This is a genomic window from Exiguobacterium sp. BRG2 (assembly GCF_031844245.1).
Lineage (GTDB): Bacteria > Bacillota > Bacilli > Exiguobacteriales > Exiguobacteriaceae > Exiguobacterium_A.
This window is the reverse complement of sequence record NZ_JAUZUW010000010.1, coordinates 1-115,343: the sequence shown is the minus strand read 5'-3', so window position 1 is coordinate 115,343 and position 115,343 is coordinate 1. Positions and strand designations below refer to the sequence as shown.

Below are 115,343 nucleotides of genomic sequence, written 5' to 3'. Positions count from 1 at the left end.
ATCACGAATTTCATACGTCCGCTCTTTCCGGTACGTATACAGACCGATCAAGAGACCGACGACCATTCCGAGTGCTGGAATCGCCATTGCTTCGATGACAGAAACTCCCGTCGTATCAAGACCATTAGCTTTCAGGTTTTTCAGTAAAATCTGATTCAGATAGATGTCTCCGAATCCGATCGGTAAGAACATGTACGGTGTGACGAGACCGAATGTCATGATGATCGCAATTCGACGTCGGTCCATCTTCAACTGAGAAAAAAGACCAAGAAGCGGCGGAATGATGATCGGAATGAAGGCGATGTGAATCGGTAGAGCATTTTGTGAACTGATTGCGAGTAACAGAATCGCGAACAAGATGAATCCTTTTAACTTCTTGACTGATGCGGCACTTGCGTTACCTCGTGAACGTGCGATCAATGCGTGAGCGAGAGCATCCGGTAAGCCCGTTTTCGAGAGGGCGACGGCAAACGCACCAAGCATTGCGTAGCTAAGAGCGATTTCGGCTCCGTCACCAAGACCACCCGCGAACGCTTCGGTTGTTTTCGTTAAATCAAGACCGCCGACGAGACCGCCGGCGAACGCACTGATGACCATCGCGAGCACGATGTGGACGCGGAAGATCGCTAAGATGAATAGTAAAAAGACGGCAAACAATACGGCGTTAATCATTCGGTAAAACCACACTTTCTTTTGTTATCACTGCACTATACTAAAGTATCTTACAGCCATGTTGAAACACTGTCAAGGATAAAAGTCTGACCTCGTATTAAATGACTTCACGATAGGCTTTCTAGCTTTGTATAAAAGTCTTATTTTTTAATACCTGGAAGCATGAAGGGAAAAGCATATAGATCACTGAAGATGGCTTACACAAAAAAATGTGCCATCCTTCTCCATTACGAGAAAATGGCACATCATCTTTAATTTAAGACGGAGTAGAATATCCCGAATCTATTTGAGTTTCTTCTATAAGAGAGCAATCAGCAATCGACGACGTCGAGTTTACCGGTCCCTGGGTCGATGACGAGTCCATGGACATTCGTACCAGGTGGCAGTAATGGGTGGTTCTTCACGAGGCTGACGGAGTGGGCGACACTCTCCTGAACTGACGTAAAGCCACGTAACCATTGGTTCAAATCAACACCTGATACTTCAAGCGTGTGAAGAATCTGTTGGTCGATACCTCGATCCTTCATTTCGCTGATCATGTGTTTAGGATCAATCGTGCTCATGCCGCAATCGTGGTGACCGATGACGACGACTTCTTCAGCGCCAAGGGCATACAACGCGACGAGAATCGAGCGCATGACGGAACCGAATGGGTGCGATAGGATAGCACCGGCATTTTTGATGATCTTCGCATCCCCGTTTTTTAGGCCGAGTGCGTGTGGAAGAAGTTCTGTTAGGCGGGCATCCATACATGTCAGGATGACGACCTTTTTATCCGGGAACTTATCCGAGACGAACTGCTCATACTGTTTTTCGGCGACGAATCGCTCGTTGAAGGCTAGCATTTCCTGTACAACTGACATTGAAGTGTCCTCCTTTAGTGGTAGCTCTTAATATGTACCCCATATCAGAATACAAGATGATGAAACGGCTATCAAGTCAGGAAAACGCAAGGTGTGACAAATCGCACACATCCATGTACATGAAGCAAAACGATGAAAAAGGAGAATCCGCAATAGATGTAAACGTTACCAAGGATGTGAGGGAATTCACAGGATGGTCATGCACAAAGCAGGAAAAAGGAGTTATGATTGATTTGTGAAGGAAAGCACAAACTATTGAAAAACAGCTTGGCATTCCTGACATAATGGTTGGCAAATCAAACTCAGATTCGTTCCACGACAGGGAGGAAACCACTCATGGCTGTGAAAGAAAAAACAAAATCGACGGCAACGCCGGTCGAACAAGCAATTGGACAAATCGTTGAAAAAGGACAACGTGCATTACAGGAGTTATTGACATTCGATCAAGAAAAAATCGATACGATCGTCCGTGATATGGCACTTGCCGGACTTGAACGGCACGTCGAACTCGCTCGTCTCGCAACAGAAGAGACAGGTCGCGGTGTCTTTGAAGATAAGATGATTAAAAATATATTTGCGACAGAATACATCTACAACAGTCTACGTCATGAAAAAACGGTCGGGATTTTAGAAGAAGATGTCCAAAACGGCATCACCTATATCGCTGAACCGGTCGGTGTCGTCTGTGGTGTAACACCAGTCACGAACCCGACATCGACGACGATGTTCAAAGCATTGATTGCGATCAAGACCCGCAACCCGATCGTCTTCGCGTTCCACCCGTCGGCACAACGGTGTTCCGTCGAAGCGGCGAAAACACTTCGCGATGCAGCCATCAAAGCTGGGGCGCCGAAAGACTGCATTCAATGGGTCGAAGAACCATCACTTGAAGCAACGAAAGTCTTGATGAACCATGAAAACATCGCCATGGTCCTGGCAACAGGTGGTGCAGGAATGGTCAAATCAGCGTATTCAACAGGTAAACCGGCACTCGGTGTTGGACCAGGGAACGTTCCGTGCTACATTGAACAATCAGCAAAAGTCAAACGGGCAGTCAGCGATCTCGTTCTTTCAAAAACGTTTGATAATGGGATGATTTGTGCGTCTGAGCAAGCCGTCATCGTTGACCAAGAAATATATGCAACGGTCCGTGCAGAAATGGAAGCACTCGGTTGTTACTTCTGTACACCGGAAGAAAAACAACGCCTCGAATCACTCGTCATCAAAACCGATACATGTGCCGTCAACGCGGACATCGTCGGGAAACCTGCGACATGGATTGCAGAACAAGCCGGGATCGACGTTCCGGAAACGACGGTCATGCTCGTCGCGGAACTCGAGCACGTTGGAGCAGCAGAACCACTGTCTCATGAAAAACTCAGTCCCGTCCTCGGTGCGTACCGTGTCGCATCCACCGAAGAAGCGTTTACGATTGCTGAACAGATGCTTGAAATCGGGGGTCTCGGTCATACAGCCGTCATTCATACGACGAACGATGATTTGATGACAGCATTCGGACTCCGCATGAAAGCCTGCCGGATCCTCGTCAACAGTCCATCTGCTCATGGCGGAATCGGTGATCTTTATAACGAGTTGACACCATCACTGACACTCGGTTGCGGCTCATATGGGAAAAACTCTGTTTCTGAAAACGTGACAGCGAAACATTTACTCAACGTCAAGAAGGTGGCGAGACGACGCGTGAACATGCAATGGTTCAAAGTTCCTGAAAAAATCTACTTCGAAAAGAACTCCGTCCAGTACCTCCGGTCAATGACTGACGTTTCACGCGTCATGATTGTCACCGATCCAACGATGGTGCAATTCGGATATGCCGATAAAGTGATTCAAAACTTGCCACAGTCTGTCAGTTACCGAATCTTCGACCAAGTCGAACCAGATCCATCAGTGACAACTGTTCAGACAGGTGCCCAAGCGATGTGTGACTTTAAACCTGACTTGATCATCGCTCTTGGTGGTGGGTCAGCGATGGATGCTGCGAAAGGAATGTGGCTCTTCTATGAACAGCCGAACGAAACATTCTCAAACTTGCGTCAAAAATTCCTGGATATTCGTAAGCGTGCCTACAAATTTCCGACACTCGGTCGTCAAGCGAAGTTCGTCGCGATTCCGACGACATCGGGTACGGGTTCAGAAGTGACACCGTTCACCGTCATCACGGATAAAGAGAAAAACGTCAAATACCCGATTGCTGACTATGCCTTGACACCCGACGTCGCGATCGTTGATCCGGAATTTGTCATGACCGTCCCGGCTTCGATTACTGCTGATACCGGAATGGACGTCTTGACTCATGCAACAGAAGCATACGTATCGGTTCTTGCGAACGACTACACGGATGGACTGGCACTCAAAGCAATCAAGATGATCTTTGACTACTTGCCACGAGCGTACGAGAACGGATCTGACGCAGAAGCTCGGGAAAAAGTGCACAATGCGTCAACGATGGCAGGGATGGCTTTCGCGAACGCCTTCCTCGGAATCAACCACTCGATCGCGCACAAAATCGGTGGGGAATTCCACACACCACATGGACGGACGAACGCGATCCTGATGCCACACGTCATTCGTTATAATGCGTCACGCCCAACGAAACTGGCAGCATTCCCAAAATACGAATCATTCGTCGCCGATGAACGGTATGCGGACATCGCACGTTACCTCGGTCTTCCGGCAGCAACGACAGAACAAGGGGTCGAATCACTTATTCAAGCAGTTGCCGATCTTGGACAACGTCTCAACATCAAGATGTCATTCAAGGCGCAAGGTATTCAAAAAGCAGACTTTGAGGCAAAACTCGATAAGATGGCAGTCGATGCTTTCGAAGATCAATGTACGACAGCGAATCCAAAGATGCCGCTTGTCGCTGAATTACGGACGATCATGGAACAAGCATACGAAGGCATCTAATAGAGAAAAAAATACTATGGCAAAAGATCGTTCAACCGGCTTCTCACTCTGAGAAGTCGGTTTTTGTTTTGGAAATCGATGGAGACAGTCAGAGAAAAAGTGGGATATAATGGCTGTTGAATGAATTTGATGTTTTTGGTTTCGTTGTAGCAGGAATATTCAAACATCAGACATAAAAAGGAGGAAATGGGATGGAGTCAAGGCAAGAAAGGAAACAACGACGGTTTTCCGTCTGGGACGTCCTGTATGGCGTCCTCATCGGTCTCATCTTTTTCGGTGTCATCTACGGTGTGATGGCATTTTTGACTTCACAAATCACCTCATCCTCAGACTATCAGGATCTCGTGAAGCAGATGCAACAGGCGGATATCACATGGAAAGAAACAGACATCACTGTTTCGTTGATGCTTCTGTTCGTCGGTGGGCTGTCGATTACGATGCCGAGCGCAGTCCGAGAAGGGATCATCAATCAGGTGCTGGATGCAAGTTCTGCCGGCGACGTCTTATCGTTGTTTGGGATTGACTTAAGACAAGTCCTCGCGCCATTGACGTTCGATGTCTCTTACGGCACGTTGCTTTATTCTGTTTTTGGTATCGGATTGATCGTCCTGTTATTTTTAGTGTTACGGATTAAGGCAAGTCGGCTTGGGTGGACGATTCGATCGGTCAGTTTCTTTTTAACGGTCGGCATCATCTGGTTTGTTCTTGCCGGACGCGGAAACAGTGTCCCATTCCTTGCGTTACAAGACGGCTATGCGATGAGCGGGATCTTACCACTTCTCGTCGTCAGTCTGCTTGGTTGGATGGCGTTTTTCCCGCAAAAGTTATCCGGTCTGACAGCTGCCGGACGTGCCAGCTTGCTGATTTTGATGTTCGCGAGTACGCTCCAACTTGTCTTTACGGTGCAGGACGAAGCGGAGTATGACGGTGATTCCTCACTACGAACGGCATTGACCGTTGCGAGTCTGAACGCCGGAAGTGGAGGGATGTATGACTGGATTCATGGTGGACAAGTCGTGTATCAAGCAGACGTCCTTGGAGCGAATGCGGAAATCCCGGTCTCGATGCTAAACGGGGAGACTTCAACGGAACAGCTCAATGACTCGATTCAGAAAGTCGTCGATGGGATTGATACGAATCGGGTGACGGAACAATTGCTGACGTTAATCGGTGGAGAACGTCCTGATTTATCAGCGACACAATTGAAGCTTGATCCTGTTGATTTCGGTGTCGCACGACAGACGATCCAAGCAATTGATGCTGAATCGGCCGGAACGACGGCACCAAACATCTCAAGTGAGAGTGCGTATTGGGTGTTGTTACTCGTGACATTTGTGATTTACTTCGTCTGTAGTATCCGGAGTTTCAAGTCGATCATCGACCCATTCATTTTTGCGATCGCGATCGGTGTCATCAGCTTCATCGTCAGTCAAGCTTCATATGTTCAGTTCGCGATGAAGTGGCGGAGTGACGTCTTATTCGAGTTCGCTCAACAGACGGCAGGATGGACGGTGCTTTTCGCAACAGGACTTGCGTTACTTGGTGGAATTCTTGGTTATGTCGTCCGGCGGAAGCCCGACAAAACGGTTTAAGAGACGTGGAGTGATGAAGCTCTTCCACTAGGAGATGTGCCATGAATGGAGACGACGAACGTTATTGTCATTCTCGCTTTCCACAGGCGGGAGGTAAGCCGCGGTATCCTAAACTACGTTTCGTCTACCGGGTCTCACCTGACCCTGACGAAAGCGAAAAACGTGCTTTCTTTTCCTGTAGGAGTTGAGAATGAACAATTACGTTCTACATCAATTATAAACGATACGTTTTCAGGTTCATGTCCTGAAATGTATCGTTTTTTTATTGAACCTGATTTGTAAAGGTAAAATCAACAATGTAAAGCCAGTATTTGGAATTGGTTAAGTAGGTTAAATAGGCGGATGTCCGACCTATTTGAAAGGACTATTAGCTATAATCGAACCATGCTAAATTAATGAAGCAGTTAAAACTTCCTGGGGGGAAATACATATGAAAAAAGCTACAAAACTTGTCATCGCATCGACATTGATCGCACCGATGCTCGTACCAGTCGTTCAAGTCAAGACACTTGCTGCCGACAACAGTGTCGTCAAGTTACGCTTCTTAGAAACAACGGATTTACATACGAACTCAATGAACTACGATTATTTCAAGGATGCGCAGGACGAGACGATCGGTCTCGTCAAAGCGGCTACAGTCATCAAACAGCAACAAACGGAAGTGGGCGCGACGAACAGCTTCTTGTTTGATAACGGAGATACTCTTCAAGGAACGCCGTTTGGTGATTACGTCAAGAATCAGTATGACAAAGGAAACAAAGGCAAACATCCGATGTACGAATTGATGGAATACCTCGGTTATGATGCAGTCACACTCGGAAACCATGAATTCAACTTCGGTCTTGATTTCCTCAAGTCAGCGATGAGTGCTTCGAGCGGTTCAATCAAGTTCGTCAACTCGAACGTATTGGATGCAGTCACGAAAAAGCCAATCGTCGCGGACTACAACAAAGATGGAAAAGACTATCAAATCATCGAACGTCAAGTCAAGGACCAGAACGGTGACATGAAAACAGTCAAAGTGGGTGTGTTCGGAGTCGTCACGCCACAAATCATGGCATGGGATGCGGGGAACCTGACGGGGAAAGTCACGGCTGAAGATATCATCCCGACTGCTAAAGCAACAGCGAAGAAATTAAAAGATGCTGGCGCAGATGTCGTCGTGGCACTCGCACATACAGGTATCGGGGATACGACGGATCAAAAAGATGGTGATGAGAACGTTGGCTACGCGTTGACGAAAGTCGCAGACATCGATGTCTTGATGACCGGTCACCAGCACGGCAAATTCCCGGCAGCCGATTCGGCGTTTAATAAACTACCAAACGTTGATGCAACGAACGGCTTGATCAATGGCAAGCCGGTCGTCATGGCGAACACGCAAGGGAAGAACGTCGGTGTCATCGATCTTCAATTGAAGCAAGTTGACGGGAAATGGGTCGTTGATACATCTGGCGCTAAATTAGCGGACGTGACGAAAGACACGACAGCAGATGCAGGTGCCGTCAAGTTGATCGAAAAATCGCATGAAGGAACACTCGCATATATTCGTCAAGAAGTCGGTACGATCAATGATGATATCCAGAGCTTCTTTGCCCTCGCGCAAGACGATTGATTCGGTTCAGTTCGTGACGAACGCTCAAAAATGGTATGTCGAGAAACAACTCAAAGAAAATGCGGATCTTGCGAAATATAAAGATCTCCCGTTGTTATCTGCAGGTGCACCATTCAAAACAGGTGGTCGTAACCAAGTCAACGCATCCGATTACACTTTGATCAAAAAGGGACCGATCGCACTGAAGAACGTTGCCGATCTCTATGTTTATCCGAATACACTCGAAGTCGTCAAAGTAACAGGTGCTGACGTCAAAGATTGGCTTGAGATGTCTGCCGGTCAATTCAACCAAGTTGGTGGTGAGCAGACAGAGTTGTTGAACAAAGATTTCCGGAGCTACAACTTCGATATCCTCGACGGATTGACATATGAAATCGACATCACGAAACCGGCAAAATTTGATTATAACGGTGGTGTCGCCAATAAAGAAGCAAGTCGTGTTCAAAACATCAAATATAAAGGCAAAGCGATCACAGACGATCAAGAATTCCTCGTTGCGACGAACAACTATCGCGCTGGTAGTGCGACGTTCCCAGGTCTTGGCGGCGGAAAGAACATCGTCTACAAATCGGCTTACGAAACACGTAACGTCATCTCGGACTTCATCAAAGCGAAACAACCGGTTGATTACAAAGCGGACGATAACTGGTCACTCGTTGCAAGCAAACCGATGACGGTCAGCTTTGATTCAGCGGTTGCAGCTGCACCGTACGTTAAGCGGTATGAAGGTATCACAAACACAGGTGAAACACGTCCAGGTGAGACAGGTACGTTCCTTAAATTCAACATGAATGTGCCGATGAAAGACTTCACGGTCTCGGCAAAAGCAGTTAAACCAGGTGCGAAAGTCGTCATAGGTCAAGCCGTTCCGGGCGCAAAAGTCACGGTCAAACTCGGTGATAAAGTCCTTGGAACAGCAACAGCAAACGAAGCGGGTCAATATGAAGTCGTGACACGTCCGCTCAAATTGCGTGACAAGTTGACAATCGTCTCAGAACTCAGCTTCATGAAAACAGAAACGAACGTGACGGTCGGAACAGGTGTCGTTGCGACACCGGCAATCGATAAAAAATCAGCAGTTTACGGATCAACTATCCTCCGCGGTAAAGCAACGGAAGGTCTTGACGTCACCCTCTACAAAGGATCAACGAAGATTGCGAAAGCGAAAACGACGGCAAGCGGCTTCAAAATCGCGGTCAAGAACGGTCTAACGACAGGAACATACACAGTCAAGTCGACAGACATCTCGAACAAAATCATGAAAAAAGCGTCGTTTACAATCAAGAACACATACCCGGTTAAAAAATGGTCAGGCAAAAAGACGTTGACAGGTAAAGTCGAAAAACGTCAAATCGTCCGTCTCTACCAAAAAACAGCGTCTGGTTACCAATTGATCGCCCAAGACGTGGCGGACCAGCACGGGAACTACGTTCTGAAGATGCGTCAGGCATTGACGAACGGCTCATATAAACTCAACATCTATACAGCGAAGGATCATCTTGATCAATCACGCTACTTCATCACGAAGTAATATGAAAAACGGATGTCTGCATATGCAGGCATCCGTTTTTATTTGATTAGATATGCGCGTTGCGAAAGTAGAAACAGTTTAATGCGTTCGTACATGATTGCTTGTTCGACCGTCAATTGATTCGTCGCATGCGACATGTAGAGTCGTGACTTTACTGTAAATACATCGTCCGTAATGAAGGGAAGCCCCATCTCGCGACAGACGGAAACAGGAACAAAGCTGTAATACCGTTGCTGGCGTAAGGCGAGCTGAAGTGAGACGTCATCGATGTAGTGCGTGGTATCGGCATAGATATTCAGTTCCGCCATCTTCAATTGGATGAAGCGGTTGTAGTCCTTATTGTGGGACGGGAACAAAAAGGCAGTTTCGGTTTCATCCGCATAGAGCATCTTAATTGCTTCTTTCTCTGAATAAGAAGCTGGATACGTGATGACAATATCTTCTTCAACGATCGGTTCACTCGTAATGAGCGGATGTTTGAGTTCCATGAAGCTGATTGAGAAATGGAATTCTTGATGAAGGAGACCGCTCAGGATTTCACGGTTCGAGAGGATGTCCGAGTTGAACAATGGAGCAGTTTGTGGAAGAAGAAACTCCCGTAGAATCAATTGGATGAAGCGACCATGTGAACTGGCAAGACTGAGTGGTGTTTCCGTTGATGCATCGTTTCGTACCATTCGTTCCTGAACACGTGTCAACTCGTGTTCGATTTTTTCGACAGACTGAAGTAACAGTCGACCATTTTCAGTCAAACTGATCGTTCTGCCTTTTCGATGAAATAATATCGTGTTCAATTCACGCTCGAGTTTCTTGATCGTCGCACTAAGGGCAGGTTGGCTGATGAATAATCGTTCGGCAGCACGCGTTACGTTCAATTCCTCTGCAACGTGACGAAAATAATTTAAATGTAAGAGTTCCATGATATCCTCCTGACATAACCTATAGATTATCAAAACATATAATTATATATATTTCCGTTTATGATGAAACTATTATACCGTATATTCCAGAGGTGATAGAAATGAAAATCGGAATTTACGGAGCAGGATCCCTTGGAACCATCATGGGAGCTTATCTAAGTCAACAGTATGCGGATGTCGATTTGATTGATACGAACCGCGCACATATCGAGGCGCTGAACACAACAGGGGCACACGTCATTGGTCCGGATTTAACGCAAGCTGTTCATGCCATTCATCCGGATGACATCACAGAGACGTACGATATCATATTATTGCTGACGAAGCAGGTCTACAATGAACCGGTCCTCGCGAAAGTGCGGACGATCTTGAAGGAAGACGGCATTCTCGTCTCCTTGCAAAACGGTGTACCGGAAGAGTTCATTCAACAACAGATTCCAAGCGAACGTATCATTGCGGGATCCGTCGAGTTCGGAGCGACATACGTCGGACCAGGTGAGTCACGCCTGACATCAGATTACGAACATTTCAAGACGTATGCGATGCAAATCGGTGAACTGGACGGGAAGAAGACGGATCGGATCGTCCAACTGAAGGAAATCCTTGATCACATCGGTGGGACAGAAATCTCTGATAATCTACCAGGAACGAAATGGTCAAAACTCGTCATCAATAGTACGTTCAGTGGTTTATCCGCTGCGTGTAACGGTACGTACGGCGACGTTCTCGATCATCCTGTCTTGTTACGGGCAGCAATCCATACAATGCAGGAAGTTGTTGAGGTCGGTCACGCCCACGGCATCACATTCGCAATGATGAGTACGTTTGAGCCGGCAGCCTATGCGACATTAGACGATATCGATGAAAAATTGATCACTGTACCACGATTGATGCACGGATCACGCGACTTAGAAGCGAGTATGTTGCAGGATTTACAAAAAGGACAACCGACTGAAATTCGTTTCATCAATGGGATCGTCACGATGTACGGCAAGACGTACGATATCGCAACACCGTTCAACTCACTCATTCAAGAAATCGTAGAAGAAGCGCAAGCAGCGAAGACAGTTCCTGATTTTGAAACAAGTGTCGCACGCTTTGAAACATTATTGAATGCGTAAAGGAGGAATTCAGATGAGACAAGAAGATGTAAAAAATGTCGTCGCGACGCCGATCAATGCGCCGGTCTTTCCGGCAGTCGATATCTTCTTTCGGAATCGGGAATACTTGAACATCATCTATGAGACGGACATCGAAGCGTTACAAGCAGTCGTTCCGGAACCGCTTGAGGTGCTGAGCAATCAGATCAAGTTCGAAATCATCAATATGCCAGATAGCACAGGTCTTGGGAGTTATCTTGAGTGCGGGCAAGTCATTCCGGTTCGGTATCAAGGGGAAATCGGTGAGTTCTACCTATCGATGTATGTCAACAATCAGCCGGCGATCGCCTCTGGTCGAGAAGTAGCTGCTTTTCCGAAGAAGTATGGTTCACCCCGATTGTATCTCGACAATGATGTACTCGTTGGAACGCTTGACTATCATTCGCTCCGCGTTGCACAAGCGACGATGGGATACAAATACGTTCCGATGGCAGTCGAAGAGGCACAGTCAATTGTCGGTGCGCCGCAGTTCATGCTCAAACAACATCGCGGTTATCAAGGCGAGTTGATCATCTCTGAACTGACACGCAGTCAAATCACGGATCTTGAGATTAAAGAAGCATATCGTGGACCGGCTCGGCTTCAATTGTTTGAACATGTCATGGCACCACTCGCTGACTTCCCTGTTCGAAAGGTCGTCGATGCTCAGCATATCATCGCTGATCTCCGACTCGGTGGACCTGCGAAACTGTTTGATTATCTAAAGGACTAACACTTCTCTAACATCATATGTAGCAAAACGACCTCCAAAACGGATGGTCGTTTTGTTTTACCCTAAAAACTGGCATACTGAGATGAGAGGGGGAGACGATCATGCGACAAGTCATTGTGTTACCGTATCAATCAGAATGGGCGAGTGAATACGAGCGAGAAGCGTACCGATTACGGGAGGTGTTCGGAGTACGTCTTAAGCAAATCCATCATATGGGAAGTACATCAGTTCCAGGACTCGCGGCAAAACCGATCATCGATATCCTGCCTGTTGTCGATGCGCTCGAGGGAATCGAGCAGTTTGATGAACCGATGGAAGCACTCGGTTACGAAGCGAAGGGTGAATTCGGCATGCCGGGACGCCGCTATTACCGAAAAGGCGGCGACGAACGGACGCATCACATCCATCTCTATGCGGCGGGAAATCCAGAAATCATGCGTCATCTCGTCTTCCGGGATTACTTACGTACCCATCCAGAAGAAGCCGCTGCTTACGGAGCATTAAAGGAACAATTAGCGACAACATATCCGCTCGATATCGAAGCCTATATCGCCGGCAAGGATGCGTTCGTCAAGGAACTCGAACTCCGCGCAATTACTTGGGGGAACGCGCATGACTGACTGGGAACGTGCTCTCATTCGCCATGTCAGTGTTGGTGTAAAGACGTCGAAAGTCTTGTTTGAGAAGATCGAAGCAAAGGACTGGAACGCGCAACCGATTCCCGGGAAGCGGACCGTCGGTGAAGTCGCCGTCCATCTTGCTGTATTGCTTGAAGCCGATTTAATGCTCGCAGAAGGAGCAACGGCAGAAGCGATGCAGGCATTTTATGCGGAACCGGTCATGTGCAATCAGTTATCAGAGCGAATCAATCAAGCCTTTCGGGTCTATCAAGAAAAAGTCACAATCGGATTTTTGACGCGTCCGACGTACTGGGGGGTTACCGACTCGATGAACGGCTGGGCGATCGAAGCAGCCGTGCATCTCTATCATCATCGATCCCAGTTATTTGATTACTTGAACATCCTTGGGTACGAACTAGAGATCTCGTTATTTGAATGAATGGAAGTAGGGATAGTGTATGGAATATATCGTCGAAACATCAGCCGGTCGATTTGATACCCGGTTGACGGGAAGTGGGGACGTCACATTCGTCCTCGATCACGGGATGATGTCGAATCGGCATCAGTGGGGTTGGCTCCGAACTGAATTATTGAAACGGGGGCGGGTCTTTGAATATTCGCGTCTCGGTTATGGGCGGTCGAGTCGTGGCAAAAACAAACGACTCTTTACACATCAAGCGGATGAGTTGGCAGATGTTTTACGGATACTTCAAGTCGAAGGACCCTATGTCTTCATCGGTCACTCGCTCGGAGCTTATATCTCGCTTGCAAGTGGACGCCTGTTTGCAGACGAGACACGCGGCATCGTCTTGCTTGATCCGTCGCACCCGGATGTCGATGCGGCATTGCCGAACTGGTACGAACGAACACAAGAGAAGTGGAATCGATTCCTCTATTTCCTTAGTCACGTCCGACCAATCGCCTGGATGATTCCTGATCGTCTCGGCAAAAAGATGTTCAGTGTCTTACCGGAAGCCGATCAATTACCGATGTGGCAGCATTTTGCGGCACCTGGGCATTGGCAGGGAACGCTCGATGAATGGCGAACGGTCGAGGAGAACAATCAGATGATTCTTTCGTTGATCGAAGACGTGACGCAGCCGGTCCTCGTCCTGTCCGCTTCGAACTGGGCGGGTGGTATGCCAGAAAGTTGGTTGAACCCGGCATTGACCGAACAAATCAATGCGGCTCACGCTGCGTTCGCTGACAGTTTACCGAACGGAATGTATCATGTGATTGCAGATACGAATCATTACACGATCGCGGGATTTTCACACGAGGCAGCGGAGCGGATCACGGATTTGATTGGCTCGACATGGGATTTACCGATTCAAAGTCAGTAGTAAGGTTACGCTTTTTCGTTTCGCTCGAATCGTTTTCCTAGAACAAGCATCGCGTCGGTACATTTCGTTGCAAGGTCGCTCCTGCTTGTATTTCCCTAAAAAGAAATTCCGAGCGGAAAAAAGTTTCTTTTCTTATGCTTCGGAATATCTGACGGAGCTGACTCTAAAGCCAGTATCTACAAAGAATGACGCGTCACACACCACTCCTACAGGAAAAAGCGCATTATGCGCTGTCAGAGACGAACAAGACCCGCTTTCCTGCTTGAAGGAAGCAGGAAAACTGGCTTGTGTCTCGCCTGAGGAAAGGGCGTGAGAAGATGCGTCATTTTTTTGGAGTCAGCCCGGTCTACTCCTTGAGTCGATGCTTATCGGCTTTTTTTTAGAGAACAAAATAAATCGAAATCATTACGATTGACGTCAGATAAAAAGTCGGTTACCCTATAAAACGTAACGATTACGTTTTGGAGGGTGAATGATGATGCAACCGATATCGATCACCGTTTTATCCGGTTACTTAGGATCCGGTAAAACGACACTATTGAACCATTTGCTACATAATCGCGAAGGGCGCCGTCTTGCGATCATCGTCAACGACATGAGTGAGGTCAACATTGACGCGGCATTGATTGAGCAAGGCGGATTCTCGCGGACTGAAGAGTCGTTCGTCACGCTTTCGAACGGCTGCATTTGCTGCACATTGCGTGATGATCTGTTGCTTGAAGTCAAACGCCTCGTCGATCAAGGCGATATTGACGGGATCGTCATCGAATCGAGTGGTATCTCGGAACCGATTCCGGTCGCCCAGACCTTCACGTACGAAGATCCGGACAGTGCCATCGACTTATCACAAGTCACGAAAATCAATGCGATGGTCACGGTCATCGATGGGTACCGTTTCCTGAAGGACTTCGAATCCGGTGAGTCGTTGATCGAGCGCAGACAGGCAGTCGATGAGACAGACGTGCGCGAAGTCGTCGATCTACTCGTCGACCAAGTCGAGTTTGCGGACATCATTGTCTTAAATAAAGTCGATCGCCTGACACCGGAAGAACGCCATACCGTCATCGGCTATCTAAAGGCATTGAATCCAGTGGCTCGTCTGATTGAGACGACGTATGGTCAAGTCGATCCGACAGAGATATTAGACGTTGATCTATTTGACTTCGAACAAGCAGCAGCAAGTGCCGGTTGGATCCGCGAGTTGAATGCCGAAGAACATCTTCCGGAAACGGAAGAATACGGGATCAGTTCATTCGTCTACAAACGCGACGTGCCATTCCATCCTGAGCGTTTGCTTGCCTTGATCGAAGATTGGCCGCAAGAAGTCGTCCGGGCGAAAGGATTCTTGTTCCTCGCGACACGTCCTGAGATGGCACTATTGTTCCATCAGGCAGGATATGCGTCGAACATGGAATATGCTGGTCGTTTTGCATCAGATGAGGACCGACGGACCGAACTCGTCTTGATCGGCATCGGACTGGAGCAAGAGAAGCTCGAAGCGCTATTCGATGCGTGTCTCATCCAGGAACACGAAACGGACTGGGCGTCACTGAATGATCCAATCCCTGGTCGCGAGATGTACGAAGAAAACTTTCTATAAGAGGTCAATCTTTTGGGAAACCGTATCTGCGGTTTCTCTTTTTTGTTATATTTTCATAGTGAATGGGGAAAGAATACTAGTGAAGGTATGTTAATTGAAGGAGGAAGGTCTGTGCGTAACCGGATTTTACAATTCGCACTCGTATTTTTAGTCGCCGGTGGCATCATTTGGGGACTATATCAACTCGGCTATTTATTTTATGTCTTAACGATTTCAGCGACGGTCGTGCCGCTCGCCGTCATCATGATCATCTTCATCGAGAACCGGACAGCGGAATCAACGATCGCTTGGTTCCTCGTTCTAATTTTCTTACCGATTCTCGGAGTCATCATCTGGTTGATGTTCGGTCGGAATCCACGGCGTCGCCGCCGGAATCGTCGTTCGCATGACGAACGGAAATTGCTGAAACAAGCGATTCGTCCAGTCCGGTCGCTTGCCGTCAGTGAATTGCCACCGAATCACTTGAAGCTTGCGAACACGATTCGTAACTTCGGTGGGGGCGGGGTGGACGTTCATACAGCAAGTGAGATTTTGACGAACGGGGAAGCGACGTTCCCGGCGATTCTTGACGCAATTCGTCAAGCGAAACATCACGTCCACATCCAGTACTACATCTATCGAAACGATGAGACAGGCAAGGCAATCCGGGAAGCATTGATCGAGCGACTCGAAGCGGGGGTCGAAGTGCGGTTCATGTATGACGGACTTGGAAGCTATATGCTTGGTGAGAATTTCCTACGTCCGTTACGCGACGCTGGGGCACATATCGCAGCCTATGATCCAATCTCGAGTCCCTTATTCATCTTCACGGCGAACTTCCGCAATCACCGGAAAATCGTCGTCGTTGATGGGAAGGTTGGCTTCACCGGTGGACTGAACGTCGGTGATGAGTACGATAGCAAGAGTAAGAAGTTCGGGTTTTGGCGCGATACGCACTTACGGCTCGAAGGACGTGCCGTTAAGGAATTACAAGCGACGTTCCTCGACGACTGGATTTATGCCCAAATCGAATCGGACGACACATGGGAGACGTTTGCGGGGGAAGAGACAATCCACCAGTACTTCCCGAAACATGATGTTGCGTCCGACGGAGCGATTCAAATCGTCACGAGCGGACCGACCTCAAAGGATCCCGCGATTCGCAATGCCTTGATTGCGGCCATCATCTCGGCGCAACGCTCGATCTGGATCGCGACACCGTATTTGATTCCGGACAATGAGACGATGACGTTACTTCGACTTGCTGCACGTGCCGGGCTTGACGTCCGCATCCTGACACCGGGGAAAGGCGATAGCTTTACGTCTTACTACGGCACCCGTTCCTACTTTGGACCACTCCTGAAAGATGGGGTCAAGATTTACACGTACAACCGTCACTTCATCCATGCCAAACTATTTCTCGTCGACGGCAAGATTGGGGCTGTCGGAACGGCAAACATGGACATTCGCAGTTTTGTCCTCAACTATGAGCTAATGGCGTTCCTGTACGATACGGAAAGTGCCGAACAGCTCGAGCGTGACTTCATTGCTGATTTCGACGTCTCGATTCAGTTATCATCGAATGATTACGTCAAACGTCCGCTCCGCTTCCGGATTTTCGAGTCACTTTCGCGCTTGATTTCACCCTTATTATGACGCAACGTCCCGCATCGATTTTCAGGTGCGGGACGTTTTTTTGATTCATTCTTCCTTGAAGTGGGAACATGAACTCTTATACACTAGATGTGTAATCGGTTGCACACTACTTAGCCTGGAAGGAAGTGAAAGGGGCGGAAGTCCCGAATTCGTATGCGAACAATTGATGAATCCCATTTCTACACGCGCGACATGAAACCACAAGCACGACCAGACGCTATCATCCAAGGAGATGTCTACCGTTTCACGGTCTTGACGAGTCGGATGATCCGACTCGAATACGCGGCGGATGGACAATTCGAGGATCGACCGACCCAAACGGTCTTCAATCGTGATTTCCCGGTACCTGCTTATCGCATCGTCGAAAACGAGGAAGAATTGCAAATCATCACCGAGCACGTCCATCTGCATTATACGAAGGGACCGTTCGCTGCGAACACACTTTATATCGATGTCTTAGGGAACTTCAGTACCTATTACAGCCGTTATACGTTCGGCGGACCGCTCCGGACATTAAAAGGAACGGCACGGACGCTTGACCACGCGGACGGTGTCATTCCTCTCGAAGAAGGAATTGTCTCACGGCAAGGATACGCGGCGATCGACGATTCGAACGCCTTCGTGCTGACGGAAGACCACTTCGTCGAACCGCGACGCTCCGGTACGCATGACATCTATTACTTCGGATACGGTCACGACTACAAACAGGCACTGCGTGACTTCTACCACCTGACAGGACCGACGCCGATGTTACCGCGTCAGGTACTCGGTAACTGGTGGAGTCGCTACTGGCGTTATAGTGAGAAGGAATACAAGGATTTGATGACACGCTTCAAGACGGAAGATATTCCGTTCTCGGTCAGTGTCATCGACATGGACTGGCACGTCACCGATATTCCGGAACAATACGGGAGCGGTTGGACGGGTTATACGTGGAACCGTGATCTATTCCCGGATCCACGGGGCTTCTTGCAATGGTTGAAGGACGACGACCGGATGGTCACGCTTAACTTGCACCCGGCGGACGGGGTGCGTGGGTTTGAGGAAGCATACGAGGCGATGGCGGTCGCGATGGGCGTTGATCCCGAATCGGATGTTCGGATTCCGTTTGATTTTTCGGACCGGACGTTCATTGAGAACTACTTCACGAAGTTGCATCATCCGCATGAGGCGGATGGCGTCGACTTTTGGTGGATCGACTGGCAGCAGGGCGCGAACTCGAAGATGAAGGGGCTCGATCCGCTCTGGATGCTCAATCATTATCATGCGCTTGATATCGCCCGCGATGGTAATCGACCGTTGATCTTCTCGCGTTACGCGGGTCCCGGAAGTCATCGTTATCCGGTCGGGTTCTCGGGCGATACGATCATCTCGTGGGCATCGCTCCAATTCCAGCCGTATTTCACGGCGACGGCGTCGAACATCGGTTACGGCTGGTGGAGTCATGATATCGGGGGGCACCAGCGCGGGGAAAAAGATGACGAGTTATCGACACGTTGGCTCCAGTACGGTGTCTTTAGTCCGATCATGCGTCTGCATAGTACGATGAGCATCTTCAATGGGAAGGAACCATGGCGCTATTCGACCGATGCGGCGAACGTCATGAAGAAATATTTACGACTCCGGCATCAGCTTGTGCCGTACATCTACACGATGAATGCCCGCAATCACTTTGACGGCTTGCCCCTCGTCTCACCAATGTATTATGAGCATCCAGAAGACGATCAAGCATACAATGTTCCGAATCAGTTTTACTTCGGAACGGAATTGATCGTTGCGCCGATGGTCACGCCGATGCATCGGAAACTGCACATGACAGCTGCGACTGCATGGTTGCCAGAAGGGGAATGGTTCGATTTCTTCAATGGGCACCGGTACCGTGGCGGCAAACAGATCCGTCTGTTCCGCTATCTCGAAGACCAAGGCGTACTCGCGAAAGCCGGTGCGATCGTCCCAATCGGTCGTCATCTCGAACATTCGAATGCATTGCATAATCCGGACGATCTCGAAGTCGTCGTCTTCCCGGGAGCATCGAACCGGTTTACGTTGTTTGAAGACGACAGCACAGGGGTCGCACACCGCGACGGCGTCAATGTTGAGACGACATTCGCGCTCGACTGGGAAGCGCGTGAACTGACGATCGCTGCACCGACTGGACATCGTGACTTGCTACCGGAAAATCGGTCGATCACATTGATTTTACGTGGAGTCCGTGAAGGATACGTCCAGCGCGACGGAGAGAGTGTCACCGGTGTCTATGATCATGCGACACAGTCCCTTCGTGTCGAACTGGGTGAAGTGACCGATACGATCACATTGTCGCTTCAAGTCGAGATCTCGACGAACGAGAACAAGATGGACCGGTTGTATGCATTCCTCGACCAAGCGGAAATCAGCTATGATTTGAAGGACCGTTTGTACCGCCTGCTGTCACAAAAGCTCGACCCGGTCAACATGATGCACCAGTTGCAAGCACTCGAACTCGAGAAGGATCTCGTCGATTGTCTGCTTGAGTTGATGTTGTCTTAAACGATTGGATAGGCATGCGAAAAAGCCAGTATTCGTCATCCATATGGACGAGGAATACTGGCTTTCTGGTTGAGGTCAGAACTCTTCGTCTATCTCTTCATCCATCCAAGATAGCAAGTCTTCTGCATCGAGATCGTCACCTTTACTGAGGATCAAGGTCGTGACGTCATCTCGTTTCTGTTCTAACAACTCCGGGTTGTTCGTCAAGACTTCCATGAGGTAATACGCATAAGAGTCGAGGAAATCAGGCTGGTCGTTTCGTTCGATCAGTGTCATGAACGCTTCGATGAGTTCTTCCTGTTCTTCATCGAGAATCATCCAGTGGGAGTATGCGAGAAGTTTTTCGTTTTCGTCATCTCCACGGAGAATGTCCTTGATTTCAGGTAACGTCAGAAATACAACATCCGGCATGACGACTTCCGGAACATCGGTACTCAGCTTCGTTAACCACTCGTCATAGGTCGCCGCGACAAAATAGGTCGTTTCATCCGAAATATCGAGGCACCAGACAGTCGGCTCAGCAGCCTCCATGAAGTGGAAGTACCAAAAATAGCTCCCTTCTCCTTCCGCGAACATCATGACGTTTCCTTCGACATCCCATTCCCTGAGGACCGACAATTCGTCCAGATACCGTTCGAATGTCAATGACGTCATGGAGCGGAGTGGGAGGTGCAATCCGCTTTCTTCGTCCGACCATGTATTCTTGAACTCGACCATCACGGCCATAGCTTCTGGGGCACCACCGTTTTGTTCCCGGATTTGTTCGAGGTAACGGACGGGGAGTGAACCGTTGACGGCTTGCTCGATTCGTTGAATGTCTGTTTCTTTGACTGAAATCATCGTTTCTTCTTGTAACTCTTTATCCCAAAATGGCATCGTATGACCTTCCTTGCTATGTAGTATGTAGACCTAGATTATACGCGAAGCTGATGGAAAATGTTTCAAAAAAAGACCCTATCCGTTATGGAAGGGTCCATTGTGTCATTTACGACGCAACTTTTTCGCTTTTTGTTTCATGTCGTTATACGTGATCATCGGGCTATCGTCCATCGTCAAGCGCAGATGGTTCGGTTCACCTTTGTTCGTGATGCCAGAGCAGTACAAGATGTCGGCATATTCATTGAATAGATCCTCGTAAGCCGGTAAATGGTGCATCAGTCGACCAGGCGATCCCCAGCCACAGAGGACGACGCCATTTTTCGCTTTGACATCGGCAAGTGTCTTCGCGACGAACGCATAGTTCGTCTCATCGAAACTCGCTTGAGCGAATGGCAGATCCTCGCTGACGAGCAGGTCCGGCATCAAACTGATGATGTCATATTGTTTAACGGGATCACTGACATACTTCTTCATCAAATTGTACGCACGTTGTGTCGTCGTTCCGGAGAGAAAGGCGTCCGTCGTCCGTGGTGTGTAGATTAAAGCGGCGACATGCGTTCCTTCTGCGATGTCGTCAAAGATATAGCTGCGTAAATAGCGTTTCGTCTTGTCTCGATCAAACGTCGTCTGGACGCGGATCGACGATTCCTCAATCAAGAGTTCGGAAGAATCGGCTGGTGTCATGGGTGGTGCCTCCTTTTAATTGGTCAAACGTGAGCTGATGCGAAGGAAGAATGCGAGTGTCTTCTTCTTGAGGTCGAGGTCGTTCGCATCGATCGCCTCGACGTGTTGCTGGTAACGATCGTATTGGGCGAGCACGTCAGAAACATATTGTTCACTGCGATTGTATTCAAACAGTGCTGTCGCGAGCGTGTCTCGGTCGGATGTCTTCGTGACATCGTGTTGTTTCAGGTATTTCGCTGCCGTGTGGGCGCTGTCGACGAGACTCGTCGGGTCAGCTTTCCCGTCGCCGTCCGCGTCCACTCCGAGACCACCATATTTCTCGATGGCTTCCGGATCCGTCACGTCGATGCCGTCATGCTCGATGTCACCGAGCGACGTGCCACCTTCGTATCCCCAACCGACCCATGTTTTCGGCATGAATTGGAATGGACCGATAGCGCCGACGGACGATTGCATCGCTGACGAGTTGGAGAAGATCGTCTCGACGCGATGAATGGAGGCGAGCAGCTTCCAGTCGATGCCGTAACGTGCCGCGGCTTGTTCGTAGATGTCGATGTTCTCGGCAGGTACGCCATGCTGTCCATAATACGTACGATACATTTCATTTTGAACACGTTCCCGATTTTGCCAGTAGATGAAGCTACTGACGATGAGGGCGAACAGTACGAACAAGATGCTGATTCGAAAAACTTTTCGCATATTGTTCTCTCCTCTGTTTAGGATTCCACTGAATGGTATCATATTTTAGTAGGGTCTAATAGCACTTTCTGTGACGGGAGTGTGGAATCAAAAAAGGAGTCGAAGTCATGTATCTCTTCGTAAATGGATTTTTACTCGGATTGCTCGTCGTCCTTTCGATCATCGCAGCGGTCCGACCGGTCGATTTGACGATCGTCCCACGCAAGGAATTTTATCCCTCGATGGTCCAGTCGAGTGGTATCTTATGTCTGTTGCTCGTCGGCGGAACGCTGATCAGCGGTACACGGTTGCCAGAAATCGGCTTGACGTTTTTTGTCCCAAGTGGTCCGGTCTGGTACGCGACGATCGGACTGATCGTCCTTCTCTGCTTCGTCTTACTTTTGACGGCGACTGTTCCAGCGTTTCGCAAACGTTTGTTGCCGCTTTATCAAAGTGAGGCGGAGCGACTGATTCTGCCGCGAACGAAAGAGGAGCGGACCGGGTTTCAGATGGTCGCGCTGATGGCAGGGGTGACGGAAGAGTTGATCTATCGCGGTTTTCTCTTTCATGCTCTCGGATTATTTTTACCGTTTTCTAACATCAGTTTCGTCTGGATCGGGGCAATCTTGTTTGGTGTCGCACATCGTTATCAAGGATGGTTTGCGATCCTCGTCACGGGACTGATCGGGGCGGGATTCGGTTACTTGTATCTAGCACTCGAAACACTCTGGCCGTTGATCATCATCCATGTCTTGATCGATCTCGTTGCTGTCTACATTTACAAGGACGATGTTAATTCCTGACATCGTCAAAAAGCGTTGAATTTGTTAGACTGAATGTCAAGCGAAGTCATCATTATAAAATGGTCAAGTTGACGGTTGCAGAACAGGTCAAATGACAGGTAAAATGAGAAGGTAAACGCTTACACATCAAAAGGAGATGGATGAAACCATGCGAACGATCACTTCCACTGGCGAGCGAAAGAAGACGAGTTGGACATTGAATATCGGCAATCAGCCACATTTGATGATGGATGGTGTGACAGAACAAACGCTTGATGCCGAACAACGTGTCGTCTACGACGAATTTTTGATTCCGACGACGGACACTTTGATTCATCGGTTCAAAGCCCGCTTCCCGAACCATCTCTGCGAGAACGGGTATGATGTGTATGGCGCTGCCGCTTTTGACGAACAGGTTGTCGAACTGATCTCCAATTGGTTCATCGAACTGGTCACGGTCTTAACAGCGATGCAGCGGAAGAAAGGCATTCAGCATGTCCAGATTGAAGGCGGTGTCGCAAAACGGACTGACTTCTTACCGACCGTGCGTCGGACATGCCGGGCACTGGAGTCGACGATTGATATTTATTGAAACACCAGTCACGTGTTCAGAGGGGACGTCTATCAGGGCGTCCTCTCTTTTTTTAATCAACGAATCGAGAGAATTCGACGTCGTGAAAACAGCGTGCACTTTTTTGTTCATCTCGAATCGTTTTCCTGGGACAAGCATCGCGCCGCTTCACTTCGTTGCAGGGTCGCTCCTGCTTGTTTTTCCTTAAAAAGCGATTTCGAGTGAACAAAACGTCTCTCTTCTTTCATAAATTAAAAAGCAAAAACGAAGTCGAATACTCGCGGAGTCGGACATGATTGTTCGGCTCCTTTTCATTTTCTGGATGATAGCAGGAAAAAACAGGTTGACGCTAGACTGTATGGCATGTACCATACAGTTAACAGATGTACTATTGTCTTAATACAATGGTGGGAATTGAGGGAGGAAGTCTAATGCTTGAAGTGAAGGGGCTACAAAAGCGATACGGACGAAAAAAGCACGTCTTACGTGACGTGACGTTCTCTGTCGGTCTAAACGAAGTGACATGTCTGATCGGTTTAAACGGGGAAGGAAAGTCAACGATTTTAAAAGCAATTCTCGGTCTGATTCCGGTGGATGCCGGGACAGTGACAGTCGACGGTAAAGCGTCGCGCGACCAGATCGCGTTCGTGCCTGATCTCCAGACGATGCCGAGCTACATGACGATCGGACAAGCGCTCGCATATATGGCAGATCATTATCCGGACTGGAATCAAGAGACAGCGGAACGGTTACTGCAGACGTTCCAGCTGTTTACGACGGATAAAATGGCGAACTTATCAAAAGGGAACAAAGCGAAGTTCAATCTCGTCTTAGGATTCGCCCTCGATCGTCCATACATATTACTCGACGAACCGCTCGCGGGAATCGATTTGTTCATGAAGGAACAGATTGCCTGGATTTTCTCAAGTGAGTTCATGGAAGGACGAAGCATCCTGATGACGACTCACGAAATCGCTGAAGTCGAGCAGGTGATCGACCGAGTGTTGTTCTTACGGGACGGAAAGATCGTTGAAGTCAAAGAGACGGATGAGCTGCGCGGCAGTCATCATCAATCGGTCCAGGACCGGATGCGGGAGGTATATCAAGGATGAAACGTTGGTTGTTATTAACGAATGAAGAACTGAAACGAAGTACGAAATTACTGGTGTTGTTGATTTCAGGCTTGATCGTCGCGGAAATCGCGTCTCTGCTCTATCAAATTTACGATTATCAAAGCACGATCGAGAAAACGATGCGGATTGAACAGATATCAGAAATGGACGCAATTGCGCGAGCAGGTGGTGCGTTGACATTCGCACAGGCAACGGATTTTTACGATTCCATCATTGTATTAGCAATGGGGATGATCATCCTGTTTGCGTTTTGGATTTGGTACCGCGACTGGATAGGTGAGACGAAGTACATCTACAGATTGCTATTGTTACCGGGATCACGCCGGGCGATTTTTGGGTCGAAAATGACGGCACTCTTACTTGTCGTGACTAGTTTGATCGGAATTCAGTGGGGGCTGTTGTTGCTTAGTCGTAATCTCTACTTATGGTTGTTACCAGATGCTCAACAGGTCACAGCCAGCATCAATGAATACTCCATCTATATGAAGTTGTTCTATACGATGTATCCGAGTGATATTTTATTCATCTTACTGATGACATTCATCGTCATCTCGTTCGTCTTCATGACAGTATTACTTGAACGATCGTTCCGAAAGGGAAAAGCGTTCTTGCTCGTCGGATTACATGGGATTGCGTTGATTGGCGGTTATATCATCTTGGGCTTAGCATTGTCAGCTATTTCGAACGATTTGAGTCAACTGCACATGCAATTTTATCTCGGGTACATCGTGCTCTTAACGTTATATGTGTCGTACAAAAATCTGCGGTTAGTCCAGACGCGTCTATCCGTCTAAAGGAGAAATCTCATGAAACGATATCGTCAACTTCTGATCTATGGAGTGATCATTCTCATAACAATCGGAAGCTACATCGGCTACACGCTGTCGATCAAAGGAGCAGACTTTTCGCTCGAGACCGTCAGTGGAAAACCTTCGCAAATCGAAAATTTTAATTTACGTCTTCAGACGAAAGGCATGCGTTCGACGATTTATGATGTCAACGCTAAGGGAGACATCGAAAAACAGTCAAATTCTTACGTCGGACAACTATTCCGTGAAGATAGCATGACGGATTTGCCAGATAAATATTACGAATTCACGACGCATATGGAAACGAATGTAAGTGGAGATGGACAATCAGAGTATGCGATTCAGATCAAACACAATAAACTGCAATTTAAGATGTTTACGTTTAAGACGGAGGAGATGTTCGAGAAAACATTTCAGTATGATACAAAACTTGAGACGGGGATGGACATACAAGCCACTGTCGTCGATAAACAGGCGATGAAGGTCTACATTCAACTCGATCGAGTCGATCAGCCAAGGGAAACGAAACTGCTCGTACTTGATTTAACAGGCGACCGGGTCGAAGAGATTGTTCTTCAAAAGCCAGTAGCGCCTAAACACGCTCGTCAATTTTTAGCGATTCATCAAAATGAGGTCGTCTACACGGAACAACCGTCTGACAGCGATGAGGAGAACACCAAACTATCTTATTTCCTCGATGACGGCAAAAGCGTTCGTTCCATCAAGGAGTTGAATCAACAACAAATCGGTTATACGCCCTATGCGAACGGTCGTTATCTCATCGGCTTCCGCCTGCCGGAAGGGGAGACGAAACGAATCGAATGGTCGATGTTCGACTTGGAAACGAAACGATTATCCGAGCATAGCGTAAGCAGTCCGCTCGTTTTGAAAAAGATTGATTGGTTGGATTCGAAGGACGAGATGCAACTTTATCTCTCTTCCGAGACAAACGATGGATTCCAAGTGTCCGTGATCGATCTGAAGAATGAGCAACTGATGTATCAAGGAGAAATCAAAGATGCGAATCGTAAAAAAGGAACGCGTATCTATGATTTTGCGGTTCAATGATCCACGAAAAAACGCTTCGTCCCGGAAAAACTTATCCGGGACGAAGCGTTTTTTTCGTTTTGACTAGGAATCGATACGTTCTAGGGCGAAAGCATCAAGACGTGAAGTTTTTCTCTGCTGCTTTACAGGCACGCAATAAGGCGTCCTTGAAGAAACGATCTTCCTGCGAAGCGAGTTGTTGTGTCGCTTCCTCGTCTCCGCGCAGTGAGCGGGCGAGCATCTGAATGACCTTGACCCAGCGCCGGACGTGATCAAGTTGCGGACGACCCATCGCGACGTACACTGTGAACCAATCATTCTGATCGCGACGGATCATCCGTTGGAACAGTGATTTCGCGAGATCGACTTCTTCGGTCGTCGGGAGTTCGTTCGTCTCGAAATAACGACGTAACGCGGCAACGGCAGTTGCGTACGCTGCTTTGACGTCGTCTGACGGCTGATGCTTACCGTAGTCGGATGTCGACAGATGAAGTAAGGCAGGTTTTTTCTCGACACCCGTGATCCAGGCAGAGATCGTCTTATTGCCTTTATAGGCTTGACGGTTCGCGACCGGGAGCTTCGCCGTGACGTTTCCGACTTTCCCGATCAAGGTCACTTTGTTGTTGCGATCCTGAATTTCGGTCACTTTCAACTCGACCGTATCACCCATTTCATGAGGAATGGCTTTCGGCTGGAGCTTTTCTCCTGCCGAGAGCGGCGAACGCTTGCGGATCATCCGCAAAGCTTCTTGTTCAATCCGGTCGTCAAGCGACCACAGATGTTCCGGTGGGACGTTGCGGAACCGGCGACGTCGGACCTTGATGTACTGGTCAAGCGCGTCAGCAGCTTGCTCCCGCGTCGATTCACCACGTGCGACGGGGCCGATGATGTCTCGGAGCGTAATGGATTCGAGACGTTCCATGATGCCTTCGAACGGGATGAGTTCCATTACGTAGAGACTACAGACGACGAGTTCGCATTCGCGAGGAGTGAGTGGGCGTTTGGCCATAAATTGACTTCCTTTCAGCTGGTTGATGTTTCTAGTATACCAAAAAAAAGCCATCGTCACGTAATCCCGTGACGATGGACTGAAAAAGCTTACAACACGAATGGCGATTCCGAACTATTTTGCAATTCAGCGGACGCGAGTCGTGTGACACCGTTCATGAACGGGTCATGGGCGACGAACAAGTCACCGATTGCTTTGATCTCAGCCACGGTCGCATTTTCCTTCGCACCAGCGATCCGCAAGCGATACGGTTTTTTTGTCACCGTATCAAATGTCAGGACGATCGTATGTTCCATCAATGGTCACTCCTTTCATGAAATGTAGGGACGAGTTATGCCTTGAGTAGAGCGTAGTCACGGCTGATTTCCGTCAGCGCGTAGCGTCCGTCGAGTAAGCTGCCGACCGCTTGACCGATCGAAGCGACGACGTCTGCTGGAAGATTCGAACGTAAGCCGTTATAGCGGCGGCGAGCAACGACGGCATCACCGTTTGCTGTCACCTTGTCCTTCCGCTCGAAGACGATGACGAGACTCGTCTTGATTTCTTCTGCTTGTGTCATGTGTATCACCTCCTTCGCCCTTATTGACAGGGGAAGAGACCGGATTGTTCGAAAGGAATGAAAAAAAGATGGTCTGGTTACGTTTTTTACGAAAAGTATCGTTTTTACGCATGCGGACGCTCGGATATGCATCTTTGATCTTCGTCTTTGGTGTCGCGGGCATCATGTATGCGCTTGAGCCAGAGACGTTCGGTTCCTACTTCCGGGCCGTCTACTGGACGATGACGACCGTCGTCACGGTCGGGTACGGCGACTTCTTCCCGAACTCGGATACCGGTCGGATTCTGACGATTTTCGTCTTCATCTTCGGGATCGGGATCGTCGGTGGATTGATCTCAAAACTGGTCGACGGTGTCCAGTTGATTCGTAATCAAAAGGAAAGAGGGTTATTACAAGTGAAGGAAACAGGACATACGGTCGTCTTCGGATACAGTCGGCGTTCGAAGCACGTCATCGAGTCATTGCTCGAACATACGGATGTCGTCCTCGTCGACGACCTAGAGCGCGAGCCATTCAGTCACCCACGATTTCATTACGTCTGTGGTGATCCGGCACTGACATCGACGCTCGAACGGGCACACATCGAAAAGGCAGTTCGCGCGATCGTCCTCGCCGATCATTCGATTCCACCGGTCCATGCTGACGGACGGACATTGTTGATTGCTTCAAGCATCGAACGGGCGAATCCGAACATTTATACAATCGTCGAAATGATGCTTGAAGAACACCTCGACAGCTTCGAACAGGTTAAGGTTGATGAGGTGTTACTTGGTGATGAGACGATTGCCCGGATGGCGATCCTCGCGTCCCATCATCCTGGTGTGACGAAGGTCGTGACGGATTTGTTGACGAAGGACGGTGAAGGCATGTTCTCGATTCCGAGTAGACCGGAGTGGGGGACGTACCGTGACGCTTATCATGCTTTGCTTGAAGAAGGCGTGACGATCTTATCTGATGGAAAACGACTCGATTTGAACCGTCGACTCGATGAAGCGATTCCGAAAAACGGGACGTTGATCGTCTTGTGTTCGGAGGAAACCGCCCAACGAATCGGAGCGATTTAGAGAAGAAAGGATTTAACCAATCTTTTTTCGGGTATAGTAAATAAATTTACTAGACGGAGGAAAAAGATTATGACACAACCACAACCAGAATGGATTCAAGAATTATTTGAGACGGTCGATCAAGGCGAAATTAAAAATGCACCAAAATTACTTTATATGGCACTGACGCTTGAACCAAATTATTTTACAAAAGCAGTTAGCCGATTCAATCAACGGCTAGAAGTCGAACCATTAACGGACGTTTCGGAATTGTTGACGGTCTATCGTCAATTTTTCCTTTCAGCTAATCCATCAGAGGAGTACTGGTCACTTGCCTGGAACGAACTCATCCAGACGCTACAACATATGATCGATCGACCGGAAGCTCATCAATTACTTAAAGAGCATGTCGATTTACTCGACTGGTGGTCGAGCGAATCGTTGCTTTCACTCCCGAGCTGGTTGACGATTTTAGATGTCGCTGAACGAATCGACGCGCTTGATCAATTTAGCAGTTATCTTCCAGATATCTTCGAGAGTTATGCGCTTGAAACGGCGAAGGACGAACCGTTTGCCCGTCTTGCCTGGTACGCACTCGCAAGCAATCAACAAGACTTGCTTGCCCCTTACAGAGACCGGATTGAAGCCGGTTCTTCAAAGGAAATTCAGTCTCTTCGTCAAGCGGATCTCGTCGATCAAATTGAAACGACGCGGGTCGTTATGTTAAAGTCGAAAGATAACGAGCCGATTGAATTAACATTTGATCGAAAATGGACATTATAAATTATCGAAGAAAAAATGACACCTAGAAGCCGCACGAATTCAGTCCGAGGGGTGTAGGGATGATTCACGTCAATTTACCGAGTGGTGACTATGTCGTGTTAGTAGAAATAAATCGTGAAGTGCTGCTGTGTCATTCGATTGAAGAAGCGGAACAAGCACAACGCGACCGGTATGAACTGGTCGGACGGATGAGCGAACGCTTGCCGGCAGAAGTGATTGGACCCTCGATTGCGGATTTTGTCCGCTTTTCGACCGGGTTCATCGGCGAAGAAGTGACGTGGCATGAGGAGGAAGAAGCCTTCTTTTGCCAACAGTTCGAGACATTCGACGGTTCCCCGTTAGGTGAAGACCTGACGGGGATTGATGCAACGCGTTGGCGTGCGGTCCTTGCACGCTATTATGCTTACGTGACGATCGGAAAGATCATTCCTTTTGAAGTCAGCGAAGAACCGGACGGCACGGTTCCGCTTTAGTCCAGACGATTCTTCGGTCGGCGCGTAATCAGAGAAGGGCAGGGTTCCCATGAAAAAGCAACTTGCACTACTCACGCTAGCGACAATCGTCGCCATGCCAACGTCTGCTTTCGCGCAGTCTCAATACGTACAATATGATCCGACGTTTACAGAACAACAAAAACAAGAGTGGTTGGCGAATCAGGGGCTGACCGAGATTCGTGCCTTGAAACAAAAAGGATTCTCGCTCGTTGAGCCGCTTGCGCATCTCGAAGAAAAGGATATTGATGCCGATTTGATTCCAATCACGGACGTCAAGAGAGCAACGGATTCCGCTCAATTTCAACAAACGTATCTTGATCAGTCACGCATTCCGGCTTACTGGAAGTACAGCCGCGGAAAATCGGATATCCGAGTTGCAATCATCGATGATGCAATCGATACGAAACATCGCGAGTTCAAGGACGTCATCTATAAGACGACGACGATTTCTGGAATCCGGAAACCTGACGATCACGGGACACACGTCGCCGGTATCGTCGCGGCGCGTGAAGACGGTCAAGGGATCGTCGGTGTCGCATCTGGTGTCAAACTGATCGGGGCCGATGTCTTCGATGGAGACTTTGCCGCATCGATCGACATCGGCGACGGTATTTTGTATGCAATCGAGCAGGGAGCAGATGTCATCAATCTCTCACTCGGACAATATGAGTTTGATCCGTACATGGAAGCAGCGGTCAAAAAGGCGGAAGCGAAGAACATACTTGTCGTCGGAGCAGCCGGAAACGACGGGCGCAATAAAGTACTCTTCCCAGGATCGATGAGTCAAGTCGTCGGTGTCGGGTCCGTCGGAACGCTGGGGCGTGCCTCGACGTTCTCGAACTACGGGAAAGGAGTCAACATCATGGCACCGGGGGAAGGGATCTACTCGACAATCGTCGGCAACAAGTACGGCTACTTGGACGGCACATCGATGGCGACACCGGTCGTCAGTGGTGTGTTGGCGCTCGCGAAATCGAAGAACCCATTCGTCTCGAACACGACGATGCGCAGTAAGTTATATGCTGCAGCGACGAAAAAATCAGGTGATACGAAGTTGCATTACGGAGCAGGTCGCTTGAATGCCGGAATCTTAGCGACACTGCCGGCACCGATCTCGAAGATCTCGTTACCGGCAACGGTTAAGCCGAATCAGGCGTTTACATTCTATTTTGATGAGTATGCGAGTGCGAAGACGACGACACGTCTCTATAAGGACGGGAAGGTCGTTAAGACATTCACGCAATCGAATTTAACGAACGGTACGCATAAGTTTACGTATAAGTTGAAAGACAAGGGGTCATATAAGCTTGTCTTTACAACGACAGGTGGACGGCATACGCGGACCGTCGAACGCTTACTGACAGTCAAATAAAAAAGCGCCTCCCACTGAGTGGTAAGCGCCGTACGAGACCTGAAGGTTACTTCGGGTCTTTTCCTTTTTTATAGACGGGCGTCGGAGGCGTCAATGCCTCTCCAGTCCATGTGATCATCGCTTCCATCTTGTATCCTGTGTCATCCTCATGGACGAAAGACAGGCGACTGGAATCGATCAATTGGTATAAACCATAAGCGACCTGGTCGGCCCAAGAGCGTAACGTCATTGCTTCATCATACAACGGGATTTGCTCAGGGAAACGTTCGTTCATAAGCAAGATATCGTGTTGATCGAAATGATAGCTACGTTTTGAGAGTGCATCGGGCGCCTTGACGTTGAACGGCTCGAACGCGTGGATGAGCTCTCCTTGACGATAGAAGGCGAAGATGCCGTTTCGCAGATGAAGTGCCTTGATCTCGTCGATCTCGATCAGGAATGTCAACTTGCGAACCGTTCGCCGGTTCGTACCAGAGCGTCGTTTTTTCATGCTGCATGCCCCCTTCTGAACTCTTGTACTATACCGTGAAATGAGGCAGGGACGCAACTTTTTCGTTTATAAAACGAGAATTGCCTCTTGCAGGAAAGCGGCATCTACGCTACACTCATAAGCAGTGACTATGTTGGTTCGGACAATCGCGGGGCATTTCGATGCTTTGAGGAAAGTCCATGCTCGCACAGCCTGCGATGGCTGTAGTGATCGTGCTACACAAAAAGATAAGTGTAGGCAGCGTCAAGCTGACGGCAGAAGGAACGCCTAAGTCTTCGGATATGGCCGAAACTTCTTGAAGGTGCCACAGTGACGGAGCTTCATGGGAAACCATGAAGGTGGAACGAGGTAAACCCCACGAGCGAGAAACCCAAATTTGGTAGGGGAATTTCCGGAGCGGAACTGAACGCAATGGAGAGCGTATGCAAATACGGAGATAGATGATTGTCGCCTGCGTGTGAGGGTCAAACCGTTTGAAACACTAAGGAACAGAACATGGCTTACAGGACCACATAGGCTGTTATTTTTAAGTTGAACGAGAGTCCAGGTCCACCCTGGGCTCTTTTTTTATTGCAATGAAACGATTCAGTGGAAGAAACGATAAAGGAGTGAACGCGATATGGCAAAACGCTTAGTCATCGCGACAGCGGCGATGGGAATCGAAGCGCTCGTCGCAAAAGAAGTCCGTGCGTTAGGATACGAGTGTACGGTCGAGGACGGAAAGGTCTACATCGATTGTGAGATGGAGGACATACCCCGTTTGAACATGTGGCTCCGGACAGCGGACCGGATCAAACTCGTCGTCGCTGAGTTCCGCGCGACGACATTCGAAAAATTGTTCGATCAAGTCAAGGCACTGCCGTGGCACGAATTGATGCCGTGGGATGCGAATTTCATCGTCAACGGTCGTTCGGTCAAGTCGAAGCTGTTCTCGATCCGTGACTGTCAAAAGATCACTGAGAAAGCGATCGTCTCGCATATGCAAGAAGCGTACAACAAAGGAACGGAATGGTTACCGAAGACAGGTGCGAGCTATCCGATCGAAGTCGCTTTGTTAAAAGACATCGCAACATTAACGATCGATACATCAGGCGACGCATTGCACAAACGTGGCTACCGTGAGTTCCACTCAGCAGCTCCACTGAAAGAGACGATGGCAGCAGCGATGCTGATGCTGACGAACTGGAAGCCGGATATGCCGCTTTACGACGTCTTCACCGGTTCAGGCACCCTGGCAATCGAAGCGGCGATGATCGGGCGTAATATCGCACCAGGCATCAACCGTGAGTTCGTCTCACAAGAGTGGAAATGCATTCCGAAGAAAGCGTGGTTCGATGCGATCAACGAAGCGAACGAAAAAGCGGAGTGGGACAAACCACTGAAAATTTACGCAAGCGATGTCGATCCAGAGATGGTCAAGCTTGCGAAAACGAACGCAGAACTCGCAGACGTCCGCGATGCGATCAACGTCATGCAACGTGACGCGGCAGACTTCAAACCGAAGGAAGACTTTGGTGTCATCATCGGAAACCCGCCGTACGGAGAACGTCTCGAAGACGCGCGTGAAGTCCATCAACTGTACCGCAAGATTGGAACAGCGTATAAAGAATTCCCATACTACAGTGTCTACATGATCACGTCGTATGTTGAGTTCGAAAAAGCGTATGGTCGCCCAGCGACGAAACGTCGGAAGCTCTATAACGGGAACATCGAAGTTCAGTTTTATCAGTATTATGGTTTGCGTCGGAAACGTCCGCAGGCTTAAGCCATTTGTGAGAGGTGAGTGGGCGTCAGTTCACACTCAGTTCCCACTTTTTAATTTTTTTTCGCCAAAATGTCATGAGCCGCTCGGTTGAGCGGTTTTTTTGTCGTCCAATAATGCCGCGAATTGATTGGCGGTATTTTCCTGTAATGTGTGAATTACATGGGCATACGTATCCATCGTCGTTTTGGCATCTGCATGACCGAGTCGTTCCTGGATGACCTTCGCGTGCGTGCCTACTTCAAGCAATAACGTCGCATGGGTGTGACGCAATCCGTGCAGGGGGATCGAGGGGAGTCCTGCGGATTCGAGTGTCAGGTGATGCCGTCTCCGAAGTCCTGAGTACCATAGGTAGGCACCGGTCACACCCGTACAGATGAGGTCCTCTTCGTTGCGCCAGCCGAGCCAAACTTGATCATACTTTTGTTCTCGTCGGATTGGTACTAATTCTTCGATGGCGACATCTGGGATCGTGATGACACGGACTTTCTTTCCCTTCGTCTGCGAGAAGGAATACCCACCCGCCGTCTCGATAGCTGTCCGCATGACCATGATGCGTTTACGTTCAAAGTCGACGTCAGACCAACGGAGCGCCGTCGCTTCCCGTGCCCGCATGCCCGTGTAGGCAATCAACATGACAGCTGCATAGTTCCCTGTCGTCATGACCGTACGCGCAGTCGTCAGGTACTCGGATAGCTGTTGCGCGGAAAGAGTTGCCATGTCCTTGACGCCTTCCTTCAACTTTGCCACTTCCGAGAAGGGATTTGAAGCGTGGTTCGTGAAGCCCATTCGTTTTGCCCATGTGAACAGACCAACCATGATTGCGCGACGGGAGTTGATCGTCGATGCCTTCAGTCCTTTCTTGTCCCAGTCGACGAGCAGGCGTTGCGCGTGAGCAGGCGTCACTTCCTTCGACTGCATCTTCTTGAACCAGGCGGGGATTCCCTTGACGATGTTCATGTACGAATGATATGTCGTCTCTGCCTTACTCAGCCGAACGTGGTCCTCGAGCTATACGTCAAGCATGTCCTCAACGCGTCGGGTGTTAATCACCTTCCGGATGGACCCGTCCCGTCGCTGGCGTAGTTGATCTGCGACCCAAAATTCGACTTCTTTCTTCCGTTCGGTTGTTTGTAGATTTTCATGTTGTAACTTCCTCCTCTTGCGTACATACGTTCTATTCATGTCAGTAAGAAAAGGCACCTGAGTGCCTTCAGTGTACTCCTTTTTATGAGCCTTCTTCATCCGCATGACTCATAAAATATTTGGAGTATGCTTCAGTGTTCGGTCGAGTTAGTCGCTTCATGTTAGCAAGCGTATCTCTAATATCACTTGCTAACTTCTCGGCGTCCGGATAATCTTGTTTATCGATGCTATAAAATTGCTGTTGAAGTTCCGAGTAGAGTAGATTCAATTCATCTTGATTTGCTACTAGTTGTTGAGTGGTCTGTTGGAGTTCTGGCGGGGAAGTAGTTTGCTGCATCGTCATGATTTCTTTTCCAGTCATATCAATCATCGATTTTAATTCAAATAGGCTTGAGGATACAGGCGCGACCACTTTCCCTTTGTCTGTTCCTATAGATGCGTTCAAATCATCGATTTTGAACATCATTTGATCGAATCCTGGAGAGATATTATAAATGGCTGCTAACAAAGTTCCGGTATCGTATGACGATTCAGTTACTTCATCTTCCACCTTAGTATCTTCTACTGTTGATTCTTCTGTAACTGGTTCCGCCACAACAGGTTCCTTGTCTTCTACAGAATCCGGTTGCTCCACTACGTCATTCGTCGCGTCGATGTTCATGTCGTAGCGAGTGTCATCCATGTTCTTAAAGTTGATTGGAGAATTCAGTTTTTTAATCATGTCTTTTTTTAGACTGTTAAACAGCCCTAGATGAATCCAGTAGCCGCTTGCTTTTTGAAAGTAGCGTTCCGTGTTTATCAAAACCATATCCGAAAAGTTATCGAGATTCATTTGATCGAGCTTATTGCGTGTGTAATAGGATTTAAGCACGGTTTCCATTTTTTCATTTCCGTTATCATCCGTCATGACGGTAGGGCGTTCGAACGCGAATAGATCAAAGTTTTTGTTTTTATATAGTTGTTTTATCAATCGAATAGAGTCGAGAGCATACGAATCTAGAAGCGTGTTCTCGCTCCAGAAGCCTGAATCCTTGTAAGTCACAATTAGCGTTTTGTTTCTTACTTTAGCGCCTTTGATGTCTTCACTATACTTCTTTAGTTCACCATTGATCGTTTCTGGTGTCGCATGTTCAAGATCGGCTGTGACTTCCGGTTTCTTCTTCTCTTTCTTGTCTTCTGCCTTTACTTCTTTCTTCACTTCCGTCGGTTTCTCATTCTGCGCGCTGTAGATGCTGCCAAACATGCCTATGATGAGTACACCGAATATAGCGAACAGTGTACCTTTCCCGCCCATTCCAGATGGCTTCCGATTCGAACGCCTTCTTTCTTCCAATGTAGACCCTCCTTTATCAGTTCTTTTGATACCTATATTGTCATTTATGTTTTTAATTTCCATATTAATTCTAACTCAAAATGGTTTATTATACGACATGGATTTAAGCAATAGGATAATTATCTTCGCATCGAATAATCGTATACTTAACGTATATGAATATTGAAATGTAGTTACTGCATTAATTTCCAAGTGTTATAGTTTCTGTCGTGAAAGGACACAGGTAAAAGTTACATTTAATATTCGTATGATTGGTGTTGCACAGTCATTATATAGTTATTAAGAATCTCTCTAGATTAAATTAGGACAATATAAAAAATACCTTTGGAATGACATAATTAAAAAGTATAAGTTTTGAAGATATCTTTGATTAGCACAGATAATATTTTTGAGTAGGATGATATGATCAGTAGTCAAAAGATAAATATTAATGAGGTACCTCTACATACTAAACGAGATAAGCATGACAAGAATCTGGATCGAAGAGTATGCAGTGACGGGTGATTTAGGGCGTTTGTTCGGTCATTTTTTAGATATGGATGAATCAATTAAAACGGCATATTTAATAAATCCATCAGATGGAGACGAATGTGTTTCACCAACGAAGAAAATTTTGTTTGAGTTTTTAGAGCATCGAAATGAAATTCTGCTGTACCTGTATTTTTCGGATGAATATATATTAAGGGAACAACATCAGCAGTTCTTTCAGCAACAGAATATTGACTATACCATTCAAACGGTTTATCCAAGTCGCGAACATCATTTAGATCCGCTTCTCTATTTTACAGTTGAGTTAAAGAACAAGGAAACACTTAGACGCGTCGTTCGCGAGACGTACTGGTTAGGAGAAGAATATGTTTTCTACGTGATTTCGAATAATGATAATTTAAAATTTATATTTGAGGAAAGACGGCATTAGGGGTTCCGACAATATCTATCAGTTGCTTCGTTTAATCGAAATCCTCCATCGGTACTTATCAAGCCTGGTCATGACGGCTGTGGTTTTTTCATATGCTCAAACGATGTATCGATGAACTCGTTAGAAAACGTCATCCGCAGTAAGCCTGAAGAAATAATTATTTATCAAATCAATGACGAACTATATGAACCTGAGAATGAAGAGTGAATTCATTCTTCAACTATCGGAGGTATTATATGAAACCAGCCATCAAACAGATCAATCCATCGTCTAAACGCCCGGGTGTATCACTCGTCGATCTAAAGCGTGCAGAAAAAATCCTCGGTTCAAAATTCCCGACGGATTACATTTCACTCATGCAGGAATCAAATGGTGCAGCCTTTCATGACTGGCAACTCTATTCGATACCTACTGAATCGAGTCATTCTGAAGTCGAAGATATCATCCACCATCACATAAATCGTCCAGATGGTTTACCGGAGGATATGATCTGCTTTGGTGAACATTTAGATGGGAGACGGTTATGCTACCGGATTCGACGTCGTTTTTTACAAGAGCTCGTCTTCACGTGGCATCCTAAAAAGGGACTTGAAAAATACTGTGCCTCTTCACTCAACGAATGGGTAGAATCCGAAATGTTACGAGACCGGGCTAATAAAAAGATTACCCTGGGTACTTTTAGTGTTAGTAGTCATCGACTGCTCGTGACGGATTCGAATGAAAAAGATCTAGCATCGATTGTCTTGGAGCAAGTGAAGTCTGGCGCATGGACGGCTTCCGTCACATATGATTCAGATGGAACGGTTCGTTTACTCACAGTATACGAAGGTGTCAATCAGACGACGGGCAGATGGACGCGCTCGCATGAGATCGCGATTGATTCAGGATTTGTATTGATCGGTGATGATGTTGCGTTTCGTGAGGAGGAACTAGCCGAGGAACTCTTTTTCGGTCAACAGGACGTCCATTTGTTTCAAGCGGGTATCATGACTGAGTCTGGATATGGAGACGGTATTTATCATCTGAAAGTAAAGAAAAATCGAAATAAACAAATCATCGGAGTACGAATCAATTTCATGGAGTAGCAATCGAAAGACCGGTCAAAGGAATGCTCCTTCGACCGGTCTTTTTGCGATATGTAGTTATTCAATATTGTCGATGGCGTTTCCGTCCTGATCGACTTAAGTAGAAAGTCCTGTCCAGCCACGACCTTATGTCTCTAGCCAGCGGGTGAATTCGACGAGAAATTCCTCGCGTGGTACATGGCCACCATCTTTTTTGACGACGACGTACCCGTCAAGCTTTACATATGACTCCTTCAGCGATTCCATTCGTAATCTCCTCCTAAGCAGCTATGTGAAAGTAAGAGTATATCGCTCAAAAGATTCGTTTACAAATGATCTCCATTTGTCATTAAATCTATCAAAAAGTTGTGAAATCCAACTGAAGGCGGATATACCAATTAACAGATTCCAAATATAGTAAATAAAGAGGTGGAATAAGGAGGAGACGATTCAATGTGGATCATACTGGGTTTACTGGCGATTGGATTTACCGCGCTGAACATCATCTTTTATGTGATCGGTAAGGACTATCGTTTCCTGATGGTGCTCGGACTGAGTTTTACGGCACTTACTTTGTGCGCCGAATACCGACTCGTCGCAGAATTCGTCGCACGGGAGGACTGGGCGGCATTACAAGACGTCGTACCGGGCATGGAGCGGGCGCTATGGGTGTTAACATTCATCTCAATCGTCTTGAATCTGTTGCCGTTAGTACTCGATTACCGAAAAAATCGATCGCGTTGACGAATCGAAGAGGAGCTGAAACACGATGAACTATGTCTTTTCACCGCTAACGCAACGGCAGGCAGAACAGATTGTCTACGAGTGGTAGTATGATGGTCCGTTAGCGTTTTACGATATGCCAAATGACGAGGAAGACTTAGCTGAATTTCTCGATCCAGCAAAGCGAACGGAACATTATTTTGCTGTGTTGAATGGTGAAGAGTTGATTGGCTATTATGTATTCGAACCAAACGCAGACATCGTTGTCATCGGGCTTGGCATGCGACCAGACTTAACGGGACGAGGAAATGGAGTGGCATTTTTAGAAGCCGGTCTTGCGTTCTTAATGGATCGGTATGCACCTAAACAAATTGAATTAGCTGTCGCAACATTTAACGAGCGGGCGATTCGCTTGTATACGAAAAGTGGCTTCCTTCCAGTTGAACGATTCCAACAGGCGACGAACGGTGGAAGCTATGAATTTTTGAGGATGCGTTTGCAACCCATCTACTCGACGAAACCTTTTCCAAAATCTATAAGTAGATAACAGAAAAGGAGATGATGTCATGGCACGCTGTACGAATTGTCAGTATAAGTTCAACACAAAAGAACTACTCGCTGTCAGTGTTGCAATACATGGGAAAGGCAAGACGTGTCCGAACTGTGGCGTGAAGCAATACATTTCAAAAGACTCGCAACATTACTTATCGCTCGGATATGTCAGTCTCTTGTTCGTCTTGATCCTACCGTTCGTCATCAAACTGAGCGACAAAGAAGAGACGATCTGGTAAAAGTATTACGCGCATGCCTGAAAACGACAGGGTGCGCGTTTTATTTTATACTCGGGGCAAAGGAGCTGGGAAACATGCAAACGGTATACGATGCAACCGTACAAAACGCAGCGGGAGAAACTGTTTCATTAGGTGACTATGCGGGGCGTGTCCTCGTAATCGTCAACACGGCAAGCAAATGTGGGCTCGTGAAACAACTTGGCGAACTGCAGGCATTGTACGATAAATATGACGAGCAAGGAGTGACGGTGCTTGGCTTTCCGTGCGATCAATTCAATCAGCAGGAGTTCGCGAGTCAGGAAGAGACGATGCAGTTCTGTCAGCTGAACTATGGCGTGACGTTTCCGATGTTTCAGAAAATCGATGTCAATGGACCAAATGAACATCCGCTTTATACATTCCTAAAACGCGAACGCTCCGGTCTGCTGTCGTCGAAGATTAAATGGAACTATACGAAGTTTTTAATCGATCGCCAAGGTCGTGTCGTACAGCGGTTCAGTCCGGTCGATTCCGTCCAGTCGGTTGAAAAAAACTTATCTTTGTATCTATAATCCAAGTAACCGTCCGGCGCGAGTCGTTGGGCGGGACGAAGAAATACCCTACCTTTGGCGAGGTAGGGCTTTTTTTATGTCATTCAACGCTAAAAGAATCAAATGAATAGGTGACAATCGCATCGCTGCGCTTATGTCCGAGGTCGATCAGAACCGGTGGACGGGGAGACAAGATATGAAAATCCTGTTCAAACGCACGGAGCCAGTAATGGACCCAGTCTTTCGCAGGATCGAGTCCCATCATTTCACGTGCGAATGTCAGCAGCTTTGAATCGGTTAGCGTCAGGAGTGGAATCGGATTGATCTCGACATCTTCTTTTAGTTCATAAAGGTCCGGTGAACGTAGCAGAATCGCATCCGCCTCGAAGGTCAATCGGAAGTAATTACAGCTATAGTCACCGACGATGACCATCGTCTCCTCCGTATGCCCACGGAAATGAAAGATCAATCGGTTACCATTCGCGACATCCATCAAGAACTGATTGAGTCCGATGTGATAATCTTCGCGAAATTGTAGTTTCTCAAGCGTGATTTCTTGCATGATTTAGCCTCCAGTCCGAGTTTGTCGTTCTTCTGTCAAAACGGTTTGGCGCGCTGCTAGGCGAGACGAACCAATCAATAAGGCGATTCCGAGTAATAATAACGAGATTCCGAACCAAGCCGTACCACTTAATTCTTCACCAAGGACGAATACACCAAGCAAGGCGGCAGTCAGCGGCTCACCGAGCGAGAGCGTGACGGCAGTCGACGATGGTACGTTCGATAGTCCTTTCGCGAATAACCAGTAAGCGATTCCGGTCGCAACGACGCCAAGATGGAGGCTGATTCCAGCACCACGTGACATGAACAACCAGGAGAGGTCGAATAAAAACAGCAGGGGCGACAACAGCAAAGCGCTTGTCGTGAAAATGACGGCAACGACTGACAGCGGCGCGTGTGTCTTGACGAGGTCTCGACTGACGAACGTGTACCCGGCAAACGATAGTCCGGCACCGAGTGCAAGGATGATCCCGATTGGATCAATCGCAACCGTTCCTTGATTGTTCAGAAGCAACAGACAGCCGGTGATCGATAGTCCGGTCGATGCCCACCATAGCAGCGCTGGACGTTTCTTTAGGAACAGCCACTCGATACAGCCGGAAAAAATCGGCGCGCTACCGATCGCAACGACAGTACCGATGGCGACACCGGTCATCAAAACAGCGGAGAAGAACAGTGGCTGGTAAGCCGCCATGCTGACGGCAGCGAATAAAATCGTCCGCACCGGCCAGTCGCGTAACGTCAGCGTTCCTTTGAAGAGAACGAGACAGAGTAAGGACAGTCCACCGACAGCCAGACGAATGGCACCAATTGCAATCGGGTGTGCATCCTCTGGCGCAAAGGCTTGTGAGGTCCCCGTCGTGCCCCAAAAGATCGCAGCAAGTAATATGAGCAACATCGATGATGATTTAGACATGGGTCACCTCTTCGAATGCAATTTTTTAAAATGATATTAGAACGAGAATACCACAGAACGAGTATGATGGAATACACCAAATAATTGAAAAAATGGTATGGTGTATAGGGTGAAGTCGTATCATTCACGAATACGAAAATGAAAAGGATGGGACCCATGAAAGAAATGAACCAAATCGAAGCGGTACTTGACGTCTTATCACAAAAAATCAATCACGGGTCGACCTTCATTCAGCGGCGATACGATACAGGAGTCGCTCAATTCAATTTAAATGATCCGGTGACGGAACAGGCGATTCAGTCATTTGAAAAACAGTTCAAGCTAACGTTACCAAGTGAATATAAGACATTCCTTCGTTTACATGACGGAGCGGAGTTGTTCATGATTCAAGGTCTCGGCATCGAACTCTATCCACTTGAAAAAGTCATTGAAATGACAATCCAAGCTAAAGAGTACGACCTGATCCATGAAGACTATGATCATTTCTTGATGATTGGCGAAATGAACGAAGGCTATGTCTTGATTCAAACGGAAGATGCGAAGACAGATGACTTACACCCTATATGCACTGGATGTTTCATGAGTTGTCGACAGATGAGACTGATCCGATTGGACAGAACTTCGGCACATTCCTCGAATATGCGATCATTTCGCAAGGGGATATGTTCTGGGAGTTCAAGGACTTCTCGATTGCAACAGATGCTTATTATGTAGAGAATCACAATTCTGAAGAGGAAGTGAGCAAACCACGACCCATTCGCTTCGTCGACTCGGTTCGCGTTGAAATCGAGTATCCGATTGCGAAAAGGGATGCGTATTTCTCGGTTAAGATTTTCGAAGGGAAACAAGAACAAGAACGCCTTGGTTCAAGCTACGACTCGGATTCGCGCTTTGAAAAAGTGATGCAATCGATTCGAGAATATCTAATGGCAGAGCGATTCCAGTATTCGTCAATCATGGTCTTTCAAACGGAACATTGGTTTTGGCAGAACGAGGACGAGACAGGTGATCCGTTGATTCGTAACCATAATCCGCAACGTCAAGGACTGCGCTTCGATGGATATCGTGCCTTTGTTGAGGAACCACTACGCCCACTTCCAGGGTGGGAATGATACAATCAATGTTCAGATTTGATGATTTTCACCATCGAAACTCAAAATAAAGCTTTATCTTGTATCCACTCATCTTTCAAAAAAGAATTGACAATGAACTGGATGAATCTGTATGCTAATCAAAATTACATAGTCAAGGCGATGACGAGAAGAGTAGGAAGAAATTGACGGTGCCAAGCGAGTCCGAGATGGTGAGAGCGGATGACCGGGTTTCTCTCTGAAAAAAGCCTCCGAGCTTCGTACGGATTCCGATATGGATGATGCTACGATGGGTTCTCCCATTATCGAGAGCATGTATGATTGTACATGTGAAGGTTCGTCTGGTGACAGGCGGACGAACAAAGGTGGTACCACGGGAAGCTGATTCTCGTCCTTTAGGCAACTAACGGGCGAAAATCAGCTTTTTGTCTACTACTGGAGGAATCATCATGCATTGGGCAGAACACACTGCAAGAACCATCATCGAACGTCAGCCAGATAAAGAGACTTACGTCTGTGCTGCCGGGATCAGTCCATCGGGTCCCGTTCATATCGGCAATTTTCGGGAAGTCGTCACGACGTACTTCGTTGCGCGTGCGCTGCAAGACCTCGGCAAAGATGTCCGCTTCTTGTTTTCATGGGACGATTACGATCGCTTCCGCAAAGTACCCGCGGATGTCGATCAAGCATTTACTCGATACATCGGGATGCCTTATAACGCCGTTCCGGCACCGGATCAATCCGACATGAGTTACGCGACGTACTTTGAGCAGCAATTCGAAACGATGCTGACAGCGTTCGAGATCACACCAGACTACCGTTATCAACATGAAGCCTATACGTCTGGCACTTATGCCGAACAAATCATCCACGCGTTTCGCCATCGTCACGCGATTTATGACATCTTGATCGACCATAAGACAGCGGCAGGATCCGATGCTGAGCGAGCAGCGTTTTACCCGGCGACCGTCTATTGTGCTGGTTGTGGAACCGACGCGACTACCATCGATGCATTCGATGAAGCTGAAGCCACGTACCATTACAGCTGTCGATGTGGTCATATGGCAACGGTCGATATGCGGACGGAACATCGGATGAAATTGAACTGGAAAGTCGACTGGGCGATGCGATGGGCACATGAAGGCGTCGATTTCGAGCCGGGTGGAAAGGATCATTCAGCAGCAAACGGAAGTTACACGGTTTCGTCCCGGATTGCGCAAGAAATTTTCCAACAGCCGGCACCGCTCTATCTCCCGTATGAATTCATTCGTCTAAAAGGGGAGTCGAAAAAAATGTCGAGTTCAAGCGGTGGTGTCTTGACTCCGCAAGATCTACTCGCCGTCTATCCACCGAGCATTCTTCTGTTCTTATTTGCGAAACATCGTCCGAATCACGCCTTTCATATCGGGCTAGATGAAGATGTGTTACGCAATTACAGTGAGTTCGAGCGTTTTGTCGCACACTCATCGCGTCAATCCGAAGACATTCAGCAAAGTCTGCGTTGGAGTCATCGTGGAACTGCTCATCTTGTTTCGTTTACGCAGTTGACGATGATTGGTCCGATGGTTGGTTTTGACCCTGATTTAATTGAAAATGTGTTTTGCGCGAGCGTTCCGCCTGAACAGATTGACCGTGCCCGTACTTTCGTTACGCAGTGGTGTCCGGAACGGGAACTTCAAATCAGTACTGTTCCGAATCGTGAACTACATGCGCAACTAACGGAAACGGAACAGGACTGGATCCAACGATTCGTCGTTGCTCTCCGAACGGATGAAGACATCCTCTCTGCCTTCTACTGTTTGACACGGCAAGCTGAAAAAAAGGAAACACTTCGCCTGCAGAAACACTATGCGACGCTACTCTATCAACTGACGATCAATCAATCCTACGGACCACGCATCCCGTTACTTGTCGCGACGATTGGACGGGAGCGAATGTCTGCGTTACTGGACTTTGTGAATGAGGAAATTACAAGAAGCAGGAAATCAAGGGACCAAGCCTGAAATGAAGGACAAAACCTTATTTTTATATATAGAAATTTAATTTCAAAATTAAATAAATAATATTGAATTAAAATTTCTTAATTGTATAATAAAGGGAGGGAAGAGAAAGGGTGAAGCAGATGTTAGATCAATTAGCAACGGAACGTCGGAATGAACAGACGATGCACCTCGATGAGATGACAGTCGAGGATGTTTTACGGGTGATGAACGCTGAGGATCAAACGGTCGCGACGGTCATTCGGGAACAAATTCCCGTCATCGCCGAAGTCGTCAAACACGTCATTGCGTCATTCAAAAACGGAGGACGCTTGATTTACATCGGTGCCGGTACGAGCGGACGACTCGGGATTCTTGACGCGGCAGAATGTGTGCCGACGTTCGGGGTCTCACCAGATATGGTCGTCGGTTTGATTGCTGGCGGCGAACGCGCGTTAATCAAGGCGGTCGAGGGGGCAGAGGATAGTCGGACGCTTGCCGTCGACGATTTGAAAGCGCTCCAGCTAGAAGCGCGTGATACGGTCATCGGGATCGCAGCAAGCGGTCGGACGCCGTATGTCATTGGCGGGCTTGATTATGCGAAGGAAGTCGGAGCGGTGACGGCAGCGATTTCTTGCAACACGGATGCGGTCATCAGTGGGCACGCACGATATGCAATCGAAGTCGAAACAGGTCCGGAAGTCTTGACGGGGTCAACAAGACTAAAGGCTGGAACGGCACAAAAGCTCGTCTTGAACATGGTTTCGACAGCGGCGATGATCGGTGTCGGCAAGGTCTATCAAAACCTGATGGTCGACGTCCAGTCAACGAACGAAAAATTGGAGATCCGGGCGAAGCGGATGATTTGTGAGGCGACAGGAGTCGATGCCGTAACGGCGGAGCGTGTCTTTAGTGAAGCACACGGGCACGTCAAGACGGCGATCGTCATGATTCTCGCGAATGTTTCGTATACGGAAGCGGTCGAACGATTACAGCAAGCGAACGGATTCGTCCGAGACGCACTCTAAGGGGGAAACACGATGAAGAAGGAAGAAGTGCTGGCACACGCGATTCTTGAGCACGTCGGTGGAAAAGATAATCTCCGGCAGCTTGCGCACTGTATGACGCGGGTTCGTTTATCGCTAAAGGATCCGACGCAAGCAGATATCGATGCGTTAAAGCGGATTGATGGGGTCATGGGGGTCATCGATGACGAGACGTTACAAATCGTCGTCGGTCCGGGAACGGTCAATCGGGTAGCAGACCACTTAAGTCGCGAGACGGGACTCGCAATCGGAGAAGAGTCCGTTGATCCGAACTTGACGCCAGAAGAACGAGCCGCCGTAGAACGGCAAAAAGTAAAAGCAAAACAACAGTCTCCGTTCAAACGCTTCTTGCGCCGAATCGGGAACATCTTCATCCCGCTCATTCCGGGTCTTGTTGCTTCCGGTATCATCAACGGTGGTGCGAACTTCGCAAAAAATGCGGGTGTCGATGAAACACAGACATGGATGCAGATTTTACTACTGATCGGTGGGACGGTCTTTTTATATCTCGCAATCCTCGTCGGGTGGAATACGGCGAAGGAATTCGGCGGCACGCCGGTGCTCGGGGCAATTGCCGGTGGGATTCTATTCAACCCCGTGCTTGCGGATATCACGATTTACGGGGAACCGCTCGTTGCGGGGAGGGGCGGCTTGTTTGGTGTCATCTTCGCAGCTTGGCTGATGACCTATCTTGAGAAGCACATCCGTCGCTTCATGTTCGCATCGATCGATATCATCTTTACGCCACTGTTGACGGTGCTGATCGTCGGATTCGCCTCACTCTATGCGATCATGCCGGTTGCTGGACTGTTGTCTGACGGAATCATGAAAGCAATCAATGCCGTGCTTGAGGTCGGTGGACCACTCGCCGGAGCCGTGCTGGCTGGCTTCTTCTTACCACTCGTCATGGTCGGTCTCCACCATGGATTGACACCAATCCATCTCGAGTTCTTGAACACGATTAGCAACACACCACTCTTACCGATTCTTGCGATGGCAGGAGCGGGTCAGGTCGGGGCGGCAATGGCGATTTTCGTCAAGACGCGCAATCCGCGCCTGCGTAACATCATCAAAGGGGCGATTCCGGTCGGATTCCTCGGAATCGGTGAACCGTTGTTATACGGTGTTACGTTACCACTCGGTCGTCCGTTCGTAACGGCATGTCTCGGCGCAGCAGTCGGTGGTGCCTTCCAAGCAACGATGAAGACGACCGCACTCGGTGTCGGCGTATCCGGGTTGTCATTGACACCGTTGATTGACAACGGAATGTACTTGACGTACATCGGAGGTCTCGTCATCTCGTACGCGGCAGGATTCCTGTTCACATACTGGTTCGGTTTCAAAGAAGAGATGGCAGACGGTATTTAACGTATTGAAAAGCAGTTGAATCCTTTGAAAAAGAAGGGATCAGCTGCTTTTTCCCTAAGTAGAGAAGTGAAGGAGTGAGTGTATGAAAGGATTATCAATCTATTTAAGTGAACCGATCACAGACGAGACGAGCGAGTGGCTACAGCGGATGAGCGCTGTCGGCTTTACGTCGCTCTTTACATCGCTACATATTCCCGAGGATGATTCTTCACTGTACGTCGAACGCTTGCAAGCGCTCGGTCATTTAGCACGTGAGCTCGGGTTCGAACTCGTGGCGGACATCGCACCAGCGTCGCTCGCGACGCTCGGCAAGACATGGGAGACGGCAGCGACGTTAACGGACTGGGGTGTGACAGGACTCCGTCTTGATTACGGCATCAGTCCGCAGCAAATCGCGACGTTATCGAACCAAATGATGGTCGCGCTCAATGCCAGTACGTTAACAGCAGACGAATTGACGGAGATGAAGGCACAGGGTCTGCGAATCGATCACACGGAAGCGTGGCATAATTTTTATCCGCGACCGGAAACAGGACTCGACCGGACGTGGTTTGACGAAAAAAACGCCTGGTTACAGGCGCAAGGATTACGGGTCCAAGCGTTCATACCGGGTGACGGAACACTTCGCGGACCATTATTCGAGACGTTACCGACACTTGAAGACCATCGGGGAGTGGCACCGTTCGCAAGTTATTTGGACTTAATAGCGACTGTCGACCGAATCCTTGTCGGCGATCCACGGTTGACGGAGGCTACGATTCGGCAATTCGAAGCAGAGCAAGACGGAATCATCGTACTTCGGGCAGTAGCGAACGGACAGCAAGCACAACGGGATACGGAAACGAATCGGTTTGATCCGGCGCGGGATGTCATTCGCTCCGTCGAGTCGCGGATGAGTCCGTCGACGATTGATCTGACACCGCAAGATCGGTCTGCCCGCCCGCTTGGCACAATCACGATTGATAATGAACGCTACGGGCGATACGCGGGCGAGGTTCAAATCACGAAACGTAATCTACCTGCGGATGAGCGAGTCAACGTTCTCGGACGTGTCGTTGAGGCCGATCAACCATTGATCGCACAGCTTGGTCCAGGAAGTAAATTCCGGATTGACTGGGTGGCGCCATGAGGCAGATCGTTGCCGAGCGCTTCGCCTATCTATACCGAGGGGAATTGTTCACGGTCGTCACGATTTTACCGCTGAGTTGGTTTGGGAATCGTGTCTTTCCACGACTGCAGTTATTTGAACTCAGTGCCTTTTGGATGTCACTGTTTTTGTTTGAGCTGTTGTTGATTCAAGGAGCTTGGTATTGGTACAGCAAGTCAAGGCGTCTGAAGAAGGAAGGAACGTCAATTACCCGAGAACCGGTCGTCCGACGATTACGTCACTGTCGTGTCATCAATCTGGATTTGATCGTTCTGACAGCGTGTGCGTTCGGAATCGACTGGATTCGTTTTCAATCTGAGCTTCCGGTGTATGGAATACGAATCACCTTGTTTCTATATATTTTCGCAATCCTTGAATATATCAATTATTTCCATATCCAACTGATGTACGATAACCGGTCAGATGTGCAATACTTAATACGGAACAGACGTTTGAAACGATCAGCATTGAATAAGGATATGCAACGACTTCGTAAAGTAGTCTGAGGGTTCATAGAAAATAGGAGGGATTGTATGCTCGATATGCTCATTCGTGGCTATCGAAAGTTACGGAAATTAAGAGGGCGTTGAGAAAAAGGAGGATATGTTGATGAATTGGCTCAATCAACCGTCGCGTATTAAAGAAGAGACACCGTTACGCTTCATGACGGATCCGGATACGGATTTTTGGCGCAACACACATTATCAGTTTAATCGTCAGACGGGGCATGCGTTGTTGCAGGATGCTCCAAATGGAGAATTCAAATGCCGGATTGAAGTGAAATTAAAACCGAATGCTACATATGATCAAGCGGGGATTTTACTTTATGTGAATGACGATCACTGGGTGAAAGTCTCGGCCGAGTTCATTCCGGATGGTCCATCACATCTGGGTGCCGTCGTGACGAGCTTTGGGTACTCGGACTGGTCGTGTCGGGATGTCGACAACACACTATTTGATGCACCGCTTGTCTTTGAACTCCACTATCTCAATCAAGATGTTACGTTGTATCACGTAACAGGAGAGCACAAAGAGCAACTCCGGATCGCACACTTACATGACGTGACCGATTTGAAGATCGGACCGTATGCGTGTAGTCCGGATGTAGAAGCGGCAGGGTGTGAAGTGGAAGCACTAGATTTCTCATTAGAAACTATCGTTAAATAAAACGCCATAGCAAATGGGGCTGACTCAAAAGTCAGTCTCTACAAAGATAAGGATGGCAGAATGATGATCTGCCATCCTTATCTCGTAACAAAAAGAATGACGCGTTTCGCGCCACTCCTACATGAAAAGCGCATTTATGCGCTGTCAGAGACGAACAAGACCCGCTTTCCTGCTTCAACGGAGCAGGAAAACTGGCTTGTGTCTCGCCTGAGGAAAGGGCGTGAAAAGACGCGTCATTCTTTTTTTGAGTCAGCTTCATTTTTTGATCGTAACTAGAGACTAATCAAAACTTAGCTGCTTGTTCCGGCATCTGTCCTGTGTATGACGATTGAGGTCTGAAGATCCGGTTGTCTTGCGATTGTTCGAGGATGTGTGCCGTCCAGCCGATGATACGGCTAGAGGTGAACGTCGGTGTGAACAGTTCTTTCGGAATGTCAAGTCCTTTTAAGACGGCTGCCGCGAAGAATTCAACATTCGTATACAGTTTTCTACCCGGTTTGTATTCCTCGAGTAAATCGATCGCTGTTTGCTCCATTTGTGTAATCAGGTTGAACCAATCGCTCTCTTGTGCGAGACCCTTTGAGACGACTTTCAAGGCTTCTGAACGCGGATCGCGTGTTTTATAGACGCGGTGACCAAAGCCCATCAATTTTTCGCCTTTTTCTAATTTGTTCCGAATCCACGGTTCGATGTTGTCGATCGTTCCGATCTCATTAATCATCTCAATGACTTCTGACGGGGCACCACCATGAAGCGGTCCTTTCATGGAGCCAATCGCAGCACAGACGCCAGAAATTATTTCCGATTCCGTCGAAACGACGACACGGGAAGCGAACGTCGAAGCATTCATACCGTGTTCAATCGTTAGAATCAGATACGCCGTCAGCGCTTTGATCTCGACGTCACTTGGTAATTGTCCTTTAATCATATAGATGTAATTCGCGACGTGATCGAGTTCCGGATTCGGTTCGATGAAGTCAGCGCCTTGATTTTTTTGATATTTATAGGCGATGATCGATGGCAAGAGTGCTGTTACGTGCATCGCCTGATCAATTGTCGGTGGCCAAGCGAAAGCGGGTGTGCCGAGTGCCGAGATTGCTGTTCGCATCGTACTCATGACATCCATCTCGTTCGGCAATGTATCGAGAATCGTCTTAATATAAGAAGGAAGTTCACGGTAGCTCGTCATCTGTTCCTTGAATGTGACCAGTTCCGCTTCAGTCGGGAACGCACCGTTCCAGATGAAATACGCCACTTCTTCGAATGAATAGGATAATGCGAGTTCCTTTGCCCAGTGTCCACGATAGATAAGGTGACCTAATGTTCCATCGACTAAACCGATTTGTGTTTCAGCGGCAATGATGCCCTCGAGTCCTTTTTTGTATTCCATCTTCAACACTCCTTTTCTAATATTTACTGTCAGTATGACTTACAACGATACCAAATCACCAGTTATTTGAATGCGTTTCCAAAATTATTCTGTGAAGCGCTATAATTAGAGGGCATTCTGTTTCATGAACAAATCAAATAGATAGTAACCATGAAGGAGTACATATGAATAAAGAAATGATCATTCGCTTATTGGGATTTTTCTTTGTATTACATGTCTTTTTAATGATCGATATTTTCTTTTCAGTGAGCCGAACGATTCTTGAGCCAATGGCATTAGTCGTTGCTTCATTGACCATGCTCATTCCCGTAAAACGATTTAAGCCACTAGAAGAACAAACGCTGTCGGTTTTCAAATCGAGTATCGCTGTCATAATAGGGATGCTCTTGATGAGCGGATTATTCTTACCCATCGTATTCCTCTTTGGATGAGTAACTATTGATCCGAAAATTTCACCAGGCGTTATTTAGGAATACGACGTGGAATAGACGTATTTTTGGCTTAGATGCCTGATTTATTCGACTATGTGAGATTCTAAATGACTGGTGGAGTCAATGGTGTGATCTGCGTAAATACGGAGTGATTTATGGCTTCCGATCATGACCGCATACTGCGCTCCTTTGAATAGCTCGATATCGTTCGCGTCGTTCCCGAAAGCAATGTATCCCTCGCTCTCGATACCAAGACTTTGTAAAGCAGTCCGTTTATTGATGCTGGTTGGACTGATATCCAATACTTGTTCCGATCCATGATAATGAACAACGACATCCATTCGAAGTAGCTCGTTTTCTAAGGATTTCAGATTGTTGGCACTCAAAATGAGGATTTTTATGATTCGATCATGGTGAGCTAGCGGAACATTTTGTGCCGTCTTACCCGGATCTAGATTGTTCAGAATAGGATGGTCTTGCGGTCCGTTATATGTATAATTCCAGTCACTATCGATTAAATATGTGGCTTTATGCTTGTCGAGTAATTCTGTGATAAAAGAAAGCTCACGATCGTCGAACGATTTTGATTGAACGATTGTTTGTTCCGATGCGACCAACGATCCGTTTCCGCCGATTAAGATATGATCGTGGAATGAAGGATGAATGACGGGTAGCATGTCACGGATAGGACGTGCCGAAGCAAAAATCACACGGTGCCCGTCGTCCTCGACTGCATGAAGCGCCTGTACGATGTCTTGAGACATCGGTTCTCCTTTAAAACAGATTGTTCCATCGAGATCAAATACAAAATTCATAAGCAACCCTCCAAAAGTCAGTTGATGCACTTATCATAACAAATATTTACAGATAACATACCAATTCCTTATTTTGAAAAAACAAAAAGACTCCAGTCAATGCTGAAGTCTAATCATTGGTACCTTATACAAAAAACGTATCTAATTGGTCTTGACGTTTATCAATCATAATCTGAGACTTTGGAATGTTAGCGCCTTGCAACACGTCAATCGTGTCACGGAGAAATTCATCACTACCAACGATATAGAACAAACCGTCCTTGTCCGCTGTCATCGCTTTGACAGCATCGTAGTAGGCAGCGCGACTCTCGACATAAGCGGGGCTAAACTGATCATGCGAAGGAAGCTGAGTTTTGAATAGTTCAGTTCGCGCAGAATCAACGTTCAACGAGTGCATGTGCGGAATGCCACTTCTATCAGCCTGATGTTGCAGGATGATTGGTCGAAACGTTGCCAGACCAACGCCGGCTGACAGTAAGTACACCGTACGATTTTCCCGACGTAGTGGAATGTTCGAATGCGTCTTAAACAAAGCAATCTTCTCACCTAGTTTCAGCTGCCGAAGTGTCTCCTTAAAGACGGAACATTCCGGTTTGATCCGCGTCGTGATGCCGATCGTTTCTTCATGAGGGAGCGTCGAGATCGACATATGCCGAATCAGACTACGGTTCGGTTTTTCACCTGCATTAAACCCTTCTAGCGCCATATGCGTATGGGCGCCTTCCTCCCAAACGAAACCATCCGGACGTTGCAAATGAAACGTATAGGTGTGTTCGCCTTCTTGCGTTACCTGCTCTAGGGGTAGCCAATCGATCTGCATCATTCATTCCTCATTTCTATATAAAGTATCAATAGACGGCAATCGGACCGTATGGACCTTCGATGATCTCAAGATGGGTCTCGAAGATCTCGGATAACAGCGCTTCATCCATGACTTCGGCGACCGTTCCGAAAGCGGCAATTTGTCCGTCCTTCATCGCACAGATGTGATCGGCATATTTCGCAGCAAAATTGATGTCGTGTAAGACGGTGATGATCGTCCGTCCAAACGTATCGGCGACGTGTCGCAGGTACCCCATCATCTGGACCGAGCGGGCGATATCGAGGTTATTGAGGGGTTCGTCGAGTAGAATGTATTCCGTTTCCTGACAGAGTACCATCGCGACATATGCCCGTTGCCGCTGTCCGCCCGATAATTCGTCGAGGTAGCGGTTCTCAAGCGACGTCAACTCGAGAAAATCGATGTATTTCGAGATGATCGTCTCATCGTCAGCCGTCAAGCGACCTTTTGAGTAGGGGAAACGTCCGAAGCCGACGAGCTGCCGGACTGTCAGCCGGGTTACGAAATGATTTTCCTGCCGCAGGATGGTGATGATCTTCGCTAAGTCTTTCGATTTGCTACTCGTCACATCCATCCCGGCGACTTCAATCTGCCCGGCATCAAGATCAAGCAAACGACCGATCATCATTAACGTCGTCGACTTACCGGCACCGTTTGGACCGATCAACGCTGTGAATCCACCTTTTGGGATCGTTAAGTCGATTGGACCAATTCTAACATCATCCGTATACGATTTTTTAACTTGTTCAAGTGATATCATAGGGACCTCTTTCTAAGCAACACGACAAGGAATATCAGTCCGCCGAACAGTTCGATGATGACAGAGACGACGCTTGGCGTGTTGAAAATGTGATACATGAAGAAATAAGCAGTCGTCAATACGAAGAAACCAATTGCGAATGCCATCGGGAAGACGTATTTGTGATCATACGTCGCAGCGACCTGATAACTGAGTGTCGCCACTAAAAAGCCGAAGAACGTCAACGGTCCAATCAATGCCGTCGACATCGACATCAGGAGTGAAATCAGAATCAAGAAGTAGATGACACTGCCACGATGATTGACACCGAACGATGTCGCGACCTCTTTTCCGAGTGCGACGACGTTGAGTCGTCTTGAAGAGAAGTAGAGCAACAGACCGACGATGAGGACGACCGGAATGACGATCGGGAAGTAAGATGCGTCGGCATTCGTGACCGAACCGAATAATCGTGCTTGTAAGATATCGAATTCGGACGGTGCAAGCATCTTACGCATGAATGACGACAGCGAGTTGAGACCCGTGCCGAGAATGATTCCGACGAGCAACATCAGCTGCAGGTTCGCGTATTTTCCGGATAAGAGCCATCCGTATAATAAGAGACTCATCGCGAGCATGATCGCGACCTGTGTCAAAAAAGCGCTCGTGCCGGTAAAGCCGACGAGTGCTCCCGCACCGAAGAAGAAGATCATCGATGTCTGGATCGTCGAGTAGAGAGCATCAAAACCAAGCAGGGATGGTGTGATGATTCGGTTGCTCGTGACCGAATGAAAGGCGACGGTCGCAAGACTTTGACAAATTGCTGCGATCGCCATCGTGATGACTGCCGTGATCCGGCGTTCGACGACCGGCCAAAAGGACGGAGAATCAAACGGAACCGGATTATTGTAGAGCAAGAGACCGATCGTACTGAGCACTCCGCCACTGAGGAACAGGATGAGGAGAATCCAGTAGCGGCGCTCGAGTCGTTTCGACTGAAACGCAGACGCCCGGCGATTGGTTTCACGTGTAACGCTCGGTTGAATTCGTGTATGTTTCTGTTGTCTAATCGCGGTACTCATCTGACACCTCCAGTCTTCCGTCGACGTAACAGAATGATGATGAAGACGGCTGCCCCGACCGTTCCGAGAATCAAGGAGACCGGCAGTTCAAACGGACGGATGATCGTGCGTGAAATCAGATCACTGATTAAAATCGTTGCCATCCCGATCAGACAGACCCACGGCAGATTACTACGGAGATCGTCACCGCGAAACATCGAGACGATGTTCGGAACGATCAAGCCGAGGAAGGGTAGGTTGCCGATGACGGTCGCGACGACACCGACGGATAGAGCGATCAGCCCAGTCGCGATCAGCATCAGTCGATTGTAGTTGACGCCAAGGCTCGTCGCGACGTCCTCTCCGAGTCCAACGAGCGTCAAGCGACTCGCGAGAAAGAAGATACAGACCGTGACACCGATGATGATCCAGAGGTATTCGTAGCGACCGATTTGGACGGACGCAAACGAACCGACGAACCAGCCTTCGATCGCTTGGCTGGCACGGAAAAACAACCCGAGAAACGTCGATATCGCGGAGATGACGGCTCCGAGCATCAGACCGATGATCGGGACGATCAACGATGAACGCAGTCGGACCGAACGGAGAAACCAGAAGAAGACCATCGTCCCGATGAACGCAAACACGATGGCTCCGGTCATCCGCATCATCAAGGACGGTGCCGGAACGAGTAAGTAAACGGCTAACAGTCCGAGTCCCGCCCACTCGATCGTTCCCGTCGTCGTCGGTTCAACGAGCCGATTTTGCGTGATCAGTTGCATGACGAGTCCAGCCATTGCCATCGCAGCACCCGTCAGCATCAAGGCGAGTGTCCGCGGAACACGTGTGATCCAGAACATATCGAAATCGTTCGCTGCACTCCGTAGTTCGTAGACGCCCGTGAAGAGGGAAGCCGCTGCGAGCGCTAAGACGAGACATAAGGTCAAGACGAACGGCTTCGTCCAAACGACAGAAAAGGAAGGTCGAGCGGGTGGCTCAACTCTTCCATTCATTTGTTGCTGTGCGTGTGCCATTACTTCTCGAGCGCTTTCGCGATGTCAGTGAAGAATTCAGAGTACGTCTGAATCGATTCATTCAAGTACGTGTCTTTTGGTGCGTAAACGATGTTGTCGTCTTTGATTGCTTTTGTTTTCTGCAGGGCAGGCGCACGGTCAATGACATCTTGCGCCGGTACGGCACCTTCAGCGTTTCCAAGTGGTGCGTCGCGGTCAAGGACGAGTAACCAGTCCGGGTTACTTTGAGCAATCGCTTCGACCGAGACTTCATCACCTTGGTCGTTGCCCGATTTTTGTTTGACTTCGAGGGCTGGTTTCCAATCGAACAGATCATACATCGGTCCGAAGACACGTCCACTCATCGGAGCCGAGAATCCGATATCGCCGCCTGAGACGATGACCGACATGACGCTGTCCTGTCCGTTATACGATTTTTTAACGTCTTTGATCGATTGCTCAAGCGTTGTCACGAGCTGGTCAGCTTCTTGTTTTTTATCGAAGATTTGTCCGAGTGTCTCAGTCGTATCTTCAAGTCCTTTGACGAGTAACTCACCTGGTGTACCGGAGTCTTCCGGTAAAGCGATATCAAGATCGATGACAGCGGCGTTCGGGACGAGTTTTTTGATGTCTTCGTAATGATCGGCGAAACGCTGGCCGACGATGACGACGTCTGGATTAACACCAGCAATCGCTTCGAGGTTCGGTTCGAAGTGCATGCCGACATCGACGATATCCTTGTCTTTTGCGTATGGTGATTCAGCCGGGAGCAGTCCGACTGGTGCTGCTGCGAGTTCGACGTCCCATGCAGCAAGCGTCTCGAACGTTCGGTTGTCGAGTGCGACGACTTTTTTCGGATCGACCGGGACGTTGACTGTTCCGTGTGCATCCTTGATTTTGACTGTCTTCGGTGCTTCTGCGTCCTTCTTCGTGTCTGCTTCTCCTGCGTTCCCGCATGCTGCTAGTAAGACAGCAAGCGAACTCACGACGAGTGGTGTTTTCCATTTCCCCATGATGATTCAGCTCCTCTTGTTCAATTTGATAAACATGGATCACGGATTGAGTAGCAGATGGATTATGTATACCTACGTGATTAATCTGTTCTCAATAAGTGATAATGATTATCATTGTCATATTCACCGAGAATGATAGCAGACGATTTTAGAAGATGCAACGCTCATTTCCAGCCAAATGGCTGTCCGAATTTTTACCTTCTATAAACTATACGAAAATAAAAAAATGATAATCTTTCTCATTTAGTCATGGAAGTAGGAATATTTGACGCTTTTGACGAAAACAGGTTTAAGCGACAGTCAAAAGAGAAAGTGGTAATAAATGTAACGTTTTTGTTTTTCAAATCAGAGAAATTGCAGAGAATGACTTCGAATTGAGGTGCTCTATGAATCAACCATTTGAAGACTTGAAGATGTATCAAAATTTTGATGAATTGGCAGATGATGTTCTCGATTTCGCAAAAGAGATCTTACCGGACCAGATGCTGTATTTATCAGCGATCGAAGCAGGACAACAACGGATGTTGAAGATCACGAACGATAAAGCAGATATCCCGATGGTCGAAGGCATGCAGATTGAACTGAACCAATCGTTATGTAAGCTGATTGATTTCGAGACGAGACAGCCGGTCGTGCTCGAAGATATTCCGAACGCGGAACAACTCGGCGACTGGCGAAAAGGTTTGGAGGAGGCTCACGTCCGGTCCTATCTAGGTATTCCAATCGTCTTGACGAGCGGAGAGACGTTCGGCACATTATGTGCGATCAATAATCGGGTTAGCTTGTATGACCAAAAGAACATCCAGTTATTGCAACGCATCGTCCGACTCTTCTTGTACTACTTGGAGCTCGAACGTCATGCTTGGAAGGACGCGTTGACAGGACTGCATAATCGACGGTACTTAACGAAGCAGTTCGAGGATCATCCCGGGCAGACAGGGGCCGTCTTCTTCCTTGATCTCGATGGCTTTAAGCAGGTCAATGACGTCTATGGACACGAGACGGGGGACATCGTCCTGCAAGAAGTCGCACAACGCTTGCGAAAGTTCGTCCGCGAACAAGATGATGCGATGGCCGTGCGGTTAGGCGGTGATGAATTCATCCTCCATTTCGGTCATTCGGATTCAAGGGAAGGGTGGGAACGACTCGCAGAGCGGATCGTCACTGCGTTAAGTGAGTGGGAAACGGATTACCGCGTGTCGACGAGTATCGGAATCGTGATGTATGACACCGCGTTTCGTCCAGAGTTGCAAGCCTTGTTACAGCAGGCGGATATTGCGCTATATGCCGCTAAGTCGTCAGGGAAAAATACGTATCAGTTCTATGAGATGGCGAAGAAATGAACGAATATCAAAAGACCTGACGCTTCTGAATCTCTTCAGAAACGATCAGGTCTTTTTAGTTGCCATGAAGACGATAGACGATCCGAATGATGTCCTTTTTCGGAAGGTCAGGGTATTTGAGACATAACGTCTCGACGCATGTCACGGGATCGACATCTTCTAATAAGCGGATGGCTTCCTTGACGACTGGATCATGTGGTTCGGTGACTTCGGAAACTTTAACAGTGGAGTCGCTCGATTGATGAATCAGGTAAAACAATACCGTATGTACAGATACGAGCACGACTTTTGTCGCGAGAGAAATCGTGATCGACGCAACGTAGAGGTCCATCCAAAGTAAGACGCTCAAACTGACGGAACCGTTCACGACAGCAAACAGTATGTTCGAGAAACGACGCTTAAACAGTCCGCCAAGCGCACGCATCATCCCGTCAAAGACGACGCTGACGACCAGGCTAGCGAGATAGAAACATACGAGAAACACCAGACAACCAACGAACGAATCGTAGGACACATCTCCGACGTAGAAAATCAGTCCATCGATCATCAGTAAAGGGAGCACTAAGAGCAGACTGAGCAACACAAGCGAGACGGAGGAAACCAGTCGTGACATCCTATCATCCTTTCCGTGCAAATGATTTCGTTAAACAAGAAACGCAGCATCCAAACTAGGATACCGCTTAACACAGCTGATTACAATTATTAACAAAAAAGAAGCGTACACAGAATGTTACTCAGTTATGCGTGGAAATCCTGTCAAAAAGCGTCTTTAGGTCTAGCTAACATCTGGATTATCCATTGACAATCCTTACCTTTCCCTCTTACAATTGAAAATGATTATCAATACAAGTTGGGAGTTCTGCCTACCATGAACGTTAACCGTAAAAAATTACTGATTTCTACTGTCTCGATCCTGTCTTTGACATCATTATTGATCGGCTGTTCGAACCCGGGCGAGTCGACAGGAGAGCGAAAAGATAAAGATACATTGACGCTCGCGTGGCCACGCGACGTCGGAACGATGAACCCGCACGTCTACAACCCATCACAACTGTTCGCACAGTCGATGATCTATGAGCCACTCGTCCACTACGGAGAAGGTGGAAAGCTCGAGCCATACTTAGCCTCGTCTTGGAAGATTTCTGAAGACGGAAAAACGTATACGTTCACGCTCCGTGACGGCGTCAAGTTCTCGGACGGTTCGACGTTCGACGCAGCAATCGTCAAAAAGAACTTTGACTCGATCCTTAAACAAAAAGCCTTACATAGCTGGCTTGGTTTCATCACGAAAATCGAGAAGACAGAAGCTGTCGATGCGAAGACGTTCCGCCTGACATTATCCGAAGCGTACTACCCGACGATTCAAGAGCTCGCGGTTGTCCGCCCGGTCCGTTTCCTCGGAGAAGCGGGATTCCCGGAAAACGGTGATACGTCGAAGGGTGTCAAAAAAGAAGTCGGAACAGGTCCATGGATGCTCGACGAATACAAACCGGATCAGTATGCGACGTTTAAGGTCAACAAGAACTACTGGGGTCCAAAACCGAACATCGATCACATCAAGGTCGACATCATCCCGGATGCGGAGACACGTGTCTTAGCACTCGAAAAAGGACAGGTTGATCTGATTTACGGGGAAGGGGCGATCAGCATCGATGCCTTCAATCAGTTAAAGACGGATAAATCCTACAAGACAGAGATGTCCGAACCAGTCGCGACGCGTCTCCTCGTCTTGAATACGAAAAATAAGCGTCTGTCTGACGAACGCGTCCGCCAGGCGTTACAGCACGGGTTCGATAAAGCCGCCCTCGTTGAAGGGATCACGTCGGGATTAGAAGCACCGGCTGATTACCTTTTGCCACCGAACATGCCGTACACATCGAACTTGAAAGTGAAGCAACGGGATTATGACGTGAAGGAAGCAAATCGTCTTCTTGACGAAGCAGGCTGGAAACTGCCGAAAGGTGAGAAGGTCCGCGTCAAGGACGGTCAACCGCTGCAAATCGGGATGATGTATGATGCGGCCGAGCAGGTCCAAAAGGCGATGGCCGAAACGTTGCAGTCGGAATGGTCGAAAATCGGCGTCGAGCTGAAGACGGAAGCCGTCGAATTACCGGATCAAGTCCAGCGCTTCAAGGACAACCGATTTGACATCAACTTCTACAGCAACTTCGGTGCACCGTATGATCCGCATACGTTCGTGAACCTGATTGATACGGATGGCTTCGGCTTCAAAGAAGCGATTTCGTCTTATCCGAATAAAGAACAACTGTTGCAAGAGATCAAAGATGTCTTGAAGACGACGGACGAGACGAAACGTCAGAAGATGTACGCCGACATTCTGCCATCACTCCAAGATCAAGGTGCGTTAATTCCAATCTCGTACTTGAAGAAGATGGCAATCTATCAGTCGGACGTGACGAACTTCCAGTTCCCTGCGAACCGAGACGAGAGTCCATTCGCGCGTATCGGCATCAACTAAAGGAGGGATGACATGGGGGTCTTCCTCGTCAAACGCATATTATCCGTCATCCCGATTTTGTTACTGGCGGTCTTGATTCTGACTGGGTTGATTCATTTGTCACCGGTTGATCCGGCACAGGCCTATCTGTCCGCTGCTCATATCCAACCGACGGATGAACTGCTCGCTGCCAAACGAGCAGAATTCGGACTCGATCAACCGTTTTATAAACAATATATCGATGCCGTCATCCGCTTGGCGCAGCTTGATTTCGGAACATCGTATCTATCGGGTAAACCGGTCCTTGAAGATGTCTTGTTACGTTTACCACCGACAGTCGAACTGGCTTTGACGAGTCTGTTGCTGGCGCTTGTCATCAGTATTCCACTCGGGTTCCTTGCCGGCATTAAGAAAAATGGCTTCTTTGACCATCTGAGTCGGGGAATCGCCTTCATCGGGGCTTCGATCCCGTCGTTTTGGCTCGGGTATCTGTTCATCTTCTTCTTTGCCGTAAAGCTTGATTGGTTTCCGGTCGGCGGGACAGGAAGTGTGATGCACTTGATTTTACCGGCATTGACACTCTCGTTTCCATTGATTGCCCTGTATACACGCTTGCTACGCGGAAGTGTGATTGAAGCATTGAATGAACCATATGTCTTGTTTGCGCGTACACGTGGATTAAAGGAAGGACGAATTCTTGGCAAACACGTCCTTCGGATGGCGATTCCGCCGATGATCACGGGTCTTGGGATGAACCTCGGGAAGTTGCTGACGGGAACGATCATCGTCGAGACCGTTTTCTCGTGGCCCGGCTTCGGTCGCTACTTCATCGAAGCAATCTTTGATCGGGATATGCCGGTCATCCAAGGCTACGTCTTTCTCGCGGCACTCGTCTTCATCGGCAGCAGTTTGCTCGTCGATATCATTCAAGCCGTACTCGATCCACGACTAGCGAAAAAAGGAGGAGCAGTATGAATACTCCACTTCCAGCAACGATGATCCGGTCGCGATACACACCGCTACTTCATCTATGTGCCCTCGTCTTGATTGGCATGGCAGGCGTTGCGTTGTTTGCACCGTGGATTGCCCCACATGATCCGAATCTCGTCGACTTGACGCAAAAGCTTCATGGACCTTCGTCAGCCTATCCACTCGGAACCGACCAGCTCGGACGCTGCCTCTTGTCGCGCTTGATTTACGGCGCGCGGATCTCACTCGGTTGCGCCGTGTTGATTTTCATCGCCTCACTTGCGATCGGACTGTTCGTCGGAACACTAGCCGGCTATCGTGGCGGTTGGGTCGACCAACTCTTGATGCGTCTGTGTGACGGTGTGATGGCATTTCCGAGTCTGATTCTCGTCCTCGGTCTCGTCGGTATCTTTGGTCCGGGTCTCAAGCAGGTCATCATCGCCTTGATGCTCGTCCAGTGGGTTTATTACGCGCGGATGTTCCGCGGAATGGTCATGACGTTGAAGACGGAAGCGTTCATCGCGGCTGCTCGCGTCAACGGTTCATCTTCATGGAAGATCATTCGGACGCACATCCTGCCGAACATCTTACCGCCGCTACTCGTCATTGGGACTCTTGAGATGGGCTGGGCGATCATGGATATCTCGGCGATGTCGTTCCTCGGGCTTGGTGTCCAGTCACCGACAGCCGAGTGGGGCGCGATGATTCATGAAGGAAAATCGTACATCCGGACGAATCCGGAGTTGATGATTTATCCAGGACTCGCGATCATGCTCATCATCATTAGCTTTAATCTAGTAGGAGAACAGTTAGCAGAACGATTCGGTGTGTCAAAAACGATGAAATGAGAGGAGGTGCCCGTATCGAACCGATCTTAGCTGTCGACGGTCTGACCGTCCGTACGAAACAACAGATGACATTGATTGAAAAGGTATCGTTCTCGATTCAACCAGGTCAAATCCTCGGTCTCGTCGGAGAAAGTGGTTGCGGGAAGACAGTGACGAGTCTTGCGTTGATGCGTCTGCTTAATCCGCAAACGACAGACGTGACCGGTGATATCCAACTGAACGGAAAATCAATCCTTTCCTTATCGGAACGCGCTGTTCGATCGATTCGGGGCGGTGAGATCGCATTCATCATGCAAAATCCGATGAGTGCCTTCACACCGGTCTATTCGATCGGGCACCAGATGATCGAGACGATTCAGACCCATTCACGTTGTTCAAAACGTGAAGCGAAACAGCAAGCGATGACGGCACTCGAAGAAGTTAATCTAACGGATGCCGCCCGGTTGCTCAAGGCTTATCCGTTCGAGCTGAGTGGCGGGATGTTGCAACGGATCATGATCGCCTTAGCCGTCGCCCTGCGCCCAAGCGTCTTAATTGCCGACGAACCGACGACGGCGCTCGACGTCTTCAATCAAAAGACGGTTCTTGAGTTACTTGAACGGATGCGGGCGACTTACGGAACGGCGATGTTACTCATCTCGCACGATCTCGGTGTGATCGCTGAACTTGCAGACGATGTCCTCGTCATGCAGCAAGGACGGATCGTTGAGCAAGCAGATGTTTTTGAATTGTTTGATCGACCGCAGCATCCGTATACACAGTCACTTCTTGCACAGCATATCGGAAGGGAGGCGTTCGGATGAGTCTCTTGCAGATCGATCAAGTCTCACACGTCTATAAACGCCGGTTTCAACCAGCAAAGACCGTCTTACACGATGTCTCATTGACGCTTGGAGCGGGACGCTGTCTCGGATTGCTCGGGTCGAGTGGTGCCGGGAAAAGCACGCTCGGACGACTATTGCTCGGACTTGAACGCCCAACGACCGGAACGATTTGGTTCAATGGTGTCGATCGCCACGCGACAAAACGACCATTTCAAGGTGACGTCCAAGTCGTCTTTCAGGATTCCTTCGCTGCGGTCAATCCGAAGCTGACGGCTGCCGATATCATCGCCGAACCGCTTGATAACTTCATTCGTTTAGAGGGCGAAGCACGGCAACACCGCTTGATGACGTTAATCGAACAAGTCGGGCTCAAGGCGACGGATTTGACGAAATATCCGGCGCAGTTCAGTGGCGGGCAACTCCAGCGGATCGCAATTGCGCGAGCGATTGCTGCCGAACCACGCCTGATCGTTTTAGACGAAGCGGTCAGTAGTCTCGACATGGTCAATAAACGATTGATTCTCGCTTTGCTAGCTGATTTAAAGCGAAAACACGGCTTAACATATGTCTTCATCACCCATGACATTAAAGCTGCCGAGCAACTCTGTGACAGCTTTGCAATTTTGGAGCAGGGACGCCTTGTCGGTCATTACCCGAGTCTAGCGGCGTTCGATGCTGCGACGGATCCTGCCGTTGAACGGATGCGTCAAGCGAAGCTTGCCATGCACCCAAGACAACGAACGATTCGAAAGACACAACCAACTAAAGGATAATGGACTGCTGAACGCTTCCGTTATCCTTTTTTGTTGTAGAGCCGGATCAGTAAGCAGTTTTTCGGAACCGAAGTGCCGACCAGCCGAGTGTGAGGACAATCCAAACGAGACAAGAAATGACACCGAACAGATGGGACGAAGAAAAAAACGATGTGTTCGATGGAACTGACAGAAGCGCACCAGGCATGAAAAATAGAACGTCTGGCTTTAGCGAAGGAAGTACAACAAGAAGCAAGGAGACGACGAGCGATAGGATGCCAATCGGTACAGCGCGTTGCAAGAAGGTGCTGATCAGTAATGTCAGACTAACGACGAACAACGTCCAAAGACTAAAATCGAGGATGATGCGTAGCGCAAGCATCGGCGAAAGGAATCCGAACCAATAGACGGTCAGACAATAGGACGTGAGTGCCCCGATTAGAATTCCGAATAAACTGATCATACCGTGACTGAACCATTTCGATAGCAGATAGACATTCCGAGAAACGGGACGCGTTAAAATGAAATCCTGCATGCCGGTTTGGCGATCTGACGCTAACAGTCCCATGAAGCTCATGATCAGAACGATCAAGCCAAGCTGATTGAACTGTCCATGAATCGTTGCGCTGAAGACGTCAAGTGATTGCGGAGCAGGACGATTCGGGTCAACGATGATGCCATCCGCGTTTCCGACGTGTGCGAGCAAGACATCCATATACATCAACAGCAATGGTTGCGTCACGCCGAGAGCAATGAAGAACAGCGGTAACCAGACGATTTTCCATTCTTTCCACGCTTCCAACCACTCGGTCAGCGTCAGCGTATAAAACGTCCTCATACGTCCGCCACCATGTCGAGGAACCGTTCCTCGAGTCCAATCGGTTGATAGGCGATCGAAGCAATCGACCATCCCTGTTGTATCAAGGTGGTCGCTAACTCTGAAAGGTCAAGTGGCTGCTGTGCGGAGAACTGATAGCAGTTTGGGTTGATTCGATCAATCTCGACTCGTGGAAATAGCGTCGCAGAAAACGGTAGGACAGGTGTAAGCGTCTCGACTTGAATCCGGTATGGATCCACGTTGCGTTGATTGTCGAGTGGACCTAACAATTTTCCGTGTTTGATGACGAGGAAGCGATCGCAACACGTCTTTGCGTCTTCTAAGAGGTGTGTCGAGACGATGATTGTCATCCGTTTCTTTAAGCGGAGGATTAATTGATTGATATCATGTCGACCACTCGGATCAAGGGCGGAAGCCGGTTCGTCGAGAATCAAAAATATCGGTTCATGTAAGATGGCTTGGGCGATTCCGAGACGTTGGCGCATCCCGCCGGACAAGCGTTCGATGACTTCTGCTTGTTGATCGTGGAGTCCAACTTCATTTAGAACGTCCGGAATCCGCTTATTTAACGTTGCGCGATCGAGACCTGACAAGCGACCGAAGAAACGCAGGGATTGTTCGCACGTCATCCAAGGTTTAAAGTCGGTCTGTTGGGATAAATAGCCGATCGATTGCTGCTGTTGCCGGATGGGGAGGGAAGATATCGTGATGGAACCACGGTCACTCTCGATCATGCCGCTTAGACATTTCAGGAGTGTCGTCTTTCCGGCACCATTTGGACCGATCAGTCCGAGACATTCATGTTCGTGAATCGTAAAGGAAATATCGTCTAGAATAAGACGTCGTTGAAGTGAAAGCTGGAGATGAGAAATCTGAATCATGCCGTCGTCCTCCTTCCGATGACGAAGTAGAGAATCGAGCCAATCGGCTGTACGAGGAGAATGACCATTAACCATATAGCCGGTGTCGCAATCCGGTCCTTGCGTCTAAACCAATCGATACAGGCACAGCTGAGTAGAATCAGATTGATGGAGATGTAAATCAATAATAAGGGCAAAAAGCGTTCCCAGTCGATTTGTGATAAGGCAGAGAAATCTATATTCATGACACACCCTCCTTTTCTATTTCCATTATCAATAATGAAAATATAAAAGTCAATGCCTTAGACGAATTACTACTATCTTGTAATCAAAAAGCATTGATCAATCGAAAATTCAAGGGTTAGATAAGTTTTTATATTGATTCTTTCTGATGTAGTTGATGAGTATAGGTCATAACGAATATTCCGTTGAAATTTATGTAGTAACTCTATTTTTATAAGAGATCGTTAATGGGTTTTAAGCTTTCAGTTGGGTCATATTCTTTTTATTACAATATGTCATTTTAAAAAAGAAATAATTTTTGATACAATTAAAGTGAAATATTTCAAAAATATGATAATAAAGGGAGAGTTTTAGAGGGGATGACTGGAAAAATATTAGATTCATCAGATATGGATAGAGCAATTCCAACTTGGAGCGGCTTTGATTACCAAGGGCAAGTTTCAATATACTATTCCTTAATAAAAATAAATCAGATTGATATAAAAAATGTTGATGAATACGAGTTACAAATAGAATCTTTAGAAGATTTTAGTATTAATAAGAACGGTTTCCCAATTAGTATTCATCAAGTTAAAGCATACATGCGTGAAGATTCATTTTCAAAATATAAAAGACCAATTTTTGATTTGTTAGGCAAAGTTGCTAAATATCCAAGTATTGATGGTTGCTATCTTCACACGTTAATTCCTATTAATCTTCCAGAAGATTGTAAGTTAAAAAGTCAACTTCAAAAAATAGTTCCAAATAAGAAGAAAGACCAGTTTCAAGAGTACAGTAATTTATTATTTGAACAAGATAAGTACGATGAAGCAAAGAGGAAATTAAAATTAAATATGAAGAGAGGTCAAGAATTCAAAAGCATCATAGGTAGACTCGAGATTGAGGTTCGAATTAAGGAACAGATCCAATTATTCTTGAGTCAAAATCCCGAGCTTTTAAAATTCAAATTTACTGAGACAAAGCAAAATATTGATTACTTATATTTTAACTTTATTTATGAGATCAATCTTTTAGTTGCAACTGCACACCGTGATGAAACATTAGAAGCTAAAGTACCATTTTCAAAAATTTTAGAAATTCTCACAACGACCTATGTGTATCGATATAGTATAAAAACTGCAGCTAGCTCTTTGAAAAATTCACTTTCGATTTATTTTGATCAATATTGTCATAAAATGAAAATTGATTCAGAAGAAAAGTGTATAGCATGGACTGAAAAATGGAAATGGATTCTTGAGCAAAATGATAATGATTTTTTATTATTATGTAAAAAAATCTCACCAACTACAAATATTAATGTGAACGAAATAGAAGCATATTCTTTGAGAGAGCTAGTTGTCAAAGCAGGGGTACATAAAACATTCTTTCCTTTAATTTTAGAAGCAGATAGCTTTAAGCTTGAAACAGAAGGATTAAAAGAAATATTCGTCTTAAATAAGGATGGAGTACACCATTTAATTACTACTATCGCAGAAACTTGGGGAGAGAATGAAGCCGATACTCAAGGTATGAAAATTTATGAGTCGTTAAAGGATGATAACGATTTAGCCGAATTACTATATGATGTACAAGTGTTCATTAACAATGAAATTAAAGGAAATTTTGATGGGAAAATTATTGATCCAGGAGATGATTACAGAGCAACAATACCTGACTTTGAGTCGAAAGAAAATATAATTGAACATAAACGAATATCCTTTATGGATATCGAAAAGGCAAAGGAGATTTTTAAATCATGAAAGATATTTTAAGGATGATATTAAAAGAAAAGAATTTTTCAACTAAGGATCAACCTTTCGGTTTTGAAGAATCAATTTATGCAGATCGAACTGATGATTACGGTTTTGATTTTTTAACAGTTCTATTTCTAGATAAAGAAAACTTTTCAAAAACTAACTTAAATCAATACATTGAAAAACTGTTTAAAGAATTCTCACAGCAAGATAATCCTAAAATGGGGTGGGATAAAAATCTTTCGCTACTTATAATGTTAAAAGTAGATTCAATAGATATTTCTTCAGAAATTCAATCTCTTATTTTTGATATCGAAGAGGATCCATTTATGTTTAAAAAGTATATTCTTCCTTATACAGGCAAGCAGGAAGATGTTTTTACTGAACAGTTAGAGCATTGCGATGAAAATGAAATTTTGAATTTTTTAAATCTAGTTTTATATGATGCAGAAAAGTTCTCAACATTTAAAACCAAAAGGGATTGTGAAGAGTACCTTCTTTATGATTTAGTCTCTAAATTATTTATTAAGATTCCATATCTAAATATAATTAATCAGAATAAAGAAATTGATTCATTAATGACCGAAATTGATGAGAGTTTGACTGTCGAAGAGAAAGAAGTTCTGATTAAATTATTAGATTTAAAAGAACCAGAAGGAGATGAGATTGATACTCAAAAACTACTAGAATCGATAGGAGCAACTGAAAATGAATAAATTCACAATATCAAGACTATATTTACAAAATTTTAAATCAATTGATGAAGCAACAGTCGAGTTTGATGGAAAGAATCTTAATGTTTTAGATGGCCCTAATGGGTTTGGTAAAACAACAATTTACGATGCTATTCAATTATTATTAACTGGGTCTATAAGACGAGTTGAATCAAATAAAATAGTGTTTGGAAATAAAGGCTTCGAAGATCACTTGTTTAGTAAAGATCAATCAAAATCAACTGAAATTACTATCGAATTTAGTAATATTTATGATGATACAACAGTAGTATTACAGCGTATTATGTTACCCCCTGATAGAATAAGTAGAAGTCAAAAAAAACCTCAAATTTTTGAGCACTATACTCTATATAAACTAAGTAACTTTGACGATAAATCTGAAAAACAACGATTAAGCAATAATGAATTAGATCAAATATTTGGCATGAAAGATATGATTGAAAAATTTAATTTATACCAGTATATCGAGCAAGAGGAAAGTACATATTTGTTCAAAAAAACAGACAAAGCCAGAATGAATTTGATATCAAAATTATTTAATATTGAGGAAGAAATTGCTCAAAAAGATTATCTCGAAAAGGTGAAGAGTAAGCTTCATTCCCAAAAAACCATACTAAAGAAAAACCTTGAAAATATTGAGAATAATAATAAGAAAGAAGATTTTGAAACAATTACTAAAGGTGATATTGTTACTAGCGAAGAGCTTAAATATAAGCCCCTTATAAGTGCTGAAAAAATATTAAATGTTCCTTGGGATAAAAGAGATATTTCACCAATTGATTCTAATGTAAGAGAAGTGTACATGTCTGAAATGGACACCATACAACTTATGGAGAGTAATAAAAATGACTTTAAAAACGAATTATTTAACGAACAGATTGATAATGTAATTAAAGCTGAAAATAAGTTGACAGCTTTAATTGTATTTGGGTATTTCCATGATAAATTTGAAGAATTTAAAAGCAGGTATGATAGGCAACGGAAACTTAACACAATTCTTACTAGACTCAGAGAAAAAGATTTTATGAACAAATCAATAGATTGGAGTTTTGTATTTCAATATATAGACTTACCATTTAATCAGACATATATTGAACAAAATATAGAATTAATCAACTCTTACAGTAAAAGCGCCGACCACATTTCTTCATTAGTCTCAAAAATGATTGAAACAAGAGATAAATTAGAGAACCAATATAAATCTTATAAAGATTCGAGTCCCCAAGAAACTATTGAATGTCCTCTCTGTGGGGATCCTAAAAATAGCATTGAAGAGTTAAATTCTGAAATAAAGCAAAGAACTGAATTACTTAAAGAATCGTTAGACGCTGATTCAAAGAAATATGAAAATATGTTTATTAATTTTTATGACAATTATATTAAAGAAATTGCTGAACAAATTGAAGAATGGTTAATGTTAAATCAAATCGACTCAAAGTTTTTCAATCAATTATTAGAATACAAAAATGTAATATCAGATGTAGATAAAGGTAAAAAGTGGTTTGCGAAAAATAATATTCAAATTGAAAATTTTATAAATCATAAGGAAGAATATATTAACGATATTGATGATAAAGTTAAAGCTTTAATTTCAGAACTATTAAAAAGAAAAATTGTAGTGAGCGAAGAATGTAAAGATAACATTACTCGGTTTAAAAGAATTTTTTCAGATCATTTAGAGAATGATTGGAATCTACTAGATCAAATTACATCTGAAGCAATTAAAGAAAAAAAAGAATATATTGACTTGCAATATTTTATTAAAACAAGCAATAACTTTAAGGAATCAAAAAAAATAGAAAGTAAAATCGAAAAAATTGATAACACCATTACAATAATTAATAGTATGTTAAGTAAGTATAAAAGTAAAATTAACTCTCATCGTGCTAAGATGCTGAACGATATTGAAATCCCTTTTTATATTTATTGTGGAAAGATTATACAAAGTCATCAACGAGGAACAGGGGTGTTTATTAAAGAAGAAAAGGAACTATCTTCGACTGGAGTAATGGAAATAAGTTCACTGAGTTTTATTCCTCCAGTGGATACAGACCATGATATAGTCCATTCATTTAGTTCTGGTCAACTTTCGTCAACTGTGATTGCTTTTACGCTTGCCTTAAATAAGGTTTACGGTAATTCCGGGATTATGACATTGTTGATTGATGATCCTATTCAAACAATGGATGAAATGAATATGGCATCATTTGTAGAATTACTAAGAAATGATTTTAATGATAGACAGTTGGTAATTTCTACACACGAAGACAATGTGTCGTTATACATTCGTTACAAATTTTTAAAATACAGATTAAGTGTCGGCAATATTAATGTAAAAAAAAATTTATACTCAAAATAAATAAACAAGCAGGTTGATAGCTGAACTAAACCCTGAATGATGGAAACATGATAAAAAACCGCATTCGGGGTTTTTTTAGTATTTAAAGATACCGAAATATTATATCTATTCAATTTAAACGGAAAATCTATTTATAAACGGGAGTACCTTCAATATAGATTAAATTAGATAACTTAAAACGTTAAAGTCTTTCATTAAACTTTCCAAATTCTATGGTTGAGTTTTCCGTATGAAAAAAGCTGATTTATTATTTTTAATAAAAGGCTAAGTTTGCTATTGGTTAAAAATACATATTGTACTAGAAAATTCAATATTAGAGTTAATTTTCTTTATAAAATAGTTCTATCTAACTCATTTGATATTCAATACACCATTTTCTAATTCTTCGAGGCATAGATGTAACCGAGCAGTGATCATTTCTCGATTCCCCATCTGTTGCGTTGTTTTATGAGTGAGATGAGGCTGATGTAGAATGTCGAAGTGCTCATACGCTTCTTGCAATATCCATAGTGTATACTAATCCAGTAATCGTCGAATTTGCGTGGTGCGTTTGTCTCCAACCACGTTAAAGCAATATCCGCTTATAAATCCATCAGCTATGTTATTTAGAATATTACTTTTTTCTTGATACGCTTGATTTATGTATCGTGGAGTATTTGAAAAGGCTGGTAACAAAAATTTGTAACAAAAAACAAAGTAAGCCGCATATTTCAAATCAAAATCCAATCTTGGAAACGGATCAATGATTGCAATGTGTGCATCAGTTAAAATTAGATTTTCTGGTGTTACATCTTGATTGACGAGCGAGATGTTTTGAACCTGAGTTCGTCTATTCTCAATTAAAGCATGAATATGCTGACCGACTTTTTCTTTATCAAAGCAAAGACTAGAGTGAATGAGCGTATTCAAGGCAATTAAGGCACGTTCATTTTCTTCCTGCCATAATGCATCCCTGTTTTTTGAATCGCTACCTCGTAAAGTTTCCCCTTGCCAGTGCAGTTCCCCGAAGCCTGTAATAGAGGTTTCATGGTTGTGTATACGATGAAAAATTTGTCCTAATTTCGTTCCGTAAGAATGGGCTTTATTCTGATCGAATAACAATAAATCTGTTCCACGACCCATGAACGTTTCTACTGTAAATACTGTGTCATCTTCAATAAAATACTGATAAAAGTCAGGACAGACATTTTGGTCACTTGTATTGGCATGTAAATAGTAAGCTTTCGTTGACTCATACTCTGTAGTCAGCTCTTGTTTATCAATCTGTTGCAACTCCCCATAAGCCTCATTCTTTTTTAGTCGGATCACAAGGTCTTGATCCTCTGACCTAGTTACTCTATAAACAGTGTGCCAAGCTCCTTCACCAATCTTTAGTAACTGTTCTTTATGTATGTTCTCGAGATTCCATTTGGTGAAGGTATTGTTTAACGTATCCATTGCCGTTTCATCAAGGTCTTCTTTGATCCGTTTCATGGTCTTCATTTCGCTCCCTAATAAAGTTGTGTCGTAGAAAACCCTCCTGAATTCGGAGAGTGTCTACGGTAAGATGACGAGTGAGACGGTCCGTTCAGTTGCCTGGTCTTCTGTCTCCAGGTGATGATATTTTTCGAGCAGTGTCCGCATGTCCTGTTGAAAATCATTGAAGGTTTCATCCGTCAGTTGCAATTTCGCGATCGAGAACGTCGAATGGTCCTGACCTTGCGTTTGAACGGTCTGTTCGAAGTACGTCTTGTACTGCTGCAAGACATACATGAAGTAGAACGAGACGAAGTTCACTTTTTCATCGTACGTCGCACTGTTCCAGTCTGCTTCGCTGATTTGATAACCGCTCGTGTTCAAGGCATAGATTTTTTCCTCGACTTTTCCGACGCGCTGGACGGCGACGATTTTCAACAACTGATCGTCCATCATCGCATTAACTTGCCGGTACAAAGTAGACTGCGGTACATCCGTTAAACGTTGATTCAGTTGCATGATTGATAAGCCGTCTTCGCGATCAATCAATTCGAGTGCAATCTTAAACCGGACATGATTTTTGAATAAGTTAAAGTTCACGACGTGTTTCACTCCTTCGTTCAATCGATTCTAAAACTATCTTATCATGCTTTTGGAAACATTCTTAAAAATGATAATGTAAAAAGAGGGAAATTGATGTATTCCTTGAATGATTTACATTAGAGTATATTTTAGAAAGGAGCCTTCACATGAAAAATACAAGTTATCGCTACGGTACATATGCCCTCATTACAAGTTTTTTCTTATTCTTCATCATTCAGATGTTCCGAGCGTATATTGAATTATCTCCTGAATTTCTAGGAGAAAACCTTGGAGAGTATGGCTTAACGTATTTTCCAATCAGTGCATTAATCGTTGGATTAGTTTTTTTAAGCCATGGCTGGTGGACTGAAGATGAGAAAAAGCAGCGTGAAAAGCTAGCTGCACAAAATCAGCAAGAATCGAATGAATCGGTGTGACATCATGCCGTTGATACAGAAGACCGACAACGCATTTTCGTTGCCGGTCTTTATCGTTTCATGTGTTCAATTGTTTAAAACGCTTAATCGCGAACGGTCCGATTGGTTCAGTCGTCGATCGTTCCATGATCAATTCACTAAGTACTTTTCCAACTAAGCTACTGAACTTGAACCCGTGACCGGAGAAGCCGGCGGCGATCGCGATGTGCGGATAGTCTGGATGCAAATCGATGATGAAGTCCTCGTCTGGCGTCATCGTATAAAGACACGCTTTGCCGTGAGTTAAAGTATCGATCGAGGGGATGAATGTGTTCGTGAACTGTCGTAAATCAGCCAGATCACCCGTCTCTTGACCGAATGAACGGCATGGTTGATTCGGATCAACGGGAATGCCGCCGTCGTGGCGTCCAATTTTCAGACCGGCTTGAGCGATACTTGGAAAACCGTAATAATAACCGGCGGGTGTATCAAAGGCAAAGGCAGGGAACACCGCGTCGTTAAATACCTCTTCCGCTGCTTCGAACCAGGCGAACGTCTTGCGGACCGGTCGCAGCGGTAAGGAGAGTCCGGTCTGTTCGAGCAATGGACCAGACCAGGCACCGGCTGCGACAATCAACGCTTCAGCTGAATAGGTGTCTGTTCCGACGGTCACGTCAACGCCAGTGGCGTGGGCGGTAAGCGTCGTCACTTTCGCATTCGTCCGGATGTCGACGCCGTTCGCGACAGCAAGATCGCGATACGCTTCAATACAATCCTCGCACTTCAACACACCAGACGTCGGTTCAAAACAACCGATATAATCGTCGGGCATCGTTAAGCCGGACCAGCGGGTTCTAACTTCCTCAGCCGTCAGGACCTCGAGCGGCAAATCGTATTGCGCTGCACTCCTGATGATCGTCTGCATCGAACGGGACGAGCGTTGACCGGCATTCAAGACTCCGGTGTTCAGAAACAAGCTCCGACCGCTGATCTGTTCCAACTCGTACCATAAGCGTTGTGCGGCTAACGCGAGCGGTACGTATGCTTCACCTTCACCATAGGCATGGCGGATGATCCGGGTCTCCCCGTGATGACTTGCTTGATCATGCGGCGGATTGTGGGCGTCTAGTAGTAAGATTTTTTGATTGGTTCGAGAAAGATAGTAACCGGCAGCCATTCCCATGGATCCGGCACCGACGATGATGACATCATATTGGGACATGTGGTTCGACTCCTTCATATGTATATTCATACCAGTATAAAGTGAGAACCAAAACATGACAAATGTGATATCAGATCTCGAAGCGACGGGCTTCTTGTTCTAAGTGTTCCGTTCTTGCGTTTAAATCACCTACGAGCGTATGCAACGTCGTGATCGTCGCAATCATCTGTTCAGACGCAGCGGCGACTTCCTCGTTACTTGCCGTATGCTCTTCCGCGACAGCGGCAATTTCCGTTAAGGCATTGCGAATGAATCGTTCTGCCTGCAAGACGTCTTCCATCTGTTGCGTCATCTGCTGTGTTGCTGACGAGACGTGCGTGACTTGATCCGTCAACCGTTCGAACGTTGTATCCGTATCAAGGACGATCTGCTTACCGGCTGCTGTTGCTTCGACCGTCGTCTTGAAACTGTGTTGCATCTGTTGCGCACTGTCTTCAATCGAGGTGACGATTGTTGCGATTTCACTGACACTACTTGCGACGTGACTTGAGAGATTCTTGACCTCGGTCGCAACGACGGCGAAGCCTTTGCCTTGTTCGCCAGCCCGTGCTGCTTCGATCGCGGCATTGAGGGCAAGTAGATTCGTCTGCTCGGAAATACCGCGGATAATACCGACGAGCGTTTGGATATCCGATGATTGCTGTTTCAGTAGATCAATCTGTTCAGCAGACTGGGTGACATGTTGATGAATGTGGCGCATCTGTTCGACAGAAGCAGACATTTGATTCCGTCCGACTCGTGTCAGTATTGCCATCTGCTCCGTCGTTCCTTGAATTTCGACACCAGACTGATTCGTCGTCTCGATTAATGCTGCGAACTGATTCATCTCGTCATTCAATGAAAGCGTGACTTGCGTCTGACTTTCAGTTCCCGTTGCGATTTCCGACATCGTATGAGCGATTTGCTCAGATCCGTCGAGTACTTCTGATGTACTTTGATCAATCGATTGACTCGTCGTCGAGACGAGAGTGGCTGTCTGTTTGATATCAACGATCATCGTCCGTAGCATCTCGTTCATATCACGAATCGAGATCGCAAGCGCATAGATTTCGTCTCTCGAAGCAATCGTCAAATCGGTCAACGTCTGTTTTGCCTGATCCAGTCGCCCCTCGGCAATCAAGGCAGCGACTTTCTGTAACGTCTCGAGCGGACGTAATTTTCGACCGAGGACGAAGTAGAGCAAGACGAGTGTGATCGTTAACAGCAGGAGCATTAACCCGATGAAAATCGGAGCGTTTTGTTGTAATTGATCCGTCGTAAGCGCATCGACTTCCTTCGCATCGATGTCTGTTCCAAGAATACCGATGACTTGACCGGACGCATCTTTTAACGGAACGTAGATACTCATGTACTGTCCATACACAGGATCATTAATGATGTCCGTCGCATGTGTGTCACCTTTTAAAACATCTTTCATATCCGCGACTTTTGCACCGCTTGCTGGCGTATCAATTTTAGCCGCATCTTTTTTTGGGAGACCGTCAATCAGCAAACGGACCTTATTTTGGTCGATGCGTGCTGTGTATGCATACAGGAGTCCGTTTTGCTTACGTAATGTATCGAGTTCGTTTCGTAACGTTTCATATTGCTCAGACGCGATAGGCGATTGTAGAAATTCGCTGTAAGCTGCCGTGTCGAATGTCTTGCTGATGCGTAAAGCATCCTTTTCAGCGGTCGCTTTAAGTGTAGAAACCGCAGTTTGCTTCGTATTGAAGTATAAGGCCAGACTACTAAAAACAAAAAAGGCAATCAAAATTAAACTAATCATTACTAAAAGGCGTGTTCGGATGGAATGGTTCTTGGTTGTGGTCTTCACGTATAACTAGTCCTCTCAACTTATATTTTCTATCTATAATTCATTTATCGGTTGGTAAAATACATATTAAACAGGACCTTTTAACGATTTTTTTATGCCACCGCTGGAAGACAAACTATTTCTTCTAAAAAAAGGATTTATCAAGAATGATTCAGGGCAAATAGTAGATAAAAAAATACAAATTGAGGGAAGAGGGATCGAGATGGAAAGTGAAGTCGATCATCGAATCAAAGCAAGACATGTATATGAAAATGAATTACGAAGACACGCAGTCAGTACAAAAAAAGCGAGCTTTCGTCTGATGACATGTCTACGTTGTCAATCAAAAATCCTGTTAAAGCAGGGACATCAGGACAGCCATCAATGTGACACGAACTAAAAAATCCCATTCTTAAGAGCGGGATTAAATAAAGTGTTAGATAGAACAGGCAACAGTTAGAATGACAAAAACAATCATGAGCACTTGTTTTTCGGTCGTTCACGTTAGGATTTCATAGGCAACACATAGCGTAATAATAATTGTTGGATACAGGCAAGTAGCGTTCCGATTGTCAACGGAGCAAGAATCAAACCCATTCCGATGATAATCAGACCAGGTGCGTCGTCAATCTGACCAATATAGAAAAAGACGGGAAAGAGACATGCCGTTAAAATGGCGACGATATAAAAAGACAATTTCATCGATTGAATGGAAGCTGTGATGAGCGGAAAAGCCGGAGGAGTCATCGACATATATCGAAGGATTCGGAGCGCATGGAATAAAATCAAAAGAGTTGGGATGAAGATAAGGTATGCGGTCAATAGAACACTGTAGCCAGGTCGCTCGAGTAACAAGTTTTTCGTGATACCATGCCAGACAAGTGGGATACCAAGTCCAGCTAAACCGAACAGACTGAAGATGATACCGAAGACGATAAAACGTAAAAACCGGATTTGCCAGACGAAATGATTCACGATATCAACTCCTTTCGAGGCAACAAACGTTTCTTTTAGTATACTGCATTCCCCGATAGGCTAGTAAAAAATTCAAGTGAAAAGACAACCGTACGCCAAAACAATCTCATGAAGATGAAATAGATTAAGGAAATGGAGGTCACGTGATGAAACGAGAGCAACATGTCACGCCGCATCCCAAAGGTGGCTATCAAGTGAAAGCTGCCGGTGCGACTCGAGCAACCAAACGATTCGCTACACAGAAAGAAGCGATTGCAGAAGGGCGTCGCATTGCGAAAAGTCAGAAGACAGAGCTCGTCATTCATAACAAAGAAGGGCAGATTCGCGAAAAAGATTCCTACGGACACGATCCATTTCCACCACGAGGTTGAGCCATCATATAAGACACGTTCTGAGCATGAGAGCGTGTCTTTTTAATGATTCTCATGTCAAAAGTTTTTGATATGAGAATGGAAGTTCATCACAGTAGAGATTTAAAAAGAATTTGACCCGTTGTGGAGGAATGAACGTGAGAAACCACATCAAGGAACTGCGTCTAGCGGCAAAATTATCGCAACAAGAACTGGCTGACCGCTGTCAGGTCAGTCGGCAGACAATCAATGCGATTGAAAACAACAAGTATGATCCGACTTTACAGAATGTACGAGCGAGAAAGCCCACTCCTTTAGAAGTGGGATGATAGCGAGTTCGGGGACGGGATGTCTTCAGACACCGCATGTCGCCGACTGTTCTTCCTGATGAAATACATTTATAGTAAATCTATAATGGAGTTGATTATTATGATGAAGGAGGTGTCAAAGATGAGTCAAGTCGTCACGGTAGAAGTTCGAATCTATGCCACGCGTCGTCAGGATGCCATCCTAAAAAGGATGGGCAAGACCTATATCCAGACCGCCAACCGAGTCGTGGCGAACATGGTCGCCTCCGAGGACGGGAAGAGGTGGTCGAGCAAGGACATCGACACCCCCCTTCCGAGCGCCGTGAAGAACCAACTCGCAGGAGATGCCGTCGGCATCTACAAGAAGGCGAGGAAAGAGGATTTCAAACGCATTCCTGTCCTCAAAAAGCCGGTCTGCGTCTGGAACAATCAGAACTATTCCTTCGACTTCGAGAGCATCTCCTTCCCCGTTTGGATGGACGGGAAGTCCGTGAAGATGCGATTCCGTGCTACCATGGTTGACAAGGACAATCGGAATACCCGACTCCTTGCCAACAAACTCGGGACGCTCAGGGTCACGAAGAAGGGAAGGAAGTGGATCGCTCAGATTTCCGTCCATGTACCGACCGTCCCTCGGACGGGGGTGCGGGTGATGGGGGTTGACCTCGGACTGAAAGTGCCGGCGGTCGCCGTCACCGATGACGACACGACCCGTTTCTTCGGGAACGGTCGTAAGAACAAGTATATGAAACGCAAGTTCCGTGCGGAACGGAAGGCACTCGGCAAAAAGAAGAAGCCGAAGGCTATCAAACGACGCAATCAGAATGAACAGCGGTGGATGCGGGACAAGGACCACAAGGTCAGCCGAGCCATCGTCGATTTTGCAAGACAGAAGAAAATCTCTGTCATTCGCCTCGAACTCTTGGCGAACATCCGACAGACGGCAAGAACAAGCCGTAAAAACAACCAGAACCTCCACTCATGGTCGTTCTATCGTCTCGCGTCCTTCATCGAATACAAAGCCGCCTTGTCGGGCATCAAGGTTGAGTATGTGAACCCCGCCTACACGAGTCAGACCTGCCCATCCTGTTCCGTCAGGAACAAGGTGAGGGATAGGGTCTATACGTGTGCCTGTGGGTTTAAAGGACATCGGGACGCCGTCGGTGCGATGAACATTCGATACGCACCTGTGATGGATGGTAACAGTCCATCAGCCTGAGAACCTATACGGTCTGTCTCAGGAGGGGTGATGGCACACCCCTACCTCAAGGCTCGGACGAAGCAGAAATGGATTGAGTCCGCCAAGCACTTGAGAATCCCACCCTCACCAAAGGTGTGGGCTTGCGGCTTTAGCCGTGGGAGTGTCAAAATTAGCGTTTAATATCGCCAAAGTCTTGCAGACACAAGTCGATCATCTGTTCATTTCAGAACAGGAGGAATGGGATGTCTAAGAAAAAAACGGGTTTATTTTTAGTAACGCTCGTGATAGTGGCGAGTCTTACCATCATTAGTATGATCATCGAAAACAATGTAACGTTCTTCTCGATTGTTCAATTGGCGATTCTATTGATCATGTTCTTCTCGTATTTTACGTGGGCACGATCAGGAGAAGACGAGCGTCCTGTGCCAGAAGATGAGCTCGGCAAAAAGATTACGACGGAAAGCGGCCTCGTTAGCTACAAAATCCTGATTGTCCTGATTTTTGGATTCATCTGTCTCGATTACTTTTTACGTGAATCAGCGAATCTGTTATTGATCGTTTTGTTCGCGATTGCTTTAGTTACACTACCAATCATTGAGTTTATGAAAGCACGTTCCTATCGATGAAGTGGTTTGGAACGGAAAGGAGTAAAGCATGGAAGAACAACAATAATGATGTCACTACTGATGGTACATCTACTATATTATATGGAATGTGCCTGCTGCATCATGCACGAAAAGCGATTGAGCTTGCTCCACTAGATGTTGCTTATTATGAATTTATCTTGTTTTTTTGAGGGCAATCCTCATGTCTATCTGTTTAAAGAAGAAATAACTGATACCCACAAACGAATCAAAGAATTGCATAAATGATGAAAAAAATACCTAGATGAGATGACTAATAATCTCTTCTAGGTATTTTTTTATTATTTTGTCAGTACAGGTGAAATCAATGTAGTAACTGTACTGTTTCCTTCTGCAGTTACACGAAGATTCGCCACACCCGTGACATCAATATCAAAGTCTATTTCATCCGCGCCATATACAACATCATAGCGACCGAGTTCTTTTCCGTTATTGTCGGAGAATACAAGTGTCATTTCATCTTCTGGACTCGCATAGTTCAAGTCACTCGAACTTTTTGTCAAAGCTTGTTCAGTCAAAAGGGACAGTTGACCAGATAATTTTTTATATTTTCGATCAAGACTAAAAGTAGCATATTCATCATTGAAGAACCCTGATAAGATTACGTTTTGATTATTTAGTTTACCATTCGCTAAAATGGATTGATTTTTTTCAATCGATTCAAACGATGAAGAGGCGATATGGATCGATGAAAGTGATGTACCTGAAAGTGGTGTTCCGACTTCATAAGCGGTGGAAGTCTCGATTAGAGGTAATCCTGAAAGGTCTGCTAACAATTGTAATGGTACGTATGGCGTTTTACCAAGCATCAACAAACTTTCTGTATTTTTGTACTTACCAGTTACGACTGCTCCGTCTGTGACAAGTGATTTTGAAGATGCGAGAAGGCGATACCCAGTCGAAAGCTCTTTGATCTTCTTTTTGTTCCCTTCGTTCTCGATTTGAAGATTCTTGTACTTAGTATCAAGTGATTTATAAGACTTTGAGAGGCTCGTGTGCTGTCCTTGTAACGTCTTATAGGCGTTTTCCGACTTCTTTGTTTTTTTCTTTTCGTCGGCTAGTTGTTTTTGGAGTGCTGCTTTTTCCTTTTTCAGTTTAGCCACTTCTTTTGAAGTTGAACTTGCTTCAACGATTGATGTCTGCATGACACCGAATGCTAATGATGATACAAGACCTGCTGCGATCCATTTCTTCAAGATGGTTCCCCCTTAAATGACAAAAATGATTTCTTACACCTAACAGTATATTCCAATATCATCTTTTTAGATTTCAATCATTTTGAAATGAAGGGAATGTTTTTATAGATTAAATTTGAAACCAATCACTTCGCAATATCGAGTACATATACAAATCATCGAATTGTCCACGCGTTTTCTCATATTGACGAAGCAACCCTTCACGTTGGAATCCGAGCCGTTCAAGCAATCGTTGCGAAGCGGTGTTTGCTGGTAGGACAAGTGCTTCGATCCGGTTGAGCGAAAGTTCTGTAAAGCCATATTCGATGACCGCAAGCGCTGCTTCCTTCGCGATGCCTTGTCCCTGATAGGCAGGGCTCAACTCAAACCCAAGTTCTGCCCGCTGATGGCGTTCCGCTTGATTCAAGAAACCGCAACTGCCGATGATGACATCGTCTTCTTGTATTGCGATCCCGAACCGGATACCCGTTCCATCGCGACGAATCGAGGCATACCAGTCAATCTCTTCAAGCGCGTCTGCTTCTGATTGAAAGGCGGCGAGTCCCATCTGTTTGACGACGTGTTCGTCTGATAAATAGGCTAGGACACTCGTAGCATCTTCGGGTAACACTTCGCGTAAGACGAGACGATCCGTTTTAAGCGTTGGGAAAGTATGTAACATTCAAAAAACTCCTTTGCAAGAAAATGTAAAAAGTTATTGTGCAGTGTTTAAGGCATATGGTAAGATTCTCCACAACAAGAGCATATCATTTCGTTGACGAGAAAAAGTAATGATTGTCCCTCTGCCTTACAGAAAACCGGGATTGCTGAGAACCGGTAGCCAGATCAATCATGAAGATCCTCTCTGAGAAGTCACGCTGAACCATTCAGTAAGCGTGACCGGGTGTCCACCGTTACATGGAATGCGCATGATAGTGTGCAACTAAGTGCTGTCGAGAACAAGCATTCTCGACGGAATATGGGTGGTATCGCGGTGAAGTCCGTCCCTGTCAAAGGGGGCGGACTTTTTTGTATTCTCTTAGTTACCGATTAAAGGAGCGAACAAGAGATGACGTCACAAAACCAAGCAGAAACCGTACAACAACGGGAGGACCGTATCCGAAACAGATGGAAACAAGACCAGGTCTTCGCACGATCGATTGAGCAACGTACGGAAGCAGAATTTGTATTCTATGAAGGTCCACCGACTGCGAACGGTTTACCACACGTCGGCCATGCACTCGGACGAACTGTCAAGGATACCGTCGCCCGCTATAAGACGATGCAAGGCTTCCGGGTCGAGCGAAAAGCCGGCTGGGATACGCATGGGCTACCGGTCGAACTCGGTGTCGAGAAACAACTCGGCATCTCCGGCAAACAGGCGATCGAAGACTATGGTGTTGAAGCATTCATCGCACGCTGTAAGGAAAGTGTCTTCTCTTACGAAACGCAGTGGCGTTCCTTCACGGAAAAACTCGGTTACTGGGTCGACATGGATGAGCCTTACGTGACGATGGAGGATGATTATATCGAGAGCGTCTGGCATATCCTCGGAACGATCCATGACAAAGGTTGGTTAACGAAAGGACACCGCGTGTCACCGTATTGTCCGAGTTGTCAGACGTCCCTCAGTTCCCATGAAGTCGCGCAAGGCTATCAGGACGTGACGGACTTATCGGCGACGGTCAAACTCCCGGTCGTCGGCATGGGGCAGACGTTTCTGCTTGCGTGGACGACGACACCTTGGACGTTACCGGCAAACGTCGCGGTGGCGGTTCATCCGGAATTGACGTACGTCACGGTAGCGTTTGAAGGAGAGCGATTCATTGTCGCAAAAGCGTTAGTCGCTGAACTGTTCTCAGAATCCGTCGAGGTCGTATCCGAACAGCTTGGTGCGGAACTCGTCGGCTTGCGTTATGAACCACCGTTTGATTTCGTGACGCCAGAGAACGGTCACACGGTCGTCGGGGCGTCCTTCGTCCAAGCGACGAGCGGAACCGGACTTGTCCACCTTGCTCCAGCGTACGGGGAAGAAGATTACCGGGTCGTCCGGGAAAACGGTCTGTCATTCGTTAATGTCGTCGATGCTGCTGGGTGTTACACGGACGCCGTTCCACCACTCGTTGGTCGATTCGTCAAGGAGTCAGACGTTGCAATCATCCAGCTGCTCGCTGAACGGGGACGCTTGTTTGCGAAAAAACGCTATACGCACAGCTATCCGCATTGTTGGCGATGTGACTCGCCACTGCTCTATTACGCACAAGACAACTGGTTCATTGAGACGACAGCCGTCAAGGAACAACTCCTTGCGAACAATGCGTCTGTGACATGGTATCCCGACCACGTCAAGGAAGGGCGGTTCGGGAAGTTCCTTGAGCAACTCGTCGACTGGAACATCAGTCGTAATCGCTACTGGGGCACACCACTGAACGTCTGGGAGTGTGAAGCGTGTGACACGACGTTCGTTCCAAAAAACAAGGCTGACCTGTTACGCCGGACGACGACATCGACGGAATCTGTCGAGTTGCATAAACCATACGTCGATGCGTTATCGGTCTCGTGTCCGACGTGTCAGGGAAAGATGCACCGGACACCAGAAGTGATCGATGTCTGGTTTGATAGCGGAGCGATGCCGTTCGCACAGCAGCATTACCCGTCACGGACGCAGACACTTAACCGGTATCCAGCCGATGTCGTCATCGAAGGCATCGATCAGACGAGGGGCTGGTTCTACAGCTTGCAAGCGATCTCGACACTCTTCACGGGACAGCCTGCCTATAAGCGTGTCCTCGCACTCGGTCACGTCCTCGATGAGAACGGACAAAAGATGTCGAAGAGTCGTGGTAATGCCCTCGATCCGGTGGCATTGATCGAGACATATGGTGCTGATAGCTTGCGCTGGGCACTACTCGTCGACAGCAGTCCGTGGAGTGCGAAACGGTTTGCTGAGCGGATCGTCCAAGAAGCAAAATCAAAACTAGTCGATACGCTGGATCATGCCGTCCAGTTCTATCTGACGTATGCCGAACTGGACGGATTTGATGGCTCACGTCCGCAAAAACGGACGCGTCTCGACGAATGGTTGCTCTCGCGAGTCCATCAGACGACGCAAGACGTGACGGTTGCGATGGACGACTATCAACTGACTCAAGCAGCGCGGAGTCTTGCGCAACTCGTCGATGAGATCAGTAACTGGTACATCCGCCGTTCTCGGGAACGTTTCTGGCAAGCTGACTGGTCGGAAGAGAAACAAGCCGCGTACACGACGCTCCACTTCGCACTTTCGACGACGGCACGACTACTCGCTCCGTTCACGCCGTACCTTGCTGATGATGTCTATCAGCGATTAACAGGAATGAGCGTACATGTAGCGGATTATCCGGTTGCCGATCAATCGATGCTCCGACCTGATCTGGAATACGAAATGGCACAGGTTGTCTCTGTCGTCGAGTTAGGACGACAAGTACGTAATACGCACGCCTTAAAAGTAAAACAACCGCTTGCTAGCTTAAGCGTCCAATCGAGCGAAACCTTTTCGTGGGCGGACTATACGGCAATCATCCAAGAGGAACTGAATGTAAAAGACGTCCAAATCGTCCCGACGACGCAAGCGACGACACAGTTCCGTCTTAAACTGAACTTCCGCGTAGCCGGAGCGAAATTCGCACAGCAAGCGAACGCGATCCACCAATGGCTACAACAATTGTCTGCACCGGAGACTTCCGACTTGCTCGAGACCGGAAGATTGATCTATCAGACCGCATCAGGCGATGAAGTCGAAGTGCGTCAAGCGGACGTCATCGTCGAACCAATCGTCAAGACGGGCTTTGCTGCTACGACGAATGGTGGACTCACCGTGACGCTCGATACGCGGATCACGGAAGCACTGGAGCAGGAACGCTGGATGCGGGAGCTCGTCCGCTATATCCAATCTGAACGAAAGGCACAAGCGTTATCGCGGGACGCCCGAATCGATCTCGTCTTGTCGGTCGATGCGACGTTCCAACCGATCGTCGAGACGTTTGAGCCTTTGTTATTCAAACACCTTGCCTTATCCTCCGTGCGAACTGAACCGCTACAGGGAGCAGGGGATGTTCAGCTAGGCGGACACGATGTCGGTATCTCGTTCACACCAACGAAAGAATATTGTTAAGGAGAAGAGCATGATTGCATTAGAAGCATTAAAAGGTCGACTCGTCGACGGTTTGTTAGAGGTCCAAAAAGAAGAAGGATATGTTGTCCGAGAACGTTTCATCTTTAACCGAGGAGCAACGGACGAACAGCTCGCGCTGTTACCTGACTGGACGGCAGACGACTATCAGGCGTTCTTGCGTCAACATAACGGGGCGAAGCTGTTTCAGCACGAAACGTTATCCTACAACGATGGATTCGAACTCTTTTCGATCGAGGATTGCCTGACGTATAGCGAGATGTGGGAATGTCCCGAAAACTTCTTAGCGATCGGTGCAGGACCAGACGGGGAGTGGATCGTCTACGAGATGAATCGCCCGGCAGGAAATCGGATCTGGAGTGGAGAATTTCTTAATTTCGAGGAATGGGAAGAAGACGCAATGCCGTTTGGCTTCGAGCGATGGCTCGACTACTTGATCGTCGCGCAAGGCACGCTATTTTGGGAATGGTTCCGGTAAGAGAGGAAGAGGTTCAGTGGATATTCAATTAAAGGTAGCGTCTCTTACAGACGCTCCGAAGCTTCACACGCTTCAACTCGAGGCGTTTTCAGAGACGCTCGAGCGGTATCAGGATTTTGCAACGAATCCGGCGAACGAATCGATCGATCGTGTCATTCACCGGATCACGCATCCAAGTAGTACGTTTCATCAAATCATCGTCGACGATGTCGTCGTCGGCGGGATTTGTGTCGTTGCGAAAGCACCGAGTCGATACGCGATCAGTCCGATGTTCTTAGATCCAGCCCGTCAAGGTGAAGGGATCGCCCAACGCGCATTACAGCTCGTTGAAGCAGCTTATCCGACTGCAACGATATGGGAACTGCGGACGATTCGCGAAGAGACACGTAACTGTTATTTCTATGAGAAGATGGGCTATCGATTGACCGGTGTCAGTCAACCGCTCAATGAACGGGCGACACTCGTTTCTTATCAAAAATTGGTTTCGGCATGAGCGGGTTTTGTCGGAAGGAAGAACCACCACAGATTCGTCAAAAAAGCGGCAAGAACGGCAAAATTAAACAGATAAAGGCAAAAGAAGAAGACGAACTCGCCGATGTCCTCAAGGTTAGCTAACGGATTATCGACCAGGTATGATTCGTGACTAACGCCGAAGATGAACAAAGGAAAGAAGACATTGAAGTATCGTTTCCAAAAGAATGACGCACGACCTGTTTGAGACATAAGAGCACCTCCTGAAGGAATGGCACGCTTCTTCCAGTCAGAAGAAGCGTGTGTTCGTTTACGATAAAGAGGGTGTACCGACGACTTCGACGTGACGCGTGACCGTATCAAACAGACGTGTCCGGGTATCGTTATGAGACAACAGCAACGGTTCACCGGTCTCGTCATAGATGAAGGCAATCGGAATCGAAAAACCACAGTTGCGGTACGAACCATCGGCATGACTCGTTCCGATCATGAGTGCTCGTTGCGCCTGACTGATGATACGCGCTTCACCGGACCACTCAACGTACTGTTCCTCGCTGAACATGCCGACGCCAATCGGGTTAAAGATGAGATCAAGTCCGGATTCCTCGCGTAGTCCGTCTTTTCCTAAGAAGATTTCACGGCAGAGGACGTATCCATAGCGGAACGACCCGTCGTTTGCTGTTGATGGTGTATAAAGCGGTCCAGCTTCTGGTGTTTTTGCGCGATCAAGAAGAATTGTACCAGTCGCATCAATAATGACGGCGCGATCGAGATTCGTCGTATCTTTGTAACCTAGGACAACGGCTGTCCTGAATTGTTTGGCAAGATGTTGTACGCGATCGAGTTCTGCGATCGTGCAGTATCCTTCCGGATAGACGATCAGATCGACTTCAGGATAAGCGGCAATCTCGCGTTCGAATTGTGCGAGCCCGGTCTCGCGTTTCGGTTGAGCGATTAGTAATTTCATCTAAACATCCTCTCAGGTATAAAAATATCTGAAAAATCAGACTTTTATATCGTCATGATTTTACCATTAGTGGTAAAATAAAGCACATCACTTTTTGATAAATTTTACTGCAAATGAAGGAAGGTCATCAGCTTGAACATTTCAAAAACCATTCTTGTGACACGCCATCTACCGGCGATGAAGGCTTTTTACATAAACCAGATCGGATTTCCGCTCGTCTCGGAAACGAATGAGTCGTTTACGATGCAAATCGGTACCGATCAGCTGACATATCAACAGACGGACGATGTTGATACGCAGTACCATATGGCGTTCAACATTCCGGAAAACGTCTTCCAACAAGGTAAAGCGTGGCTCGTAGAGCGGACACCACTCTTGATCGAAGACGGACAGGATGAGATTTATTTTGACTTCACTGATTCGCATTCCTGCTATTTTTATGATCCAGATGAAAATGTCTTGGAGCTGATTGCACGGCATCAAATCAATCCCTCTAAAGCGGAACTGACGTTTGATGTATCCGACATTCTCGGAATCGGTGAGATGAGTCTGACGGTAAAAGACGTGCTTGAAGTGGGTGAGCAGTTAGCAGAAATCGGCGTTGTCGAGCGACGGGAACGTCCGCTCAATGGCGCGTCACTCAACTTCCTCGGACCGGTCGCGGATGGAACGCATATCTTGCTCGTCCCAGAAGGTCGGACATGGTTGTTCTCACCGAAGAAGGCGAAGGTCAGTCCGATCGAGATGGAACTCGACGGCAGACATCGGGTCCGGCTTGATGCAGCGGGCGTATGGCATCAAAGTACCGTTTCTTCATAATTCATTATTCTAAAAAGTGAGGGAAGTAAGATGAACAAAGCGGTGAATGCGAGTATCGCGTTCGGATTATTATTGTTCGTATGTGGTTTCTTTTTTCTGTTTGGCTATTTGACCCGCTCGATGCCGATTCAGCAAGGCGGTGACCCGGTCATCTTACCGGTCGCAGCACTCCTCGTTCTCCTACCATTCGTGATCCGTGAAGGCATGCGCGTTTTGACGTATGTCTCGCTGACACGTCGACAGGTCGGCGTACTCATCTTATTTGCAATCAGTGGAATCATACTAAGTAGTTGGATTGAGGTGCAGCAGAATGTTGCCGTAATCGATTTCCGTTCTCTCTTTACGATTCATATGTTCGTACTGTTCGTTTCGGGCATCATCTTGTTGTGTCTCCTATTGACGGGGCTCAAACGGATGCGCGTCCGAACGAGAGTGATTTAAATGGAAAAGGACTGAATGACATGGGATACATTACAGAATTACGAAAACTCGTCGGCACACGACCGCTCGTCATGGCAGGAGCGTGTGTCATCGTCGTCAACGATAAACAAGAAGTCTTATTACAACTTCGGCAAGATAACGGTTGCTGGGGACTCGCTGGTGGAGCGCTTGAGATCGGGGAGACGCTCGTAGAGACAGCAAAACGAGAATTAAGGGAAGAAACCGGTCTTGAAGCAGAACAGCTCGAATTATTAAACGTCTATTCGGGTGATGCGTTTTACTATAAGTATCCGCACGGGGATGAAGTCTATAATGTGATCACGGCATTTCTGTGTACGGCGTATACGGGTGAAATCGTTCTGGATCCGTCAGAAGTCGCAGAATTACGCTTTTTCGCTATCGATCAGCTACCAGAAAACCTCAATCCACCGGAACGACCGATTTTGATGGAGTATGGTCAAAAGCAACGAACAGCGCATCACGTCTCCATTTGAAGCAAAGGGTAAAGTAAAAGTCTTGAATGAACTGTTCATTCAAGATTTTTTGTTGCACTGGGACGCGTTTCAGCCTGTAGCATCAAGAGGACACGAAAAGGGGGAAACGCGATGCGATGCTTTGCGATTGATTTAGATGGAACATTATTGAATAAGGAACACGGGATCTCAGAGACGAATCGGACAGCGATCAAGAGACGCCAAGCTCAAGGAGATATCGTCATCATCGTCACCGGGCGAGCTGCCTTTGATGCGCGACGGATTTTAGCGCAACATGGACTGGATTGTCTGGTCATTGGTGCAAACAGGGCAGAGGTCGAAGTGGGGCAGGATAGACGGTATTTTTTGAACCGTTCCAGCAGTCGAACGATTTGGGAGATCGTACGATCTACAAACGTATTCATACATATTTATCTACAAGACAAAATCCTGTTACCGCAGTTTTCGCTTGCTACCCTTCAAGGCGGAGATTTTGCGTTTCAAGAAGCGATTCAGGCTCAATTAACGCAATACGGTGTTGAGACAGTCGACGAAATCGCAATCGATCAACTGGACGTCATCAAATTCATGTTCGTCTCACCTGACAGATGGCAACTCGAACATCTCGAACAACAACTTCTTCAGTTGCAAATCTGTTCCGTGACACGTTCAGGTACCTATAACCTAGAAGTCATGGCAAACGGCGTGACGAAGGGGACCGCCATTCAAGACATTGCGCGAGCGTACGAGACGGCACTCGAGAACTTTGTTGCGATCGGTGACAATCAAAACGATGTACCGATGTTCGAAGTGGCGGGAACATCGATTGCCATGGGAAACGCTGAAGCGTCTATCAAAAGCAGAGCGACATATCTCACCAGTGAACATGACGAGGATGGTATAGCGGAGGCATTAAACGGCTTAGAAAGATGGGAACAAAATAAGGAGGAACAGCATGGCGAACATCTCGGACATCGCTAAACAAGTGGGCGTCTCGAAGTCGACGGTATCCCGTGTCTTAAACGGTCATAAGCATGTATCAAAAGAAAAGCGACGGACAATCTTAGACGTAATGGAACGACTGGAATATAGTCCGAATGGAAATGCAATCAACCTCTCACGCGGTAAGACGAATACGATTGGTGTCCTTGTGCCGCGTGTCGGTCATCCGTTTTTTCACCAATTAATCGAGGGGATCGGTCAAGTGTGCATGGAACAAAATCACACACTGCTTGTCATCCAGACGGGACACGATCCAATAAAAGAAGAAGCGAGTATGCAACACCTTCGCGATAAGCGGATTGACGGATTGATCATTGGCGCCATCAGTCAGCCGCAGTTACTTGAAACGATGCGGACGCTTGGACCAGTCGTTGCCTGCGAAGACCATCAGGATATCGTGCCGTCGGTTTCTTTTAATCATGGAAAAGCGATGACGATGTTGATGTAACATGTTGAAGAACGAGGAGCAAAAACAGTCGGTCTCTGTCTTGGAAATCCAGATAGCGGAGTTGGAAGAATCAGACGGAAAACATTCGATCAATATCTTAAGACGTATACGCTCCGTCATAGCGATCAGTGGTACGCTGATTGGTGCTATTCTTTCGAAGACAGACAAGCACTAGCAAGTCAGTTTCTAACGATAAACTTACCAGATGCCATCATCTTCGGCAATGACGAAGTCGCAGCAGGTCTCATCCATCAATTTCGACAAAGCGGGATTCGAGTACCAAAGGATATCGCGATTACGGGATTTGATGACGTACGAATTTCCAGAGCGCTTGAAATAACAACGATCCGACAACCGGTTGTAATGCTTGGCAGACTGGCAGCAGAACAATTATTGGATCAAAAAGAATTAGATAATCAAAAGAAAATAATATTGGAAATGGAACTAATGATTCGACAATCAACATAAAATAAATTATGGATAGTTTTTTTATATATGGAATAATGATACATGTAATACCATTATATTGGGGGTGAGGATGTTGATTACAGCGCTTAAAATCAGAAGGAGATTTGTTTTCATCACAATTATTTCTTTATTCATGGCTTTAACCGTTTCATGGGCTTTCGCTAGTAATTTTGTTGATATCATGACGATGGACTACAATGCAAAAGATTTGGTTGGTACAAAAAGTGAAATTCGATCAACCTTTTTGATGTCCATTGCGACATGGGAACGGTTTGTCGACTCATCGATGTTCTATCTAATTAATTTCCTACCAGCATTTTTTGTTTTAGTCACATTAGGATTATATGCTGAAAAAAGAAGTACATATGCAATGGGTCGCCATCGCTATTCATCATTTAAGAAGACGATCTATCGAGATGTTATTCAATATGTTCTTCTCTCTACTGCGACGGTAACAGGAGTATTCATTATTTATTATTCGATTGGTGCTGTCTTCGTTTATCGGGGACTAAACGATATTGGAGGCTTTGCCTCTGCGTTACCAGTAAATTTTTATGCTAATCATCCCTACCTATTCTTCCTCTTCATGGCCTCAACCATTTATCTCTCACTTGCTTTTGTTTTTAGTTTATTATCTGCAGCGCTCGTCTTGATTTTCGACCGGGAATACAAGGTGATTCTAGCGGTATTAGCAATTTACTTTATTTACGGAAAAATTGGCTTTTTGACGGGGAGCTCATGGCTGACTATATTTTCTAGTTTTGTTGCTTATAATACGAATCGCTCAACGGTTGAGACATTTTATCCTCTTCTTGGTCTATTGATTATTGCAATTAGTTTGTTGATTTATGGTGTGAATAAGACAGTTCGTCAATATGAAGAATAGGAAGATAACGACATGACTAACAGATATACTTCTAAACAAATGATGGTTGTTAGTATGTTAGCAATCATCATCAGCTATTTGAATTACAAACAAGGATTCAAAGCGATACAAGTTTTTTCGTCTGACCGCCAAATCGATTTAGGCTATCTTGAGATATTTGATCGCATATTCATTAATCTTAATTTTAGTCAATTAGAGTACATGGAAGGGAATTCTCCTTTCCATTACATTGGTCCATTCTTATTTTTTCTATGCGTCATTTTTGTAGGGAGCTATCCTTTTTTAGCATTAAAAAAAACGTACTTTCAATTTATTTATGTACGTTCAAATCATAAGTTGAAAGCACTCCTCTATATGCTGCAAGGCTTTTTATCTCGAATCACGGTTTTTGTGATCGTTTACGCGATTAGTATGTTAGGGTGGTTATTTCAAAATGATCTCTCAGCAATCACAAGTAATAAAGAAATTTTAATGAAGATTACCTTTTTCTCAGTAGCAGCTATTTTTATATCTAGCGCATTTACCATCCTCCTTTTATTTTTTTATATAAAATGGGATGAAATTATTGCGATAGTAGGTGTACTATTTGTACTTTTTGCTGTATTCGTCATAAATGTATCTTTCCCAAATTCAAGCATCGTCTTTATTGGTCACGATCACTATTTCAGCGCAGGTATGCTCACTGGATTAGCATTACTTGTTTTATCGTTCATAGCTGTTTATAAAACAAAATACAAAATAGAGTAGGTGCCTCGGATGATTCAAATTCAAAACGTAAATAAGTCGATTAAAAATACTCAGATTTTAAAAGATATCAGCATATCGATCGAAGAACAATCGTGCGTTGGTTTTGTTGGACATAACGGGTCTGGTAAAACGATGTTATTGAAAGCAATTTGTGGATTTACGAATATCAATAGTGGAAAAATCACAGTAAAGGATTCTCCCATTGAATTTGGAAATAAGTACATCAAAGATGCTGGAATCATCATTGAACACCCGCCATTCATCCACTACATATCTGCTTGGGATAACTTAAAGGTCTTGGCAAACATCAATAATAAGATTGATGATGAAACGATTCTACGAACGCTTGAAAAGGTTGGATTATTGCAGGATAAAGATAAAAAAGTGAAAAGCTTCTCGTTAGGTATGAAGCAAAAATTGCGGATCGCTCAAGCAATCATGGAAAACCCAAAAATTTTAGTGCTAGATGAACCATTTAATGGATTGGATCGTGATTCAGTTCAAAATGTGCAGAAGATTCTTCTTGAGTTCAAAAAAACTGGCACAACGATCCTGTTGACGAGTCATGATGAACGTCACATCGAGGCGTTATGCGATATCGTATATCAAATGGAAGGAGGCGAATTAATTGCGTAACGTAAAACTTCTGTTTTTATGTGGTTTTCTTCTAATCGCAGGTTGTACGCCTTACGGTATTACAGGTTCTCCGGAAAAAGATGCACCAAAATCGCAAGAAACAGCTGCAGAAAAAAAAGCAATGGAAACACCAGATCATTTTTCAGTCACTCTTCAAGCATTTGAGAACGAGATAGCACAATATGCATTTTTTAAAGAGTTTGAACCGATACAAAACGGCTTGAAACAAAGTGATGGTCCAGTTCAGTTTGAATATAAATCAAAAGACTTAAAAAATGAGGACTCTCTTCAAAATATTTATTTGACGATTAATGTAGACGGTGAAGAGTTTAGTACTGCTTCACAACAAACCCTCCAATCATTAGAGATGATCTGTGATGGTTTGAACCAAAACGTTGATCTTGTTACGGTCATTAAACGAATTAAGGCGAATGAAACCAGTTTATATGAGAATGAACAATTATCGATAGAATTAATGAATTTCAAAAATGATGTTCAAATCATCATCAGTCCAAAAGTATAAAAATTGAAAGTCCTCACTATGCCTGTTCCTGATCGGAGCAGGTATTTTTAAAAGGAGTTCAATCAATGACGAGAGAAAAACAACATGGATCTACTGCTACCGTAATGACGGTATCTGACGAACGAGTCCGCAAGTATTTTAAAGCATCGATTGAAAAGCAACGAATCGTTCAGGAGTTTCGCATGCTTGAAGAACTAGAGCGGACGGTCATCCCGACGCCAAACGTTTATGCTGTTGAATTAGAAGATTTGCCGTTCATTGAGATGCAGCGAATCGACGGCAGCGTATTGTTGGAATTGTTTGATCCCTCCCGCTTAACGGATTTTCTGAACGCCTTCGCGACATTACATCAACGTATTCATCAGCATCAATCGCTTGCAGCACCTGGATGGCACGATGTCACCTATCAAAAATTGCGTCATCTATCACCTGAATAACGTTTGAAGGCGGAACAATTGTTAGAGACGCTTCACGTTCCACCACAGCAAGGATTACTCCACGGAGACTTCCATTTTCAGAATATTATTGTTGCAATAAATGAAACGTTCGTCGTCATTGATTGGCATGATGCAACGACAGGTCCACCTATTGCGGATGTCGCGCGGACATTGCTCTTGCTGCGAATAGCAGGTGGAACAGCAGGGTCAGACGAGATGCGACGAAACGTCTGTCGATAATACCTCGACCGCTATCAGGCTGTTTCATTAATTCAGCTATCAAACCTTGCAGACTGGTTACGACTCATAGCAATTATGAGGACGCTCGAACAAATCTCGGGTTCAGAACAAAGACAGTTAAAGGAATTAATCAGTCATCCAGACCTCGGTTCGTATTTTTTTAATACTTAAGCATATACAGATAGGAGGAACGCCATTCATGAGAACCATCATCTCGATCCAAGGCGCCATGGCATCCGGGAAGACAACGCTTGCGCAAGCGCTCGAAGATGCTTGCCCGGAGCTTCATGTCTATTATGAAAATCCATATCCGATCGTTCAAAAACGAAAGGAGCTCGGGTTAGACATCCGAACCGAAGACGGATTCGTTGAGAATCAGCGCTTGTTCATTCAAGCGGAACTCGAACGGTTTCGCCATTTTCCCGATGGACACATCATATTAGATCGTGGTCCGGAAAATCTTGAATTCTATACGCTCCATTATCCGCAGGTGCATAGGCACGACTGGGATATGGAATCCCGTTTAAAGGCAGAACTTGAGGCATTAAGAAGGTGCCGATCCGATCAGATTCTTTATTTACGCGCGACAGACCAACTCTTACAAACGCGTCGGGACGCTGATCAAACAAGAACTCGCCAATCCTTTGAACAACATCAACCGCTTTGGGCACTTGAAGAGAAATGGTAGAAACAGTTTCCGGTCTGTCCGATTGATACGACATCGCAAACGCCGGAGCAAGTCCGAGAAGCAGCAGTTCATCAGCTGTCTTCCATCGGATTCTTAAAAAGGGAGAACGAGATTTGAAATGGAAAGGGACGACCTATCCCCTCATCGAGGGACAAGACGAAAAACAGGTCTACTGGATAGAAAAAGGAGAAACGGTTCAGATCGGACAGACTTACGAAACGATTCGGTTAGAAAAGACATCACATCAATCCATCCTAGTACGGGAGCAAAAATTGGTGTCAGAAAAAATCGGCAATCGAACGATCCGCCTGACGATTGATGCAGAAGACTATACGCCACTCGAATTCGTCGAGTACCAAGATGGCGTCCAAACCGTGCATGCGTTGTATCGAGCGGATGCAGTCATAATTACGCGAGGCAATGAGCAGTCTGTCCTGCCGATTCGGACCGAGTCTGTTGATTTGTTCTCAATCGAATTGTTGTTACGGACATTACCATGGATCGTCGGTTCGACGCACTCGTTCAATGGCTTTAGTGCCGTTTCAGGACTTGCGGTACCGATTCAGGTGTGACCCTTGCGGCACGATCGATTGACGACCGAATCAGGCGAACACGTAGAGACGCTTTGCGTTCACGTTACGTTTGGTGAGCGGATTCAGTATTACTGGATTGATCCAGTCAAGCGGGAGTTGTTAAAACAGTCCTCCCAGATTGCCGACGGGGTCTCATTGGAATTTCGTCGATGAAAAAGGAGCAACGAAACGGTAGACCGTCTCATTGCTCCTTGTCTGTTATAGCTGAAAATGATGTTGCATCGCTTCAAAAATCCGCTTACTCGCCTTTGTATCGTCAAACGCATAGATGTGACTGAGATGACGTTTGAACTTTTTAGGCATTTTCGATTCGCGTAGTGATTCCATCAAGGCGTCTCTTGTTTCGATGACGTCTCCTGGTAACAAATCCGTCGATTCGCCGGCGTTATCTTCGCCAACTAAGACAGGTGGGCGGTAGTAGATGACCTTTTTGTACATCAAGGAGAAATCGAGACCGACACTCGAATAATCTGTGATCAACACATGATGATTCTCGAGTAGCTCCTTGACTGTGAACGCATCCTGACCAACGACATCGACGAAATCCGAATGGAACAAGTGGCTGAATTTTTGGAAATTACGATGGAGGTAGAACGAGACTTCATACTTGTTGTCCTTCACTAAGTTTTTCAACCGTTCGTCCGTGATTAACGCTTGAAACTCCTGATAATAGTCACTTTCCATGAACTGTTCGTCTGGATACGTATCAAGTTTCGGTCGCCACGTCGGCATGATCAAGAGCTTTTTCCGATTCTTATATCGCTTGAGCCAACGCGATCGTTCCGTGATTAATTGATCGAATCGGGCGAGACCCGTCACGATGATTTCGTTAGGATGAAAACCGTAATCGCGGACGATGAGCTGCTTCTCCCGCTCCGAGGAGACGACGAATAAATCAGTAAATGGATGTGGCAATTTTTTACCATAAATATGACTGACATCTTTTGACCCGATGACGCCGTGTTGTAGGAACAGTTTTTGTTTCGTTTGAATCAGTGTTTCCGTATGATAGGTAGCAAACGGTAAGGCATAACTCGATGAATGCGTATGACATAAAACGTCCGCAGCCTGAACGACCTCGATATTCTCCGGAGATTTATAAAACACGATATGATTCTCATATCCGGCAAGATTTTTGAGGTCCGGACTCGATCGACTGATGATGTAGTAGATGTTGAACTGTTTCCGGTGCTGGTCAACAAGGTACTTGAAGAAAATCATCCCATTATCTTGTGCTTTATCCGGGTATTCATAACAGACGATCGTCTTCTTAGTGGGATCCAGTCCAAGTAACGGTCGGGGTTCTGCATAATATTCGACAGTCTCGACGGGCACCGGGATTAGACGCATTGCAAGGCGTTCTGACACGGTCGAATAGGGACGAACCAACACATCGTATTGCTCATTTAACGGCAACCAGTGCTCGTCATTCAAGAGTTCTGGATGATTTTTAAAGTGACAAATCCGGGGTGTGAATCCAGATATCGGCATCTCACGAATCGAAAAGCCAAATAAAAGATCGTAGATGTTCGCGTTAAAGGCATCGTATGTATACCGGTCACCGAGCAACTGCTCAACGAGTTCTTTATCGATCACGGCTTCGACTTCGGTTCTGAAGCGACAGGCGTCGACTGGTGTGACGGTGAAGCGTTTAATCGGTAGAGCGATTTTTTGTTCCTGATGTCTGAATTTAACGAAGCAACTCGGTTGCGCGACTTCGACATATTTCGAGTGAAACGAAAACTTTAATCGAAGCACGTCGTCTTGACGAGTGATGCCCTCAAACTGGACATCTCGGTCGTAAAAATTCATGATGGACGGTTTTTTGTTATAGATCAGACTGAGCTCATCGTCTTGGTCGATGAAAATGAAATAGGAATGTTTCCCTTGTTTGATGTAGCTATTCGGTGCGATGTCCAGTGGTTCCGAAAGATGTTTGAACGAAATCGGTCTACCGGATTCATTGACGAATTTAACAGGATGATTCTTTTTTTTGAAGATATCGAGCAATGTATCAATCGATAGCACAAAGGCTGTCTCTATTTTTTGGAGTGGTATCAGTTGTTCATTGATCGATAACTGTAGGCTTTGGTGCGGAAGATTCTCGATCAAAAACGTATGATCACGACAGGTGATTTTCATTGGTGCATGGCTTCCTTTCATACTCTGATTCAGTCGTTCTTAAACTACATCACTTACCATACAATATCTTCCGATTTCTGCAAAGATGTAGATTGATTGGAAACCAATGCAGTATAGTCTACTGGCTGAAGGATATTGGGAAAAGACAGACGTTACCGCATCTTCGACAGATCATTAGTTGCAGAACCATGACAATGATTGGATATTATGCAAAACCAATTGACTTTGTTCGTAAAAAAGGAGATAAATAGAAACTGTATTGGTAAATGCGACTAGTATCGCAAGAGGTTTATGAAAAAGCAAAGTCGGCTATATATAGAGGTTGAACTCACAGAAAAAAAAACAGGGATCAATCTTGAAGGGTGAAGGGGAGTAATGACAGATGCTGTATACGGTAACATCGACATTACCACCAAAACACGGTGGTAGAACGAAGTCGTTATTGAGTCGAATCGCGCTCATGGAACAAGAACTTGGCGCGGGTTCAACAATCGTTACGACGAACTACAATGCCAACTACATGGAAGTCTACGAATTGTTCCGAACAGAAGAGAAGGTCGGTCCGAAAGTACAATTTGAAAATATCTACGATTGGCTATCAGATTACAAATTGTTAAGTATTCCAACGACTCGTTTTCGTAACAAACCGATCATCAAAGAAACAGCGCGTGAAATCGAAGGATTGAAAAGTGTCGAGAAAAAAGGCAGTGACGCCGTTCGTTATTATGATGAGGAAGATGAGTATGTCCTCTACCGTAAATATTACCCTGAAACGCAAGTCGTCGAATTCGAAGATTTCATGACGAACGCTTCACGTAAAAAAGTCGAGCGCTGGGAATATAATGTCTACGGTCAATTGCACCGGAAGACGATCTATTCGTCGGTCCATCATGGAAAGATGATGGAAGAGCTATATGATTCGGAAGGCAATATCTATTGTAAGAAGTTTTACAATGAAATGGCGCGCCCGAAACTCATCTTGATTCAGTTATACCGGAACGGCAGAATGTACAAAGCGTTCAAAAAAGAGAAGGACTTGTTTGAGTATTACTTCAACCGATTGTTTAAAGACGGTGATGTCTTGTTCGTCGATGCGCGTTTACTGGACCGCTCGATTCTCAACATTAAAGCAGATGTCAAACGGGTCATGGTCATCCATAACTCACACTTGGATGGTACGACCGTCAAAGGATCATATACGACGATGTTCTCGGAATCCGATAAAGTGACACGTTTCATCAGTCTGACGAATCACCAAAAAGAAGACATCCTGGAACGGTATGACATCCCGGAAGAGAAGATTTCCATCATTCCGCATTTCATCGTCCCAGAACAAACGCAACGACGTGACCAGGTCAAGGATCAATTTTGTTTCATCGGTCGATTCGGTCTACAAAAGCAGATGGATCATTTGATCAAGAGTTATGCGATCTTCAAACAATCCGGTCACGCGACGAAGCTTGTGCTCTACGGCATGGACGAACAAGGGCAACTGGCGATGATGGAGAGTTTGATCGAGGAACTCGGCTTAGAGGACGATATCGAAATCCACGGCTTCACGTCGAATCCGGCAGAAGTGTTCCGGGAATCGAAAGCCTCATTGTTGACGAGCGAATTTGAAGGATTTGGACTGACGGTCATGGAAAGTATCAATGTCGGCTGTCCGGTCATTTCTTATGACGTCAAATACGGACCACGCGAAATCATCGCCCACGGCGAGAACGGCTATCTTGTTCCAGCGAACGATATGGAAGCTTTTGCTGCCGCGATGGTGCAACTCGTCGAACGACCACTCGCGCGCGTCGAGACGAAGCCATCGCTTTACCTTGAGACGGCTGTAAAGAACTACGGACGATTACTAGAAGAATTAAGCAACTAAACCTACTACTTGAACGATGAAGAGGATGAACGTTATGAAGAAAATCACGAAAGCCATTATTCCAGCAGCAGGACTCGGGACACGTTTCTTGCCTGCGACAAAAGCAATGCCAAAAGAGATGTTACCGATTCTCGATAAACCGACGATCCAGTATATCGTCGAAGAAGCGGCAAAAGCCGGCATCGAAGATATCATCATCGTCACGGGGAAACACAAACGGGCGATCGAAGATCATTTTGATAACCAAAAAGAACTCGAGATCACGCTCGAGAACTCTGGGAAGACGGAATTACTCGAGAAGGTTCAATTCTCGACGAACCTCGCGAACATCTTCTATGTCCGCCAAAAAGAACAAAAAGGTCTCGGTCATGCCATTTTGACGGCAAAACAATTCATCGGGAACGAACCGTTCGCAGTCTTACTCGGGGACGATATCGTCGAGTCAGACAATCCGGCAATCAAACAATTGATGGACGTCTACGAGCAGACGGAAAAATCGGTCATCGGTGTACAAGAAGTCCGTCCGGAAGATACGCATCGTTACGGCATCATCGATCCGGTCTCACAAGACGGACGACTGTATGAGGTGAAGAAATTCGTCGAAAAACCGGCTCTAGGCACAGCACCATCGAACCTCGCGATCATGGGACGTTACGTGCTGACACCAGATATCTTTGGTTATCTAGCGAATCAAGGAGAAGGAGCGGGTGGCGAAATTCAATTGACGGATGCGATTGAACGCTTGAATGCGGATAGCCAAGTCTTTGCGTATGATTTCGAAGGCAACCGCTATGACGTCGGGGAGAAACTCGGCTTCGTCAAGACGACGATCGAGTATGCCTTGAAAGATGCAGAGATGAAAGATGAGCTTAAAGCTTTCATTAAATCATTAGACATCTAAAAAGGTGAACCACTCTGAAAAACTTCAGGGTGGTTTTTTGTAATTCATGAAACCCATCTTTCTAGTCGAAACGTAGAAGAAACAAGAAGAGAGGTGCTACATATGTTAACGTGGATTGCTTTAAAGAATTACCAAAAGTCAGATGGGCAATCCATAATTTGCTTGCATAGAACGTAATTGGCTCCTCGCAATATTTTCATGTAAACGTTTTTTAAAGTTGAATTAGTGGAAAATAAATGTAATTATATGAATATAGTGAAATGAAATGGTTTACTTTTATAAAAGTAAAATAAAGTATGAGGAATTGAGAGGTGAAACAGAAAGATGAAAAAACAAATTTTAGAAAGTGTTTTTGCAGCAATATTTTTTCTTATTTTTCTAATGTTTTTTGAAGGAATACCGAAGTCGACTGATACATGGGTCGAATATGGAATAAAGTTTGGGGCAATTGCTTTCATTTTCCTAATAACTGAAGTTATTTTTTCTAAAAAGTCACTCAAAAAAAACACATCAAATCAATAATGTAAGATTCAATTGTTCTAATACTGAGTAAGCAATAGAAAGAAAGCCCACATGTGCGTCATAATGTGGGTTTTCTTCAATACAAAGTTATCGAGTGAAGTATACTACGATATGACGAATCCACTATTTTCAACAATACCGCGATCCAATTCGATTTACTGCTTCATCCACCTTGCACTCCGACCATTCCCGTCGTTGAACGGATAGGAAATCGAGGATGAACAGGCTCGTCTGGATGGACGGATCGATGTCCTCTTGTTGACGAAGCTCACGTAGGCTGTCACATAACGCCTGCATCGCTTCCGAAGTTTCGAATGCTGGGCGGGAATGAAGTGCGTCCGACGAGTGCCAGCCGGGAACGTCTCACTAATCTCGTTATCAACGTTCTTCCATCGTCTACCTTCGACAGGGACAAACTTATAGAGTTCTTTGTATTGATCCGTCCAATCAAATGGACAATCTCCATCGGCACGGCGAGTTTTTTGAGATAGGTATATATAGTCGCGCATTCGTCGAACTCCTATAGCGAAATAGATCATTTTAAATTAAACATATTCATTTTCACGCTATTTGACTATGTTTATATATGTTCTGATCATAATTATTTTTCTTGTTATTCTAACGATCCCCCTAAAATAAATATAAGTAGGGAGTGACGTACCGAGCTTGCTACAATAGACATTGGATATTCAAAGGCGTTTTTGCTCATTTCTCGATGTCCTTGATGTAAAATAAGAAAGACAACGACGGAACAGGTAAGGGGCGAATGGACATGACGAAACGATCCATCCAAGATGCTGCTTTTTTGGGCAAACGAAAACAAGTAATGCGCTGCATCGAACGTGGTGACGATCTGAATGAACTGGATGAAGAAGGATTTGCGGCGCTTCATTGGGCGATTCAGGAAGGGTACCTACGGATCGTCGAATTGTTGCTCGATCACGGGGCGGATGTGAATCTTCCAAGTCAAGACGGGATGTCACCGTTGCATATCGCGTTGTATGATCAAAAGACCGACATTGCGTTACTTTTGATCAAGCGAGGTGCTCATCTTGATTTAGATGAACAAGGATTCTCAGCGCTTCATTTAGTAGCGGGACGGTCCGGCAATAAAAAAGTCTTACGGAAATTAGCACAGAATGTCGAGTTGTTACATCAACGGACCGATGACGGGGAAGGTGTGACACCGCTCCATTATGCGGCGCAAGAAGGTAAATCGAAAAAAGTCCAGCTGTTACTGGAAGCAGGAGCAGAAGTCGATGCTGTCGGATTAGATGGATTCACGCCGCTGTATCTCGCAGTCGGAAATAATCATCCGAAAGCGGTCAAAGTGCTTCTAAAGGCGGGAGCCGACATCGAGGCGGAAAACGTCGCGGATGGCGATACGGCAGTCCTCGCATTAGCGAGTGCTTACGGTTATGAACGGATTGTCCGTTTACTTCTCTCTTATGGAGCCGATCCATTGCATCGAAATGAAGACGGGCGGACAGCGCGTGGTGCAGCACTTGATAATGACCATCATCAGATTGCGGAAATTTTAAGACAAAAAGAGATTGATGCATTGTCTGAGGAAGAAAATAAGTGAGCGATTGACGACAACAGGAAACATCTGCGGAGGCTTCCTGTTTTTATTTTTAAAAGGACTTTCAAATCGCTTTGTCAAAATAGAGATAGGAGAACGCTTATTCGTCATCGAAAGGAAGGATACATCATGAACGCAAAAGATTGGATGGTATGGAATTTAAATGAAGTGAGAAGAAGAAGCATCAAAGTCTGGTGCTCGATTCCTGAAGATAAGCTGAACTGGAAACCGGATGAGAACGCCATGACGTGTTTGGAAATGATTCGTCATGTGTTAGATAGCGAGTATTATTATTACTTAGCCTTACAAAATGGAGGCAGTCTATCGTCGTATGAGTCTCCGTTTGAAGGGCGTGACTTCGTATCCGTGCAAGAGGAGCTAGACTTTGCGGAGGTCTATCGGGAGGAATTCATGACATATGTCGGGCGACTACCGGAATCAGATTTAGCGACGGTCCAGATTGATCGTTCCGAATCAGGTTATGTCCGTTCGCTTGGTGATATGCTGTTACGAATTGCTTATCATGAAGCAGTGCATACAGGACAGCTACTCGATTATTTGAGAACAGCAGACATTGAGCGTGTGCGGGTTTGGGACTAAGATAGGTGAATGAGAAAATAATGGTAGTACTATGAGCTACCGATGCTAGGGGGATGAAATTCTTGAATATACGTTTAGCCACGTCCAAAGACATGAAGGTAATAGCAAAAATTTACGTTGATACGTGGAGGACGACATACGCCGGTTTAGTACCTGATGTATATTTGACACAACTCTCGGTTCAACGAGCTGAACAAAAATGGACACAGTTTTTGAACGATTCCTCACAAGATACGTTCCTATATGTGGTATTGAACGAACAGGGAATCACAGTGGGATTCGCAGCAGCTCAGATTCATGCTGATGATGGAGTACGGATAGGAGAGTTATCTGCCCTCTATATATTACCTGAAGCGCACGGTTTAGGGATCGGCAAAAAATTGATGGCGACTATCGCTGCTCATTTCCTGAAAGCAGATGTCTTCTCGATGCTGGTTTGGGTGATGAAAAAGAACGAGTCGGGACGAGCATTTTACAAACGACTCGGAGGTAAATACATAGATCATCGTCAGAGTCGTTTTGGGAATGTCACGGTTAAAGATGAAGCCTATGAATGGCTGGATATTACCACGCTTGTCCGTCATCAGAATTAAAAACAAGGAGGAAGTACGATGCATCTGTACTTCCTCCTTGTATGAATCACAGACTCCATTTCATTAGTAATCCAGCTTGTGTCAAACCGCCACCGAATCCATATAATAGAAGCAAGTCACCCGTTTTGATTTTCCCTTCGGTAACACCTATATCTAAAGATAAGGGAATGGAGGCAGCAGAGGTATTTCCGAAATGGATGAGACTGTAAAGCGCTTTATCAAAAGGAACATTGCTTTTTTCGCAAATCGATTGAATCATGCGTAGGTTTGCACTGTGCGGAATGAACCAATCGATTTGATCCAAAGTCATTGATGCCTGATCCACTACTTGTTTCATTCCACGTGGAACCGTGCTGACCGCCCACTTGTAAACTTCGCGTCCATTTTGGATGAGTTTATTAGTGGGAATGATAGGATCTTCGAACAAGTGATTTGACAAGTTCGAGCAATAGAGACTGGCTCCTTTTTCCCCTTCCGAGTTCAAGTAGAATGAAATAAAGTCAGACTGGACTTCATCGCGTTCCACAAGAACCGCTCCACTACCATCTCCAAATAAAATGCATGTGTTTCGATCGGCATAGTCAGTGATGTTAGAGAGTGTTTCTGCTCCGATGACGAGAATTTTTTTATGAAGACCAGATGAAATTAACCCGTTCGCCAGGTGTAATCCGTATGTAAATCCTGCACATGCGGCGTTCAAATCAATTACACCCGCATGATTGATACCGAGTTTTGCTTGTACCAATGATGCAGTACTTGGTGTCTTAAAATCGGGTGTCATCGTACAGATGATGATCATATCAACATGTTGAAATTCTGTATTGTAACGCTGTTTTAAATTCATGGCTGCTTGATAGGCAAGATCACTTGTCGATTCAGTCTGACCCGCGATTCTTCGTTCTTTGATGCCTGTTCGTTGCACTATCCATTCATCATTTGTTTCTACTAGTTTCTCTAAATCATGGTTCGTCATAATTTGATTTGGAACGTAAGAGCCGATTGCTGTTACTCGAGCATGATATGCAGTCATAAATGGTTCCTCCCTGTAAAAAGATGTTATACTTGGTTTTAGTACTAGGTACTAATTTAAGAGAATTTTCTTTTAAACACAAGGAATATAACTTATCGTACACATCATCAATTCGATTAGATGAAAAAAAGAGCGGTCTTTAGCGGATGCTCGAAAGGAGTAAGGAAGGATGATTGGAATCAGCATCGCCACCACATGGGAGTTCGACGCGACGATTGCGTATTTTCATGTCTCGCCTGAGGAAAGAATCACTTATCCGTATGGTGAATACTTCACGCGTGAGATGAACGGGAAGACACTTCTGTTTTACAGCACAGGCGTTCGAAAAGTAAATGGCATCGGTGCGAACCAATATATGATCCTCCGTTTTCCCTTGACGAAGGTCATCATTGCCGGAACATGTGCCGGCATCGATCCGAGGTACGACATACTCGATATCATCGTGCCAGATTGCGCTGTTCAATATGATTGTACGGTCAAAGAGATTGAACCACTCATTAAACCGTCATTCGTCGTCAATCTCGACGTCTCAAAATATGGCAACGACTTTCATCTCGGAACGATCGGAACGGCTGATCGCGCTGTCGTCATGTGGCGAGACTATCTCGAACTGCGAGATAACGGTCTGACGATTGCCGATACGGAGGCGGGGGCTGTCGCGTACATCTGTCAGAAAAATGCTGTCGAATGTATCATCATCAAAGGCATCTCCGATTTTCCGACAGAAGAGAAGAACGAGGGTGCTGTCGAAGCAAACGTCGAACAGATGCGGATCTATATCGAGAACACACCGAAAGTCATGCGACGGATTTTTGACGACTACTTGCATCGATTTCTAATGTAATTTGTACCCGATGCACTTCTTTTACATATTTTCCAAGTTTCTTACGGCAATATAGTTCATTGGCATTGTATTTTTTGAAATATGTTCTATCATAGTGAATGGAAACGTTTTCTCGAAATGGTGAGTACATATCGAACTGTACAAGAAATGCGCTGCAATCATCAGGTTTCGTAGGTGTAGAAGTAGATGGAGGCACATAGAAGCATGCAAGAATGGAAAGTATCTGGTCAGAAACGGATTGATATTGAAAGCCGGTTTCGTCCAGAAATCGAAGGGCTACGCACGGTAGCTGCCTTACTCGTCGCAATGTATCACATTTGGTTCAATCGTGTCTCAGGTGGTGTCGATGTCTTCTTCGTCATCTCGGGTTTTTTAATCACGACATCAATCATCTCGACGATCAACCGGACAGGAGAGTTCAAGTTCCTTCCGTATGTGACAAAGTTGCTGAAACGACTGTTGCCATCGGTTTTATTCATCCTAGGAGTCGTCTTGGTATTAAGTACGTTTTTATTACCAGCATCGATTCTCGGTAAAACGATTCGTGAAGTCGTCGCCTCGATGTTCTTTTATCAAAACTGGCAACTCGCCGTCTCAAGTACTGATTACTTGGACGTGACGCAAATGAAGTCACCCGTCGAACATTTTTGGGCGTTATCGATCCAGTGGCAATTTTATATGATTTGGTTCGTCTTGTTTTCGTTCATCTTATGGATGATGAACAAATATCAGATTCGATCAGTTAAAGCCGTCCTCAATGGTCTCCTTGGATTCTTGTTCGTCACGTCACTTTCGTACTCGATCTATCTGACTGAAGTCAATCAGCCATGGGCGTATTTCATTACGCCGACACGGGTCTGGGAATTCGCCTTAGGCAGCTTGTTATGCGTGAACTTATCCGCTATTCGTATCTCGAAATGGGTAGCGACAATCATCGGTTGGATCGGTCTGCTTGGCTTGCTAACGACTGGTGTTCTGTTCAATGTCTCGCAAATGTTCCCTGGCTACATCGCACTCTGGCCGATGACATGCGCCTTGATGATCGTGTTATCAGGGACGCAAGAGACACGGTTCGGATTAAAACGGTTCCTCGGATCTAAACCAATGGTCAAACTTGGGGGGATTGCCTTCGGGATTTATCTCTGGCACTGGGTACTGCTTGAGTTCTATCGCTACAACGTCCAACAAACACCTAGTCTGCTCGTCGGCACATTAATCATCGTCTCGTCGATCGGCTTATCGAATCTGATGACGGAATGGATTGAAAAACCGATCCGGACTTCGACCGTCAATCGGACAGCGTTCAAGAAATTAGGTGCGCTGTTGACGGTCAACGTTTTGTTAATCGGATCATTACTCGGATTCGCTTATATGGAAGAACAAGAGCTGAAACAAGCCGTCAGTAAGAATAAATATCCGGGTGCCTTAGCAATTGAACAGGCACTGTCTGTACCGAAGCAAGCCCCATTCCCGTCATATGCGAACGTCTTCAATGACTTACCCCTCGTCCATACGGATGGTAGCAACCAAGGGCTGCAAAAGACGGAAGCGAAAGTCGGTGTATACGGGAAAACGAAGGATTATAAAGCGACGATCGCACTCGTCGGAAGCTCACACTCGGAGCAATGGTTCGGTGCCTTACATGAAGCAATCAAAGGAACGGACATCCGTTTACTCAATCTGACGCGGTCAGGAACACGTTTTTCGACCGGCTATGAACCGAATTCCTTAAAAGGGATCTGGAACCAGAACGTCTTGAACTATTTGAAGGATGCTGACGTCGATTTGATCATCTCGCACGTGACGGCAGCGGATGCTTCAAAAGACAGCATCCATCAACAAATGGTCGACCAGATGCAGTTCGTCAAGGACGAGTATGGTATTGATGGATTGGCGCTTCGAGACAATCCACGATACGATTTTAACGTACTCGAGGCACTGGAGACGACGAGCATCGCTGATACGACGAAACAGATGAACACACAACCGAATCAAACGGATGAAGGGTATTGGAAACAATTCGAAAAAACGAACCAGTCGCTCCACAAGCTGGATTTGACGCGTTACTTCCACGTCAAAGGCGAGTACCGTCCCGTTATCGGCAATGTCGTCATCTATCGCGATAACAGCCATATGACGAATACGTATGCGGAAAGTTTTGCTCCGATGTTTAAGAAAAAGCTCAACGAGGTCCTCGCAGAAAAATTAGCAACGGACGAATAAAATATGTAAAACGGCTTGCATCCAGAAAAGGGTGCAAGCCGTTTTTTCGTATCATCGGTCAAACAGAGTAACTGCCGTCTGGTTGTTCAAGTAATTCAAGGGTTTGAGTGCGCATCATTTGATCCGTTTTGAAGTACGCATCGACGACACGAGAAGCGGCAAACCCATCCTCCATCGGACCATACGTCGCACGGAATGCATCAAGTTGCGCTTGATACATTTTCGTCAGACGCGGAATGTCCGATAAGGCGTGAAGCAATGCTTCTTCCGTTTCTAGGATCGGTCCCGGAAGGTCATTGTAGTAATCCAGGTAGAACCCGCGCAGCGTATCGCGGTAGAGATCAAGGTCATACGCATAGAACATCATCGGACGATTCATGTTCGCGAAGTCGAAGAAAACAGAAGAATAGTCTGTGATCAGTAGATCGGTGATCAAGTACAGTTCTTGAATGTCCGGATAGGCCGTCACATCGATGAACTGTTCCCGGTGCTGCGCTGGAATCTTCGGCTTTTTCGTGACGAGCACGTGCGTCCGAATCAAGAAGACATACTCATCGCCTAACGCTTCCGCGACCCGGTCGAAATCAAACGGATAGTCGAAGTAGAACTTCCCTTTACCGAGCGACTGATGGTCACGGAAAGTCGGTGCATACAAGATGACTTTCTTGTCTTCCGGCAGTTGAAGCTGCGTCCGGATCCGTTCAATTGTCGCCGCATTATTCGCCGTAAAGAAGAGATCGTTTCGCGGATAACCAGATTCGACGACCGGTCCCCCGTACTGGAACGCACTTCTAAAGATGTTCGTCGCATAGGGACTCGGAGACAAGAGGACGCTCCATTGCTGGATTGCGTTCGTTACACGCTCGATATAGCCTTCGTCCCGTCCATGGATCTCGTCTAAGTCAAACAACATCTTCTTCAAAGGTGTGCCGTGCCATGTCTGAATGTAGGTCGTCTCTTTTCGCCGCGTCATGTAATGCGGGAAGTTCTGATTGTTGACCCAAAACTTCGCCGTCGCCATGTAATAAAAGTAGGCAGGAGATAAGCGTTTGACGACTTTTGCGTTCGGATCTCCGAGATAAAGCTTCTTGTTATAAATCCAGACGACTTTGTAGCCGAGTGCTTGTTGCTTCAGTTCCTCATAAATGTAACGCGGACTGTCCGCGTAATGTTTACCGAGCCCACTCTCGAAGACAACGAGTTTCGGGTCGACCGGCAAGACGCGTTGCATGAGTCGATATCCTGCCTTCATCGTCGGGAAGTAGAACCGGCTTCGGCGATAGACCTTAAAGAGGATGTTCGCCGCCTCGTTCGTCTGAATCTTCTCTAAAAGACTCGTCTGTTTCGTATAATTAGCGATTGTTTGATAGACCTGATCAGAGTAAGTCGTATCCGTTTTCGTCAAGAAGACGTCAGCGCGTCGTTTGTATTCATCCGCCATCTTAAAATCACGGCGTGCCGTCGCGTCGAGATCCTCGAACAAGTCATCGATTGTTTTTGAAATCCGACCTGGTAATTCGTTTTCTAGATCGAGATACGAACCGAGAGGACCGATGAAGCGTTTCGGGTCGAATTGCAGGTAATGGACCGGTCGCTTTAAGAAACTGAAGTCAAAAGCGACACTCGAATAGTCGGTGACGAGCAAGAGGCTCTCCTTTAACAATCCTTGAACATCGCGTTCGCCCTGATGGATGACCGTGATCGGTAAGTTCTCGAAGTGACTCGAATATTGCTGCATGTTTGGATGCAGGCAAAGAACGATCTCGAGACGATGCTGTTTCGCGTACGCATGCAAACGATCACTCGATAGGAACGCTTGGTACTGCTGATAGTATTCTGATTCGAAGAACTGGAGTGGCGTCTGTAACCACGACCGCCACGTCGGAATGACGAGCATCTGACGTTTGACCGGGACGTCATTTTTCAAGAGTGCATCAAAGCGAGACAAGCCAGTAATTTTGACCTCGCGCTCAGCGTATCCCATATCTTGTGTGACGAGTCGTTTTTCCCGCTCCGAGCTGACAAGGAACAAATCCGTGTCGAAGGCAGCAGCAAATTTCCCGTATTGATTGTTCATGTTCTTCGTTCCGAGAACCCCGTGTTGGATGAAGACACGATCTGCACGCATCTTGCGTTTGAACGGCTCCGAGCGAAGCGGATACAAGTATTCCGCGTGGTGTGTCCCGATGACCTTCTTTGCCATCAAAGAGTGATAGATGTGTTCCTTCGATTTGATCGGCAAGACGTTTCCGAGCGGAGCGACTTGCGCATATTCGTTCGACGCCGGATCGATGACGTAATAGACCGGTCGCTCCGGATAGGTCTCGCGCATGTATTTGAAGAAGTGGTAACCATTGTCCTGCGCTTTATATGGACGTTCTCCGACGAGCCACGTGTTCTTCTCGGCAAACAGCCGGTAGAGCGGGGCAAATGTCATCAGATGATTCAGATAGGCGTAATTTTCATTCGTGAACTCGGTCATCTCAAATGATAGATTCCGGTGACCGACCGTGTAGTACGGAATGATATGCATCGTCGACGTCTCATCTTTCCCTAACGCTTCCGGTGTCAGCTGACGCGTGATATAACGGGCACGACCGAGACGGTGTAATTTCGGTTCCGATCGGTGATAGAAATCGAGCGTGATGAAAGCATCATAAACCCCTTCTTGCAATTGGGCTGCTTGATAGAGGTGCGACCAGTGAATCTTCGCCGTGTAATGATAGAGATACAATCCGAATTTTTTCGCACTTACCTCGTTTTGGTACAACCAATCGATTGGGATAGGGACTTGATCGCCACTCTCTCGGTGAACAAGGAGCAACCGTCCCGTCTTGATGAACGCATGACGCGTAAAGGCTTTTCCGCTGATGACTGTCGTCGCCTTCGTCTCATTATGGACCGCATCGATTTGAATCTTCGGCTTCGTCTGCGGTTCTTTGTTCAGCAACAGACGCAGGTTGCCTTTTAGGTCCGTATACAACTGGACGAATTCGTTGAACGTCTCATCCATCAACGGTGCGAGCGGCGCAGGGATCTGTGTATCAAGGAAACGTCCTAGCAGAATCTCACGGGTGAAGACAGACGCGTCGAGCGTAGCATGACTCGGTAAGCCGTCAGATTCCCATTTCTGTAATTGCTCCGGTGTGAGGTGTTCAACTTTTTTCGTGAACGTAAGCCAAAGCGAAAAACGATCAATCGGATAGAGCGTATCTTGATCGGCTTCGACGGACTCGATCTCAGCGAGACCGTCTTCTTCGACCGTCGGAACGTCCGCCTCTTCTTGCATCTGAGCAACATGCTGACTCAATTGAGACACGATTGAATGCGACAGCTGAAAGGTGAAGCGATGATCGTCCAGTTGGTTCGGCACTTCAAGGACCGTCTCTTGCGATCGATCGCGGATACGTAACGACGTGATCGTCAGCAACGGATCATTCAATTGACCGGATAGCGTATAGTCTGTCGGCGAAGATTGAATCTGTAACGATTCTTTTAATGCCGATCGTTTAAGCTTTTTTTGTTTTTTCGGAAGTACGGAATGTCCAAATTGGAGCACCCGGAGAGCAGATTTAAAAAGCATGGAATCAAGGAACCTCCTACTAAAAGATGTTTTATGAAAGCGTTATCTTCCCTTAGCATTCTATCATAATCAATAGCTAAAACATCCTAAAATTTGAAAAACAATGCGGACTTTGGTGGATAGACAAAAAAACCTCCTCACAGGGGAGGAGGTCGACTAACTATTCGTCGAGCTGATTCAAAAGCATCAGCCAATTTTTCGTGAAAAGATCATCCGAAAAACGCTCAACCGAATGCAAGGCGGCTTCGCCCATTTGACGTCTTAGGGATGGTTGTTCCATCAAGCGAATCGCTGCGTCAGCAAAGGCTGACGAGTCTCCAGGTGGAATGATAAAACCAGTCGTTCCATGCTCAATGATTTCTCGAGTACGACGACTTGCGTCGGTGCTTCGATATGATACTTCGTCGCGTCGATTTTCTGTAACGGTGATTTTTGTTCCTCGGGACGAAATTCGACTTTAAGCTGTTGATAATGCAAATGCATTTCGTCGACACTACTCGGTAACGTCATCCGGACGACGAACGGATGATAGTCGTCATGGATCAGCATCAATTGGAATGGATCTGAACGCGGTTCGAGTGCCTCGGTCGGAATGAACAGTTCGTTCTCATCGATATGGAACGGAACGTCGGTCTCCGTTGTTTCATCGTTGGGTGCGATTAAGAGAACTTGATCGACCGAAGACGTGTCGTCTTTGAGTAATTGTACGACTTCATAGAAGACACCATCAACGAGACGGGTGCCTGCATACGTAGCAAAGAATGGCTCAAGGACAGGTCCGAGATGATGCAACGATTCTGGCATCTGGTAATAGAGACGATTCTCTGATACATATCGCCGGGCTTTATGCTTTTGGACGAGTAGCGTGATGAAGGCGACGAAGCTGTCATAATCTTTTTGCTGAAGCAAGGCGTACTGTTTTTGGAAGATGTCATCGAAAATGAAATCCGCTGGATCTGCATCATGGCATTCAAAGACGCCAATCATCTCGCGGAACAGATCAAAAAAGGTTTGTTGTTGTGGATGCTCAAGGAAACGCTTGTTGTTGAACAGTCGGGAGAGGAAGTCCATCTCGATCAACCGACTCAAAGCATGCGTTTTAGCGACTGCCGGAATATCAAGTTCGAGCGTTTTCTCAAGCACTTGTAAATTGAAGGTCGTCTTTTCGAAAATATTGGTTTGTCCGACAAGCGAATCATTCATCGCGAAACGATTGACGTGATAGACCGGTGCCGGATTCATCGAAGCCGTTTGACATTTCGAGATGGCTTCAAAGAAGAAGAGTTTATCTTCACCGTACTGCATCGGGCTGAACCGGATGTTATGTTCAAGCAAGACGGAGCGCTTCAGGATTTTCCCCGGAGGTCCGACCGCGCGGAACACTTTGTCGATTTCATACGGAACAAGCTGATTCGCTGTCGTAAACGATGCAAAGCGACCAACCTTTTGAATCGACGTGTTGGTATGTTTGATCGTTTGACCGAATGCGATATCGGCATCATGCGAAGCGGCTTGTGCGACGAGTTGAGGGAATCCGACTGGATCGAGACGATCATCAGCATCTAAGAACGTGACGTAGGTACCTGTCGCTTCTTCAATTCCGACGTTTCGCGGTTGTGCAGGACTGCCCGTATTTTCAGGAAGTTCGATGATGCGAATGAAATCCATCGTTTGTGCAGCCGTGTGGAGAATCGATAACGATTCATCCGTCGAACCATCATCAACGAAAATCGCTTCGATTGTTGAGTGATCGAGCAAGAGTTCTTGGATCGATGCGATACAAGTTGAGAGATATGTCGCCTTATTGTATACAGGAATAATGATTGATACGGTTCTTTCCATTAGTAATTCCCACCTTAAACTAAATATTAAAAAATACCCCCTGAACTGTGCCCTAAAACAGATGAAGGAAAGAGAAAGGTAAGAAAACACGAAAATGGTCGATGACTCCATTAAATAATAGAGTCATCGACCATTTAGACAATTAACAAATCAGCCTTATAGGATTAGAATTACTTGATTCCAATGTTCTCAAGGTATTTTTTTTCAGAGGCATCGATTTTACGGTTGATTTGTTTCGAATACGTCTTCCGCGCGTAAGTCGATCCTTTTTTCTGATAAATGGCTCTTTCTCTATCAGATGATTGATCGTAATAGATTTCGATTAAATCTTGATCCTCATAGACGATGACGCCCGTTTCATCAGTGTTTCGCTCTAGGTGCTGGTTGATCTGTTGCTGCTTCAAGTACTGGTTTTCAGATTTAAAGACTTGATTGATGGCTACATCGTATTTCTTTTTTGCTTCCTCACTCGTCGTATTTCCGTCTTGATCGTAATCACTACACCCTGCTAGACAGACGATCGAAAATAGCAGTAAAAATAAAAGTTTACTTTTCAATTGCGAACACCTCCGAAGTACACGTTCTGTATTATCGATAGTGTACATCAAGGCAACACTTCATATGTAGTGCACTTGAGAAAAAGGGAAGTGTTTCGTGTTGATCGCATTATAGTTCGATGGCATCGATGACACCTTCAGGATACTCCCAGACGTTGCCTTCAATGAGCCATTGATGGTGGCAGTTCGGACAAGCGACTTCCGAAGAAAAGTCATACTGGATTTCGAGACCTAAGCGCCGGTTTTCGTACGCTACACTATGTAAATCTTCAATGAGAATCTCATCCTTGAATTTCTCGCGACAACGTGGACATTTGAATTTCGAATAGTGACTGATGACCGTATCCATTTAATTCAACTCCTAAATAAAGAATAAGTACCGTATACAGTATAATGATAACGCTTACATAAAAGTGTTTTAAATTAAAATTGTAATCAAAATGGAATATATCAACTAAATTGGATATTGATTTATAGAGATTTCGAGGAAGGACTGTAAGAAAGAGGAATACCTGTACCTATACATCCGTTCAATCCAAATGAGGCATATTTTGATGTTAGCAGTTAGTTAGGATCACGCTAAGGTCGTTCAAGTGTTGCTACAGTACGGAGTAGATTCAAATCATCAGGATACAATGGGAAAACGGTCATTGATTATGCGAAGAAATATAAAAATAAAAAACTCCTCAAACTCTTCGATGGATTGCTTTGAAGGATTCGTAGCACATCTTCTTTTAACCATATTTTGAGTTCTAGCGGTTGTGCTATTAAAGCATCTACACATACTTCACATTTTCCGTTTATCACATGCTAAACTTAAACAATCTATTTCTAAGTAAAGGAATGATTTGGATGTGGAAGGCACTATTGTTTAATTCTATTTGGATGGGTATCACAATTCCAATTCTTTTGAGTGTCGTTTTTACAATTTTGCATCCTCTACTCGTTTTTGAATACAGTGGTGTTCTCATGATTGTTGTTACATTAATCATTGGCATAATTGATGTTTACCTAGCAATTCGGATTTGGACATGGATCGAAGGAAAGTTCTTCGAACGAAAACGGTACATGTGAGTACAGCCTAACAAATGGACGCTTTAAAAAAGTCGTTTTAACTTTTTCGTTACTATGAGGTGGCTTCGGTATTGAACCGGAGTCATCTTTTGACATTTTCAGATGTCTCGATATTCTTTACCTAAGTAAGGAATACCGCTTTACAGGATTTTATGCTTACAGTTCATCGATTTTCTAATCGTCTTTCATATGAAGCGCAGTTCTTATTTTCGAACTAAGGCGTCCATCTTGTGCAACTAAATAAAACATTAAAGTAACAGGTATAAAAAATCCCAAAAATGTATTATGAAATATATAATATATGGTAGAAGATACTTTTTGAAAATGACATTTTTTAATGTCTAACGAATTGTAATATTAAGTGCAACACCTAGCTGAAAACACAAAAAAACCCATACCGACCTCGTGTAGAATAGAGTTACCACACCAAATTCAACGGAGGATTCGTTATGAGCTATGTTCATCTTACCACATCAGAAAGAGTCAAAATAGAAACT

General features: G+C 46.1%; 113 protein-coding genes, 1 other RNA gene, 3 pseudogenes and 1 other annotated feature (1 of these 118 running past the window's edge). Of the genes and pseudogenes, 76 read left to right on the top strand and 41 right to left on the bottom strand.

Going from position 1 to position 115,343, the window contains the following annotated elements:
* Nucleotides 1–669: the 5' portion of a Na+/H+ antiporter family protein gene (locus Q9R23_RS13080; protein WP_311247250.1), read on the bottom strand. 651 nt of this gene lie to the left of the window's left edge; the window shows 669 of its 1,320 coding nt (coding positions 1–669); it begins with the start codon at nucleotides 667–669; the stop codon falls past the left edge of the window.
* A 314-nt stretch (nucleotides 670–983) separates the two neighbouring features.
* A complete protein-coding gene (locus Q9R23_RS13075) occupies nucleotides 984–1,535 on the bottom strand; it encodes a beta-class carbonic anhydrase (protein ID WP_023467896.1) in 552 nt (183 codons plus the stop codon).
* 336 nt (nucleotides 1,536–1,871) lie between these two features.
* Here Q9R23_RS13075 and adhE point away from each other — a divergent pair, with 336 nt between their 5' ends.
* The 5 genes from adhE to Q9R23_RS13050 all read left to right on the top strand — a co-directional run bounded on the left by adhE (nucleotide 1,872) and on the right by Q9R23_RS13050 (nucleotide 9,204).
* Nucleotides 1,872–4,466: a bifunctional acetaldehyde-CoA/alcohol dehydrogenase gene (adhE, locus tag Q9R23_RS13070; RefSeq protein WP_311247237.1), complete on the top strand. Its 2,595-nt coding sequence runs from the start codon at nucleotides 1,872–1,874 to the stop codon at nucleotides 4,464–4,466.
* Nucleotides 4,467–4,657: 191 nt separating this feature from the next.
* Nucleotides 4,658–6,058 carry a hypothetical protein gene (locus tag Q9R23_RS13065; protein WP_311247236.1) on the top strand — a complete coding sequence of 467 codons (1,401 nt, stop codon included), beginning with the start codon at nucleotides 4,658–4,660 and terminating at the stop codon, nucleotides 6,056–6,058.
* Nucleotides 6,059–6,103: 45 nt separating this feature from the next.
* Complete coding sequence (locus Q9R23_RS13060) at nucleotides 6,104–6,340, top strand: hypothetical protein (RefSeq protein WP_311247235.1); 237 nt, start codon at nucleotides 6,104–6,106, stop codon at nucleotides 6,338–6,340.
* 148 nt (nucleotides 6,341–6,488) lie between these two features.
* Nucleotides 6,489–7,673, top strand: coding sequence for a metallophosphoesterase (locus Q9R23_RS13055; protein WP_311247234.1), 1,185 nt, complete (start codon nucleotides 6,489–6,491; stop codon nucleotides 7,671–7,673).
* Complete coding sequence (locus tag Q9R23_RS13050; protein ID WP_311247233.1) at nucleotides 7,630–9,204, top strand: 5'-nucleotidase C-terminal domain-containing protein; 1,575 nt, start codon at nucleotides 7,630–7,632, stop codon at nucleotides 9,202–9,204. Before Q9R23_RS13055 ends, Q9R23_RS13050 begins: the two co-directional genes overlap by 44 nt.
* 38 nt (nucleotides 9,205–9,242) lie before the next feature.
* Here Q9R23_RS13050 and Q9R23_RS13045 read toward each other — a convergent pair whose 3' ends face one another.
* Nucleotides 9,243–10,124, bottom strand: coding sequence for a LysR family transcriptional regulator (locus Q9R23_RS13045; RefSeq protein ID WP_214855561.1), 882 nt, complete (start codon nucleotides 10,122–10,124; stop codon nucleotides 9,243–9,245).
* A 101-nt stretch (nucleotides 10,125–10,225) separates the two neighbouring features.
* On the opposite strand from Q9R23_RS13045, the gene Q9R23_RS13040 reads away from it, so the two are divergent.
* The 8 genes from Q9R23_RS13040 to Q9R23_RS13005 all read left to right on the top strand — a co-directional run bounded on the left by Q9R23_RS13040 (nucleotide 10,226) and on the right by Q9R23_RS13005 (nucleotide 19,723).
* Nucleotides 10,226–11,245 (top strand): ketopantoate reductase family protein, encoded by a 1,020-nt coding sequence (locus Q9R23_RS13040; RefSeq protein ID WP_214855563.1) that lies wholly within the window; start codon nucleotides 10,226–10,228, stop codon nucleotides 11,243–11,245.
* 13 nt (nucleotides 11,246–11,258) lie between these two features.
* Nucleotides 11,259–11,996, top strand: coding sequence for an acetoacetate decarboxylase (locus Q9R23_RS13035; protein ID WP_214855566.1), 738 nt, complete (start codon nucleotides 11,259–11,261; stop codon nucleotides 11,994–11,996).
* Nucleotides 11,997–12,097: 101 nt separating this feature from the next.
* Complete coding sequence (locus Q9R23_RS13030; protein ID WP_290755683.1) at nucleotides 12,098–12,616, top strand: GrpB family protein; 519 nt, start codon at nucleotides 12,098–12,100, stop codon at nucleotides 12,614–12,616.
* A complete protein-coding gene (locus Q9R23_RS13025; protein ID WP_290755685.1) occupies nucleotides 12,609–13,055 on the top strand; it encodes a DinB family protein in 447 nt (148 codons plus the stop codon). The genes Q9R23_RS13030 and Q9R23_RS13025 overlap by 8 nt, the downstream gene beginning before the upstream one ends.
* Nucleotides 13,056–13,074: 19 nt before the next feature.
* A complete protein-coding gene (locus tag Q9R23_RS13020; protein WP_311247232.1) occupies nucleotides 13,075–13,959 on the top strand; it encodes an alpha/beta fold hydrolase in 885 nt (294 codons plus the stop codon).
* A 478-nt stretch (nucleotides 13,960–14,437) separates the two neighbouring features.
* Nucleotides 14,438–15,559, top strand: a complete 1,122-nt coding sequence (locus tag Q9R23_RS13015) for a GTP-binding protein (protein WP_311247249.1) — start codon at nucleotides 14,438–14,440, stop codon at nucleotides 15,557–15,559.
* A 111-nt stretch (nucleotides 15,560–15,670) separates the two neighbouring features.
* Nucleotides 15,671–17,194, top strand: coding sequence for a cardiolipin synthase (locus Q9R23_RS13010; protein ID WP_290784624.1), 1,524 nt, complete (start codon nucleotides 15,671–15,673; stop codon nucleotides 17,192–17,194).
* Nucleotides 17,195–17,347: 153 nt separating this feature from the next.
* The gene (locus Q9R23_RS13005; protein WP_311247231.1) at nucleotides 17,348–19,723 is read left to right on the top strand and encodes a glycoside hydrolase family 31 protein; all 2,376 of its coding nucleotides are present in this window, start codon (nucleotides 17,348–17,350) and stop codon (nucleotides 19,721–19,723) included.
* A gap of 75 nt (nucleotides 19,724–19,798) precedes the next feature.
* On the opposite strand, the gene Q9R23_RS13000 is transcribed toward Q9R23_RS13005, so the two are convergent.
* From Q9R23_RS13000 to Q9R23_RS12990, 3 genes are all read right to left on the bottom strand, one after another.
* Nucleotides 19,799–20,599: an SMI1/KNR4 family protein gene (locus tag Q9R23_RS13000; protein WP_214729801.1), complete on the bottom strand. Its 801-nt coding sequence runs from the start codon at nucleotides 20,597–20,599 to the stop codon at nucleotides 19,799–19,801.
* A gap of 105 nt (nucleotides 20,600–20,704) precedes the next feature.
* Complete coding sequence (locus Q9R23_RS12995; protein WP_214729802.1) at nucleotides 20,705–21,286, bottom strand: DUF1643 domain-containing protein; 582 nt, start codon at nucleotides 21,284–21,286, stop codon at nucleotides 20,705–20,707.
* Between the two features lie 15 nt (nucleotides 21,287–21,301).
* Entirely contained in the window at nucleotides 21,302–21,985 is a 684-nt protein-coding gene (locus tag Q9R23_RS12990) for a lytic transglycosylase domain-containing protein (RefSeq protein ID WP_058704753.1), read from the bottom strand.
* A gap of 107 nt (nucleotides 21,986–22,092) precedes the next feature.
* Between Q9R23_RS12990 and Q9R23_RS12985 the strand changes: the two genes are divergently transcribed.
* The 5 genes from Q9R23_RS12985 (at nucleotide 22,093) to Q9R23_RS12965 (ending at nucleotide 26,327) form a co-directional block, all read left to right on the top strand.
* On the top strand, nucleotides 22,093–22,767 hold the full coding sequence (locus tag Q9R23_RS12985; protein ID WP_214729803.1) for a CPBP family intramembrane glutamic endopeptidase: 675 nt from the start codon (nucleotides 22,093–22,095) through the stop codon (nucleotides 22,765–22,767).
* A 148-nt stretch (nucleotides 22,768–22,915) separates the two neighbouring features.
* Entirely contained in the window at nucleotides 22,916–23,338 is a 423-nt protein-coding gene (locus Q9R23_RS12980; RefSeq protein WP_290755701.1) for a hypothetical protein, read from the top strand.
* Nucleotides 23,339–23,748: 410 nt separating this feature from the next.
* Nucleotides 23,749–24,429: an ABC transporter ATP-binding protein gene (locus Q9R23_RS12975; protein ID WP_214729804.1), complete on the top strand. Its 681-nt coding sequence runs from the start codon at nucleotides 23,749–23,751 to the stop codon at nucleotides 24,427–24,429.
* A complete protein-coding gene (locus Q9R23_RS12970; RefSeq protein WP_290784632.1) occupies nucleotides 24,426–25,244 on the top strand; it encodes a hypothetical protein in 819 nt (272 codons plus the stop codon). Before Q9R23_RS12975 ends, Q9R23_RS12970 begins: the two co-directional genes overlap by 4 nt.
* 12 nt (nucleotides 25,245–25,256) lie before the next feature.
* Nucleotides 25,257–26,327 carry a hypothetical protein gene (locus Q9R23_RS12965; protein WP_290784634.1) on the top strand — a complete coding sequence of 357 codons (1,071 nt, stop codon included), beginning with the start codon at nucleotides 25,257–25,259 and terminating at the stop codon, nucleotides 26,325–26,327.
* Nucleotides 26,328–26,421: 94 nt separating this feature from the next.
* Here the strand turns inward: Q9R23_RS12965 and Q9R23_RS12960 are convergent, their stop codons facing one another.
* The 3 genes from Q9R23_RS12960 to Q9R23_RS12950 all read right to left on the bottom strand — a co-directional run bounded on the left by Q9R23_RS12960 (nucleotide 26,422) and on the right by Q9R23_RS12950 (nucleotide 27,874).
* Entirely contained in the window at nucleotides 26,422–27,315 is an 894-nt protein-coding gene (locus tag Q9R23_RS12960; protein WP_035408459.1) for a hypothetical protein, read from the bottom strand.
* 89 nt (nucleotides 27,316–27,404) lie between these two features.
* A complete protein-coding gene (locus Q9R23_RS12955) occupies nucleotides 27,405–27,611 on the bottom strand; it encodes a DUF2922 family protein (protein WP_035408457.1) in 207 nt (68 codons plus the stop codon).
* Between the two features lie 35 nt (nucleotides 27,612–27,646).
* Entirely contained in the window at nucleotides 27,647–27,874 is a 228-nt protein-coding gene (locus tag Q9R23_RS12950; protein WP_035408455.1) for a DUF1659 domain-containing protein, read from the bottom strand.
* Between the two features lie 68 nt (nucleotides 27,875–27,942).
* Here Q9R23_RS12950 and Q9R23_RS12945 point away from each other — a divergent pair, with 68 nt between their 5' ends.
* The 4 genes from Q9R23_RS12945 (at nucleotide 27,943) to Q9R23_RS12930 (ending at nucleotide 31,566) form a co-directional block, all read left to right on the top strand.
* The gene (locus tag Q9R23_RS12945; protein WP_290779332.1) at nucleotides 27,943–28,938 is read left to right on the top strand and encodes a potassium channel family protein; all 996 of its coding nucleotides are present in this window, start codon (nucleotides 27,943–27,945) and stop codon (nucleotides 28,936–28,938) included.
* A gap of 69 nt (nucleotides 28,939–29,007) precedes the next feature.
* Nucleotides 29,008–29,700: a hypothetical protein gene (locus Q9R23_RS12940; protein ID WP_214855594.1), complete on the top strand. Its 693-nt coding sequence runs from the start codon at nucleotides 29,008–29,010 to the stop codon at nucleotides 29,698–29,700.
* A gap of 59 nt (nucleotides 29,701–29,759) precedes the next feature.
* Nucleotides 29,760–30,173, top strand: a complete 414-nt coding sequence (locus tag Q9R23_RS12935) for a hypothetical protein (RefSeq protein WP_023467922.1) — start codon at nucleotides 29,760–29,762, stop codon at nucleotides 30,171–30,173.
* A gap of 49 nt (nucleotides 30,174–30,222) precedes the next feature.
* On the top strand, nucleotides 30,223–31,566 hold the full coding sequence (locus tag Q9R23_RS12930; protein ID WP_290749603.1) for a S8 family peptidase: 1,344 nt from the start codon (nucleotides 30,223–30,225) through the stop codon (nucleotides 31,564–31,566).
* Nucleotides 31,567–31,612: 46 nt separating this feature from the next.
* On the opposite strand, the gene Q9R23_RS12925 is transcribed toward Q9R23_RS12930, so the two are convergent.
* On the bottom strand, nucleotides 31,613–32,056 hold the full coding sequence (locus Q9R23_RS12925) for a hypothetical protein (protein ID WP_029341396.1): 444 nt from the start codon (nucleotides 32,054–32,056) through the stop codon (nucleotides 31,613–31,615).
* 134 nt (nucleotides 32,057–32,190) lie between these two features.
* Between Q9R23_RS12925 and rnpB the strand changes: the two genes are divergently transcribed.
* Together rnpB and Q9R23_RS12915 are read left to right on the top strand one after the other, a co-directional pair.
* Nucleotides 32,191–32,564, top strand: an RNA gene (gene rnpB / locus Q9R23_RS12920) — RNase P RNA component class B.
* A 111-nt stretch (nucleotides 32,565–32,675) separates the two neighbouring features.
* Nucleotides 32,676–33,821 carry a THUMP domain-containing class I SAM-dependent RNA methyltransferase gene (locus tag Q9R23_RS12915; protein ID WP_311247230.1) on the top strand — a complete coding sequence of 382 codons (1,146 nt, stop codon included), beginning with the start codon at nucleotides 32,676–32,678 and terminating at the stop codon, nucleotides 33,819–33,821.
* 72 nt (nucleotides 33,822–33,893) lie between these two features.
* Here Q9R23_RS12915 and Q9R23_RS12910 read toward each other — a convergent pair whose 3' ends face one another.
* Together Q9R23_RS12910 and Q9R23_RS12905 are read right to left on the bottom strand one after the other, a co-directional pair.
* Nucleotides 33,894–34,811 carry a tyrosine-type recombinase/integrase gene (locus tag Q9R23_RS12910; RefSeq protein ID WP_396136375.1) on the bottom strand — a complete coding sequence of 306 codons (918 nt, stop codon included), beginning with the start codon at nucleotides 34,809–34,811 and terminating at the stop codon, nucleotides 33,894–33,896.
* A 235-nt stretch (nucleotides 34,812–35,046) separates the two neighbouring features.
* A complete protein-coding gene (locus Q9R23_RS12905; protein WP_311247228.1) occupies nucleotides 35,047–36,297 on the bottom strand; it encodes a hypothetical protein in 1,251 nt (416 codons plus the stop codon).
* 463 nt (nucleotides 36,298–36,760) lie between these two features.
* Here Q9R23_RS12905 and Q9R23_RS12900 point away from each other — a divergent pair, with 463 nt between their 5' ends.
* The 6 genes and pseudogenes from Q9R23_RS12900 to Q9R23_RS12875 all read left to right on the top strand — a co-directional run bounded on the left by Q9R23_RS12900 (nucleotide 36,761) and on the right by Q9R23_RS12875 (nucleotide 40,345).
* On the top strand, nucleotides 36,761–37,216 hold the full coding sequence (locus Q9R23_RS12900; protein WP_311247227.1) for a hypothetical protein: 456 nt from the start codon (nucleotides 36,761–36,763) through the stop codon (nucleotides 37,214–37,216).
* Nucleotides 37,217–37,452: 236 nt separating this feature from the next.
* A complete protein-coding gene (locus Q9R23_RS12895; protein ID WP_311247226.1) occupies nucleotides 37,453–38,301 on the top strand; it encodes an SMI1/KNR4 family protein in 849 nt (282 codons plus the stop codon).
* A gap of 432 nt (nucleotides 38,302–38,733) precedes the next feature.
* Nucleotides 38,734–39,024, top strand: a complete 291-nt coding sequence (locus tag Q9R23_RS12890; protein WP_311247225.1) for a hypothetical protein — start codon at nucleotides 38,734–38,736, stop codon at nucleotides 39,022–39,024.
* Between the two features lie 25 nt (nucleotides 39,025–39,049).
* Nucleotides 39,050–39,550, top strand: a pseudogene (locus Q9R23_RS12885) (GNAT family N-acetyltransferase).
* Between the two features lie 19 nt (nucleotides 39,551–39,569).
* A complete protein-coding gene (locus Q9R23_RS12880) occupies nucleotides 39,570–39,794 on the top strand; it encodes a hypothetical protein (RefSeq protein WP_311247224.1) in 225 nt (74 codons plus the stop codon).
* A 74-nt stretch (nucleotides 39,795–39,868) separates the two neighbouring features.
* Nucleotides 39,869–40,345 carry a glutathione peroxidase gene (locus tag Q9R23_RS12875; protein WP_311247223.1) on the top strand — a complete coding sequence of 159 codons (477 nt, stop codon included), beginning with the start codon at nucleotides 39,869–39,871 and terminating at the stop codon, nucleotides 40,343–40,345.
* Between the two features lie 79 nt (nucleotides 40,346–40,424).
* Here the strand turns inward: Q9R23_RS12875 and Q9R23_RS12870 are convergent, their stop codons facing one another.
* Together Q9R23_RS12870 and Q9R23_RS12865 are read right to left on the bottom strand one after the other, a co-directional pair.
* Nucleotides 40,425–40,886: a hypothetical protein gene (locus Q9R23_RS12870; RefSeq protein WP_311247222.1), complete on the bottom strand. Its 462-nt coding sequence runs from the start codon at nucleotides 40,884–40,886 to the stop codon at nucleotides 40,425–40,427.
* A 3-nt stretch (nucleotides 40,887–40,889) separates the two neighbouring features.
* A complete protein-coding gene (locus Q9R23_RS12865) occupies nucleotides 40,890–41,801 on the bottom strand; it encodes an EamA family transporter (RefSeq protein ID WP_311247221.1) in 912 nt (303 codons plus the stop codon).
* Between the two features lie 156 nt (nucleotides 41,802–41,957).
* On the opposite strand from Q9R23_RS12865, the gene Q9R23_RS12860 reads away from it, so the two are divergent.
* The 8 genes from Q9R23_RS12860 to Q9R23_RS12825 all read left to right on the top strand — a co-directional run bounded on the left by Q9R23_RS12860 (nucleotide 41,958) and on the right by Q9R23_RS12825 (nucleotide 49,599).
* A complete protein-coding gene (locus Q9R23_RS12860) occupies nucleotides 41,958–42,515 on the top strand; it encodes an SMI1/KNR4 family protein (RefSeq protein ID WP_311247220.1) in 558 nt (185 codons plus the stop codon).
* A 23-nt stretch (nucleotides 42,516–42,538) separates the two neighbouring features.
* Complete coding sequence (locus tag Q9R23_RS12855) at nucleotides 42,539–42,913, top strand: hypothetical protein (RefSeq protein ID WP_311247219.1); 375 nt, start codon at nucleotides 42,539–42,541, stop codon at nucleotides 42,911–42,913.
* A 428-nt stretch (nucleotides 42,914–43,341) separates the two neighbouring features.
* On the top strand, nucleotides 43,342–44,895 hold the full coding sequence (lysS, locus tag Q9R23_RS12850) for a lysine--tRNA ligase (RefSeq protein WP_311247218.1): 1,554 nt from the start codon (nucleotides 43,342–43,344) through the stop codon (nucleotides 44,893–44,895).
* A 119-nt stretch (nucleotides 44,896–45,014) separates the two neighbouring features.
* The gene (gene murQ, locus Q9R23_RS12845; RefSeq protein ID WP_311247248.1) at nucleotides 45,015–45,899 is read left to right on the top strand and encodes an N-acetylmuramic acid 6-phosphate etherase; all 885 of its coding nucleotides are present in this window, start codon (nucleotides 45,015–45,017) and stop codon (nucleotides 45,897–45,899) included.
* Between the two features lie 12 nt (nucleotides 45,900–45,911).
* Nucleotides 45,912–47,285, top strand: a complete 1,374-nt coding sequence (locus Q9R23_RS12840; RefSeq protein WP_214855779.1) for a PTS transporter subunit EIIC — start codon at nucleotides 45,912–45,914, stop codon at nucleotides 47,283–47,285.
* 82 nt (nucleotides 47,286–47,367) lie between these two features.
* Nucleotides 47,368–48,414 carry a DUF871 domain-containing protein gene (locus tag Q9R23_RS12835; protein ID WP_311247217.1) on the top strand — a complete coding sequence of 349 codons (1,047 nt, stop codon included), beginning with the start codon at nucleotides 47,368–47,370 and terminating at the stop codon, nucleotides 48,412–48,414.
* A complete protein-coding gene (locus tag Q9R23_RS12830; RefSeq protein ID WP_311247216.1) occupies nucleotides 48,411–48,938 on the top strand; it encodes a general stress protein in 528 nt (175 codons plus the stop codon). The genes Q9R23_RS12835 and Q9R23_RS12830 overlap by 4 nt, the downstream gene beginning before the upstream one ends.
* A 103-nt stretch (nucleotides 48,939–49,041) precedes the next feature.
* Complete coding sequence (locus Q9R23_RS12825) at nucleotides 49,042–49,599, top strand: DUF1349 domain-containing protein (protein ID WP_311247215.1); 558 nt, start codon at nucleotides 49,042–49,044, stop codon at nucleotides 49,597–49,599.
* A gap of 283 nt (nucleotides 49,600–49,882) precedes the next feature.
* Here the strand turns inward: Q9R23_RS12825 and Q9R23_RS12820 are convergent, their stop codons facing one another.
* Complete coding sequence (locus tag Q9R23_RS12820) at nucleotides 49,883–50,989, bottom strand: citrate synthase/methylcitrate synthase (protein ID WP_311247214.1); 1,107 nt, start codon at nucleotides 50,987–50,989, stop codon at nucleotides 49,883–49,885.
* A gap of 164 nt (nucleotides 50,990–51,153) precedes the next feature.
* Between Q9R23_RS12820 and Q9R23_RS12815 the strand changes: the two genes are divergently transcribed.
* A complete protein-coding gene (locus tag Q9R23_RS12815; protein ID WP_290784667.1) occupies nucleotides 51,154–51,420 on the top strand; it encodes a hypothetical protein in 267 nt (88 codons plus the stop codon).
* Nucleotides 51,421–51,503: 83 nt separating this feature from the next.
* Here the strand turns inward: Q9R23_RS12815 and Q9R23_RS12810 are convergent, their stop codons facing one another.
* The 6 genes from Q9R23_RS12810 to Q9R23_RS12785 form a co-directional block, all read right to left on the bottom strand.
* The gene (locus tag Q9R23_RS12810) at nucleotides 51,504–52,235 is read right to left on the bottom strand and encodes an HAD family hydrolase (RefSeq protein ID WP_311247213.1); all 732 of its coding nucleotides are present in this window, start codon (nucleotides 52,233–52,235) and stop codon (nucleotides 51,504–51,506) included.
* Between the two features lie 124 nt (nucleotides 52,236–52,359).
* Entirely contained in the window at nucleotides 52,360–53,055 is a 696-nt protein-coding gene (locus Q9R23_RS12805; RefSeq protein ID WP_214855795.1) for an FAD-dependent oxidoreductase, read from the bottom strand.
* Between the two features lie 28 nt (nucleotides 53,056–53,083).
* Nucleotides 53,084–53,836, bottom strand: coding sequence for an iron ABC transporter ATP-binding protein (locus Q9R23_RS12800; RefSeq protein WP_058705311.1), 753 nt, complete (start codon nucleotides 53,834–53,836; stop codon nucleotides 53,084–53,086).
* Nucleotides 53,833–54,897 (bottom strand): iron chelate uptake ABC transporter family permease subunit, encoded by a 1,065-nt coding sequence (locus Q9R23_RS12795; protein ID WP_311247212.1) that lies wholly within the window; start codon nucleotides 54,895–54,897, stop codon nucleotides 53,833–53,835. The genes Q9R23_RS12800 and Q9R23_RS12795 overlap by 4 nt, the downstream gene beginning before the upstream one ends.
* Nucleotides 54,894–55,889 (bottom strand): ABC transporter permease, encoded by a 996-nt coding sequence (locus tag Q9R23_RS12790; protein WP_214855993.1) that lies wholly within the window; start codon nucleotides 55,887–55,889, stop codon nucleotides 54,894–54,896. The genes Q9R23_RS12795 and Q9R23_RS12790 overlap by 4 nt, the downstream gene beginning before the upstream one ends.
* Nucleotides 55,890–55,909: 20 nt before the next feature.
* The gene (locus Q9R23_RS12785) at nucleotides 55,910–56,902 is read right to left on the bottom strand and encodes a siderophore ABC transporter substrate-binding protein (RefSeq protein WP_050677096.1); all 993 of its coding nucleotides are present in this window, start codon (nucleotides 56,900–56,902) and stop codon (nucleotides 55,910–55,912) included.
* 386 nt (nucleotides 56,903–57,288) lie between these two features.
* Between Q9R23_RS12785 and Q9R23_RS12780 the strand changes: the two genes are divergently transcribed.
* Complete coding sequence (locus Q9R23_RS12780; RefSeq protein WP_311247211.1) at nucleotides 57,289–58,245, top strand: sensor domain-containing diguanylate cyclase; 957 nt, start codon at nucleotides 57,289–57,291, stop codon at nucleotides 58,243–58,245.
* 55 nt (nucleotides 58,246–58,300) lie between these two features.
* Here the strand turns inward: Q9R23_RS12780 and Q9R23_RS12775 are convergent, their stop codons facing one another.
* Complete coding sequence (locus Q9R23_RS12775; RefSeq protein ID WP_311247210.1) at nucleotides 58,301–58,858, bottom strand: hypothetical protein; 558 nt, start codon at nucleotides 58,856–58,858, stop codon at nucleotides 58,301–58,303.
* Nucleotides 58,859–59,113: 255 nt separating this feature from the next.
* Between Q9R23_RS12775 and nikA the strand changes: the two genes are divergently transcribed.
* The 5 genes from nikA to Q9R23_RS12750 are packed head-to-tail and all read left to right on the top strand — an operon-like array spanning nucleotide 59,114 to nucleotide 64,117.
* Nucleotides 59,114–60,724, top strand: a complete 1,611-nt coding sequence (gene nikA, locus Q9R23_RS12770; protein ID WP_311247209.1) for a nickel ABC transporter substrate-binding protein — start codon at nucleotides 59,114–59,116, stop codon at nucleotides 60,722–60,724.
* 12 nt (nucleotides 60,725–60,736) lie between these two features.
* Nucleotides 60,737–61,678 carry a nickel ABC transporter permease gene (gene nikB, locus Q9R23_RS12765; RefSeq protein WP_311247208.1) on the top strand — a complete coding sequence of 314 codons (942 nt, stop codon included), beginning with the start codon at nucleotides 60,737–60,739 and terminating at the stop codon, nucleotides 61,676–61,678.
* Nucleotides 61,675–62,520 carry a nickel ABC transporter permease subunit NikC gene (gene nikC, locus Q9R23_RS12760; protein ID WP_396136373.1) on the top strand — a complete coding sequence of 282 codons (846 nt, stop codon included), beginning with the start codon at nucleotides 61,675–61,677 and terminating at the stop codon, nucleotides 62,518–62,520. The genes nikB and nikC overlap by 4 nt, the downstream gene beginning before the upstream one ends.
* Nucleotides 62,517–63,323, top strand: a complete 807-nt coding sequence (locus Q9R23_RS12755; RefSeq protein ID WP_396136372.1) for an ABC transporter ATP-binding protein — start codon at nucleotides 62,517–62,519, stop codon at nucleotides 63,321–63,323. The genes nikC and Q9R23_RS12755 overlap by 4 nt, the downstream gene beginning before the upstream one ends.
* On the top strand, nucleotides 63,320–64,117 hold the full coding sequence (locus tag Q9R23_RS12750) for an ATP-binding cassette domain-containing protein (protein WP_311247207.1): 798 nt from the start codon (nucleotides 63,320–63,322) through the stop codon (nucleotides 64,115–64,117). Before Q9R23_RS12755 ends, Q9R23_RS12750 begins: the two co-directional genes overlap by 4 nt.
* A gap of 46 nt (nucleotides 64,118–64,163) precedes the next feature.
* On the opposite strand, the gene Q9R23_RS12745 is transcribed toward Q9R23_RS12750, so the two are convergent.
* From Q9R23_RS12745 to Q9R23_RS12735, 3 genes are read right to left on the bottom strand one after another with little or no spacing between them, the layout of a single operon-like run.
* Nucleotides 64,164–64,934 carry an ABC transporter permease gene (locus Q9R23_RS12745; RefSeq protein ID WP_311247206.1) on the bottom strand — a complete coding sequence of 257 codons (771 nt, stop codon included), beginning with the start codon at nucleotides 64,932–64,934 and terminating at the stop codon, nucleotides 64,164–64,166.
* Nucleotides 64,931–65,815 (bottom strand): ABC transporter ATP-binding protein, encoded by an 885-nt coding sequence (locus Q9R23_RS12740; protein ID WP_311247205.1) that lies wholly within the window; start codon nucleotides 65,813–65,815, stop codon nucleotides 64,931–64,933. Before Q9R23_RS12740 ends, Q9R23_RS12745 begins: the two co-directional genes overlap by 4 nt.
* Nucleotides 65,812–66,039, bottom strand: a complete 228-nt coding sequence (locus Q9R23_RS12735) for a PLDc N-terminal domain-containing protein (RefSeq protein WP_311247204.1) — start codon at nucleotides 66,037–66,039, stop codon at nucleotides 65,812–65,814. The genes Q9R23_RS12740 and Q9R23_RS12735 overlap by 4 nt, the downstream gene beginning before the upstream one ends.
* 357 nt (nucleotides 66,040–66,396) lie before the next feature.
* On the opposite strand from Q9R23_RS12735, the gene Q9R23_RS12730 reads away from it, so the two are divergent.
* From Q9R23_RS12730 to Q9R23_RS12720, 3 genes are read left to right on the top strand one after another with little or no spacing between them, the layout of a single operon-like run.
* A complete protein-coding gene (locus tag Q9R23_RS12730) occupies nucleotides 66,397–67,776 on the top strand; it encodes an ABC-three component system protein (RefSeq protein ID WP_311247203.1) in 1,380 nt (459 codons plus the stop codon).
* On the top strand, nucleotides 67,773–68,486 hold the full coding sequence (locus tag Q9R23_RS12725; protein WP_311247202.1) for an ABC-three component system middle component 1: 714 nt from the start codon (nucleotides 67,773–67,775) through the stop codon (nucleotides 68,484–68,486). Before Q9R23_RS12730 ends, Q9R23_RS12725 begins: the two co-directional genes overlap by 4 nt.
* The gene (locus Q9R23_RS12720) at nucleotides 68,479–70,863 is read left to right on the top strand and encodes an AAA family ATPase (protein WP_311247201.1); all 2,385 of its coding nucleotides are present in this window, start codon (nucleotides 68,479–68,481) and stop codon (nucleotides 70,861–70,863) included. The genes Q9R23_RS12725 and Q9R23_RS12720 overlap by 8 nt, the downstream gene beginning before the upstream one ends.
* A gap of 516 nt (nucleotides 70,864–71,379) precedes the next feature.
* Here Q9R23_RS12720 and Q9R23_RS12715 read toward each other — a convergent pair.
* Both Q9R23_RS12715 and Q9R23_RS12710 read right to left on the bottom strand, forming a co-directional pair.
* Nucleotides 71,380–72,336, bottom strand: a complete 957-nt coding sequence (locus Q9R23_RS12715) for a hypothetical protein (RefSeq protein WP_311247200.1) — start codon at nucleotides 72,334–72,336, stop codon at nucleotides 71,380–71,382.
* Between the two features lie 63 nt (nucleotides 72,337–72,399).
* Nucleotides 72,400–72,918, bottom strand: a complete 519-nt coding sequence (locus Q9R23_RS12710) for a helix-turn-helix domain-containing protein (RefSeq protein ID WP_214855829.1) — start codon at nucleotides 72,916–72,918, stop codon at nucleotides 72,400–72,402.
* 149 nt (nucleotides 72,919–73,067) lie between these two features.
* Between Q9R23_RS12710 and Q9R23_RS12705 the strand changes: the two genes are divergently transcribed.
* The gene (locus Q9R23_RS12705) at nucleotides 73,068–73,337 is read left to right on the top strand and encodes a hypothetical protein (RefSeq protein WP_214855831.1); all 270 of its coding nucleotides are present in this window, start codon (nucleotides 73,068–73,070) and stop codon (nucleotides 73,335–73,337) included.
* Nucleotides 73,338–73,395: 58 nt separating this feature from the next.
* Here the strand turns inward: Q9R23_RS12705 and solA are convergent, their stop codons facing one another.
* The 3 genes from solA to Q9R23_RS12690 all read right to left on the bottom strand — a co-directional run bounded on the left by solA (nucleotide 73,396) and on the right by Q9R23_RS12690 (nucleotide 77,308).
* A complete protein-coding gene (solA, locus tag Q9R23_RS12700; RefSeq protein WP_311247199.1) occupies nucleotides 73,396–74,538 on the bottom strand; it encodes an N-methyl-L-tryptophan oxidase in 1,143 nt (380 codons plus the stop codon).
* A 70-nt stretch (nucleotides 74,539–74,608) separates the two neighbouring features.
* The gene (locus Q9R23_RS12695) at nucleotides 74,609–76,354 is read right to left on the bottom strand and encodes a methyl-accepting chemotaxis protein (RefSeq protein WP_311247198.1); all 1,746 of its coding nucleotides are present in this window, start codon (nucleotides 76,352–76,354) and stop codon (nucleotides 74,609–74,611) included.
* Between the two features lie 483 nt (nucleotides 76,355–76,837).
* Nucleotides 76,838–77,308 (bottom strand): DUF2975 domain-containing protein, encoded by a 471-nt coding sequence (locus Q9R23_RS12690; protein ID WP_290714537.1) that lies wholly within the window; start codon nucleotides 77,306–77,308, stop codon nucleotides 76,838–76,840.
* A 146-nt stretch (nucleotides 77,309–77,454) separates the two neighbouring features.
* On the opposite strand from Q9R23_RS12690, the gene Q9R23_RS12685 reads away from it, so the two are divergent.
* The 4 genes from Q9R23_RS12685 to Q9R23_RS12670 all read left to right on the top strand — a co-directional run bounded on the left by Q9R23_RS12685 (nucleotide 77,455) and on the right by Q9R23_RS12670 (nucleotide 79,793).
* The gene (locus Q9R23_RS12685; RefSeq protein ID WP_029341445.1) at nucleotides 77,455–77,679 is read left to right on the top strand and encodes a DUF2188 domain-containing protein; all 225 of its coding nucleotides are present in this window, start codon (nucleotides 77,455–77,457) and stop codon (nucleotides 77,677–77,679) included.
* 131 nt (nucleotides 77,680–77,810) lie between these two features.
* Complete coding sequence (locus Q9R23_RS12680; RefSeq protein ID WP_197499314.1) at nucleotides 77,811–77,987, top strand: helix-turn-helix transcriptional regulator; 177 nt, start codon at nucleotides 77,811–77,813, stop codon at nucleotides 77,985–77,987.
* Nucleotides 77,988–78,108: 121 nt separating this feature from the next.
* Nucleotides 78,109–79,185, top strand: coding sequence for an RNA-guided endonuclease InsQ/TnpB family protein (locus Q9R23_RS12675; protein ID WP_311247197.1), 1,077 nt, complete (start codon nucleotides 78,109–78,111; stop codon nucleotides 79,183–79,185).
* A gap of 224 nt (nucleotides 79,186–79,409) precedes the next feature.
* Nucleotides 79,410–79,793, top strand: coding sequence for a DUF2178 domain-containing protein (locus tag Q9R23_RS12670; protein WP_069940471.1), 384 nt, complete (start codon nucleotides 79,410–79,412; stop codon nucleotides 79,791–79,793).
* A gap of 299 nt (nucleotides 79,794–80,092) precedes the next feature.
* Here Q9R23_RS12670 and Q9R23_RS12665 read toward each other — a convergent pair whose 3' ends face one another.
* Nucleotides 80,093–81,007, bottom strand: coding sequence for a hypothetical protein (locus Q9R23_RS12665; protein WP_214855837.1), 915 nt, complete (start codon nucleotides 81,005–81,007; stop codon nucleotides 80,093–80,095).
* 109 nt (nucleotides 81,008–81,116) lie between these two features.
* Nucleotides 81,117–81,668 carry a GNAT family N-acetyltransferase gene (locus Q9R23_RS12660; protein ID WP_311247196.1) on the bottom strand — a complete coding sequence of 184 codons (552 nt, stop codon included), beginning with the start codon at nucleotides 81,666–81,668 and terminating at the stop codon, nucleotides 81,117–81,119.
* Nucleotides 81,669–81,752: 84 nt separating this feature from the next.
* Nucleotides 81,753–81,998, top strand: a binding site (T-box leader).
* Between the two features lie 57 nt (nucleotides 81,999–82,055).
* Between Q9R23_RS12660 and ileS the strand changes: the two genes are divergently transcribed.
* The 3 genes from ileS to Q9R23_RS12645 are packed head-to-tail and all read left to right on the top strand — an operon-like array spanning nucleotide 82,056 to nucleotide 86,128.
* Entirely contained in the window at nucleotides 82,056–85,139 is a 3,084-nt protein-coding gene (gene ileS, locus Q9R23_RS12655; RefSeq protein WP_311247195.1) for an isoleucine--tRNA ligase, read from the top strand.
* Nucleotides 85,140–85,149: 10 nt separating this feature from the next.
* Nucleotides 85,150–85,635: an SMI1/KNR4 family protein gene (locus Q9R23_RS12650; RefSeq protein ID WP_311247194.1), complete on the top strand. Its 486-nt coding sequence runs from the start codon at nucleotides 85,150–85,152 to the stop codon at nucleotides 85,633–85,635.
* Nucleotides 85,636–85,651: 16 nt separating this feature from the next.
* Nucleotides 85,652–86,128: a GNAT family N-acetyltransferase gene (locus Q9R23_RS12645; protein WP_311247193.1), complete on the top strand. Its 477-nt coding sequence runs from the start codon at nucleotides 85,652–85,654 to the stop codon at nucleotides 86,126–86,128.
* Here Q9R23_RS12645 and Q9R23_RS12640 read toward each other — a convergent pair.
* Nucleotides 86,107–86,358, bottom strand: coding sequence for a hypothetical protein (locus Q9R23_RS12640; protein WP_311247192.1), 252 nt, complete (start codon nucleotides 86,356–86,358; stop codon nucleotides 86,107–86,109). The two genes, Q9R23_RS12645 and Q9R23_RS12640, sit on opposite strands and share 22 nt — an antisense overlap.
* Before the next feature lie 58 nt (nucleotides 86,359–86,416).
* The gene (locus Q9R23_RS12635; RefSeq protein WP_069940478.1) at nucleotides 86,417–87,073 is read right to left on the bottom strand and encodes a carbon-nitrogen hydrolase family protein; all 657 of its coding nucleotides are present in this window, start codon (nucleotides 87,071–87,073) and stop codon (nucleotides 86,417–86,419) included.
* Nucleotides 87,074–87,205: 132 nt separating this feature from the next.
* Here Q9R23_RS12635 and Q9R23_RS12630 point away from each other — a divergent pair, with 132 nt between their 5' ends.
* The 12 genes and pseudogenes from Q9R23_RS12630 to Q9R23_RS12570 all read left to right on the top strand — a co-directional run bounded on the left by Q9R23_RS12630 (nucleotide 87,206) and on the right by Q9R23_RS12570 (nucleotide 95,453).
* Entirely contained in the window at nucleotides 87,206–87,892 is a 687-nt protein-coding gene (locus tag Q9R23_RS12630; protein ID WP_311247191.1) for a glyoxalase, read from the top strand.
* 30 nt (nucleotides 87,893–87,922) lie between these two features.
* Nucleotides 87,923–88,333 carry a hypothetical protein gene (locus Q9R23_RS12625; protein WP_311247190.1) on the top strand — a complete coding sequence of 137 codons (411 nt, stop codon included), beginning with the start codon at nucleotides 87,923–87,925 and terminating at the stop codon, nucleotides 88,331–88,333.
* A gap of 20 nt (nucleotides 88,334–88,353) precedes the next feature.
* Nucleotides 88,354–88,827, top strand: coding sequence for an NUDIX hydrolase (locus tag Q9R23_RS12620; protein ID WP_214855854.1), 474 nt, complete (start codon nucleotides 88,354–88,356; stop codon nucleotides 88,825–88,827).
* A 111-nt stretch (nucleotides 88,828–88,938) separates the two neighbouring features.
* Entirely contained in the window at nucleotides 88,939–89,787 is an 849-nt protein-coding gene (locus Q9R23_RS12615) for a Cof-type HAD-IIB family hydrolase (RefSeq protein WP_311247189.1), read from the top strand.
* Nucleotides 89,762–90,724: pseudogene (locus tag Q9R23_RS12610) on the top strand (LacI family DNA-binding transcriptional regulator). The gene Q9R23_RS12615 and the pseudogene Q9R23_RS12610 overlap by 26 nt, the downstream one beginning before the upstream one ends.
* Before the next feature lie 70 nt (nucleotides 90,725–90,794).
* Nucleotides 90,795–91,610 (top strand): hypothetical protein, encoded by an 816-nt coding sequence (locus Q9R23_RS12605; protein WP_311247188.1) that lies wholly within the window; start codon nucleotides 90,795–90,797, stop codon nucleotides 91,608–91,610.
* A gap of 12 nt (nucleotides 91,611–91,622) precedes the next feature.
* Nucleotides 91,623–92,357, top strand: coding sequence for a hypothetical protein (locus tag Q9R23_RS12600; RefSeq protein WP_311247187.1), 735 nt, complete (start codon nucleotides 91,623–91,625; stop codon nucleotides 92,355–92,357).
* Between the two features lie 9 nt (nucleotides 92,358–92,366).
* Entirely contained in the window at nucleotides 92,367–92,993 is a 627-nt protein-coding gene (locus Q9R23_RS12595; protein WP_311247186.1) for an ABC transporter ATP-binding protein, read from the top strand.
* Nucleotides 92,986–93,516 carry a hypothetical protein gene (locus tag Q9R23_RS12590; RefSeq protein WP_311247185.1) on the top strand — a complete coding sequence of 177 codons (531 nt, stop codon included), beginning with the start codon at nucleotides 92,986–92,988 and terminating at the stop codon, nucleotides 93,514–93,516. The genes Q9R23_RS12595 and Q9R23_RS12590 overlap by 8 nt, the downstream gene beginning before the upstream one ends.
* Before the next feature lie 65 nt (nucleotides 93,517–93,581).
* Nucleotides 93,582–94,193, top strand: a pseudogene (locus tag Q9R23_RS15930) (phosphotransferase family protein).
* A gap of 199 nt (nucleotides 94,194–94,392) precedes the next feature.
* The gene (locus Q9R23_RS12575) at nucleotides 94,393–94,881 is read left to right on the top strand and encodes an AAA family ATPase (protein ID WP_311247182.1); all 489 of its coding nucleotides are present in this window, start codon (nucleotides 94,393–94,395) and stop codon (nucleotides 94,879–94,881) included.
* Nucleotides 94,882–94,994: 113 nt separating this feature from the next.
* Nucleotides 94,995–95,453 carry a hypothetical protein gene (locus Q9R23_RS12570; protein WP_311247181.1) on the top strand — a complete coding sequence of 153 codons (459 nt, stop codon included), beginning with the start codon at nucleotides 94,995–94,997 and terminating at the stop codon, nucleotides 95,451–95,453.
* A 219-nt stretch (nucleotides 95,454–95,672) separates the two neighbouring features.
* Here the strand turns inward: Q9R23_RS12570 and Q9R23_RS12565 are convergent, their stop codons facing one another.
* Nucleotides 95,673–97,616 carry a CDP-glycerol glycerophosphotransferase family protein gene (locus Q9R23_RS12565; protein ID WP_311247180.1) on the bottom strand — a complete coding sequence of 648 codons (1,944 nt, stop codon included), beginning with the start codon at nucleotides 97,614–97,616 and terminating at the stop codon, nucleotides 95,673–95,675.
* 382 nt (nucleotides 97,617–97,998) lie between these two features.
* Between Q9R23_RS12565 and Q9R23_RS12560 the strand changes: the two genes are divergently transcribed.
* The 6 genes from Q9R23_RS12560 (at nucleotide 97,999) to Q9R23_RS12535 (ending at nucleotide 103,693) form a co-directional block, all read left to right on the top strand.
* Entirely contained in the window at nucleotides 97,999–99,495 is a 1,497-nt protein-coding gene (locus Q9R23_RS12560; protein ID WP_311247179.1) for a glycosyltransferase, read from the top strand.
* Nucleotides 99,496–99,529: 34 nt separating this feature from the next.
* Nucleotides 99,530–100,396, top strand: a complete 867-nt coding sequence (galU, locus tag Q9R23_RS12555) for a UTP--glucose-1-phosphate uridylyltransferase GalU (protein WP_311247178.1) — start codon at nucleotides 99,530–99,532, stop codon at nucleotides 100,394–100,396.
* A gap of 324 nt (nucleotides 100,397–100,720) precedes the next feature.
* Entirely contained in the window at nucleotides 100,721–100,918 is a 198-nt protein-coding gene (locus Q9R23_RS12550) for a hypothetical protein (RefSeq protein WP_290757044.1), read from the top strand.
* A 772-nt stretch (nucleotides 100,919–101,690) separates the two neighbouring features.
* A complete protein-coding gene (locus tag Q9R23_RS12545; protein WP_311247177.1) occupies nucleotides 101,691–102,503 on the top strand; it encodes an ankyrin repeat domain-containing protein in 813 nt (270 codons plus the stop codon).
* A 126-nt stretch (nucleotides 102,504–102,629) separates the two neighbouring features.
* Nucleotides 102,630–103,100 (top strand): DinB family protein, encoded by a 471-nt coding sequence (locus tag Q9R23_RS12540; protein ID WP_290757038.1) that lies wholly within the window; start codon nucleotides 102,630–102,632, stop codon nucleotides 103,098–103,100.
* Nucleotides 103,101–103,162: 62 nt separating this feature from the next.
* Nucleotides 103,163–103,693, top strand: coding sequence for a GNAT family N-acetyltransferase (locus Q9R23_RS12535; RefSeq protein ID WP_214855886.1), 531 nt, complete (start codon nucleotides 103,163–103,165; stop codon nucleotides 103,691–103,693).
* A gap of 46 nt (nucleotides 103,694–103,739) precedes the next feature.
* On the opposite strand, the gene Q9R23_RS12530 is transcribed toward Q9R23_RS12535, so the two are convergent.
* A complete protein-coding gene (locus Q9R23_RS12530; RefSeq protein ID WP_311247176.1) occupies nucleotides 103,740–104,723 on the bottom strand; it encodes a ketoacyl-ACP synthase III in 984 nt (327 codons plus the stop codon).
* 169 nt (nucleotides 104,724–104,892) lie between these two features.
* Here Q9R23_RS12530 and Q9R23_RS12525 point away from each other — a divergent pair, with 169 nt between their 5' ends.
* Together Q9R23_RS12525 and Q9R23_RS12520 are read left to right on the top strand one after the other, a co-directional pair.
* Nucleotides 104,893–105,567, top strand: coding sequence for a 5'-methylthioadenosine/S-adenosylhomocysteine nucleosidase family protein (locus tag Q9R23_RS12525; RefSeq protein WP_311247175.1), 675 nt, complete (start codon nucleotides 104,893–104,895; stop codon nucleotides 105,565–105,567).
* Between the two features lie 204 nt (nucleotides 105,568–105,771).
* The gene (locus Q9R23_RS12520; protein WP_311247174.1) at nucleotides 105,772–107,790 is read left to right on the top strand and encodes an acyltransferase family protein; all 2,019 of its coding nucleotides are present in this window, start codon (nucleotides 105,772–105,774) and stop codon (nucleotides 107,788–107,790) included.
* A 58-nt stretch (nucleotides 107,791–107,848) separates the two neighbouring features.
* Here Q9R23_RS12520 and Q9R23_RS12515 read toward each other — a convergent pair whose 3' ends face one another.
* From Q9R23_RS12515 to Q9R23_RS12500, 5 genes are all read right to left on the bottom strand, one after another.
* Nucleotides 107,849–111,373, bottom strand: a complete 3,525-nt coding sequence (locus tag Q9R23_RS12515; RefSeq protein ID WP_311247173.1) for a CDP-glycerol glycerophosphotransferase family protein — start codon at nucleotides 111,371–111,373, stop codon at nucleotides 107,849–107,851.
* A 160-nt stretch (nucleotides 111,374–111,533) separates the two neighbouring features.
* A complete protein-coding gene (locus tag Q9R23_RS15925; RefSeq protein WP_396136374.1) occupies nucleotides 111,534–111,728 on the bottom strand; it encodes a hypothetical protein in 195 nt (64 codons plus the stop codon).
* Nucleotides 111,653–113,215, bottom strand: a complete 1,563-nt coding sequence (locus Q9R23_RS12510; protein WP_290783998.1) for a glycosyltransferase family 2 protein — start codon at nucleotides 113,213–113,215, stop codon at nucleotides 111,653–111,655. The genes Q9R23_RS15925 and Q9R23_RS12510 overlap by 76 nt, the downstream gene beginning before the upstream one ends.
* A gap of 170 nt (nucleotides 113,216–113,385) precedes the next feature.
* Nucleotides 113,386–113,772, bottom strand: coding sequence for a hypothetical protein (locus Q9R23_RS12505; protein ID WP_290784000.1), 387 nt, complete (start codon nucleotides 113,770–113,772; stop codon nucleotides 113,386–113,388).
* Between the two features lie 109 nt (nucleotides 113,773–113,881).
* Nucleotides 113,882–114,121 carry a hypothetical protein gene (locus Q9R23_RS12500; protein ID WP_290784002.1) on the bottom strand — a complete coding sequence of 80 codons (240 nt, stop codon included), beginning with the start codon at nucleotides 114,119–114,121 and terminating at the stop codon, nucleotides 113,882–113,884.
* Between the last annotated feature and the right edge of the window lie 1,222 nt (nucleotides 114,122–115,343).

Coding starts and splice junctions, on each gene's coding strand:
- Q9R23_RS13075 (WP_023467896.1), bottom strand. CDS start 1,535: ATGTCAGTTGTACAGGAAATGCTAGCCTTCAACGAGCGATTCGTCGCC.
- adhE (WP_311247237.1), top strand. CDS start 1,872: ATGGCTGTGAAAGAAAAAACAAAATCGACGGCAACGCCGGTCGAACAA.
- Q9R23_RS13065 (WP_311247236.1), top strand. CDS start 4,658: ATGGAGTCAAGGCAAGAAAGGAAACAACGACGGTTTTCCGTCTGGGAC.
- Q9R23_RS13060 (WP_311247235.1), top strand. CDS start 6,104: ATGGAGACGACGAACGTTATTGTCATTCTCGCTTTCCACAGGCGGGAG.
- Q9R23_RS13055 (WP_311247234.1), top strand. CDS start 6,489: ATGAAAAAAGCTACAAAACTTGTCATCGCATCGACATTGATCGCACCG.
- Q9R23_RS13050 (WP_311247233.1), top strand. CDS start 7,630: ATGATGATATCCAGAGCTTCTTTGCCCTCGCGCAAGACGATTGATTCG.
- Q9R23_RS13045 (WP_214855561.1), bottom strand. CDS start 10,124: ATGGAACTCTTACATTTAAATTATTTTCGTCACGTTGCAGAGGAATTG.
- Q9R23_RS13040 (WP_214855563.1), top strand. CDS start 10,226: ATGAAAATCGGAATTTACGGAGCAGGATCCCTTGGAACCATCATGGGA.
- Q9R23_RS13035 (WP_214855566.1), top strand. CDS start 11,259: ATGAGACAAGAAGATGTAAAAAATGTCGTCGCGACGCCGATCAATGCG.
- Q9R23_RS13030 (WP_290755683.1), top strand. CDS start 12,098: ATGCGACAAGTCATTGTGTTACCGTATCAATCAGAATGGGCGAGTGAA.
- Q9R23_RS13025 (WP_290755685.1), top strand. CDS start 12,609: ATGACTGACTGGGAACGTGCTCTCATTCGCCATGTCAGTGTTGGTGTA.
- Q9R23_RS13020 (WP_311247232.1), top strand. CDS start 13,075: ATGGAATATATCGTCGAAACATCAGCCGGTCGATTTGATACCCGGTTG.
- Q9R23_RS13015 (WP_311247249.1), top strand. CDS start 14,438: ATGCAACCGATATCGATCACCGTTTTATCCGGTTACTTAGGATCCGGT.
- Q9R23_RS13005 (WP_311247231.1), top strand. CDS start 17,348: ATGCGAACAATTGATGAATCCCATTTCTACACGCGCGACATGAAACCA.
- Q9R23_RS13000 (WP_214729801.1), bottom strand. CDS start 20,599: ATGCCATTTTGGGATAAAGAGTTACAAGAAGAAACGATGATTTCAGTC.
- Q9R23_RS12995 (WP_214729802.1), bottom strand. CDS start 21,286: ATGACACCAGCCGATTCTTCCGAACTCTTGATTGAGGAATCGTCGATC.
- Q9R23_RS12990 (WP_058704753.1), bottom strand. CDS start 21,985: ATGCGAAAAGTTTTTCGAATCAGCATCTTGTTCGTACTGTTCGCCCTC.
- Q9R23_RS12985 (WP_214729803.1), top strand. CDS start 22,093: ATGTATCTCTTCGTAAATGGATTTTTACTCGGATTGCTCGTCGTCCTT.
- Q9R23_RS12980 (WP_290755701.1), top strand. CDS start 22,916: ATGCGAACGATCACTTCCACTGGCGAGCGAAAGAAGACGAGTTGGACA.
- Q9R23_RS12975 (WP_214729804.1), top strand. CDS start 23,749: ATGCTTGAAGTGAAGGGGCTACAAAAGCGATACGGACGAAAAAAGCAC.
- Q9R23_RS12970 (WP_290784632.1), top strand. CDS start 24,426: ATGAAACGTTGGTTGTTATTAACGAATGAAGAACTGAAACGAAGTACG.
- Q9R23_RS12965 (WP_290784634.1), top strand. CDS start 25,257: ATGAAACGATATCGTCAACTTCTGATCTATGGAGTGATCATTCTCATA.
- Q9R23_RS12960 (WP_035408459.1), bottom strand. CDS start 27,315: ATGGCCAAACGCCCACTCACTCCTCGCGAATGCGAACTCGTCGTCTGT.
- Q9R23_RS12955 (WP_035408457.1), bottom strand. CDS start 27,611: ATGGAACATACGATCGTCCTGACATTTGATACGGTGACAAAAAAACCG.
- Q9R23_RS12950 (WP_035408455.1), bottom strand. CDS start 27,874: ATGACACAAGCAGAAGAAATCAAGACGAGTCTCGTCATCGTCTTCGAG.
- Q9R23_RS12945 (WP_290779332.1), top strand. CDS start 27,943: ATGGTCTGGTTACGTTTTTTACGAAAAGTATCGTTTTTACGCATGCGG.
- Q9R23_RS12940 (WP_214855594.1), top strand. CDS start 29,008: ATGACACAACCACAACCAGAATGGATTCAAGAATTATTTGAGACGGTC.
- Q9R23_RS12935 (WP_023467922.1), top strand. CDS start 29,760: ATGATTCACGTCAATTTACCGAGTGGTGACTATGTCGTGTTAGTAGAA.
- Q9R23_RS12930 (WP_290749603.1), top strand. CDS start 30,223: ATGAAAAAGCAACTTGCACTACTCACGCTAGCGACAATCGTCGCCATG.
- Q9R23_RS12925 (WP_029341396.1), bottom strand. CDS start 32,056: ATGAAAAAACGACGCTCTGGTACGAACCGGCGAACGGTTCGCAAGTTG.
- Q9R23_RS12915 (WP_311247230.1), top strand. CDS start 32,676: ATGGCAAAACGCTTAGTCATCGCGACAGCGGCGATGGGAATCGAAGCG.
- Q9R23_RS12900 (WP_311247227.1), top strand. CDS start 36,761: ATGACAAGAATCTGGATCGAAGAGTATGCAGTGACGGGTGATTTAGGG.
- Q9R23_RS12895 (WP_311247226.1), top strand. CDS start 37,453: ATGAAACCAGCCATCAAACAGATCAATCCATCGTCTAAACGCCCGGGT.
- Q9R23_RS12890 (WP_311247225.1), top strand. CDS start 38,734: ATGTGGATCATACTGGGTTTACTGGCGATTGGATTTACCGCGCTGAAC.
- Q9R23_RS12880 (WP_311247224.1), top strand. CDS start 39,570: ATGGCACGCTGTACGAATTGTCAGTATAAGTTCAACACAAAAGAACTA.
- Q9R23_RS12875 (WP_311247223.1), top strand. CDS start 39,869: ATGCAAACGGTATACGATGCAACCGTACAAAACGCAGCGGGAGAAACT.
- Q9R23_RS12870 (WP_311247222.1), bottom strand. CDS start 40,886: ATGCAAGAAATCACGCTTGAGAAACTACAATTTCGCGAAGATTATCAC.
- Q9R23_RS12865 (WP_311247221.1), bottom strand. CDS start 41,801: ATGTCTAAATCATCATCGATGTTGCTCATATTACTTGCTGCGATCTTT.
- Q9R23_RS12860 (WP_311247220.1), top strand. CDS start 41,958: ATGAAAGAAATGAACCAAATCGAAGCGGTACTTGACGTCTTATCACAA.
- lysS (WP_311247218.1), top strand. CDS start 43,342: ATGCATTGGGCAGAACACACTGCAAGAACCATCATCGAACGTCAGCCA.
- murQ (WP_311247248.1), top strand. CDS start 45,015: ATGTTAGATCAATTAGCAACGGAACGTCGGAATGAACAGACGATGCAC.
- Q9R23_RS12840 (WP_214855779.1), top strand. CDS start 45,912: ATGAAGAAGGAAGAAGTGCTGGCACACGCGATTCTTGAGCACGTCGGT.
- Q9R23_RS12835 (WP_311247217.1), top strand. CDS start 47,368: ATGAAAGGATTATCAATCTATTTAAGTGAACCGATCACAGACGAGACG.
- Q9R23_RS12830 (WP_311247216.1), top strand. CDS start 48,411: ATGAGGCAGATCGTTGCCGAGCGCTTCGCCTATCTATACCGAGGGGAA.
- Q9R23_RS12825 (WP_311247215.1), top strand. CDS start 49,042: ATGAATTGGCTCAATCAACCGTCGCGTATTAAAGAAGAGACACCGTTA.
- Q9R23_RS12820 (WP_311247214.1), bottom strand. CDS start 50,989: ATGGAATACAAAAAAGGACTCGAGGGCATCATTGCCGCTGAAACACAA.
- Q9R23_RS12815 (WP_290784667.1), top strand. CDS start 51,154: ATGAATAAAGAAATGATCATTCGCTTATTGGGATTTTTCTTTGTATTA.
- Q9R23_RS12810 (WP_311247213.1), bottom strand. CDS start 52,235: ATGAATTTTGTATTTGATCTCGATGGAACAATCTGTTTTAAAGGAGAA.
- Q9R23_RS12805 (WP_214855795.1), bottom strand. CDS start 53,055: ATGCAGATCGATTGGCTACCCCTAGAGCAGGTAACGCAAGAAGGCGAA.
- Q9R23_RS12800 (WP_058705311.1), bottom strand. CDS start 53,836: ATGATATCACTTGAACAAGTTAAAAAATCGTATACGGATGATGTTAGA.
- Q9R23_RS12795 (WP_311247212.1), bottom strand. CDS start 54,897: ATGAGTACCGCGATTAGACAACAGAAACATACACGAATTCAACCGAGC.
- Q9R23_RS12790 (WP_214855993.1), bottom strand. CDS start 55,889: ATGAATGGAAGAGTTGAGCCACCCGCTCGACCTTCCTTTTCTGTCGTT.
- Q9R23_RS12785 (WP_050677096.1), bottom strand. CDS start 56,902: ATGGGGAAATGGAAAACACCACTCGTCGTGAGTTCGCTTGCTGTCTTA.
- Q9R23_RS12780 (WP_311247211.1), top strand. CDS start 57,289: ATGAATCAACCATTTGAAGACTTGAAGATGTATCAAAATTTTGATGAA.
- Q9R23_RS12775 (WP_311247210.1), bottom strand. CDS start 58,858: ATGTCACGACTGGTTTCCTCCGTCTCGCTTGTGTTGCTCAGTCTGCTC.
- nikA (WP_311247209.1), top strand. CDS start 59,114: ATGAACGTTAACCGTAAAAAATTACTGATTTCTACTGTCTCGATCCTG.
- nikB (WP_311247208.1), top strand. CDS start 60,737: ATGGGGGTCTTCCTCGTCAAACGCATATTATCCGTCATCCCGATTTTG.
- nikC (WP_396136373.1), top strand. CDS start 61,675: ATGAATACTCCACTTCCAGCAACGATGATCCGGTCGCGATACACACCG.
- Q9R23_RS12755 (WP_396136372.1), top strand. CDS start 62,517: ATGAGAGGAGGTGCCCGTATCGAACCGATCTTAGCTGTCGACGGTCTG.
- Q9R23_RS12750 (WP_311247207.1), top strand. CDS start 63,320: ATGAGTCTCTTGCAGATCGATCAAGTCTCACACGTCTATAAACGCCGG.
- Q9R23_RS12745 (WP_311247206.1), bottom strand. CDS start 64,934: ATGAGGACGTTTTATACGCTGACGCTGACCGAGTGGTTGGAAGCGTGG.
- Q9R23_RS12740 (WP_311247205.1), bottom strand. CDS start 65,815: ATGATTCAGATTTCTCATCTCCAGCTTTCACTTCAACGACGTCTTATT.
- Q9R23_RS12735 (WP_311247204.1), bottom strand. CDS start 66,039: ATGAATATAGATTTCTCTGCCTTATCACAAATCGACTGGGAACGCTTT.
- Q9R23_RS12730 (WP_311247203.1), top strand. CDS start 66,397: ATGACTGGAAAAATATTAGATTCATCAGATATGGATAGAGCAATTCCA.
- Q9R23_RS12725 (WP_311247202.1), top strand. CDS start 67,773: ATGAAAGATATTTTAAGGATGATATTAAAAGAAAAGAATTTTTCAACT.
- Q9R23_RS12720 (WP_311247201.1), top strand. CDS start 68,479: ATGAATAAATTCACAATATCAAGACTATATTTACAAAATTTTAAATCA.
- Q9R23_RS12715 (WP_311247200.1), bottom strand. CDS start 72,336: ATGAAACGGATCAAAGAAGACCTTGATGAAACGGCAATGGATACGTTA.
- Q9R23_RS12705 (WP_214855831.1), top strand. CDS start 73,068: ATGAAAAATACAAGTTATCGCTACGGTACATATGCCCTCATTACAAGT.
- solA (WP_311247199.1), bottom strand. CDS start 74,538: ATGTCCCAATATGATGTCATCATCGTCGGTGCCGGATCCATGGGAATG.
- Q9R23_RS12685 (WP_029341445.1), top strand. CDS start 77,455: ATGAAACGAGAGCAACATGTCACGCCGCATCCCAAAGGTGGCTATCAA.
- Q9R23_RS12680 (WP_197499314.1), top strand. CDS start 77,811: ATGAACGTGAGAAACCACATCAAGGAACTGCGTCTAGCGGCAAAATTA.
- Q9R23_RS12675 (WP_311247197.1), top strand. CDS start 78,109: ATGAGTCAAGTCGTCACGGTAGAAGTTCGAATCTATGCCACGCGTCGT.
- Q9R23_RS12670 (WP_069940471.1), top strand. CDS start 79,410: ATGTCTAAGAAAAAAACGGGTTTATTTTTAGTAACGCTCGTGATAGTG.
- Q9R23_RS12660 (WP_311247196.1), bottom strand. CDS start 81,668: ATGTTACATACTTTCCCAACGCTTAAAACGGATCGTCTCGTCTTACGC.
- ileS (WP_311247195.1), top strand. CDS start 82,056: ATGACGTCACAAAACCAAGCAGAAACCGTACAACAACGGGAGGACCGT.
- Q9R23_RS12650 (WP_311247194.1), top strand. CDS start 85,150: ATGATTGCATTAGAAGCATTAAAAGGTCGACTCGTCGACGGTTTGTTA.
- Q9R23_RS12640 (WP_311247192.1), bottom strand. CDS start 86,358: ATGTCTCAAACAGGTCGTGCGTCATTCTTTTGGAAACGATACTTCAAT.
- Q9R23_RS12635 (WP_069940478.1), bottom strand. CDS start 87,073: ATGAAATTACTAATCGCTCAACCGAAACGCGAGACCGGGCTCGCACAA.
- Q9R23_RS12625 (WP_311247190.1), top strand. CDS start 87,923: ATGAACAAAGCGGTGAATGCGAGTATCGCGTTCGGATTATTATTGTTC.
- Q9R23_RS12620 (WP_214855854.1), top strand. CDS start 88,354: ATGGGATACATTACAGAATTACGAAAACTCGTCGGCACACGACCGCTC.
- Q9R23_RS12615 (WP_311247189.1), top strand. CDS start 88,939: ATGCGATGCTTTGCGATTGATTTAGATGGAACATTATTGAATAAGGAA.
- Q9R23_RS12605 (WP_311247188.1), top strand. CDS start 90,795: ATGTTGATTACAGCGCTTAAAATCAGAAGGAGATTTGTTTTCATCACA.
- Q9R23_RS12600 (WP_311247187.1), top strand. CDS start 91,623: ATGACTAACAGATATACTTCTAAACAAATGATGGTTGTTAGTATGTTA.
- Q9R23_RS12595 (WP_311247186.1), top strand. CDS start 92,367: ATGATTCAAATTCAAAACGTAAATAAGTCGATTAAAAATACTCAGATT.
- Q9R23_RS12575 (WP_311247182.1), top strand. CDS start 94,393: ATGAGAACCATCATCTCGATCCAAGGCGCCATGGCATCCGGGAAGACA.
- Q9R23_RS12565 (WP_311247180.1), bottom strand. CDS start 97,616: ATGAAAATCACCTGTCGTGATCATACGTTTTTGATCGAGAATCTTCCG.
- Q9R23_RS12560 (WP_311247179.1), top strand. CDS start 97,999: ATGCTGTATACGGTAACATCGACATTACCACCAAAACACGGTGGTAGA.
- galU (WP_311247178.1), top strand. CDS start 99,530: ATGAAGAAAATCACGAAAGCCATTATTCCAGCAGCAGGACTCGGGACA.
- Q9R23_RS12550 (WP_290757044.1), top strand. CDS start 100,721: ATGAAAAAACAAATTTTAGAAAGTGTTTTTGCAGCAATATTTTTTCTT.
- Q9R23_RS12545 (WP_311247177.1), top strand. CDS start 101,691: ATGACGAAACGATCCATCCAAGATGCTGCTTTTTTGGGCAAACGAAAA.
- Q9R23_RS12540 (WP_290757038.1), top strand. CDS start 102,630: ATGAACGCAAAAGATTGGATGGTATGGAATTTAAATGAAGTGAGAAGA.
- Q9R23_RS12530 (WP_311247176.1), bottom strand. CDS start 104,723: ATGACTGCATATCATGCTCGAGTAACAGCAATCGGCTCTTACGTTCCA.
- Q9R23_RS12525 (WP_311247175.1), top strand. CDS start 104,893: ATGATTGGAATCAGCATCGCCACCACATGGGAGTTCGACGCGACGATT.
- Q9R23_RS12520 (WP_311247174.1), top strand. CDS start 105,772: ATGCAAGAATGGAAAGTATCTGGTCAGAAACGGATTGATATTGAAAGC.
- Q9R23_RS12515 (WP_311247173.1), bottom strand. CDS start 111,373: ATGCTTTTTAAATCTGCTCTCCGGGTGCTCCAATTTGGACATTCCGTA.
- Q9R23_RS12510 (WP_290783998.1), bottom strand. CDS start 113,215: ATGGAAAGAACCGTATCAATCATTATTCCTGTATACAATAAGGCGACA.
- Q9R23_RS12500 (WP_290784002.1), bottom strand. CDS start 114,121: ATGGATACGGTCATCAGTCACTATTCGAAATTCAAATGTCCACGTTGT.